Here is a 112,943-nt window from a genome sequence, read left to right on the forward strand (position 1 = left end):
TGGGAGACGGTGGCCACACAGGCGTCGTCCGTGGGTGCGATGCTGGGGCGCTGAGCGGCGTCCCCAGGCCCGGAAGAGCGGTCCGGGCGGGGAATCCATCCATGAAACCCCGTGGGGACGGGGGTACGGCGGACGGCACAAATGCCGGCGCAGCTGGGGAGCTGCGCCGGCATTGGCCGTTCCCCGGCGTCGCCGGCCTGCGGTGCGCACGGCCGTGCGGCACCCGGGGCGGTCTCACCCGGTTCGCCCGACCCCCGCCGCCCGCACCCCGGTACCCTCACCCGAGCACCCCGCCCCAGCCCGTCCCGAGGCCCTCCTTGACCGCAGACACCGACACCGGAGCCGCCGGGACCGACGACCCCGCCCTCGTCTCCGCGCTGGCCGACCGGGCCAAGGCCGCCGCTCACCCCCGTACCCCCGCTGCTCCCTGCTCCTGCCCCAGCACCCCCCTGGCCGACCGCCGGGACGCCACCGTCGTCCGCCACGACACCACCGTCGCCAAGGCCCACGCCCCGGACACCGACCCCGCCGCGCTCACCCTCCGCGTCGCCACGGCCGCCCGCCTCCCCGGCCTGCTCCTGCCCCCGCTCACCCCGGTCACGGCCACCCTGCGGGACCGTCTGGTCACCTTCTGGCCGTACGGCGTCCCCGTGGACCCGGACGACCCGGACGCCGCTCCCTGGGAGGCCGCCGCCACCCTCCTCGCCCCCCTGCACCGCACCCCCGTCCCCGCCGGCCTCCCCCCGATGCGCGGACCCGTCAAAGCCGCCCGCGCGCTCGACCGGCTCCGCGCGGCCCTGCGCACGACGCCCGGCCGGGCCGCGCACCCGGCCGCCCGGCCCGTCCTGGAGGCCTGGGCCGCCCTGCCCGCCTGGGCCCGCGCGCGGGCGCCGATGCCCGGCCCGCCGGCCCTCTGCCACGGCGACCTGCACCTCGGCCAGCTCGTCCGGCACCCCGCGCCGGACGGCCCGTGGCAGCTGATCGACGTGGACGACCTCGGTGCCGGCGTGCCGGCCTGGGACCTCGCCCGCCCCGCCGCCTGGTACGCCTGCGGACTCCTCCCGCCCGAGGAGTGGACCCGCTTCCTGACCGCCTACCGGCAGGCCGGCGGCCCGGCCGTGCCCGCGGACGGCGACCCCTGGACCGCCCTGGACGTCCCGGCCCGCGCGCTCACCGTGCAGACGGCGGCCCTCGCGGTCACGAAGGCGCTCGCCGCGGACCGCCCGCTGGACGAGGTGGAACAGGCCGTGGTGGACGCGTGCGCGCGCATGCCGTCCGTCCCCGCCGGCTTCCCGCGTCTCCCGCGTCCCGCGCCCTGATTCCCGGCCCAGGCTGCAACCGCCCGGGGCCCGGCGGAGTCTGTCCTGGGGAAACACGAAGCACGACCGACCGGCGAGGAGTTGAGCCGACCATGCAGTGTCCGAAGTGCCATGCGCCGATGCACACCTACAACCGCAACGGCGTCCAGATCGAGCAGTGCAGCGGCTGCCGCGGCATTTTCCTCGACTACGGCGAGCTGGAGGCGCTGACCCGCCTGGAGGCCCAGTGGTCGCAGCCGGCCCCGCCGCCCCCGCCCGCCGCACCGCAGGCCTACCCGGCGGCTCCGCCCGCACCCGCCTGGGGCGCCCCGCACGGCGGCCACGGCGGTCACGGTCACTACGGCCACCACCGCCACAAGAGCTTCGGGCACATGCTCTTCTCCAGCTGATCACCCGCTGGGCACGCGCAGGAGCCCCCGGCCGTCGAGACGGCCGGGGGCTCCTTGCTGCGTGGACGATACTGGGATTGAACCAGTGACCTCTTCCGTGTCAGGGAAGCGCTCTCCCGCTGAGCTAATCGTCCGCGGGCTGTGACCCGTGAGTCACAGGCAGTGCGCGATACTGGGATTGAACCAGTGACCTCTTCCGTGTCAGGGAAGCGCTCTCCCGCTGAGCTAATCGCGCGGGCGGGATCTCCGAGAAGACCCGGGATCCGAAGATCCAGTGGACGATACTGGGATTGAACCAGTGACCTCTTCCGTGTCAGGGAAGCGCTCTCCCGCTGAGCTAATCGTCCTTGGAGGTGGAGACGGGATTTGAACCCGTGTAGACGGCTTTGCAGGCCGTTGCCTCGCCTCTCGGCCACTCCACCAGGAGTGTAAGGGGATCGGGACGACCCCTTCTCCTTCGAGCGGACGACGAGGCTCGAACTCGCGACCTCAACCTTGGCAAGGTTGCGCTCTACCAACTGAGCTACGTCCGCCTGTCGTTTCGGTCCGCTTCCGCGTCCCGGCGACGTGTTGAACTCTAGCGGATTCCCGGGCCAGCACAAAAACGCGTTTGCGCAGCGTGCTGCGGTGCGTCCGGGGGACCCCGTGGTCAGGGCCCCCTCCGGGACATCCCGCGGCCGCCTCCCGGACACCCGCCCTAGACTCGACCACGTGCTCCACCACCCATCCGGCCTCCCCCCGCTGGCCCGTTTCGGCGACCGCGTCGCCACCGGCCTCCTCGACGTCACCAGCGATCCGGCCGCCCTGGACTCCACCGGCTTCTGGGCCGTCTGCGCGGACTTCGAGGGCCGCTTGACCTGCGCGCGCTTCGCGGACGTACGCGAGGAGCCGGTGCCCGCGCCGGTGCCCGGCGGATGGCGGGGACCGCGGCCGGGGGACTGGACCTCCTCCCTGGACCGCGCCGCGTACACGGCGGCCGTCCACCGCATCCGCGAGCACATCGCGGCCGGCGAGGTCTACCAGGCCAACCTCTGCCGCGTGCTCAGCGCGCCGGCCGGCCCCGGCGCCGACGTGGACGCCCTGACCGCGCTGCTGGCCCGCGGCAACCCGGCGCCGTACGCGGGAACGATCCGGCTGCCGGAACACGGCGTGGAGATCGCCACCGCCTCGCCCGAGCTGTTCCTGCGCCGCGCCGGCCGCACGGTCGAGTCGGGACCGATCAAGGGCACCGGACGCACCGAGGCGGACCTGCTGGAGAAGGACCACGCCGAGAACGTGATGATCGTGGACCTGGTCCGCAACGACATCGGCCGCGTCTGCGCGACCGGCAGCGTGACCGTCCCCGACCTGTGCGCCGTGGAGAAGCACCCGGGGCTCGTCCACCTCGTCTCGACCGTCCGCGGCGAGCTGCGGGCGGACGCCGGCTGGCCGGAGCTGCTGGCCGCGGCCTTCCCGCCCGGCTCGGTCACCGGCGCACCCAAACCGAGCGCCCTGACGATCATCGAGGCGCTGGAGACGGCGCCGCGCGGCCCGTACTGCGGCGGCATCGGCTGGGTGGACGCCGACCGGGGCACCGCCGAGCTGGCCGTGGGCATCCGCACCTTCTGGATCGACCGCGCCGCGGGCGCCCTGCGCTTCGGCACCGGTGCCGGCATCACCTGGGGGTCCGACCCGGAGGGGGAGTGGCGGGAGACCGAGCTGAAGGCGTCGCGGCTGCTCGCGGTAGCGTCGGGGGCGTACGACGAGACCGAGGGGGCGCTCCTATGAGGATCTGGCTGGACGGCGAGCTGCGGGACCTGGAATCCGCCAGGATCTCCGTCCTCGACCACGGACTGACCGTCGGCGACGGCGTCTTCGAGACCGTCAAGGCGGTCCAGGGCACGCCGTTCGCGCTCACCCGGCACCTGGACCGGCTGACCCGCTCGGCCCGCAGCCTCGGCCTGCCCGACCCCGACCACGACGAGGTGCGCCGCGCCTGTGCGGCCGTCCTGGAGGCGGACCCGTTGCCGCTGGGCCGGCTGCGGATCACCTACACCGGCGGCCACGGCCCGCTCGGCTCCGACCGCGGCGACGAGGGCCCGACCCTGGTGGTCGCCGTCGGCGAGACCAGCCGCCGCCCCGACTCCACGGCGGCGATCACCGTTCCGTGGACCCGCAACGAACGCGGCGCCCTCGCCGGCGTGAAGAGCACCTCGTACGCCGAGAACGTCGTCGCCCTGGCCCGCGCCCACCAACACGGCGCCTCCGAGGCGCTGTTCGGCAACACGGTCGGACAGCTCTGCGAGGGCACCGGCTCCAACGTCTTCGTCGTCCTGGACGGCGAGATCCACACCCCGCCCGTCACCTCCGGGTGTCTGGCCGGCATCACCCGGGCCCTGGTCGTCGAGTGGGTCGGCGCCAAGGAGACCGACCTGCCGCTGGACGTCCTCCAGCGCGCCGACGAGGTCTTCCTGACCTCCACCCTGCGGGACGTACAGGCCCTGCACCGGATCGACGACCGCGAACTGCCCGGCACCGGCGGCCCGGTGACCGCCGAGGCCATGCGGATCTTCGACGCGCAGGCCGGGCGGGACCTGGATCCCTGAGCCGGAAAACGGGCTGACGCGGGCGGTCGACCTGGGTAGAACACCTGTGATGACCACGACCCTGCGGCCGGCCGAGCCGCTCCAGCAGCATCCCGACGGATCCCGTTCCCGCCGTTACGCGGTGTGCGTGAACAGCCGTCCCGTCGGCGAGATCCACCTCGGCACCTCGCCGTCCCTCGGCGCCTCGGTGGCCCGCGTCGTCGACCTGCGGATCGCCGGTCCCGACCGGCGGCGCGGCCGGGGCACCGTGGCCGCGCTCGCCGCCGAGGAAGTGGCCCGGGGCTGGGGCTGCGCACAGATGGAGGCGGTGGTGCCCGCCACGGCGGACGCCGCGCTGCGCCTGTTCGGCGCCCTCGGCTACACGGTGCGCAACCGCGGCATGGAGAAACGCCTCGGCGCCACCCCGCCCGCGCTGCCGCCGGGCAGCCACGCCCGCCCCATGACCGAGGCCGAGTTCGCCGCCTGGCGGGAGGCGGAGGGCGAGCGGTACGCGCGCGGGTGGATCGGGCGGGGCGTCCCCGAGGCCGCGGCCCGGGCCAAGGCCCGCGACGACCACGCGCGGCTGCTGCCGCACGGGCTCGCGACCGAGGGCGTGCTCTTCAGCGTGCTGGAGCACGAGGGCGCCCGGGTGGGCACCCTCTGGCTGGCCCTGGAGGACGCCAAGGCGTTCGTGTTCGACGTGGAGACCTTCGCCGCCCACCGGGGGCGAGGACACGGCCGTACGCTCATGCTGCTGGCGGAACGCCAGGCGATCGAGGCCGGCCGGAGCATCCTCGGCCTGAACGTGTTCGCGGGCAACACCCCGGCCGAGCGGCTGTACGCGTCACTCGGCTACGAGACGGTGACCCGTTCCCTGAGCAAGCCCCTGCTGTAGGACCGAGCGGGCCCGTGCCGCGCGGCCCGGGGCGACGGCCCCCCCCGCCGCCGGGCCCCGCGCAGCCGTCCCGCGGCCTCGCCCGCGCCCGGTCAGACCTCCCGGCCGGCCAGCAGCCGGTCCGCGATCTCCTCGATGCGCTCGCGCAGGCCCTCCTGGCTCTTGCCGCCGTCGAGGCGCTCGCCGCCGATGACGTACGTGGGGGTGCCGGTCACGCCGATCGCCTTGCCCTCGGCCTGGTCGGCGTCGACGGCCAGGATGTGCCGCCCGTCGATCAACGCGGTGTCGAACTCCTCCGCGTCCAGACCGAGTTCCCGGGCCACCTCGACCAGGAGGGGTTCTCCCTCACGGTCCAGCTCCGCCACCCGCTCCAGCACGGCCTCCACGTACGCCCAGCCCTTGCCCTGCTCCAGCGCCTCCTCGGCGGCCTGGGCGGCGGCGAAGGCGTGCTTGTGCTTCTCCAGCGGGAAGTGCCGCAGCCGCAGCTCGAGCCGGTCGCCGTAGCGGGCGCGCAGGGCGCGGACGTCGTCCAGGGCGGTGCGGCAGTCGGGGCACTGCAGTTCGCACCAGACGTCGAGGACGAGGGCTTCGGTGCGTGCGGGGGAGGAGTCGCTCATGTCCCCAGTCTTCCAGGCCGGGACCGGGCGACCCAATCGGGACCTCGGCCGGTAGGGGGGCGGTGCCCGGCGCTCCGGGCATCGGGCCTGGACGGCACTCCAGGAGGAGGCGACCCGGAGATGTCCCTGATGTCTGGCCGGGGCATGGCATCGCGGGGACCGGGCGGTGCACGATGGAAGCGACGGACGAGCCCGCCGGGAGGACGGATGATTGCCGAGACAGTCTGCTCCGCCGTGTCGGCGGCGGGCCTGGGTATCGCGGTGGTCACGGCCTACCGCAAGCGCTTCCTGGCGGCGGCCCGCCTCGCGGCCTACTCGCTGGTGCCGGTCGGCCTGGTCATGACCGGGGTCGTCGGCTGGCTCGCCGACACCGCCCTGAGCCCCACCGCCTGGGCGGGCTTCGCAGTGCTGGGCGCGGCCTGGCTGCTGTTCGCCGGCACGCGTGCCGTGGAGCGGCGGCGCGGCGGCGCCGGACGCAAGGCTGCGGGGCGGGCCGGGCAGGACACGGTGGCGCCCGCGGCCTCGGCGCCGTCCCTCGGCGGGGCACCCCGGCCGGCGGCGCGCCCCACGGCCGGCCCCCGGGCCGGCGGCTCGGGCGAGGACTTCAGCGACATCGAGGCCATCCTGAAGAAGCACGGCATATGACAGTCACATGACTGGCTGAAACGACACAGTGGGTCCCCGGACGGCCGGAATCGTTCACGAGCCGGACGAGACCTCGTGGTATTCGGCGAAGTCCCGCAAGATCCGTGAGCGTTGATCGCATACGGCCCCTCGGGTGCGCCATCATCGGCCGCGAGATGCTGGACACGCAACAGAGCGAGGCCGCGCCGCAGAAGGACGAGCCGCGCGGATGCCTCTTCGCCCTTTCCCAGCCACCGCTGATGATCTTCCTAGCGGTGATCGGGTGTCTGCTGCTCATGGCTGCGCTGCACGACCTGCTGCTGCTGTGAGCCGTACACGTCCGTCCCGGCGCCACCCGCCGGGACCGACGTCGCACCGGGGCGGGCGGAGAACACCCCGGCCCGCCGCTCCCGGCCCGCGCCGCCTCCCCGGCCAGGCCGCCCCCTCAGCCCGCCGCCTCCTTGCGCCGGGCCCGGTAGGCGGCGACGTGCAGCCGGTTGCCGCAGGTGCGGCTGTCGCAGTAGCGGCGCGAGCGGTTGCGGGACAGATCCACGAAGGCGCGCCGGCAGTCCGGGGCCTCGCAGCGCCGCAGCCGTTCCTGCTCGCCCGCCACCACGAAGAAGGCGAGCGCCATCCCGCAGTCCGCGGCGAGATGGTCGGCCACGGAGGCGCCCGGTGCGAAGTAGTGCACATGCCAGTCGTAGCCGTCGTGGTCGGTCAGACGGGGTGTGGTGCCCGCGGCGGCGACCAGCTCGTTGATCATCATCGCGGCGGACCGGGCGTCCGGGGCCGCGAAGATCGCCGCGAACCGCGCCCGGACCCTGCGCACCGCGGAGAGGTCGAACTCCGAGAGCACGCCGACGTCGCTCATCTTGTGGCTCCGTACGAAATCCGCAAGAGCCGGGACACCGGGCAGTCCGTCCGCCGCCGCGTCGTCCTCCGGCGCGGTGTTCACCAGATCCACCACGGTGTCGAGGGCGCACCGGGTGTCGTGGGTGATCAGCACGTTTCGCTCCCTGGCCTGGGGGGTCGGGCGGACGCCCGCCGATGCTGGCCGATCGTAGCGACAACAGCGCCCACCGCACCCGTGTGTGCCGGACCTCTCGCCCGCGGGGAGGACGCCGCCGGCCGCCCGGGAGTTCCCGGGCCGGGCCGGGCGCACGCAGCGCGCCCGGACGGATACACAGGGCAGCCGGACGCGGACGGCCCGACGCCGCCTCCGTGACACTCACGGTGACGGCGACGGCCTGTGCCGTATGCGGTTGTCTTGGCCCGAGCCGTCTCCCCGAGTGGACGGCGCCGGGCTGCTCGGGAGGGCCGCGGCCTAGCTCTCCGCCAGGATGTGCGAAAGCTCCTGATCCAGGTCGAAGTGCCGGTGTTCCGTGCCGGGCGGCACGGCGGCGTCGGTTCGCTTCAGGAAGGACTCCAGGGCCCGCGCCGGGGCCTCGAGCAGCGCCTCCCCCTCCGGGGAGCTGAGGGCGATGCACACGACGCCCTGACCATGGCTGCGGGATGGCCAGACGCGGACGTCGCCGGTGCCGGTGGGCCGGTGAAGCCCCTCGGCGAGGAGGTCGCGGGCGAACACCCACTCGACGGTCTCCTCGGCTCCGGTGTGGAAGGTGGCGTGCACGGCGTAGGGGTCGGCCGTGTCGTACCGCAGGCCTGCGGGGACAGGCAGGGATGACTCGCTCGACACAACGAGGCGCAGGTGCAGCTCGCAGCTGACCGTGGTGTTCATAAGCGCCAGGGCCTTTCGCTCAGTGTGCGCTCGGGGATTCGCACGTCGGCGAAATCGACATGCCACCTACGGTGCCGTTGTAAACCCCTCTGAGGGTTTTGCGTGTGTTTACGTAACTCTTCCGGCCGAGAACTCGTGCCGGATCTACGGCCATTCCGGTGACTGGATTCACTCGGGTAGGGTTTGTCTGTATGAATACGGGGAGTGACGAGCCGGGCGAGGTCGCCGTGGCAGCGGACAAAGCGAGGGCGGACCGGAGCGACACCGGCCACGACACCGGCCACGAGGCTGGGCACGAGGCCGAGAGCGGGCTCGGCTCGCGGGCGCCGGAGTTCGTCAAGGCCCGCCGGGTCCTGCACCTGAGCTGGCAGGTCGGGGTCTTCGTGGTCGGCCTCGCGGTGGTCGGCGCGGGGATCGTCATGCTGCCGCTGCCCGGGCCCGGCTGGGTGGTGATCTTCGGGGGCATGGCGATCTGGGCGACCGAGTTCGTCTGGGCCCAGCTCGTGCTCCGCTGGACCAAGCGCAAGGTCACCGAGGCGGCCCACCGGGCCCTCGACCCCAGGGTGCGCCGCCGCAACATCGTCCTGACCGTGATCGGACTCGTGATCATCGGCGTGCTCGCCGGGATCTACCTGTGGAAGTTCGGCCTCGTCATGCCGTGGAAGATCAAGGACCAGTGACGCGGCCCGGGGGCCGGACCGCCTCCGCCGTCCAGCGCCGGTCGGAGGCACCCCCTGACATGGGGTAATCTTCTTCCTGTGCCCGGGCGATTAGCTCAGTGGGAGAGCGCTTCGTTCACACCGAAGAGGTCACTGGTTCGAACCCAGTATCGCCCACCCGGACCGACGGCCCACCTGCGACCAGCAGGTGGGCCGTCGGTGTATGCGCACCGCGCCCCGCCGGTCGGTGGCGGGTGCGAGGGGGTCGGGCCCCCGGCCTCCCGCACCGGCGCGTCGCGCGGAAACGGCGACGACGCTCGGGGCCGCGCACCCGATCACGGTGACGCGGGCCTCGGCCGGGCAGCCCGAGCGCCGGAGCCAGGCCCGCGCGCCGGTCGCCGCACGACGGGCGGCCCGCATCCTCGGCGACCGGGTCGGCCGGCGCCGACGGCCGGCCATCACGGCCGGCCGTCCTGCCCGGCGCCGCCGCCCCCACCCACCTCAAGACGGACTTCCCGACGTAGCACTCCTTCTGGAAGAAGCCCCAGACGCAGGCCGCCGGCGGGAAATCCCCGAGACGTTTTCCAAAACGCCGTCACATTCCTTGGCAAGTATGACAAGCGAGGAATTCGCCTTGATCTGACGTCACGGGTGCGGGCCGGAATCCGAGCCCGGACCACAACTTCCGGAAGGCGGGCGCCGAACCGCGGCCGGGCGGGACCTTGGAGGAGTACTCCAGGCCGATCTGACGGAGTGGTGGACCGGCGCCTGCGGCCGGCAGGCCCCGCACCACGGTCCCCGCACCACCTCGCGCACACTCGACCCATGGAATGGAACCACTACCGCTTCCTCAGCGTGTGGCCCCTGCCCGCCCCGCCGGCCGCCGTGTACGCGGCACTGGAGCGGGCCGAGGACTACCCCCGCTGGTGGCCGCAGGTGCGGGCGGTGACCCGGCTGGACGACGGCACCGGCGTGATCACCATCCGCTCCGCGCTGCCGTACGCCCTCACGTCCACCGTGCGGGAGACCCGGCGCGACCCCGCCGCCGGCGTCCTGGAGGTCACCCTGTCCGGCGACATCGACGGCTGGGCCCGCTGGACGGTCACCCCCGGCGGCCCCGGCACCCTTGCCCGGTACGACCAGGAGGTCCGCGTCCGCAAACCGCTGCTCAGACGGCTCGCCGTACCCGGACGGCCGCTCTTCCGCCTCAACCACCGGCTGATGATGCGGGCGGGACGGCGCGGACTGCTGCGTCACCTGGAAGCGGTTTGAAGGAACCCGGCCCGGGCCTGTATTGTTCAGTGCGTTCCCGGGCGATTAGCTCAGTGGGAGAGCGCTTCGTTCACACCGAAGAGGTCACTGGTTCGAACCCAGTATCGCCCACCGGGAGGAGGCCGGTCCGCCGACGCGGGCCGGCCTTCTGCATGCCGCCAGGCCCTCACGCGGCCGCCGGCAGCTCCGGCCGGAGCGGCCACTCCGTACTGACGACCTCCTCCGAACCGCTGCGCGCGAACCACGCCTGCAACCCCCGCGCCTGCGCCGCGTGCCAGTTCGCCTGCAAGGTGTGCAGGTCGGCGGGGGACAGGCGCTCCAGCCGGGCCGCGAACCGGCGGCCCAGCGCCCGGACGACCTCCAACGCGGCCAGCGCGTCCGCCGCCGCGTCGTGCGCGTCCTGCAGCGTCACCTCGTAGTGCGCGCACAGGTCCGTCAGCGTGCGCCGGCCCTTGCGGTACCGGTCCAGGTGCTTGTCCAGCACCCGCGGGTCCAGCACCCTGAGCGGCACCGACTGGAACCAGCGGTCCAGCGACGACGCCCGGTGCCGGCGCAACTCCCGGTCCAGCAACGTCAGATCGAACGGCGCGTTCATCACCACCAGCGGCCGGCCCAGCGCCGCGTGCTCGGCCAGCTGCTCGGCTATCTCGTACACCACCGGCGCCGGCCAGCGCCCGTTGTGCTGGAGGTGCTCCTCCGTCAGCCCGTGCACCGCCGTAGCCGCCTCCGGCACCGGCACACCCGGGTTCACCAGCCACCGGCTGATCCGGGGCCGGGTTCCCGGCGCGTCCTGGACGACGACGGCGGCCGACACGATCCGGTCGGTCTCGACGTCCACGCCCGTCGTCTCCGTGTCGAAGGCGGCCAGCGGCCCCTCGTACCAGGTCGTCATGCCAACCCAACTCCTCGCTCACCCATGGCAGATGGCGTTCCGTCTTCTGCCCGTTTGGTGATACCCGGGCCGTTTGCGCCGTACGCCGCGAGGAGACAACAGGAGTACGGGTCTTTGCAGTTCAACGGCCCGCAGCGGGGAAACCCTTGCCCTGGAAGGCTGTTGGTCATGGCCATAGCGCAGCCCGAGCGGGGCGGGCTGCTGCCCGAACGTCCGGGACACCTTCGCGGCTCGCTCGCCACCACCGCCTGCATGGAGACACTGCAGGTGGGCTATCTGCACGCGGTCGCCGCCGCGGCGGGCTGCTCGCTGTCCCAGCCGTTCCCGGACAACGGCATCGACTGGCACGTCAGCCACAGCGCGCCCGGGCACACCGTCGACGACGAGGTCACGATCAAGGTGCAGCTGAAGGCCACCTACCAGATCGCGCCGAACCCCCCGGGGCGCTCGTTCTCCTTCACCCTCGACAACGACCACCTGCGCAAGCTCGCCCGCACCCCCGTCTCGGTGCACAAGATCCTGGTCGTCATGCTCGTGCCGCGCTCCCAGGACGACTGGCTGCGCGCCGGCCACGACCGCCTCGACCTGCGGCACTGCTGCTACTGGAGCAACCTCGCCGGCCACCCCGTCACCGGCCGGAACCGGACCACCGTACGGATACCGACCTCGCGCATCTTCGACGACCGGGCGCTCTGCGAGATCATGACGCGGGTCGGGACGGGAGGCAGACCATGAGGAACCGTCCCTGCGACGAGCCGGTGCGGCAGGTCCGGCCGCACCCCGACGACCTCCCCTGGGACCGGCCGCCCGAGCCGGCCGACGTCGACCCCGCCGTGCTCGGCGCCCTGCTGCGCCGGCACGGCTGGCAGCGGCGCGGCGGAGCACCCGGCCGGTACGGCCGCTGGACCCCGCCCGGCCCGGCCGACGGCGCGACCAGCCTGCTCGTCCCCGAGAGCCGCGCCTTCCCCGACAGCGACGACCTGCTCGGCGAGGCCCTCGGCGCCCTCGCCCGCAGCCGCACCCCCTCCGCGCGCGAGGTCCTGATCTCCCTCGCCGTACCGAGCGACGAGGTCCGCTGGTGGCGCGACACCCCGTCCGGACCCGCCGGCGCCGCTCCCTGGACCGCCGACGACGACCTGCGCGGCGCCGCCCGGCGCACGCTGCTCGCCGCCGCGCTCGCCACACGCGCGCATGCCGGCTACTACGGCGCCCGCCACCGCCGCTCCGCCGCCGTCCTGCTGGACGACGTCCTCGTCGGCCCCGCCGGCGAGGGCCGCACCCTCACCGCCTTCGTCCCCGTGACCGCCGGCCGGCCCCTCGCCGTCCGCCTCCACCAGGCCCTCCACGCGGCGCGTGAGGCCATCGACTACCGCAGGGCCACCGGCGGCATGGACGCCTTCGACGGCGCCGTCGAGGCCGGCGTCAGCCGGGAACTCACCGAGGCGCTCGCCGCCCTCGTCCGCGGCACCGAGGGCGCCCGCGTCGCCGTCGCCTGGGCACCCGGCGCCGGCGTTCCCGAAGGCTGCGCCCCCTCCGCCGAACCCGTCGAGTTCTCACCCGGCGACCTGCCCGCGCTCCGCGAGGCCGCCGCCCGCTACCTGCGCGCCGAACCCTCCGTCCCGGTCACCGTCACCGGCGCCGTCGTCCGCATGCGCCGCTCCGGGCCGGGCGGCGAGGGCACCGTACGCCTGCGCGTCCTCGCCGGCGCCGACGTCCCGCACGTCCGCGTCACCCTGGGCGAGGAGGACTACCGCATCGCCGGCCACGCCCACCTCGTCGGCCTCCCCGTCCGCGTGCGCGGCCGGCTGGAGCGCCGGGGCGGCTTCCGCACGCTCACCGGCGCCTCGGGAGTGGTCCCCGTGCAGGTGGACGAGGCCGAGCGGGACCGGCTGCTGAAGTCCCTCCAGGAGAACCTCGACTTCTTCGAGGAGGCGTGCGGGGAGGCGTGACGGAAGGGGGGCGGACGGTAACCGTTTCGCGGTCGGTGCCGTCGGGTCGGTACGATCGCCTGTGCGCGCGCTCCTGGTATGGCGCCGCACCCCACCTTCAGTCAGGAGAGACCGGTGTCAGACGTCCGTGTGATCATCCAACGCGATTCCGAGCGGGAAGAACGCGTGGTGACGACGGGCACTACGGCCGCCGACCTCTTCGCGGGCGAGCGCTCGATCATCGCCGCGCGCGTGGGCGGCGAGCTGAAGGACCTCGCGTACGCACTGTCCGACGGCGACGAGGTCGAGGGCGTCGAGATCTCGTCCGAGGACGGCCTGAACATCCTGCGCCACTCCACCGCGCACGTCATGGCGCAGGCCGTGCAGGAACTGTTCCCCGAGGCCAAGCTGGGCATCGGCCCGCCCGTCAAGGACGGCTTCTACTACGACTTCGACGTCGAGAAGCCGTTCACGCCCGAGGATCTCAAGGCCATCGAGAAGAAGATGCAGGAGATCCAGAAGCGCGGGCAGCGCTTCGCCCGCCGTGTCGTCACCGACGACGCGGCCCGCGAGGAGCTCGCGGACGAGCCGTACAAGCTGGAGCTGATCGGCCTCAAGGGCTCGGCGTCGCACGACGACGGCGCGGACGTCGAGGTCGGCGCCGGCGAGCTGACGATCTACGACAACCTGGACGCCAAGACCGGCGAGCTGTGCTGGAAGGACCTGTGCCGCGGTCCGCACCTGCCCTCCACCCGCCTCATCCCGGCGTTCAAGCTGATGCGCAACGCGGCCGCCTACTGGCGCGGCAGCGAGAAGAACCCGATGCTCCAGCGCATCTACGGCACGGCCTGGCCCTCCAAGGACGAGCTGAAGGCGTACCTGGACTTCCTCGCCGAGGCCGAGAAGCGCGACCACCGCAAGCTCGGCAGCGAGCTGGACCTGTTCTCCATCCCCGAGCAGATCGGCTCCGGCCTCGCCGTCTTCCACCCCAAGGGCGGCATCGTCCGCCGGGTCATGGAGGACTACTCGCGCCGCCGCCACGAGGAAGAGGGCTACGAGTTCGTCTACACCCCGCACGCGACGAAGGGGAAGCTCTTCGAGACGTCCGGGCACCTGGACTGGTACGCCGACGGCATGTACCCGCCCATGCAGCTCGACGAGGGCGTGGACTACTACCTCAAGCCCATGAACTGCCCGATGCACAACCTGATCTTCGACGCGCGCGGCCGGTCGTACCGCGAACTGCCGCTGCGCCTCTTCGAGTTCGGGACCGTGTACCGGTACGAGAAGTCGGGCGTCGTGCACGGCCTGACCCGCGCGCGCGGCTTCACGCAGGACGACGCGCACATCTACTGCACCCGTGAGCAGATGTCCGACGAGCTGGACAAGACGCTCACCTTCGTCCTCGGCCTGCTGCGCGACTACGGCCTGACCGACTTCTACCTGGAGCTGTCCACCAAGGACCCGGAGAAGTTCGTCGGCTCCGACGAGGTCTGGGAGGAGGCGACCGAGACCCTGCGCGAGGTCGCCGAGAAGCAGGGCCTGCCCCTCGTCCCCGACCCGGGCGGTGCCGCCTTCTACGGCCCGAAGATCTCCGTCCAGGCCAAGGACGCCATCGGCCGGACCTGGCAGATGTCGACCATCCAGCTCGACTTCAACCTGCCCGAGCGGTTCAACCTGGAGTACACCGGCCCCGACGGCTCCAAGCAGCGCCCGGTCATGATCCACCGCGCGCTGTTCGGCTCCATCGAGCGCTTCTTCGCCGTCCTGCTGGAGCACTACGCGGGCGCCTTCCCGGCGTGGCTGGCGCCGGTCCAGGCGATCGGCATCCCGATCGGCGACGCGCACGTGGAGTACCTGCAGAAGTTCGCGGCCGCGGCCAGGAAGCAGGGGCTGCGCGTCGAGGTGGACTCCTCCTCGGACCGCATGCAGAAGAAGATCCGCAACGCCCAGAAGCAGAAGGTGCCCTTCATGGTCATCGCGGGCGACGAGGACATGTCGAACGGCTCGGTGTCCTTCCGCTACCGCGACGGCTCGCAGGAGAACGGCATCCCGTTCGACGAGGCCCTGGCGAAGATCGCCAAGGTGGTCGAGGAGCGGGCCCAGGTCTGAACCGCCCGAGCACCGAAGGCCCCCGGACCACGGTTCCGGGGGCCTTCCCCGTGCCCGCCCGCCGGCCGGCCCCGGTCACGGAGCGCCGGCCGGCCGCCCCGGCGACACGCCGGGAAGGACCGAAGCCATATGCTGCCTAGCATGACGAGTGAGCCGGAGCAGCAGATCGGAGTGGGGACGCAGGACGCGTTCCAGCGCCTGTGGACGCCCCACCGGATGGCCTACATCCAGGGTGAGAACAAGCCGACCGGCCCGGGGGCCGGCGACGGCTGCCCCTTCTGCTCGATTCCGGCCATGTCGGACGAGGACGGGCTGGTCGTCCGGCGCGGTGAGCATGTGTACGCCGTCCTCAACCTGTACCCGTACAACGGCGGCCACCTGATGACCGTGCCCTACCGCCACGTGGCCGACTACACGGATCTGACCGGGCCGGAGACCGCCGAGCTGGCGGAGCTGACCAAGCAGGCGATGACCGCCCTGCGGACCGCGTCCGGCGCGCAGGGTTTCAACATCGGCATGAACCAGGGCGGGGTGGCGGGGGCCGGTATCGCCGCGCACCTGCACCAGCACATCGTCCCGCGCTGGGGCGGTGACACGAACTTCATGCCGGTCGTGGGCCACACGCGGGTGCTGCCGCAGCTCCTGGCGGACACCCGGAAGATGCTGGCGGAGGCGTGGCCGGCGGGGGCGTGAGCCCGTCCGGCACGTGAGGACGTTGAGGACGAAGCCGTCCACGACCGGCGCGCGGGCCCAGGGGCCGGCCCCTCACCCGCGCACCGGCCGAACCGACGGGGGCCTACGCGTCGTAGACGTCGGCCTTCTTCGGCATCGGGTCCTGGACGTTGCCGCTGAGGAAGGCCGAGCGGGCGCCGAACTTCTCCGTGTTCACGCCGTTCTCCGCCAGGAGCTTGATCGCGGCGGAGTGGACCACGCGCAGCACCGGGGTCGCCGCGCGCAGCGCGTCGTCGGCCATGAAGCGGTGGCGCCACGGCTGGTCGGCCCAGGCGTGCCGCAGGCCGAACGGCTCGGGCAGGCCCAGTGAGCCGCCGAGCCAGTTCAGCAGCGGCGGGTACCAGGTCAGCGGGGCGCGCACGGCGAGCCGTACCACCTCGTCGGTGGTGACCAGCGGCAGCTTGATCGTGCGGTTCTCCCAGGGCTTGAAGGACTTGGCGACCTCCTTGGTCGGCGCCTCCGGCTTGCTGGTGAACAGCGAGTTCACCGGCCCCAGCGCGTGCCCGGTGACCTCGATGCGCAGCGTCTCGTGCAGCACGGTGACGGTGATCAGCATGGTGATGACCAGCTGCCCGTCCCACAGGGTCCACTGCACGCCCAGGTAGTGCCGGTCACCGCTGCCGAACTGCTGCTTGTTGCAGATGTCCTGTATGGCGTGCGGCTTGACCTGGAAGGCCTCGACGTCGGTGCCCTCGGGCCGGGACACCGCCGTCGCCTTCTCGCCGATGGGGGTGACGATCCAGTGCCGTATCGACGGCTTGGGGAAACCGCCGGTGTTCAGCGGGCCGCGTTCCAGGAGGGCCAGCTGGTCGTGGATCGCGCGCACGACGTCCCAGCTGCGGAAGGGGTGGATCTCCCGGCCGGGGTCGGCGGGCACGAGGTCCTCGGCGAGCTGCCAGGCGCCCCAGCGGGTGCCCATGCCGAGTATGCCCTTGGGGCCGGCGTAGAAGACCGAGTTCGACTGCTGCTCGGCGCTCAGCCGGGCCAGTGACTGGCGCAGCTCCTCCGCGGCGGTCTGGCCGGGGCCGCGCGGCACGGCCTCCGGGACCTTGGCGCCGACGCTGGTGCCCGACAGCAGGCCGTCCCAGCGGACGCGCAGGTCCTTGGCGGTGCGCTCGCAGATCTGCTTGGCCCAGAACCAGCCGAGCACGGGCACGACCACGCACGCGCGGGCGTACCAGGCCCAGAAGCCGGAGAACGGCATCTTGATCAGGAACAGCGCGGCGAGCACACCGACGCCCAGCAGGAGCGCGGTGGCCAGTGCCCCGGCCCGCTTGTCCTCGCGCCTGGCGACGAACGTGCGCAGTTGGAAGACCAGCAGCCAGCCGATCATCCCGGGCAGGAAGAGCAGGCCGCAGACGACGGTGATGACCGTCAGGCGGTTGTCGCGCTCCCGGCGGATGTTGTTGGCCGCCAGGGCGTGCTCCACGACGAACTTCGGTTCGGAGCCGAAGGACTGGATGAGCGGCTTGCGCCCGGGGGCGAGCATCCGGTCGACGAGGGCCCGGGAGAACGCCTCACCGAGATTGGGCCGGAACAGCTTGAGCCGGCCGGGCTTGACCGTCGACTGGTGCCACTCGTTGTCGGCCTTCTTGATCTCCTCGATCGGGCTGTCCCGGTACGCCGCCGAGGCCAGCGCGGAGGTCGCCGCCTGCCCCTCGTCGCCCGAGACGGGTACCTGGGGCCCGTCCCACTCCGTTCCAAACGACATTCCCGCCCCCATCACCGCCGGTGCCGTTCCTGCGGCCTTCCCGACTTCCCTGCCCCGCACACCTGTTGGACCGGCCGTCGTGCCGGCACCGGTCGGCTGCCGGTCGGTCGCGGCGCGACGACATCAGGTGATCAGCGTATCCGCCGGCACCGACAGCGTGTGGGCGGACGGCCGAAGCCGCCCGCCCGTGCGCCGGTCGTGCGCCGGTGTACTAGGCCTCGTCCCCGGCCTGTTCGCGGACGCGTTCGGCGATCTGCGGCGGCATCGGCTCGTGCCGGGCGTACCTGCGGTCGAAGCGGGCCGTGCCGTGCGACAGCGAACGCAGGTCGACGGCGTACCGCCCGATCTCGAACTCGGGCACCTCGGCGCGGATCAACGTCCGTCCCGTGCCCACCTGTTCGGTGCCGAGCAGCCGGCCGCGGCGGCTGGAGAGGTCGCTCATCACGGCCCCCACGTAGTCGTCGCCGACCAGGACGGTCACCTCGGCGACCGGCTCCAGCAGGTGGATCCTCGCGTCCGCCGCGGCCTCGCGCAGTGCGAGCGCGCCCGCCGTCTGGAAGGCGGCGTCGGAGGAGTCCACCGAGTGGGCCTTGCCGTCCACCAGCGTGACCCGCACGTCGACCAGGGGGTAGCCGGCGGCGACCCCCTTGGCGGCCTGCGCGCGGACGCCCTTCTCGACGGACGGGATGAACTGGCGGGGCACCGCGCCGCCGACCACCTTGTCCACGAACTCGATGCCCGAGCCGCCCGGCAGCGGTTCGATCTCGATCTCGCAGATGGCGTACTGGCCGTGGCCGCCGGACTGCTTGACGTGCCGGCCGCGCCCGGCGGCCCGGGTCGCGAACGTCTCCCGCAGGGAGACCCGGTGCGGGACGACGTCGACCTGGACGCCGTAACGGCTGCGCAGCCGTTCCAGGGCGACGTCGGCGTGCGCCTCGCCCAGGCACCACAGGACGACCTGGTGGGTGTCCTGGTTCTGCTCCAGGCGCATGGTCGGGTCCTCGGCGACCAGCCGGGACAGCCCCTGGGAGAGCTTGTCCTCGTCGGCCTTGCTGTGCGCGTGGATGGCGAGCGGCAGCAGCGGGTCGGGCATCTGCCAGGGCTCCATCAGGAGCGGGTCGTCCTTCGCGGAGAGGGTGTCGCCGGTCTCGGCGCGGCCGAGCTTGGCCACGCAGACCAGGTCGCCGGCGACGGCGTGGGTGACCGGGCGCTGCTGTTTGCCGAACGGCATGGACAGGGCGCCGACCTTCTCGTCCACGTCGTGGTCCTCGTGCCCGCGGTCGGCGAGGCCGTGCCCGGAGACGTGCACGGTCTGGTCCGGGCGCAGGGTGCCGGAGAAGACGCGGACCAGCGAGAGCCGGCCGACGTACGGGTCGGAGGAGGTCTTGACGACCTCGGCGACCAGCGGGCCGTCCGTGTCGCACGGCTTCAGCTCGCGCGGCTCGCCGTCGATGGTGGTCACCCCGGGCAGCGGGTGCTCGAACGGGGTCGGGAAGCCGCGCGTGACCAGCTCCAGCAGTTCCACCGTGCCGAGGCCCTGCCTGGCGCCCTCGGCGGCGGGGGCGGCGGCCAGCACGGGGAAGAACGAGCCGCGTGCCACGGCCCGCTCCAGGTCCTCGATCAGCGTCTTGACCTCGACCTGCTCGCCGCCAAGGTAGCGGTCCATGAGGGTCTCGTCCTCGCTCTCCGCGATGATCCCCTCGATGAGCCGGTTGCGGGCCTCCTCGATGTCCGGAAGCTGGTCCTCGCCCGGTTCGGACTCCTTGCGTTCCCCGGTCGAGTAGTCGAACAGCTTCCGCGACAGCAGTCCGACGAGCCCGGTCACGGGCGCGTGCCCGTCGGGGCCCTCGAGGCCGCGCAGCGGCAGGTACAGCGGCAGGACGGCGTCGGGGTCGTCGCCGCCGAAGGTCTCCGCGCAGATCCGGGTCATCTCCTCGAAGTCCGCGCGGGCGGCCTCCAGGTGCGTGATCACGATCGCGCGGGGCATGCCCACGGCCGCGCACTCCTCCCACACCATCCGGGTCGATCCGTCCACGCCGTCGGAGGCCGAGACGACGAAGAGGGCCGCGTCCGCCGCCCGCAGGCCGGCCCTCAGCTCACCGACGAAGTCGGCGTAGCCCGGGGTGTCCAGGAGGTTGACCTTGATGCCGTCCCATTCGACCGGCACGAGGGAGAGCTGTACCGATCGCTGCTGCCGGTGCTCGATGTCGTCGTGGTCGGAGACGGTGCCGCCGTCCTCGACGCGCCCCGCCCGGTTCACCGCTCCCGCGGTCAGCGCGAGCGCCTCCACGAGGGTCGTCTTTCCCGAGCCGGAGTGGCCGACCAGCACCACATTCCGTATGGACGCGGGTCGGTCGGCCGCCAGAGCCCTGCCGGCGGCCCCGGGGTGGTGTGTCTGTGCCTTGTCGCCCATGATCCTGCCTCCCGTACACGGTGAGGGTGGGCGCGGACACGCGGGATCCGCGTGTGCGGCGGCTCCGGCGACGCCCGCGGTTATTCGAGCTTTCCACTCCCGTCACGCCGCGTCCATACGAAGGACCGCGACGGGTGCGCAGCGTGCGTACGCGGCACCGGTCCCGTCACGCACGCCCCGCGCGCGACGGCACGCGCCGGTTCCCGGCGCGGCTGTGGGTGCCCGCCCGCCACGCACACGCGCGCGTGGCTACGATGGGCCAGCCGGCGGCCACCAGGGGCCGCGGCGACACCGACCGTCGGGAAGGCCATGCTGAACAAGTACGCGCGTGCATTCTTCACGCGTGTCCTCACACCGTTCGCCGCGTTTCTCATCCGCCGGGGCGTGAGCCCCGACACGGTCACGCTCATCGGCACGGCCGGGGTGATCGCGGGGGCGCTGGTCTTCTACCCCAGGGGCGAGTTCTTCTGGGGCACGGTCGTGATCACCCTGTTCGTCTTCTCCGACCTGGTCGACGGCAACATGGCCCGCCAGCTGGGCCGCTCCAGCCGCTGGGGCGCCTTCCTCGACTCCACCCTGGACCGGGTCGCCGACGGCGCGATCTTCGGCGGCTTCGCGCTCTGGTACGCGGGCAACGGGAACGACAACGTGCTGTGCGCGGTGTCGATCTTCTGCCTCGCGAGCGGCCAGGTGGTGTCGTACACCAAGGCGCGCGGCGAGTCGATCGGGCTGCCGGTCGCCGTCAACGGGCTCGTCGAGCGTGCCGAGCGGCTGGTGATCTCGCTGGTCGCGGCCGGCTTCGCGGGCCTGCACAAGTTCGGTGTGCCGGGCATCCAGTGGCTGCTGCCCATCGCCCTGTGGATCGTCGCCGTCGGCAGCCTGGTCACCCTGGTCCAGCGGGTCGTCACCGTCCGCCGCGAGTCCGCCGAGGCGGAGGCGGCGGCCCGGCAGAGCACGAGCGAGGCGACGCAGTGAGCGCCGCCGACCGGCTCACCGACGCGCTGTACGGGCTCGGCTGGAGCACCGTCAAGAAGCTCCCGGAGCCGGTCGCGGTGCGTCTCGGCCGGACCATCGCCGACCTCGCCTGGAAGCAGCGCGGCAAGGGCGTCCAGCGGCTGGAGGCCAACTACGCGCGCGTGGTGCCGGACGCCACCGCGGAGCGGCTCGCCGAGCTGTCCCGCGCGGGCATGCGCTCCTACCTGCGCTACTGGATGGAGTCCTTCCGGCTGCCGGCCTGGAGCGCCGAGCGCGTGCGGACGGGCTTCGACCCCAAGGACGTGCACCACCTGACCGACGGCCTCGCCTCCGGCCGGGGCGTGATACTCGCCCTGCCCCACCTGGCCAACTGGGACCTGGCCGGCGCTTGGGTCACCACGGAGCTGAGGACGCCGTTCACGACGGTCGCCGAGCGGCTGAAGCCCGAGACGCTCTACGACCGGTTCGTCGCCTACCGCGAGGGCCTCGGCATGGAGGTCCTGCCGCACAGCGGCGGCTCCGCGTTCGGCGCGCTGGCCCGCAGGCTGCGCGACGGCGGCCTGGTCTGCCTGGTCGCCGACCGCGACCTGTCCGCCTCCGGCGTCGAGGTCGACTTCTTCGGCGAGACGGCCCGGATGCCGGCCGGACCGGCCCTGCTGGCCCAGCAGACCGGCGCGCTGCTGCTGCCCGTCACCCTCTGGTACGACGAGACGCCCGTCATGAAGGGCCGGGTGCATCCGGCGATCGAGGTCCCCGGGTCAGGTGACCGGGCCGAGAGGACGTCTGTCATGACACAGGCGCTGGCCGACGCCTTCGCCACCGGGATCGCCGACCACCCGGAGGACTGGCACATGCTCCAGCGGCTGTGGATCGCCGACCTCGACCCCGCGAAGGGACCCGCGTGAGAATCGGGATCGTCTGCCCGTACTCCTGGGACGTGCCCGGTGGCGTCCAGTTCCACATCCGCGACCTCGCCGAGTACTTCCTGCGGCTCGGCCACGAGGTGTCCGTCCTCGCCCCGGCCGACGACGACACCCCGCTGCCGCCGTACGTGGTCTCCGCCGGCCGCGCGGTCCCGGTGCCGTACAACGGCTCGGTGGCCCGGCTGAACTTCGGCTTCCTGTCGGCCGCGCGGGTACGGCGCTGGCTGCACGAGGGCGCCTTCGACGTGGTGCACATCCACGAGCCGACCTCTCCCTCGCTGGGCCTGCTGACCTGCTGGGCGGCGTCCGGCCCGATCGTGGCCACCTTCCACACCTCCAACCCGCGCTCGCGCGCGATGATCGCCGCGTACGCGATCCTCCAGGCGGCGCTGGAGAAGATCAGCGCGCGGATCGCGGTCAGCGAGTACGCGCGCCGCACCCTGGTCGAGCACCTCGGCGGGGACGCGGTGGTCATCCCCAACGGCGTCGACGTGGGCTTCTTCGCCGGGGCCGAGCCCAAGCCGGAGTGGCAGGGCGGCACCATCGGCTTCATCGGCCGCATCGACGAGCCCCGCAAGGGCCTGCCGGTCCTGATGCGGGCCCTCCCGCGCATCCTCGCCGCCCGGCCCGGGACACGGCTGCTGGTCGCCGGCCGGGGCGACGAGGAAGCCGCCGTCGAGAACCTGCCGAAGGAGCTGCGCTCCCGCGTCGAGTTCCTCGGCATGATCAGCGACGAGGACAAGGCGCGGCTGCTGCGCAGCGTGGACCTGTACGTCGCCCCCAACACCGGTGGGGAGAGCTTCGGCATCATCCTGGTCGAGGCGATGTCCGCCGGCGCCCCCGTGCTCGCCTCCGACCTGGACGCGTTCGTGCAGGTCCTCGACCAGGGGCAGGCCGGCGAGGTCTTCACCAACGAGGACGCCGACGCGCTGGCCGAGGCGGCCGTACGGCTGCTGGAGGACCCCGCCCGCCGGACCGCACTGCGCGAGCGGGGCAGCGCCCACGTGCGGCGGTTCGACTGGTCCACGGTCGGCGCGGACATCCTGTCCGTCTACGAGACCGTGACGGCGGGCGCGGCGGCGGTGGCCGCGGACGAACGCACGACGGGGCTGAGGGCACGCTTCGGGCTGGCACGGGACTGAGGGCCGGGCCAGGCACGCGCGGGCCGTCCGAGCCGAGCCGCGGAGCCTGCCCGGAGGCGCTCCCGGGCCGTAGCGGGCGCGTGGTACCGGCTCGTGGCGGCGGTCCGCGCAGCCGATAGCCTTCCGGCGTGACCGCAACCCTCATCTGGATCCTCGTCGCGCTCCTCGCCGTCGGCGTGTACCTCAGCTGGACGGCCGGGCGGCTGGACCGGCTGCACGTGCGGATGGACGCCGCGCGGGCCGCGCTCGACGCCCAGTTGCTCCGACGGGCCTCGGTCGCGCAGGAGCTGGCGACCTCGGGCGTGCTGGACCCGGCCGCCTCGATCGTCCTGTACGAGGCCGCGCACGCGGCCCGGCAGGCGGAGGAGGAGCAGCGGGAGGTCGCCGAGAGCGAGCTGAGCCAGGCGCTGCGGGCGGTCTTCGAGGACCCGGCGCAGGTGGAGGCCGTACGGGAGGCCCCCGGCGGCGAGGAGGCCGCCCGCGAACTGGCCGAGGCCGTCCGCAGGGTGCCGATGGCCCGCCGCTTCCACAACGACGCCGTGGGGGCCGCCCGCCGGCTCCGCGAGCACCGCAAGGTCCGCTGGTTCCGGCTGGCCGGCCACGCCCCCTTCCCGCTGGCCTTCGAGATGGACGACGAGCCGCCCGCGGCCCTCGTCGAGCGGGTCGCCTGACCGGCGGGCGGAGCAAAAGGATCCACCGGCTTGTCATTGGCCCTTGCTGTGGCCTGGTCCACTCGCGTTTCCTCGTCGGTGCAGAAAACCCTCTTCCCTTTCAGTGAGGTCACCCGTGTCCACCATCGACAACCAGGCTCCCGAGACCGGCACCGCCCGCGTGAAGCGCGGCATGGCCGAGCAGCTCAAGGGCGGCGTGATCATGGACGTCGTCACGCCGGAGCAGGCGAAGATCGCCGAGGACGCGGGCGCCGTCGCCGTCATGGCCCTGGAGCGGGTCCCGGCCGACATCCGCAAGGACGGCGGCGTGGCCCGCATGTCCGACCCGGACATGATCGAGGGCATCATCGACGCCGTCTCGATCCCGGTCATGGCCAAGTCCCGCATCGGCCACTTCGTCGAGGCCCAGGTGCTCCAGTCCCTCGGCGTCGACTACATCGACGAGTCCGAGGTGCTCACCCCGGCCGACGAGGTCAACCACTCCGACAAGTGGGCCTTCACCACGCCCTTCGTCTGCGGCGCCACCAACCTGGGCGAGGCCCTGCGCCGCATCGCCGAGGGCGCCGCGATGATCCGCTCCAAGGGCGAGGCCGGCACCGGCAACGTCGTCGAGGCCGTCCGCCACCTGCGCCAGATCAAGAACGAGATCGCCCGCCTGCGCGGCTTCGACAACCACGAGCTGTACGCCGCCGCCAAGGAGCTGCGGGCCCCGTACGAGCTGGTCAAGGAGGTCGCCGAGCTGGGCAAGCTCCCGGTGGTGCTGTTCTCCGCCGGCGGCGTGGCCACCCCGGCCGACGCCGCCCTGATGCGCCAGCTCGGCGCCGAGGGCGTCTTCGTCGGCTCCGGCATCTTCAAGTCCGGCGACCCGGCCAAGCGCGCCGCCGCCATCGTCAAGGCCACCACCTTCTACGACGACCCGAAGATCATCGCGGACGCCTCCCGCAACCTCGGCGAGGCCATGGTCGGCATCAACTGCGACACCCTCCCCGAGACCGAGCGCTACGCGAACCGCGGCTGGTAAGGCACTGGAACCCATGAACACCCCCGTCATCGGCGTCCTGGCCCTCCAGGGCGACGTACGGGAGCACCTCATCGCCCTGGCCGCGGCCGACGCCGTGGCCAGGCCGGTGCGGCGCCCCGAGGAACTCGCCGAGGTCGACGCCCTCGTCCTGCCCGGCGGCGAGTCCACCACCATCTCCAAGCTGGCCGTCCTGTTCGGCGTGCTGGAGCCCCTGCGCGCGCGTGTGCACGCCGGCATGCCGGTCTACGGCACCTGCGCGGGCATGATCCTGCTCGCGGACAAGATCCTCGACCCCCGCTCGGGCCAGCAGACCATCGGCGGCATCGACATGATCGTGCGCCGCAACGCCTTCGGACGGCAGAACGAGTCGTTCGAGGCCGCGGTCGACGTCAAGGGCGTCCCGGGCGATCCTGTGGAGGGCGTCTTCATCCGCGCCCCGTGGGTGGAGTCCGTCGGCGCCGGGGCCGAGGTGCTCGCCGAGCACGACGGCCACATCGTCGCCGTACGCCAGGGCAACGCGCTCGCCACGTCGTTCCATCCGGAACTGACCGGCGACCACCGCGTGCACTCCCTGTTCGTCGACATGGTGCGCGCGCACCGGACACCGGAGTAGGACGGGAGTCCTTGTAGGATCTCTGGCGTTCGTATCTGGATGGGTTACGCGAAGGAGACAGGCAGATGTCCGGCCACTCTAAATGGGCCACGACGAAGCACAAGAAGGCCGTGATCGACGCCAAGCGCGGCAAGCTCTTCGCGAAGCTCATCAAGAACGTCGAGGTCGCGGCGCGGATGGGCGGCGCGGACCCCGAGGGCAACCCGACGCTGTACGACGCCATCCAGAAGGCGAAGAAGTCGTCGGTCCCCAACAAGAACATCGACTCCGCGGTCAAGCGCGGCGCGGGCCTGGAGGCCGGCGGCGCCGACTACGAGACGATCATGTACGAGGGCTACGGCCCGAACGGTGTCGCGGTGCTCATCGAGTGCCTCACCGACAACCGCAACCGCGCCGCCTCCGAGGTCCGCGTCGCCATGACCCGCAACGGCGGCTCCATGGCCGACCCGGGCTCGGTGTCGTACCTGTTCAACCGCAAGGGCGTCGTCATCGTCCCCAAGGGCGAGCTGAGCGAGGACGAGGTCCTCATGGCCGTCCTGGACGCGGGCGCCGAGGAGGTCAACGACCTCGGCGAGACCTTCGAGGTCATCAGCGAGGCCACCGACCTGGTCGCGGTCCGCACCGCCCTCCAGGAGGCCGGCATCGACTACGACTCCGCCGAGGCGAACTTCGTCCCCACCATGCAGGTCGAACTGGACGAGGAGGGCGCGAAGAAGATCTTCAAGCTGATCGACGCCCTGGAGGACAGCGACGACGTGCAGAACGTCTTCGCCAACTTCGACGTGAGCGACGAGATCATGGAGAAGGTCGACGCGTAACGCCCAGAGCTGGCTGACCGGGCCGACGGGACACCCCCGTCGGCCCGTCGCGTTGTCCGGCGTTGTCAGTGGCAGCCGATAGCCTGCACGGACAAGCGACGGGGTGACCGAAAGGGAGGGGCGCGCGTGCGCGTACTGGGGGTGGACCCCGGGTTGACCCGGTGCGGGGTCGGTGTCGTCGAAGGGGTCGCGGGCCGTCCGCTCACCATGCTCGGCGTCGGGGTCGTCCGCACCCCCGCGGACGCCGACCTCAGCCACCGGCTGCTCGCCGTGGAGCAGGGCATCGAGCAGTGGATGGACGAGCACCGCCCCGAGTTCGTCGCCGTCGAGCGCGTCTTCAGCCAGCACAACGTGCGCACGGTCATGGGCACCGCCCAGGCCAGCGCCGTCGCCATGCTGTGCGCCGCCCGGCGCGGCATCCCCGTCGCCCTGCACACCCCGAGCGAGGTCAAGGCCGCCGTCACCGGCACCGGGCGCGCCGACAAGGCACAGGTCGGAGCGATGGTGACCCGGCTGCTCCGGCTCGCCGCGCCGCCCAGGCCGGCCGACGCCGCCGACGCCCTCGCGCTCGCCATCTGCCACATCTGGCGGGCCCCCGCCCACAGCCGGCTCCAGCAGGCCGTCGCCCGGCAGGCAGTCCACGCAACGAAAGGCCGTACGGCATGATCGCCTTCGTCAGCGGCACGGTCGCCGCGCTCGCCCCCGACGCCGCGGTCGTCGAGGTCGGCGGCGTCGGCATGGCCGTCCAGTGCACCCCGAACACGCTGTCGACGCTCCGGATCGGTCAGCCGGCCAGGCTGCACACCTCCCTCGTCGTCCGCGAGGACTCGCTCACCCTGTACGGCTTCGCCGACGACGACGAGCGCCAGGTCTTCGAACTGCTCCAGACCGCGAGCGGCGTCGGCCCCCGCCTGGCCCAGGCGATGCTCGCCGTGCACGCCCCGGACGCGCTGCGCCGCGCGGTCGCCACCGGTGACGAGAAGGCCCTCACCGCCGTCCCCGGCATCGGCAAGAAGGGCGCCCAGAAACTGCTGCTGGAGCTGAAGGACCGGCTCGGCGCGCCCGTCGGCGCCCCCGCCGTCGGCGCACCCGTCAGCCAGGGCTGGCGCGACCAGCTGCACGCCGCCCTGATCGGCCTGGGCTACGCCACCCGCGAGGCCGACGAGGCGGTCGCCGCCGTCGCCCCGCAGGCCGAGGCCGCGGGCGGCACCCCCCAGGTCGGGCAGCTGCTCAAGGCCGCCCTGCAGACCCTGAACCGCGCCCGCTGACCTGCGCCACCGCTAGGAGAACTTCGTGAACTGGGACGACACGACCGGCGGCGCCGCCGAGGAGCGGCTCGTCGGGCCCGCCGAGGAGCGGCTGGTGGGCTCTGTCGCCGACCGGGAGGACCAGGCCGTCGAGGCCGCCCTGCGCCCCAAGGACCTCGGCGAGTTCATCGGGCAGGAAAAGGTCCGCGAACAGCTCGACCTCGTCCTGCGCGCCGCCCGCGCGCGCGGCGCCACCGCCGACCACGTGCTGCTCTCCGGAGCGCCGGGCCTCGGCAAGACCACCCTGTCCATGATCATCGCCGCGGAGATGGGCGCCCCGATCCGCATCACCTCCGGCCCCGCCATCCAGCACGCCGGCGACCTCGCCGCGATCCTCTCCTCCCTCCAGGAGGGCGAGGTCCTCTTCCTGGACGAGATCCACCGCATGTCCCGGCCCGCCGAGGAGATGCTGTACATGGCGATGGAGGACTTCCGCGTCGACGTCATCGTCGGCAAGGGCCCCGGCGCCACCGCGATCCCGCTGGAGCTGCCGCCGTTCACCCTCGTCGGCGCCACCACGCGCGCGGGCCTGCTGCCGCCGCCGCTGCGCGACCGCTTCGGCTTCACCGCGCACATGGAGTTCTACGAGCCGCACGAGCTGGAGCGCGTCGTGCACCGCTCGGCGCACCTGCTGGACGTCGAGATCGAGCCGGACGGCGCCGCCGAGATCGCCGGCCGCTCCCGGGGCACGCCCCGCATCGCCAACCGCCTGCTGCGCCGGGTCCGCGACTACGCCCAGGTCAAGGCCGACGGGGTGATCACCCGTGACATCGCGGCCGCCGCCCTCGCCGTGTACGAGGTCGACGCGCGCGGCCTCGACCGGCTGGACCGCGCGGTGCTGGAGGCCCTGCTGAAGCTGTTCGGCGGCGGGCCGGTCGGCCTGTCGACGCTCGCCGTCGCGGTGGGGGAGGAGCGGGAGACCGTCGAGGAGGTCGCCGAACCGTTCCTCGTCCGGGAGGGCCTGCTCGCCCGCACCCCGCGCGGCAGGGTCGCCACGCCGGCGGCATGGTCGCATCTCGGCCTCGCCCCACCGCGCTCGTCCGGCGCGGGAAACGGACAACAGGACCTGTTCGGGGCGTGATGGTCACCGTCCGGCGAGGGCAATGGTGCGGGCCGGAACCCAGGTGCCATGCTGGGCGTTGTTCCATGCGAGCGGACTCGCTTAGACTCCGCCGATGCCGCCCTCGCGGGCGGCGCCGACCACACCCCCATCCAACTGGCCGCTCACCCGCGCGGTCGCGCGAAGGAATTCCGTCCCGTGAATGCCTATACCCTTCTCCCGTTCATCGTGCTCATCGCGGCGATGTTCCTGATGACGCGTTCGGCCAAGAAGAAGCAGCACCAGGCCGCCCAGATGCGGAACGAGATGCAGCCCGGCTCCGGTGTCCGCACGATCGGGGGTATGTACGCGACGGTCAAGGAGGTCAACGAGGACACCGTCCTCCTCGACGCCGGACCGGGCGTCGAACTCCTCTTCGCCAAGAACGCCATCGGCAGCGTCCTCAGCGACGACGAGTACAACCGGATCGTCCATGGCATCGAGCACGACCTCAAGTCCGACGCCGGCCTCGTCCCGGACGACGCCTCCTCCCTCACCGAGACCGACGAGACCGACGGGCCTGCCGCCGCTGCCGCCGCCTCCGACGACAAGATCGACCTCGGTAAGAAGGACGCCGTCGAGGACGCCGACGCGGCCGGTGCCGCCGACGCCAAGGCGCAGGACGAGCCGAAGAAGACCGACGGCGACTCCGACGCGAAGTAGTCACGCCCCGGGAGGCGCGACGGCGGCATGACGGCGCCCCGCCCATCCCGGGCGCGTCTGTTTCCCGCACGGGAGCCCGACACCATGTCATGGCCGACCGCGCCGACGGGGCGCGGGGCGGCCCGAGAGGGAGTACGAGAAGGTGGCAGCACCTAAGAGGGGCCGAAGCGCGAGCGCCCAGAGCAAGCCAGGGCGCTCGCTGGCCCTCATCCTGATCGCCATCGTGGCGCTCACCGGGGGGATGTTCCTCTCCGGGCACACCACTCCGCGTCTCGGCATCGACCTCGCCGGTGGCACGAGCATCACGCTCAAGGCGAAGGCCGACCAGGGGTCCGCGATCAACAAGGCCAACATGGACACCGCGGTCGACATCATGAACCGCCGTGTCAACGGCCTCGGCGTCTCCGAGGCGGAGGTGCAGACCCAGGGGACCGACAACATCATCGTCAACATCCCCAAGGGCACCAACTCCAAGGAGGCCCAGGACCAGGTCGGCACCACCGCCAAGCTGTACTTCCGGCCGGTCCTGGCCAGCCAGCCCACCGGCGCCGCCGCGCAGAGCCCCTCGCCGAGCGCGTCCCCCAGCGGCGGCTCCTCGCCGAAGCCGAGCACGAGCCCGTCGTCCAGCGCCTCCTCGCAGCAGAAGGCCTCGTCCGGCTCGTCCGGCTCCGCGTCCCCCTCGGCCACGGCGACCTCCCAGGGCCGCGCCGTCAGCGACGCGCTGAAGGCCGACTCCACTCCCTCGCCGAGCGCTTCCGCCTCCGGCAGCGGCAAGCCGTCGGCCACCCCCTCGGCCAGCCCCAGCGGCGGCACGAACACGGACTCCAAGCTCCAGGCCCAGTACGCGGCCCTGGACTGCAGCAAGCCCACCGACCGCGCCAACGCCGGCAAGAACGCCAAGCCCGGCGAGTCCACCGTGGCCTGCGGCGAGATCGACAAGGCCTGGTACAAGTACCTGCTCGGCCCCGCCGCCGTGGACGGCACCGAGGTGAAGAAGGCCCAGGCGGTCTTCGACACCCAGGGCGCCGCCGGCTGGCAGGTCCAGATGACCTTCACGGGCAGCGGCGCCAAGAAGTTCTCCGACATCACCGGCGAGCTGGCCAAGAACCAGCCCCCGCAGAACGAGTTCGGCATCGTCCTCGACGGTCAGGTCGTCTCCAGCCCGTACGTCAGCTCGGCCATCACCGGCGGCCAGGCGGAGATCTCCGGCAGCTTCAAGCAGGAGGAGGCGCAGAGCCTCGCCAACATGCTGTCGTACGGCGCCCTGCCGCTGTCCTTCCAGGAGCAGTCCGTCACCACCGTCACCGCCGCGCTCGGCGGTGAGCAGCTGCACGCCGGTCTGCTCGCCGGCGCGATCGGTCTCGCGCTGGTCGTGATCTACCTGGTGGTCTACTACCGCGGCCTGTCCCTCGTGGCCATGGCCTCCCTGGTGGTCTCCGCGATCCTCACCTACGTGATCATGTCGCTGCTCGGCCCGGCCATCGGCTTCGCCCTGAACCTGCCCGCCGTCTGCGGCGCCATCGTCGCCATCGGCATCACCGCGGACTCGTTCATCGTGTACTTCGAACGCATCCGGGACGAGATCCGTGAGGGCCGCACGCTGCGTCCCGCCGTCGAGCGGGCCTGGCCGCGCGCCCGGCGCACCATCCTGGTCTCCGACTTCGTGTCGTTCCTCGCCGCCGCGGTGCTGTTCATCGTCACGGTCGGCAAGGTGCAGGGCTTCGCCTTCACCCTGGGCCTCACCACGCTCCTCGACGTGGTCGTCGTCTTCCTCTTCACCAAGCCGCTGATGACGCTGCTGGCCCGCCGCAGGTTCTTCGCGAGCGGCCACAAGTGGTCCGGACTCGACCCGAAGAGCCTGGGTGCCAAGCCGCCGCTGCGCCGCACCCGCCGTCCCGCCGGACCCGTCGCCGGCCCTGTCGACCCGAAGGAGGCGTGAGCGATGTCGAAACTCGGCAACCTCGGCGCTCGACTGCACCGCGGCGAGATCTCCTACGACTTCGTCGGCAAGCGCAAGATCTGGTACGGCGTCTCGATCCTGATCACCATCACGGCCATCCTCGGCCTGGCGGTGCGCGGCCTGAACATGGGCATCGAGTTCCAGGGCGGCGCGGTCTTCACGACGCCCACGAAGATGAGCACGTCGGTGGCCCAGGCGGAGGACTACGCCAACACGGCCTCCGGCCACCAGGCGGTCGTGCAGAAGCTCGGCAACGGCAGCCTGCGCATCCAGATCGCCGGCATCGACACCGGCCAGTCCGACAAGATCAAGCAGGAGCTGGCCAAGGACCTGAACCTCGACCCGGAGAAGCTCGCCGCCGACCTGGTCGGCCCGAGCTGGGGCGAGCAGATCGCCAACAAGGCATGGGAGGGCCTGGGGATCTTCATGGTCCTCGTGGTGATCTACCTGGCGATCGCCTTCGAGTGGCGGATGGCCATCGCGGCGCTGGTCGCGCTGATCCACGACATCACCATCACGACCGGTATCTACGCCCTGGTCGGCTTCGAGGTCACGCCCGGCACGGTCATCGGTCTGCTGACCATCCTCGGTTACTCGCTCTACGACACGGTCGTCGTCTTCGACAGCCTCAAGGAGCAGACGAAGGACATCACCAAGCAGACCCGGTTCACCTACGGCGAGATCGCGAACCGCTCGATCAACGGCACCCTGGTCCGCTCCATCAACACCACGGTCGTCGCCCTGCTGCCGGTCGCCGGTCTGCTCTTCATCGGCGGCGGCTTCCTCGGCGCGGGCACCCTCAACGACATCTCCCTGTCGCTGTTCGTCGGCCTCGCGGCCGGCGCCTACTCGTCGATCTTCATCGCCACGCCGCTCGTCGCCGACCTCAAGGAGCGCGAGCCCGCGATGAAGGCCCTCACCAAGCGGGTCCTGGCCAAGCGCGCCCAGGCCGGCACGGAGGGGGACCTCGCCGCGGAGACCCGGGGCGGCGCCGATGACGACGCCGACGACGCCGCTCCCGCCGTGGTGGGCCCGCGCAACCAGCCCGCCTCCCGTGGCCGGGGCCGCGGCCGCACCTCGGGGAAGCGCCGATGACCGACATCCAGGAGCTGCTGCTCAGCCGCATCCGTGACGTCGTCGACTACCCGGAGCCCGGGGTGACGTTCAAGGACATCACCCCGCTCCTGGCCGACCCGGCGGCCTTCACCGCGCTCACCGACGAGCTGGCCGGCATCGCCGCCGGCACCGGCGCGACCAAGGTCGTCGGCCTGGAGGCCCGGGGCTTCATCCTCGGCGCCCCGGTCGCCGTCCGCGCCGGCCTGGGCTTCATCCCCGTCCGCAAGGCGGGCAAGCTGCCCGGCGCCACCCTGCGCCAGGCGTACGACCTGGAGTACGGCTCGGCGGAGATCGAGGTGCACGCGGAGGACCTGGTCGCCGGCGACCGCGTCCTGATCGTGGACGACGTCCTCGCCACCGGCGGCACCGCCGAGGCCGCGATCCAGCTCATCCACCGCGCGGGCGCCGAGGTCGCCGGCCTCGCGGTCCTGATGGAGCTGGGTTTCCTGGACGGCCGCTCCCGGCTGGAGCCGGCCCTCGCCGGAGCCCCGCTCACGGCCCTGCTCCAGGTCTGACAGGTCTGACAGGTCTGACACACGCCGGTCAGGTCCGACCGGTCCGCACGGCACGACGGCCGCCCCGGGAACACCGGGGCGGCCGTCGTCGTAGCGCCACACCCCACCGCGGCCGCCGCGCCGTACGGACACGCGCCGCACACCCGGAGACCCTCCCGAGGACACCTCCCGGAATCCCCCGGTGGCCTCCCGCGTTGCAGGGGTACACGGTCCTCACACCCGCCTGCGGGGGATGACCGGGCGCCGGATCGCTACCATGGGGTTTCCGGAGCCTGACCGGGGACCCGGATCGCGCACGAGGAGCCCTCTTGCCAGACGAGGCCCAGCCACTGACCGCCGCCAAGCCCGAGTCCGCCTCGGCCGCCGCGGCGAAGCCCGCGCCGAACGCTTCCCACGTGAAGAACGACACCCGCGGGACGGTCCAGCGCGCCCAGTCCGCGCCCGTCGAGAAGAGCGGCGAGTCCGCGCGCCCCAAGCCGGCCCCTCCCGAGCGCCCGGCGCAGCCGCCCGTGGTCCGCCAGCCGGCCACGCCGCCCACCCGCACCGGCTCCTCCAACCGCGTCCGGGCCCGCCTCGCCCGCCTCGGCGTCCAGCGCGCGAACCCGTACAACCCGGTCCTGGAGCCGCTGCTGCGGATAGTGCGCAGCAACGACCCCAAGATCGAGAACTCCACGCTGCGCCAGATCGAACGCGCCTACCAGGTCGCCGAACGCTGGCACCGCGGCCAGAAGCGCAAGAGCGGCGACCCGTACATCACGCACCCGCTCGCCGTCACCACCATCCTCGCCGAGCTCGGCATGGACCCGGCCACGCTGATGGCCGGGCTGCTGCACGACACCGTCGAGGACACCGAGTACGGGCTGGAGGACCTGCGCCGCGACTTCGGCGACGTCGTGGCCCTGCTCGTCGACGGCGTCACCAAGCTGGACAAGGTCAAGTTCGGCGAGGCCGCGCAGGCCGAGACGGTGCGCAAGATGGTCGTCGCCATGGCCAAGGACCCCCGCGTCCTGGTCATCAAGCTCGCCGACCGCCTGCACAACATGCGCACCATGCGCTACCTCAAGCGCGAGAAGCAGGAGAAGAAGGCGCGCGAGACGCTGGAGATCTACGCGCCGCTCGCCCACCGCCTGGGCATGAACACCATCAAGTGGGAGCTGGAGGACCTCGCGTTCGCGATCCTCTACCCCAAGATGTACGACGAGATCGTACGGCTGGTGGCCGAGCGGGCGCCGAAGCGTGACGAGTACCTGGCCATAGTGACCGACGAGGTCCAGGCCGACCTGCGCGCCGCCCGCATCAAGGCGACCGTCACCGGCCGCCCGAAGCACTACTACAGCGTCTACCAGAAGATGATCGTGCGGGGCCGCGACTTCGCCGAGATCTACGACCTGGTGGGCATCCGCGTCCTCGTCGACACGGTCCGCGACTGCTACGCCGCCCTCGGCACGGTGCACGCGCGGTGGAACCCGGTCCCCGGCCGGTTCAAGGACTACATCGCGATGCCCAAGTTCAACATGTACCAGTCGCTGCACACGACGGTCATCGGACCCAACGGCAAGCCGGTCGAGCTGCAGATCCGCACCTTCGACATGCACCGCCGCGCCGAGTACGGCATCGCCGCGCACTGGAAGTACAAGCAGGAGGCCGTGGCCGGTGCCTCCAAGGTCCGCACCGACGTGCCGAAGTCGTCCGGCAAGGGCAAGGACGACCACCTCAACGACATGGCCTGGCTGCGGCAGTTGCTGGACTGGCAGAAGGAGACCGAGGACCCGAGCGAGTTCCTGGAGTCCCTGCGCTTCGACCTGTCCCGCAACGAGGTCTTCGTCTTCACCCCCAAGGGCGACGTCATCGCGCTGCCGGCGGGTGCCACCCCGGTGGACTTCGCGTACGCCGTCCACACCGAGGTCGGCCACCGCACCATAGGGGCGCGGGTCAACGGCCGTCTCGTACCGCTCGAATCCACCCTGGACAACGGCGACCTGGTGGAGGTCTTCACCTCCAAGGCGGCCGGCGCCGGCCCGTCCCGGGACTGGCTCGGCTTCGTCAAGTCACCGCGGGCGCGCAACAAGATCCGTGCCTGGTTCTCCAAGGAGCGCCGGGACGAGGCGATCGAGCAGGGCAAGGACGCCATCGTGCGGGCCATGCGCAAGCAGAACCTGCCGATCCAGCGGATCCTCACCGGCGACTCGCTCGTCACGCTCGCGCACGAGATGCGCTACTCGGACATCTCCGCCCTGTACGCGGCGATCGGCGAGGGCCACGTCTCCGCGCAGAACATCGTGCAGAAGCTCGTCCAGGCCCTCGGCGGCGAGGAGGCCGCCACCGAGGAGATCGACGAGACGGTCCCGCCGTCCCGCACCCGGGGCCGCAAGCGCCGCTCCAGCGCCGACCCGGGCGTCGTCGTCAAGGGCGTCGAGGACGTGTGGGTCAAGCTGGCCCGCTGCTGTACGCCCGTGCCCGGCGACCCGATCATCGGTTTCGTCACGCGCGGCAGCGGCGTATCGGTTCACCGCAGCGACTGCGTCAACGTGGACTCCCTGTCCCGTGAGCCCGAGCGCATCCTGGACGTCGAGTGGGCGCCCACCCAGTCCTCGGTCTTCCTGGTCGCCATCCAGGTCGAGGCGCTGGACCGCTCCCGGCTGCTCTCGGACGTCACCCGGGTCCTGTCCGACCAGCACGTCAACATCCTGTCGGCGGCAGTCCAGACGTCCCGCGACCGCGTGGCCACCTCCCGCTTCACCTTCGAGATGGGCGACCCGAAGCACCTCGGCCACGTCCTGAAGGCGGTCCGGGGCGTGGAGGGCGTGTACGACGTCTACCGCGTGACCTCCGGCCGCACCCGCTCGTAGGACGGCTCCGGCCCCGCGCCGGGCCCCCGCGCAGGGGAAGGGCCCCGTACGCCTCGTACGGGGCCCTTCGCCATGCGACGGGGATGGGTTTCAGCCGCCGAACTCCTGAAGGCCCTTCAGCGCCTGGTCCAGCAGCGCCTGACGGCCCTCCAGCTCCTTCTCCAACTTGTCGGCCCTGGCGTTGTTGCCCTGGGCGCGCGCCTGCTCGATCTGCGCCCTCAGCTTGTCCACGGCGGCCTGGAGCTGACCGGTCAGACCCTCCGCACGCGCGCGTGCCTCCGGGTTCGTCCGGCGCCACTCGGCCTCCTCGGCCTCCTGGATAGCCCGCTCGACGGCGTGCATCCGGCCCTCGACCTTCGGCCGCGCGTCCCGCGGCACGTGACCGATGGCCTCCCAGCGTTCGTTGATCGAGCGGAAGGCGGCCCGCGAGGCCTTCAGGTCGGTGACCGGCAGGAGCTTCTCGGCCTCCTCGGCCAGCTCCTCCTTCAGCTTCAGGTTCTCCGACTGCTCCGCGTCCCGCTCGGCGAAGACCGAGCTGCGGGCGGCGAAGAACACGTCCTGGGCGCCGCGGAAGCGGTTCCACAGGTCGTCCTCGTGCTCGCGCTGGGCGCGGCCCGCGGCCTTCCACTCCGCCATCAGCTCGCGGTACCGGGCGGCCGTGGGACCCCAGTCCGTCGAGTCCGACAGCGCCTCGGCCTCCGTGACCAGCCGCTCCTTGGTCCGGCGGGCCTCCTCGCGCTGCGCGTCCAGCTGCGCGAAGTGCGCCTTGCGGCGCTTGGAGAACGCCGACCGGGCGTGCGAGAAGCGGTGCCACAGCTCGTCGTCGGACTTGCGGTCCAGGCGCGGCAGCCCCTTCCACGTGTCCACCAGCGCCCGCAGCCGCTCTCCGGCGGCCCGCCACTGGTCGGACTGCGCCAGCTGCTCTGCCTCGACGACCAGGTCCTCCTTGGCCTTGCGGGCCTCGTCGGACTGCCGGGCCCGCTGCTGCTTGCGCTCCTCGCGGCGCGCCTCGACGGTCGCGACCAGCTTGTCCAGCCGCCCCCGCAGCGCCTCCAGGTCGCCGACCGCGTGGTGCGCGTCCACCTGCTCGCGCAGGTGGTCGATCGCGGCCTGCGCGTCCTTCGCCGACAGGTCGGTGGTCCGCACTCGCTTCTCGAGGAGGCCGATCTCGACAACCAGGCCCTCGTACTTGCGCTCGAAGTAGGCAAGCGCCTCCTCGGGGGAGCCGGCCTGCCAGGAACCGACGACCTTCTCGCCGTCGGCCGTACGCACGTACACGGTCCCCGTCTCGTCGACGCGGCCCCACGGGTCGCTGCTCACAGCGCCTCCTCCACATGATGCCCGCGGGGGCCTCAGCGCCCCCGGGCATCGTCCACAGTTTCGTCACGGCCAACATAGGCGACCAGCGGGTTGCCTGTCCGCATCCAGCGCGACCGAAATTCGGCAGTCGGCCGTTCCCGGCCCCCGTTGACCTCAGGACTTGGTGCCGGGCGGCCTCAGGACTTGCTGACGGTCGCCTTGTTGATCACGACCGTCGCGTTCGGCGCACCGTCACCGGCGCCCGTGCTCTCGCCGGCCGCGGCGATCTTGTTCAGCACCTTCATGCCCGCCGCGTCGATCGTGCCGAACGGGGTGTAGCTCGGCGGCAGCTGGCTGTCCTTGTAGACGAGGAAGAACTGGCTGCCGCCGGTGTGCTTCTGGCCGGTGTTGGCCATCGCCACCGTGCCCGCCGGGTAGATGTTGTTCTTCAGGCTCTTGTCCTTGAGGTTCTCGTCCGGGAGCGTGTAGCCGGGACCGCCCATGCCGGTGCCCTGCGGGTCGCCGCACTGCAGGACGTAGATGCCCTGGGTGGTCAGGCGGTGGCACTTGGTGTGGTCGAAGTAGCCCTTGCCCGCGAGGAAGTCGAACGAGTTCACCGTGTGCGGGGCCGCCGCCGTCTTCAGCGCGACGCCGATGTCACCGCACGTCGTCGCGAGCTTCAGCGTGTACGCCGCCGACGTGTCGATCGTCATCGCCGGCTCCTTCTTCCAGCTCAGCTTCTCCACCGAGCCCGCCGCCGGCTTAGCGCACGGGTCCGGGGCCTTGCTGGTCGGCGCCGCGCTCGGGCTGGCGCCCGGGGTGACCTCGGCGCTCGCGTTCTCCTTCTTGCCGCCGTCGTCCTTCAGCGCCCCGGTCGTGTACAGGGCGACACCGCCGATCACGACCACGCCCAGTACCGACGCGATCACGGAGTTGCGCAGGCGGGCCTTGCGCCGCGCCTCGGTGCGCCGCTGCTGCTGCCGCAAGAACTTCTCCCGGGCGAGCTGACGCCGCCGCTGCTCCTGGCTGACCACCGGGTTGTCTCCTCATGCGTGTCGTGTGTCGGGGTACGCGTGCGTGCTGGTGCTCCGACCGCTGCGTGTAGCCCCGTACCGTATATGGGTTCGCTGAGGAAACGGCAGCGCCGGTAGGCTCTGACTCCGACGGAAGCCGCCTGTAATCGACACAACGAAGGACGATCGTGCTCATTGCCGGGTTCCCCGCCGGGGCCTGGGGGACGAACTGTTATCTCGTCGCCCCCGCCGCCGGTGAGGAGTGCGTGATCATCGACCCCGGCCACCAGGCCGCCGACGGCGTCGAGGAAGCACTGCGCAAGCATCGGCTCAAGCCCGTCGCCGTCGTCCTCACCCACGGCCACATCGACCATGTCGCCTCGGTCGTCCCCGTCTGCGGGGCGCACGACGTCCCGGCCTGGATCCACCCCGAGGACCGGTACATGCTGAGCGACCCCGAGAAGGCGCTCGGCCGTTCCATCGGCATGCCGCTGATGGGCGAGCTGACCGTGGGGGAGCCGGACGACGTCAAGGAGCTGACGGACGGCGCCACCCTCGGCCTGGCGGGCCTGGAGTTCTCCGTCGCGCACGCGCCGGGCCATACCAAGGGGTCGGTGACCTTCCGGATGCCCGAGACCGCCGACGTCCCGTCGGTGTTCTTCTCCGGGGACCTGCTGTTCGCCGGCTCCATCGGACGCACCGACCTGCCGGGCGGATCCATGGAGGACATGTTGCGGTCGCTGGCCAGTGTGTGCCTGCCCCTCGACGACTCCACCGTGGTGCTGTCCGGCCACGGTCCCCAGACGACCATCGGCCAGGAGCGCGCCACCAACCCCTATCTGCGGGAAGTGGCCGCGGGCCGCCAAGATCGCGGCGCCGCCGAGGCTCCCCGACGAGGAATGTGACGAGAGACCTTCCGTGAGCACCTTCCAGGCCCCCAAGGGCACCTACGACCTGATCCCGCCGGACTCGGCGAAGTACCTGGCGGTCCGTGAGGCGATCGCCGCCCCGCTGCGCGACTCCGGCTACGGCTACATCGAGACCCCCGGCTTCGAGAACGTCGAACTCTTCGCCCGCGGCGTCGGCGAGTCCACCGACATCGTGACCAAGGAGATGTACGCCTTCGAGACCAAGGGCGGCGACAGGCTCGCCCTGCGTCCCGAGGGCACGGCGTCCGTGCTGCGCGCGGCCCTGGAGGCCAACCTGCACAAGTCGGGCAACCTCCCGGTCAAGCTCTGGTACTCCGGCTCCTACTACCGCTACGAGCGTCCCCAGAAGGGCCGTTACCGGCACTTCTCCCAGGTCGGCGCGGAGGCGATCGGCGCCGAGGACCCGGCACTCGACGCCGAGCTGATCATCCTGGCCGACCAGGCGTACCGCTCGCTGGGCCTGCGCGACTTCCGCATCCTGCTGAACAGCCTCGGCGACAAGGAGTGCCGCCCGGTCTACCGGACGGCGCTCCAGGAGTTCCTGCGCGGCCTGGACCTGGACGAGGACACGCGCCGCCGCATCGACATCAACCCGCTCCGGGTCCTCGACGACAAGCGCGAGTCGGTCCAGAAGCAGCTCACCGGCGCCCCGCTGCTGCGCGACTACCTGTGCGACGCGTGCAAGGCGTACCACGAGGAGGTCCGCGAACTGATCACCGCCGCGGGCGTCTCCTTCGAGGACGACCCGAAGCTGGTACGCGGCCTGGACTACTACACCCGCACCACCTTCGAGTTCGTGCACGACGGCCTCGGCTCGCAGTCCGCGGTGGGCGGCGGCGGGCGGTACGACGGCCTGTCCGAGATGATCGGCGGTCCCGCGCTGCCGTCCGTCGGCTGGGCCCTGGGCGTCGACCGCACGGTCCTCGCGCTGGAGGCCGAGGGCGTGGAACTCGACATCCCGGCGCCGACCAGCGTCTACGCCGTCCCGCTCGGCGAGGAGGCCCGCCGGGTGCTGTTCGCCAAGGTCACCGAGTTGCGCAAGGTCGGCATCGCGGCGGACTTCGCGTACGGCGGCAAGGGCCTGAAGGGCGCCATGAAGAACGCCAACCGGTCGGGCGCCCGCTACGCGGTCGTCGCCGGTGAGCGCGACCTCGCCGAGGGCGTCGTCCAGCTCAAGGACATGGAGTCCGGCGAACAGGCGGCGATCGGCGTGAACGAGATCGTGGCCGAGCTGGAAGCGCGGCTCGGCTGACGGCGCACGCGCGCGTGGGCGCCGGACGTCCTCCCCGCGGGGGTGTCCGGCGCCTTCGCCGTACCAGGGCGCGAGGCGGCCGGCGCTGTCCGGAACCGAGCGGGCGGTACCCGTCGTACGCACATCCTTATGCGGAGCGAACGGTGCGCACACACGCGTGTGCGGCACAATGACCCGTGCCCGAAGATGGTCCGAGTCTCGAGTGACGGAATCGGCGTGATGAGCAAGACGACAGTCAAAGACGTCTCCACGGAGCCCGGCCCGGAGCGCGCCGCCGACGCCCCGCGCGCGGTGGGCGGCAGCCGCGCCTTCGCCATCCTGCTGGTGATCACCGGCGCGGCCGGACTGCTGGCCGCCTGGGTCATCACGATCGACAAGTTCAAGCTCCTCGAAGCCAAGGTCGCCGGCAAGACGTTCACCCCCGGGTGCAGCCTCAACCCGGTCGTCTCCTGCGGCAGCGTCATGGAGAGCAAGCAGGCCGCCGCCTTCGGCTTCCCCAACCCGATGCTCGGCCTCGTCGCCTACGGCATCGTCGTCTGCGTCGGCATGAGCCTGCTGGCCCGCGCCCGGTTCCCGCGCTGGTACTGGCTGACCTTCAACTTCGGCACGCTCTTCGGCGTGGCCTTCTGCACCTGGCTGCAGTTCCAGTCCCTGTACCGGATCAACGCGCTGTGCCTGTGGTGCTCGCTGGCCTGGGTCGCCACGATCACCATGTTCTGGTACGTCACCTCCTTCAACGTCCGCAACGGCCTCCTGCCGTCCCCGCGCTGGCTGAGGTCCTTCTTCGGCGAGTTCACCTGGGTGCTGCCGGTCGTGCACGTCGGCGTCATCGGCATGCTCGTCCTCACCCGCTGGTGGGACTTCTGGACCAGCTGACGGTCCCGGCCGGATTGTCAGTGCGGTGTTCTAGGGTTTCAGCGTGGAACCCGACCTCTTCACCGCAGCAGCAGAAGACCGCCAGGAGAAGGATCCGGCGGCCAGCCCCCTGGCCGTACGCATGCGCCCGCGCACCCTCGACGAGGTCGTCGGCCAGCAGCACCTGCTCGGGCCCGGCTCCCCGCTGCGCCGGCTGGTCGGCGAGGGCAACGGCGGCCCGGCCGGCCCGTCCTCGGTGATCCTGTGGGGCCCGCCCGGCACCGGCAAGACCACCCTGGCCTACGTCGTCTCCAAGGCGACGAACAAGCGGTTCGTGGAGCTGTCCGCGATCACCGCGGGCGTCAAGGAGGTCCGCGCGGTCATCGACGGCGCCCGCCGCGCCACCGGCGCCTTCGGCAAGGAGACCGTCCTCTTCCTGGACGAGATCCACCGCTTCAGCAAGGCCCAGCAGGACTCCCTGCTGCCGGCCGTGGAGAACCGCTGGGTGACCCTGATCGCGGCCACCACGGAGAACCCGTACTTCTCGGTGATCTCCCCGCTGCTCTCCCGCTCCCTCCTGCTCACCCTCGAACCGCTCACCGACGACGACATCCGCTCGCTGCTCCGCCGCGCGCTGAGCGACGAACGCGGCCTCAAGGAGGCCGTCGCCCTCCCAGAGGACACCGAGGAGCACCTGCTCCGCATCGCCGGCGGCGACGCCCGCCGCGCCCTGACCGCCCTGGAGGCCGCCGCCGGGTCCGCGCTGGACCAGGGCGAGGACGCGATCAGCCTGCGGACGCTGGAGCAGACGGTCGACCGGGCCGCCGTGACGTACGACCGCGACGGCGACCAGCACTACGACGTCGCCAGCGCCCTCATCAAGTCCATCCGCGGCTCCGACGTCGACGCGGCCCTGCACTACCTGGCCCGCATGATCGAGGCCGGCGAGGACCCCCGGTTCATCGCCCGCCGCCTGATGATCTCCGCCAGCGAGGACATCGGCCTGGCCGACCCGAACGCGCTGCCCATCGCCGTGGCCGCCGCCCAGGCCGTCGCCATGATCGGCTTCCCGGAGGCCGCGCTCACCCTCAGCCACGCCACGATCGCCCTGGCCCTCGCCCCCAAGTCCAACGCCGCGACCACCGCGATCGGCGCCGCCCTGGAGGACGTGCGCAAGGGCCTGGCGGGACCGGTGCCGCCGCACCTGCGCGACGGGCACTACAAGGGCGCGGCCAAGCTCGGTCACGCCCAGGGGTACGTGTACCCGCACGACCTGCCGGAGGGCATCGCCGAGCAGCAGTACGCCCCGGACGCCCTGAAGGACCGCGCGTACTACACGCCGAGCCGGCACGGCGCCGAGGCCAGGTACGCGGACGCCGTGGAGTGGACCCGCAAGCGCCTCGGTCGCAAGCGGTCCTGAGCACCCTGTAGACTGCCCCGAAGTGCTGAGTCCCGTGCTGTCAGAGCGGGACAGCCGGCCGGAGACCCGGTCCCTCGCGGACCGGCTCCAGGAGCGTCGCGCACCGTCGAACGGTGTCGCGGGCAGCCCACCACCACCCCGGAGCCCCGGGAGCGGTCGGTGGGCCACTCGCGTGCTGCACGTATGTGCCCAGACCAGGGAAGCGGCTGCCCGTCAGGTCCCCTGCGGACCCGGTGGGTTTTCCCGGCTGCGGATGCGACCTCCCTGAACACTGACGAGCCGAACACTACGAAAGAGACGAAAGACAGTGGCGAACCAGTCCCGCCCCAAGGTCAAGAAGTCGCGTGCCCTCGGCATCGCGCTGACCCCGAAGGCCGTCAAGTACTTCGAGGCCCGCCCCTACCCGCCGGGTGAGCACGGCCGCGGCCGCAAGCAGAACTCGGACTACAAGGTCCGTCTGCTGGAGAAGCAGCGCCTGCGCGCTCAGTACGACATCTCCGAGCGCCAGCTGGTCCGCGCCTACGAGCGTGCGTCCAAGGTCCAGGGCAAGACCGGCGAGGCCCTGATCGTGGAGCTGGAGCGCCGCCTCGACGCGCTGGTCCTGCGTTCGGGCATCGCCCGCACGATCTACCAGGCCCGCCAGATGGTCGTGCACGGCCACATCCAGGTCAACGGCCAGAAGGTCGACAAGCCGTCCTTCCGTGTCCGTCCGGACGACGTCGTGCAGGTCCGCGACCGCTCCAAGGACAAGACGCTGTTCCAGATCGCCCGTGAGGGTGGCTTCGCCCCCGACGGCGAGATCCCGCGCTACCTGCAGGTGAACCTCAAGGCCCTGGCGTTCCGCCTGGACCGCGAGCCGAACCGCAAGGAAGTTCCGGTCATCTGCGACGAGCAGCTCGTCGTCGAGTACTACGCCCGCTGACCCTCGTCACGGCGTACGTCCTCAGCCCGCCGTCTCCCCGCCCTTCCGGGTGGGCGAGGCGGCGGGTTCGCGCTGTCCGGGGCGGGTGCGCGGGACCGGGCCCCGGGGCGCGGGCAGCGCCGGCAGCGGCCGTCCGTCCTTCCGCAGCGCCCGGGCGACCGCGCTCTCCCGGTCCAGCCGCGCCCCCCGGCGCACCCACTCCTCGTACCGCTCGTCGCCCAGCGCCTCCCGGGCCGCCGTCTCGCACTGCTCGTGCGGCGCGTTGTAGTAGGCCGAGCCGAACAGCGGCAGTCCGACCGACGGCCACATCCGTCCGGCGGCGCCCTGGAGCACCGCCGCTTCCACCGGATCGCCCTGCGTCACCGTCACCAGGGCCAGCAGCTCGACCGACAGCACCGTGCCCAGCAGGTCGTGGAAGCCGTGGGCGTTGTCCAGGCAGTCCGTCAGCAGCTCCCGCGCGCGGGCCGCGTCACCGCCCTGCCAGGCCGCGTACGCCAGCACGAACAGGGCGTACGACCGCGCCCACCGCTCCCCGTGGTCCTCGCACACCCGGCGCACGTCCTCGCACAGCCGCACCGCGTCCGGCAGGTCCCCCTGGAACGCCCGCGCCATCGCCAGTTCCACCTGGCCCATCAGGACGTTGCTGTTCAGCTCGCCGATCTCCCCGTAGCGGTCCAGCGCCGACCGCAGCAGCGTCTCCGCGCGGGCCATGTCGTCCGTGACCAGGGCCAGGCAGCCGGTGCGGTGCTCGGCGTACGCCACCGCCGCCGGATCGGCGGACCGTTCCGCCTGCTCGCGGCACATCCGCAGGGCCCGCAGCGCCGGTACGGCGTCGCCCTGGAGAACCGCCACGTAGCCGAGCACCCACAGCGCCTTCAGCCGGGACCGCTCGTACCCCGAGTCCAGCTCCAGGCCGCGCTCCAGCCACCGCCGCCCCTCCGCGAGCCGGCCGCACCCCACCCAGCAGAACCACAGCGACCCCGCCAGGTGCTGGCCGAGGTGCGCCTCCTCCGGCTCGGTCAGGCAGAACTCCAGCGCGGTCCGCAGGTTCGGCAGCTCCGCCTCGACCCGCGCGGCCACCTCACGCTGCCGGGGCGAGAACCACTCCAGCTCGCACATGGTGGCGAGGCCCAGGTACCAGTCGCGGTGCCGTCTGCGCAGCCGGCCCGCGTCCCCGGTCGCCTCCAGCCACTCGGCGCCGTAGGCCCGGACGGTGTCGAGCATCCGGTAGCGCGGGCCCGCCGGGGTCTCCTCACGGCAGACCACCGACTGGACCAGCAGCTCCGACAGCACGTCCAGCACGTCGTCGGCGGCCAGCCCGTTCCCGCTGCACACGTACTCGGCCGCCTCCAGGTCGAAGGAGCGCGCGAACACCGACAGCCGTGCCCACAGCAGCCGTTCGGCCGGCGAGCACAGCTCGTGGCTCCAGCCGATCGCCGTGCGCAGCGTCTGGTGGCGGGGGAGCACGTCCCGGCCCCCACCGGTCAGCAGCCGGAACCGGTCGTCCAGGCGCCGCAGCAACTGCGCCGGGGACAGCGCCCGCAGCCGCCCGGCCGCCAGCTCCAGCGCCAGCGGGATGCCCTCCAGCCGCCGGCACAGCTCCCGCACCTCGGTGCCGTCGGCCACCGGCACGCCCTGCGCCCGCGCCCGGTCCGTGAACAGCTCCACCGCCTCGTCCTCGCCGAGCGGCGCCAGCGGGAACAGCCGCTCGCCCGCGAGACCGAGCGGACGCCGGCCGACGGCCAGCACCCGCAGCTCCGGGAGCCTGCGCAGCAGCTCCGCCGTCAGCTCGGCACAGGCGGCCACCAGGTGCTCGAAGCCGTCCAGCACCAACAGGACCCGCCGCCCGGCCAGATGCTCCAGCAGCGTCTGACGGGGCAGGCGCGTCGTGTGGTCGGTCAGCCCCAGCGCCTCCACGGCCGCGTACTCCACGAACTGCGGGTCCCGCACCGCCGCCAGCTCCACCCGCCCCACGACCGGGGCGCCCGCCCGGCCGGTGGACGCCCAGCGCGCCGCCACCCGTGCGGCCAGCCGGGACTTGCCGACCCCGCCCACCCCGGTCACGGTCACCAGCCGTGCCTCGCCGAGCGCCGCCGTCAGCCCGGCCGCCTCGGCCGAGCGCCCGACGAAAGCGGTGAGTTCGAGGGGCGGATCGCCGTCCGCCCGGGAGCCGGGGCTGTGAGGACCTCGCATGGGACACGGAGCGTACTGAACCGTGTTCACCGCGTACAATCGATTCCCGCAACCCCGCCCGCTGCACCCGGTAATCCGGTACGGAGCCTCCGCCCCGGCGCGATAGGCTCGGGACACTGCTTTTGCATGGTTCAGATGTTCAGAGCACGTTTCAGGGAGCGGGTGCGCACAGTGTCCGGTGGTGAGGTGGCCGGGATCCTGGTGGCCGTCTTCTGGGCGATCCTGGTCTCCTTCCTCGCCGTCGCACTGGCGAGGCTGGCCCAGACGCTGAAGGCGACCACCAAGCTCGTGGCGGACGTGACCGATCAGGCGGTCCCGCTGCTCGCCGACGCCTCCCAGGCGGTGCGCTCCGCGCAGACGCAGATCGACCGGGTCGACGCGATCGCCTCCGACGTGCAGGAGGTGACGTCGAACGCCTCCGCGCTGTCCACCACCGTCGCCTCCACCTTCGGCGGTCCGCTGGTGAAGGTCGCGGCCTTCGGCTACGGCGTCCGCCGGGCGCTCGGCGGCCGCAAGGAGGAGGACGTGCCGGGGAAGTCGCCCCGGCGTACCGTGATCGTGGGCCGGACGGTCCCTGCCGCACGGCGCAAGCGGAAGTAAGGACTGAGACCGAGCGATGTTCCGCCGTACGTTCTGGTTCACCACGGGTGTCGCCGCCGGTGTGTGGGCCACCACCAAGGTCAACCGCAAGCTGAAGCAACTGACCCCGGAGAGCCTGGCCGCCACCGCGGCGAACAAGGCCCTGGAGACCGGTCAGCGGCTGAAGGACCGCGCGGTCGGCTTCGCGCTCGACGTCCGCGACAACATGGCCCAGCGGGAGGCCGAGCTGGAGGAGGCGCTCGGCATCCAGGAGAGCCCCGGACTCACGGCGCCCCGGCGGTATGCCGCCATCGAGAACAACCGCAGCAACCCGCAGTACATCGAGAACACGACGTACTCGTACAACCGGAATGAGGACCACTGATGGAGTCGGCCGAGATTCGCCGCCGCTGGCTGAGCTTCTTCGAGGAGCGCGGGCACACCGTCGTCCCTTCGGCGTCGCTCATCGCGGACGACCCGACTCTGCTCCTCGTCCCCGCCGGCATGGTGCCCTTCAAGCCCTACTTCCTGGGTGAGGTCAAGCCGCCGTTCCCGCGCGCCACCAGCGTGCAGAAGTGCGTGCGCACGCCCGACATCGAAGAGGTCGGCAAGACCACGCGCCACGGCACGTTCTTCCAGATGTGCGGCAACTTCTCCTTCGGCGACTACTTCAAGGAAGGCGCCATCAAGCTCGCCTGGGAGCTGCTCACGAGCCCCCAGGACAAGGGCGGTTACGGCCTCGACCCCGAGCGTCTGTGGATCACCGTCTACCAGGACGACGACGAGGCCGAGCAGATCTGGCACGAGGTCGTCGGCGTGCCCAAGGAGCGCATCCAGCGCCTGGGCATGAAGGACAACTTCTGGTCCATGGGCGTCCCCGGCCCCTGCGGCCCCTGCTCCGAGATCAACTACGACCGCGGCCCCGAGTTCGGCGTCGAGGGCGGCCCCGCCGTCAACGACGAGCGGTACGTGGAGATCTGGAACCTCGTCTTCATGCAGTACGAGCGCGGCGAGGGAACCGGCAAGGACAACTTCGAGATCCTCGGGGACCTGCCGAGCAAGAACATCGACACCGGCCTCGGCCTGGAGCGGCTCGCCATGATTCTGCAGGGCGTGCAGAACATGTACGAGATCGACACCTCCATGGCGGTCATCAAGCGCGCCACCGAGCTGACCGGTGTCCACTACGGCGACTCGCACACCTCGGACGTCTCCCTGCGCGTGGTCACCGACCACATGCGCACCGCCACCATGCTCATCGGTGACGGCGTCACGCCCGGCAACGAGGGCCGTGGCTACGTGCTGCGCCGCATCATGCGCCGCGCCATCCGCAACATGCGCCTGCTCGGCGCCACCGGACCGGTCGTCAAGGACCTCATCGACATCGTGATCCGGATGATGGGCCAGCAGTACCCCGAGCTGGTCACCGACCGCGAGCGCATCGAGAAGGTCGCCGTCGCCGAGGAGAACGCCTTCCTCAAGACGCTGAAGGCCGGCACCAACATCCTCGACACCGCCGTCACCGAGACCAAGGCCGCCGGCTCCGCCGTGCTGCCCGGCGACAAGGCCTTCCTGCTCCACGACACCTGGGGCTTCCCGATCGACCTCACCCTGGAGATGGCCGCCGAACAGGGCCTCTCCGTGGACGAGGAGGGCTTCCGCCGCCTGATGAAGGAGCAGCGGGAGCGCGCCAAGGCCGACGCCCAGGCCAAGAAGACCGGCCACGCCGACCTCGGTGCCTACCGCGAGATCGCCGACGCCGCCGGCGAGACCGACTTCATCGGCTACACCGACACCGAGGGCGAGTCCACGATCGTCGGCATCCTCGTCAACGGCGTCTCCTCGCCGGCCGCCACCGAGGGCGACGAGGTCGAGGTCGTCCTGGACCGCACCCCGTTCTACGCCGAGGGCGGCGGCCAGATCGGCGACACCGGCCGGATCAGGGTCGACTCCGGTGCCGTCATCGAGGTCCGCGACTGCCAGAAGCCGGTCCCGGGCGTGTACGTCCACAAGGGCGTCGTCCAGGTCGGCGAGGTGACCGTCGGCGCCAAGGCCCACGCCGCCATCGACGCCCGCCGCCGTACGGCCATCGCCCGCGCCCACTCGGCCACCCACCTCACCCACCAGGCGCTGCGCGACGCCCTCGGCCCGACGGCCGCCCAGGCCGGTTCCGAGAACCAGCCCGGCCGCTTCCGCTTCGACTTCGGCTCCCCGTCCGCCGTGCCGACGGCCGTGATGACCGACGTCGAACAGAAGATCAACGAGGTGCTCGCCCGCGACCTGGACGTGCGCGCCGACATCATGGGCATCGACGAGGCCAAGAAGCAGGGCGCCATCGCCGAGTTCGGCGAGAAGTACGGCGAGCGGGTCCGGGTCGTGACCATCGGCGACTTCTCCAAGGAGCTGTGCGGCGGCACGCACGTGCACAACACCGCCCAGCTGGGTCTGGTCAAGCTGCTCGGCGAGTCCTCCATCGGCTCGGGTGTGCGCCGTATCGAGGCCCTGGTCGGTGTCGACGCCTACAACTTCCTCGCCCGCGAGCACACGGTCGTCCACCAGCTGACCGAACTGCTCAAGGGCCGCCCGGAAGAGCTGCCGGAGAAGGTCTCCGCCATGCTCGGCAAGCTGAAGGACGCCGAGAAGGAGATCGAGAAGTTCCGCGCCGAGAAGGTGCTCCAGGCCGCCGCCGGCCTCGCCGAGTCCGCCAAGGACGTGCGGGGCGTGGCCCTGGTCACCGGCCGGGTCCCGGACGGCACCACCCCGGACGACCTGCGCAAGCTGGTCCTGGACGTGCGCGGCCGCATCCAGGGCGGCCGGGCCGCCGTCGTGGCCCTGTTCACGGTCAACAACGGCAAGCCGCTCACGGTCATCGCCACCAACGAGGCCGCCCGCGAGCGCGGTCTCAAGGCCGGTGACCTGGTCCGTACGGCCGCCAAGACGCTCGGCGGCGGCGGTGGCGGCAAGCCGGACGTCGCCCAGGGCGGCGGCCAGAACCCGGCGGCCGTCGGCGAGGCCGTCGACGCCGTCGAGCGCCTGGTCGCCGAGACCGCCAAGTAGGAAGCGGCCGGAACATGCGCAGAGGACGTCGGCTCGCGATCGACGTCGGGGACGCCCGGATCGGGGTCGCCTCGTGTGACCCCGACGGGATCCTCGCCACCCCGGTGGAGACCGTCCCGGGCCGGGACGTCCCCGCCGCCCACCGCCGGCTGCGTCAGCTGGTGGAGGAGTACGAACCGGTCGAGGTCGTCGTCGGCCTGCCTCGCTCCCTCAAGGGGGGCGAGGGCCCGGCCGCGGTCAAGGTCCGCGCCTTCGCCCAGGAGCTGGCGAGGGGCGTCAAGCCGGTGCCGGTGCGGCTGGTGGACGAGCGGATGACGACGGTGACGGCCAGTCAGGGGCTGCGCGCCTCGGGCGTGAGGTCGAAGAAGGGCCGCGCGGTCATCGACCAGGCCGCCGCCGTCATCATTTTGCAGCAGGCCCTGGAATCCGAACGGGTGTCAGGTGAACCACCCGGCGAAGGCGTCGAAGTGGTCATCTGATCGCGATACGGTAACGTTCCGCGCGATGCGCCGGTGTTCGAACAGCCGGGGCACAGAAAGAGGCGGAGCGGAAGCCGGCCCCCGGCCGCGTGACCGTCGGCCTCGCGGCTCTAGGGGATCGATGACTGAGTATGGCCGGGGCCAAGGCTCCGAACCGTGGCATCCGGAGGACCCGTTGTACGGGGACGGCGGATGGGGACGGCAGGCCCAGGCGGGCCCGCGGTCTCCCTACGGCGGCCAGCCGCAGCACCATCCGCAGGCGCCGCAGCACGGCGACTGGAGCCAGGAACAGCAGCAGCACGGCGACTGGAGTCAGGAGCACCAGCCCGGGTACGGCGACCGGCAGCACCAGTACCACGACGGAACGGGCGCCGAGTACGACCAGCGCTTCGCCCACCAGACCCAGCAGCAGTTCCACCAGGGCGGCTGGGACGCGACCGGCACCCACGGCCAGGTGCCCTACGCCGCCGACCCCGGCGACCCGTACGGCCAGCAGCCCGTGGCCTACGGCGCGGAGCAGCCCGACTTCTACCCGACCGAGGACGCCTACCCGCCGCCGGAGCCGCCCGGCCGCCGGCAGCCCGGGCCGGAGTCCGAGCCGGAGGCGGCCGGCGAGGAGGAGCACGCCTTCTTCGCGGCAGACGGCGACGAGGACGGCGAGGAGGAGCACGAGCTCCAGAGCCGGCGTGAGCGGCGCGGCAAGAAGCCCGTCAAGAGCAGGAAGCGGCGCACCGGCTGTGCCTGCATGGTGGTCGTCCTGGTGTTCGGCGGCGGCCTCGGCGGCGTCGGGTACTTCGGCTACAAGTTCTACCAAAATCGTTTCGGCACGGCTCCGGACTACGCGGGTAACGGCAACGGCGAACAGGTCACGGTCGAGATCCCCAAGGGCGCGGGCGGCTGGGAGATCGGCCAGAAGCTGAAGGACGCGGGCGTCGTCGAGAGCGCGGCCGCGTTCGTCTCCGCACTCCAGGCCAACCCTGACGGCAAGTCCCTCCAGGACGGTGTCTACACCCTCCAGAAGGAGATGTCCGCCGCCAGTGCGGTGGAACTGATGCTGAGTCCGAAGAGCCGCAGCAACCTGATCATCGCCGAGGGTCTTCGCAACACGGCGGTGTACGCCCTGATCGACAAGCGCCTCGGCGTGTCGGCGGGCACCACGGCGCGCGTCGCGAAGAAGGAGTACAAGCACCTCGGGCTGCCTGCCTGGGCGACGGACCACCCGAATCTCAAGGACCCGCTGGAAGGGTTCCTGTACCCGTCCAGCTACGCCGTCGCCAAGGGGCAGAAGCCCGAAGCCGTCCTGAGGAAGATGGTCGCCCAGGCGTCCGCCGAGTACCGGAGACTGGGCCTGGAGAAGAAGGCCCAGGTGCTCGGCCTGGACAGCCCCTGGCAGGTGCTCACCGTCGCGAGCCTGGTGCAGGCCGAGGGCACCAGCCACGACGACTTCCGCAAGATGGCGGAGGTCGTCTACAACCGCCTCAAGCTGGACAACCCGCAGACGTACGGGCGGCTGGAGTTCGACTCCACGTACAACTACGTGAAGAACCAGAGCAAGATCGACCTGAGCGTCGCCGAGCTGCGCCGGTACAACAGCCCCTACAACACCTACTTCACCAAGGGACTGCCGCCGGGCCCCATCGACAACCCCGGCGAGGAAGCGCTCAAGGGCTCGCTCAACCCGACCCACGACGGCTGGTACTACTTCATCTCCATGGACGGCAAGACCAGCAAGTTCACGAAGACGCTCGCGGAGCACGAGGAGCTGGTCAACCAGTGGAACGAGGCGAGGAAGAAGAACTGACGGCGGGCGCGAGGGGCACCGGCGGACCGTCGCCCGGCCCCGGGACGCGAGGGCGGTAGGATCGGCCCAGGGGTTCGGCGGACGGTCGGCAGGCGACGGGGACCGAACGCCCGGAGCGTCCACCGGATCGAAGCTCAAGGACAGGTGCCCATGGCGTCAGGGGTAGTCGGTGGCCGCCGTGCCGCCGTGCTCGGTTCGCCGATCGCCCATTCCCTCTCCCCGGTGCTGCACCGGGCCGCGTACGAGGCGGCCGGCCTCACCGGCTGGTCGTACGAGCGCTTCGACGTCGACGAGGCCGCCCTGCCCGGCTTCCTGGACCGGCTCGGTCCGGAGTGGGCGGGGCTGTCGCTGACGATGCCGCTGAAACGGGCGGTCATCCCGCTGGTGGACGAGATCAGCGACACGGCCGCCTCGGTCGACGCGGTCAACACGCTCGTCCTCACCGAGGACGGCCGCCGGCTCGGCGACAACACCGACATCCCGGGCATGGTGGCCGCCCTGCGCGAGCACGGCATCGAACAGGTCGACTCCGCCGCCGTCCTCGGCGCCGGCGCCACCGCCTCCTCCGCGCTCGCCGCGCTCGCCCGGATCTGCACCGGCGAGGTCGTCGCCTACGTCCGCAGCGAGGCCCGCGCCGCCGAGATGCGGCAGTGGGGCGAACGGCTCGACGTGGACGTCCGCACGGCGGACTGGGCCGACGCGGCCGAGGCCCTACGCGCCCCGCTGGTCATCGCCACCACGCCCGCCGGCACGACCGACGCCCTCGCCGCCGCCGTACCCGAACGCCCCGCCACCCTCTTCGACGTGCTCTACGACCCCTGGCCCACCGAGCTCGCGGCCCGCTGGTCCATGTTCGGCGGTGCCGTGGTCGGCGGCCTCGACCTGCTGGTCCACCAGGCCGTGCTCCAGTTCGAGCAGATGACCGGGCACACGCCGGGCCCGCTGGCGGCCATGCGGCACGCCGGCGAGCAGGCGCTCGCGGCCCGCTGACAACCGCACCCGTCCGCCTGCTGGACCGGCGGCCGGTCCGCGCCCCGGGACGTGGGAGGATCGGAGGTGGCGTACCGGGGTCGCGCACCCGGCGGCGCCGTCGCCGTGCACGAGGACGCGTGTACGGCGGGCAGTACCGGGCGCGAGCACTGAGGAGCACCGTTGAGCAGGCTGCGTTGGCTGACCGCGGGGGAGTCCCACGGTCCCGCACTTGTCGCGACGCTGGAGGGTCTTCCCGCCGGCGTGCCGATCACCACGGAGATGGTGGCGGACCACCTGGCGCGGCGGCGGCTCGGCTATGGCCGCGGTGCGCGGATGAAGTTCGAGCGCGACGAGGTCACGTTCCTCGGCGGGGTCCGGCACGGGCTGACCCTGGGCTCCCCCGTGGCGATCATGGTGGGCAACACCGAGTGGCCGAAGTGGGAGCAGGTCATGGCGGCCGACCCGGTCGACCCCGAGGTGCTGGCGGGCCTGGCCCGCAACGCGCCGCTGACCCGCCCCCGCCCCGGCCACGCCGACCTGGCGGGCATGCAGAAGTACGGCTTCGACGAGGCCCGCCCGATCCTGGAGCGCGCCTCGGCCCGCGAGACGGCGGCCCGGGTGGCGCTGGGCGCGGTCGCCCGGTCGTACCTGAAGGAGACGGCCGGCGTCGAGATCGTCTCCCACGTCGTCGAGCTGTGCTCCGTCAAGGCCCCGCGGGGCGTCTACCCCACCCCGGCCGACGTCGGCAAGCTCGACGCCGACCCGGTGCGCTGCCTCGACGCGGACGCCTCCAAGGCGATGGTCGCGGAGATCGACCAGGCTCACAAGGACGGCGACACCCTGGGCGGCGTGGTCGAGGTGCTGGCCTACGGCGTCCCGGTCGGCCTCGGCTCGCACGTGCACTGGGACCGCAAGCTGGACGCCCGCCTCGCCGGCGCGCTCATGGGCATCCAGGCGATCAAGGGCGTCGAGATCGGCGACGGCTTCGAACTGGCCCGCGTGCCCGGCTCCCAGGCCCACGACGAGATCGTGGGCACGCCGGAGGGCATCCGGCGCGTCTCCGGCCGGTCGGGCGGCACCGAGGGCGGCCTCAGCACCGGTGAGCTGCTGCGGGTGCGCGCGGCGATGAAGCCGATCGCCACCGTGCCGCGCGCCCTCAGGACGGTGGACGTCACCACCGGCGAGCCCGCCCAGGCCCACCACCAGCGCTCCGACGTCTCCGCCGTCCCGGCGGCCGGCATCGTCGCCGAGGCCATGGTGGCGCTCGTCCTCGCGGACGCGGTCGCCGAGAAGTTCGGCGGTGACTCCGTCCCGGAGACGCGCCGCAACGTCCGGTCGTACCTCGACAACCTGGTGATCCGGTGAGCGGCATGCCGCGGGTCGTCCTGGTCGGGCCGATGGGCGTGGGCAAGTCCACCGTCGGCCGGCTGCTCGCCGAGCGCCTCGGCGTCGGCTACCGGGACACCGACGAGGACATCGTGGCGGCCGGGGGCCGCACCATCGCCGAGATCTTCGTGGACGAGGGCGAGGCCGCCTTCCGCGCCCTGGAGAAGGCCGCCGTGCGGGCCGCGCTCGCCGAGCACCGGGGCGTCGTCGCGCTGGGCGGCGGGGCGGTCCTGGACGCGGACACGCGCGCGCTGCTGGCCGGACAGCGGGTGCTGTACCTCTCGATGGAGGTCGACGAGGCCGTCAAGCGCACCGGTCTGAACGTGGCCCGCCCGCTGCTCGCGGTCAACCCGCGCAAGCAGTGGCGGGAGCTGATGGAGGCGCGCCGGCACCTGTACGAGGAGGTCGCCACCGCCGTCGTCGCGACGGACGGCCGCACTCCGGAAGAGGTCGCGCAGGCGGCGCTGGACGCACTGGAGTTGAAGCAGGTATGAGCGAGGCAGTCACCCGGATCCAGATCGCCGGCACCGCGGGCACCGACCCCTACGAGGTGCTGGTGGGCCGACAGCTCCTGGGCGAGCTGCCCGGGCTGATCGGGGCACGGGCCAAGCGGGTCGCCGTGATCCACCCGGAGGCGCTGGCGGAGACCGGGGAGGCGCTGCGCGCCGACCTGGCCGACCAGGGCTACGAGGCCGTGGCGATCCAGGTGCCCAACGCGGAGGAGGCCAAGACCGCCGAGGTCGCCGCCTACTGCTGGAAGGCGCTGGGCCAGAGCGGCTTCACCCGCACCGACGTCGTCGTCGGTGTCGGCGGCGGCGCCACCACCGACCTGGCCGGGTTCGTCGCCGCGACCTGGCTGCGCGGGGTGCGCTGGATCGCCGTTCCCACGACCGTGCTGGCCATGGTCGACGCGGCGGTCGGCGGCAAGACCGGCATCAACACCGCCGAGGGCAAGAACCTGGTCGGCGCCTTCCACCCGCCGGCCGGTGTGCTGTGTGACCTGGCCGCGCTGGACTCCCTGCCGGTGCACGACTACGTCTCCGGCCTCGCCGAGATCATCAAGGCGGGGTTCATCGCCGACCCGGTGATCCTGGACCTGATCGAGGCCGACCCGCAGGCCGCCCGCACCCCGGCGGGCCCGCACACGTCCGAGCTGATCGAGCGGTCGATCCGGGTGAAGGCCGACGTCGTCTCCTCGGACCTGAAGGAATCGGGCCGGCGGGAGATCCTGAACTACGGTCACACGCTCGGCCACGCGATCGAGAAGAACGAGCGGTACAAGTGGCGGCACGGGGCCGCGGTCGCGGTCGGCATGCACTTCGCCGCCGAACTGGGCCGCCTCGCGGGCCGCTTGGACGACGCGACGGCCGACCGCCACCGCAGCGTCCTCGAATCGGTCGGCCTGCCGCTGCACTACCGCTACGACCAGTGGCCCAAGCTGCTGGAGGCGATGAAGGTCGACAAGAAGTCCCGTGGCGACCTGCTGCGCTTCATCGTCCTGGACGGCCTGGCCAGGCCGACCGTCCTGGAGGGCCCGGACCCGGCCGTCCTCCTCGCCGCCTACGGCGAAGTCGGCCAGTAGGCCCCCGGACCGCCCGCCGCGTCCGACTTCCTTCGCCCGCGGGGCACTTCTGACCGTCCCCGGCCGTTTCACCAAACGACGGCCGGGGACGGTACCGTTCGGTAGCGAGCGGGGCCACGCCCCTGCTGCCAGCGCCAGTTGTGTGTACGAGACGGAGTGGCAACGGATGCAGCACGCAGTGGGGTCTCCGCTGCCGCCGCCCCACCAGCCGGGGCAGGGCCCGCACGCCGGCTGGGCGCCGGCGGCGCACCACCCGGGTCCGCCCCCGGGGGCCTCGGGGCCCGCCCCCGTTCCCCCTCCGCCGGGCTTTCCGGCTCCGCCCGGACCGGTCCCGCCGGCCCCGCCGCAGCCCCCGGCCCCCTCCGGCCAGGTGCCGCCGCCCCCGCCCCCGCAGCACACCGCCGGCCCGCAGACCCCCGACAGCACGGGACACGTCCCGCTGCCACCCGGCGGTCCCGTCGGCGCCCCCGCGGCCCCGCCCGCCGCGGCCATGGCACCGGACCCGACGGCGACCACCCTCGCCGTCCTCCTCATCGGCCCGGCCGGCGCGGGCAAGACCAGCGTCGCCAAGTACTGGGCGGACCACCGCCGGGTCCCCACGGCCCACATCAGCCTGGACGACGTCCGCGAATGGGTGCGCTCCGGCTTCGCCGACCCGCAGTCCGGCTGGAACGACAACTCGGAGGCCCAGTACCGGCTGGCCCGTCGCACCTGCGGGTTCGCCGCGCGCAACTTCCTGGCCAACGGCATCTCCTGCATCCTGGACGACGCCGTCTTCCCGGACCGCCCGGTCGTCGGCCTCGGCGGGTGGAAGCGGCACGTGGGTCCCGGCCTGCTCCCGGTGGTCCTGCTCCCGGGGCTCGACGTCGTTCTGGAGCGCAACGCCGAGCGCACCGGCAATCGCCGCCTGACGGACGAGGAGGTGGCCCGTATCCACGGGCGCATGGCGGGCTGGTACGGCTCGGGTCTGCCGATCATCGACAATTCCCAGCTGGACGTTCCGGGCACGGCCCGCGTGCTGGACGAGGTGCTGGCGAGGGCGATGGCGAGCCCGCCGAACTGGTGAGCGGGCGCCTCCGGCCAGGCCGGTGACTTCCTGGCCGACGGAGTCTCCTGCGTCCGCTTCCGGATCTCGACGTCGTTATGGGCGCGACGCCGACCGCACCGGCAACCGCCGCCTGACGGGCGCATGGCGGGCCGGTACGGCTCGGGTCCGCCGATCGCCGATCCTTGCGCGCGGGCGCCCCGGCGCTCCACCGCACCCCGCCCCACCTGCCCCGCGACCCCACTCGGCCCTCGCCGATCGGCACAATCCGGACAAACCTCCTACGCTCATCTCATGTCAGAGGTGTACGCGAACCGCCGATCCCGGCTGAGGGACCACTTCAACGCGGCCGGCACCGCGGCAGCGCTCGTCACCCGCCCGGCCAATGTCCGCTACCTCGCCGCCGCGGCCCCGCGGGGCGCCGTGCTGCTGATCGGCAGGGGCGAGGACGTCCTGGTGTGCGCCGGTCCGCCCGGCGACCGCCCCCACGAAGGCCAGCCGGACGAGAACCTGCGCCTGCACGTCCTCCCGGCGCCCGACGGCGACGCCGCCGTCACCGCGGCCGGCTTCGCCGCCGAGCAGGGCGCCGACTCCCTGGCGGTCGAGGAACACCACCTCACCGTCACCCGGCACCGGGCCATCGCCTCCGTCGCCCCGGGGCTGCGCCTCATCGACCTCGGCGGGGCCGTGGAGCAGCTCAGGGTCGTCAAGGACGAGGAGGAGATCTCGTGCCTGCGCATCGGCGCCGAGATCGCCGACCAGGCCCTCGGCGAGCTGCTGGAGTCCATCCTGGTCGGCCGCACCGAACGGCACCTCGCGCTGGAGCTGGAGCGGCGCCTGGTCGACCACGGCGCCGACGGCCCGGCCTTCCCCACGTCCGTGGCGACCGGACCGCACGCCGGGCGCCGCGGCCACCGCCCCACCGACCGGCGGGTGGAGGAGGGCGACTTCCTCTCCGTCTGCCTCGGCGCCACCTACCGCGGCTACCGCTGCGAGATCGGCCGCACCTTCGTCATCGGCACCTCACCCGCCGACTGGCAGATCGAGCTGTACGACCTGGTCTTCGCCGCCCAGCGGGCCGGACGCGAGTTCCTGGCACCCGGCGCCGCCTACCGTGACGTGGACCGCGCCGCACGCCAGGTACTGGACTCCGCGGGCTATGCGGAGGCCCTCCCACCGCTGACCGGACACGGTGTCGGACTCGAAATCGACGAGGACCCGCAGTTGGCCCCCGCGGCCATGGGTAAACTGGACGCTTGCGTGCCGGTCACCGTCGAACCGGGGGTCCACCTCCCGGGCCGGGGCGGCGTCCGGATCGATGACACGCTCGTCGTGCGCCCCGAGGCGGACGGCGGACCCGAGCTACTCACCATCACGACCAAGGAGCTGCTCGCGCTGTAGGAGTGCGTGCCCCGGGGTCGTCCACGTCAGTCCAGGAGATTCCGCAACCGTGGCTTCCACGAACGACCTCAAGAACGGCCTGGTGCTCAAGCTCGAAGGCGGCCAGCTCTGGTCCGTCGTCGAGTTCCAGCACGTCAAGCCCGGCAAGGGCCCCGCCTTCGTGCGCACCAAGCTCAAGAACGTGCTCTCCGGCAAGGTCGTCGACAAGACCTTCAACGCCGGTGTCAAGGTCGAGACGGCCACTGTCGACAAGCGCGACATGCAGTTCTCGTACATGGACGGCGAGTACTTCGTCTTCATGGACATGGAGACCTACGACCAGCTGATGGTCGACCGCAAGGCCGTCGGCGACGCCGCCAACTTCCTCATCGAGGGCTTCACGGCCACCGTCGCGCAGCACGAGGGCGAGGTGCTCTTCGTCGAGCTGCCGGCCGCCGTCGAGCTGACCGTCCAGGAGACCGAGCCGGGCGTCCAGGGCGACCGCTCCACCGGTGGCACCAAGCCCGCCACCCTGGAGACCGGCCACCAGATCCAGGTCCCGCTCTTCATCACCACCGGTGAGAAGATCAAGGTCGACACCCGCACCAGCGACTACCTCGGCCGGGTGAACAGCTAACCGTGGCTGCCCGCAATACGGCCCGCAAGCGTGCCTTCCAGATCCTCTTCGAGGGCGACCAGCGCGGCGCCGACGTCCTGACCGTCCTCGCGGACTGGATCCGGCTCTCCCGGTCCGACACCCGGCAGCCGCCGGTCAGCGAGTACACGATGCAGCTGGTCGAGGGCTACGCGGAGCACGCGAAGCGGATCGACGAGCTGATCGCCCAGTACGCGGTGGGCTGGACGCTCGACCGGATGCCGGTCGTGGACCGCAACATCCTGCGGCTGGGCGCGTACGAGCTGATCTGGGTCGACGAGACCCCGGACGCCGTCGTCCTGGACGAGATGGTGCAGCTGGCGAAGGAGTTCTCGACCGACGAGTCGCCGTCGTTCGTCAACGGCCTGCTGGGCCGCCTGAAGGAACTCAAGCCGTCCCTGCGCCGGGACGAGGCGTAACCGCCCGACAGCCCATGCCGGAGGGCCCGCGGCACACCAGTGCCGCGGGCCCTCCGGCGTTCGCCGTACCGACGCCGAAAAGCCGCCGGGGTGGCCGGAACCGTAGCGTTCCGGCCACCCCGGCGGCACGTTTCTGCTGAGGCGGGTGAGGGCGGTTACGCGTCTTCGTGCGTCGCCACCGCGCGGCGCGCGTCCGCGTCCAGGACGCCCCAGCTGATCAGCTGCTCGGTCAGGACCGAGGGGGACTGGTCGTAGATGACGGCGAGTGTGCGCAGGTCGTCCTGGCGGATGGAGAGCACCTTGCCGTTGTAGTCACCGCGCTGGGACTGGATCGTCGCCGCGTAGCGCTGCAGGGGGCCCGCCTTCTCGGCCGGCACGGTGGCCAGCCGCTCCAGGTCCAGGACCAGCTTCGGCGGCGGCTCGGCGGCGCCGCCCGGCGTGGTGCCCGGCAGAAGCTCCTGGACCGGGACGCCATAGAAATCGGCCAGCTCGGCCAGGCGCTGCACGGTCACGGCACGGTCGCCGCGCTCGTAGGAACCGACCACCACGGCCTTCCAGCGCCCCTGGGACTTCTCCTCGACACCGTGGAGGGAAAGGCCCTGCTGGGTGCGGATGGCCCGGAGCTTGGCCCCGAGCTGTTTGGCGTATTCGCTGGACATATAGCTCCCCGGACACTGTGTCGACGCGGCCGGCTGCTTTCCCGCCGCGCGGCTGGTAACTCACTGTGAGGTTACGCAGCGTGACTCTGATGCGTCAAGCCGAATGGTCCACACCGACTCTTCCGTGGTAGTGACGACCGATTAGGCCAAGCGGGTGACAGGGGGCGGTCGGGGCCGCCCAGGTGACCTGCTACGGTGGATGGCGCAATTCCGACGTCCTTTAAGGTCCGTCCCGTGAGGCGGAGAAGGAGGTCCGTTTCGTATGGACAAGCACGCCACGCCCGCGTCCGATGCACGGCCCGTTCTCGAGGGCCCCGACATCGCACGGGTGCTCACCCGTATCGCCCACGAGATCGTCGAGCGCGCCAAGGGCGCCGACGACGTGGTGCTCCTCGGCATTCCGACCCGGGGCGTCTTCCTCGCCCAGCGGCTCGCCGCCAAGCTGGAGCAGATCACCGACCGCGCGGTCCCGGTCGGCTCGCTCGACATCACCATGTACCGCGACGACCTGCGCATGCACCCGCCGCGCGCGCTGGCCCGCACCGAGATCCCGGGCGACGGCATCGACGGCCGACTCGTCGTCCTCGTCGACGACGTGCTCTTCTCCGGGCGCACCATCCGCGCCGCCCTCGACGCCCTGAACGACATCGGGCGCCCGCGCGCGGTGCAGCTCGCGGTCCTGGTCGACCGCGGCCACCGCGAACTGCCCATCCGCGCCGACTACGTCGGCAAGAACCTCCCCACGTCGCTGCGGGAGACGGTCAAGGTCCAGCTCGCCGAGGAGGACGGTCGCGACACCGTGCTGCTCGGTGCGAAGCCGGCCGCTCAGTAGCACGTCAGGCGCACGGCCGCCGCGGCGTGCCGCGAACACGCGCCCGCCTGCCCGAAATCTCCCGAATGAACTGCCTTACGGAGCCTGACAGATGCAGCGTCATCTCATCTCGGCCGCCGACCTCACCCGCGACGACGCCGTCCTGATCCTCGACACCGCCGAGGAGATGGCCCGGGTGGCGGATCGGCCGATCAAGAAGCTGCCGACCCTGCGCGGCCGGACGATCGTCAACCTCTTCTTCGAGGACTCCACGCGCACGCGCATCTCCTTCGAGGCCGCCGAGAAGCGCCTGTCCGCGGACGTCATCAACTTCTCCGCCAAGGGGTCCTCGGTGTCCAAGGGCGAGTCCCTGAAGGACACCGCGCAGACCCTGGAGGCCATGGGCGTCGACGCCGTGGTCATCCGGCACGGCGCCTCCGGCGCCCCGTACCGCCTGGCCAATTCCGGCTGGATCGACGCGGCCGTCATCAACGCCGGCGACGGCACCCACCAGCACCCCACCCAGGCCCTGCTGGACGCCTTCACCATGCGCCGCCGGCTCATCGGCCGCGACGCCGGGCTCGGCCAGGACCTGTCCGGCAAGCGGATCACCGTCGTCGGCGACGTCCTGCACAGCCGGGTCGCCCGCTCCAACGTCGACCTGCTGCACACGCTCGGCGCCGAGGTGACGCTGGTCGCCCCGCCCACCCTCGTGCCGGTCGGCGTCGACTCCTGGCCGTGCGCGGTCTCCTACGACCTCGACAGCACGCTGCCCAAGTCCGACGCCGTGATGATGCTCCGCGTCCAGCGCGAGCGGATGAACGCCGCTTTCTTCCCGACCGAGCGCGAGTACTCGCGGCGCTACGGCCTCGACGGCGACCGCATGGCCCGGCTGCCGGAGCACGCCATCGTCATGCACCCCGGCCCGATGGTGCGCGGCATGGAGATCACCGCCGAGGTCGCCGACTCCGGCCGCTGCACCGCCGTCGAGCAGGTCGCCAACGGCGTGTCCATCCGGATGGCCGTCCTGTATCTGCTGCTCGGCGGGAACGAGCCTGCCGTCACCCACTCCCGTACCGAGGAGAAGTAAGACACATGAGCAAGATCCTGATCCGTGGTGCGAAGGTGCTCGGCGGCGCTCCGCAGGACGTGCTGATCGACGGCGAGACCGTCGCCGAGGTCGGTACGGGGCTGTCCGCCGACGGCGCCGAAGTCGTCGAGGCCGGCGGCAAGGTGCTGCTGCCGGGCCTGGTCGACCTGCACACCCACCTGCGCGAGCCGGGCCGCGAGGACTCCGAGACCGTCCTCACCGGCACCCGCGCGGCGGCCAGCGGCGGCTACACGGCCGTCTTCGCCATGGCCAACACCTTCCCGGTGGCCGACACCGCCGGTGTGGTCGAGCAGGTCTGGCGGCTCGGCCAGGAGCACGGCTACTGCGACGTCCAGCCCATCGGCGCCGTCACCGTCGGCCTGGAGGGCAGGAAGCTCGCCGAGCTGGGCGCCATGCACGAGTCCGCCGCCGGCGTCACCGTCTTCTCCGACGACGGCAAGTGCGTGGACGACGCCGTGATCATGCGCCGCGCGCTGGAGTACGTGAAGGCCTTCGGTGGTGTCGTCGCCCAGCACGCGCAGGAGCCGCGGCTCACCGAGGGCGCCCAGATGAACGAGGGCGTGGTCTCCGCCGAGCTGGGCCTGGGCGGCTGGCCTGCCGTCGCCGAGGAGTCGGTCATCGCCCGCGACGTCCTCCTCGCCGACCACGTCGGCTCCCGCGTCCACATCTGCCACCTGTCGACCGCCGGCTCCGTGGAGATCGTCCGCTGGGCCAAGTCCCGGGGCATCCAGGTCACCGCCGAGGTCACCCCGCACCACCTGCTGCTCACCGACGAGCTGGTGCGCACCTACGACCCGGTCTACAAGGTCAACCCGCCGCTGCGCACCGAGCGCGACGTGCTGGCCCTGCGCGAGGCGCTCGCCGACGGCACGATCGACATCGTCGCCACCGACCACGCCCCGCACCCGCACGAGGACAAGGACTGCGAGTGGGCCGCTGCCGCCATGGGCATGGTCGGCCTGGAGACCGCCTTGTCAGTGGTCCAGGAGACGATGGTGGACACGGGCCTGCTGGACTGGGCCGGCGTCGCCGACCGCATGGCCTTCAAGCCCGCGCGCATCGGACAGGCCACCGGCCACGGCCGTCCCGTCTCGGCTGGTGAGCCCGCCAACCTCACCCTGGTCGACACGGAATACCGTGGCCGGGTGGACCCCGCGGGCTTCGCCTCGCGCAGCCGCAACACGCCCTACGAGGGGCGTGAGCTGCCGGGCCGTGTGACGCACACGTGGCTGCGGGGCAAGGCCACGCTCGTCGACGGGAAGCTCACGTGACACCTGTAATCCTGCTGGCCGAGGCCAAGCGGTCGGCCGACGTCACCGACTGGCCGGCCCGTATCGGCTGGCTCGTCGGACTGGTCCTCTTCATCGCGCTCGTCTACTGGCTGATGCGCGAGGGCTGGAAGTGGCGCGGCACCCTCCAGAGCGACCTGCCGGAGCTGCCGGCCGCGCCGGAGGAGACCGGCCCGGCCAGACTGAGCATGAGCGGCCGCTACCACGGTTCCACCACCGCCGGACAGTGGCTGGACCGCATCGTGGCCCACGGCCTGGGCACCCGCAGCCGGGCCGAGCTCACCCTGACCGACGCGGGCCTCGAGGTCGAGCGCCCCGGCGCGACCGACTTCTTCGTCCCCACGGCGGCGCTGCGCGGGGCCCGGCTGGACAAGGGCATCGCCGGCAAGGTCCTCACCGAGGGCGGACTGCTGGTGGTGACCTGGGCGCTCGGCGACAAGCTGATCGACTCGGGCTTCCGCTCCGACCACGCGGCCGAGCACGCCGAGTGGGTCGACACCCTGAACCAGATGACCAACGACACGGAAGGCGCACGATGACGACCTCCACCAGGGGAGCCGCGAAGGTTCCCGCCGTACTCGTCCTGGAGGACGGCCGCACCTTCCGCGGCCGCGCCTACGGGGCCGTGGGGGAGACCTTCGGCGAGGCCGTGTTCTCCACCGGCATGACCGGCTACCAGGAGACCCTCACCGACCCGTCCTACGACCGCCAGATCGTCGTCGCGACCGCCCCCCAGATCGGCAACACCGGCTGGAACGACGAGGACGACGAGTCCGGCCGCATCTGGGTCTCCGGCTACGTCGTGCGCGACCCCGCGCGCGTGCCGTCCAACTGGCGGGCCAAGCGCTCCCTGGACGACGAGCTGGAGCGGCAGGGCGTGGTCGGCATCTCCGGCATCGACACCCGGGCCCTCACCCGCCACCTGCGCGAGCGCGGCTCCATGCGGGCCGGCATCTTCTCCGGCGAGGCCATCGCCCCGGAGGCCGAGCTGCTCCAGCGCGTCCAGGCCCAGCCGCACATGAAGGGCGCGAGCCTCTACGAGGAGGTCGCCACCCAGGAGGCGTACGTCGTCCCGGCGGTCGGCGAGAAGCGGTTCACGGTCGCCGCCATCGACCTCGGCATCAAGGGCATGACCCCGCACCGCATGGCCGAGCGCGGCATCGAGGTGCACGTCCTGCCCGCCACCGCCACGGCCGACGACGTCTACGCCGTCGACCCGGACGGGGTGTTCTTCTCCAACGGTCCCGGCGACCCGGCGACCGCCGACGGCCCGGTCGCGCTGATGACCGCCGTGCTGGAGCGCAGGACCCCGCTGTTCGGCATCTGCTTCGGCAACCAGATCCTCGGCCGGGCCCTCGGCTTCGGCACCTACAAGCTGAAGTACGGCCACCGGGGCATCAACCAGCCGGTCCAGGACCGTACGACCGGCAAGGTCGAGGTCACCGCGCACAACCACGGCTTCGCCGTGGACGCGCCGCTCGACAAGGTCAGCGAGACGAAGTTCGGCCGTGCCGAGGTCTCGCACGTCTGCCTGAACGACGACGTCGTGGAGGGGCTGCAGCTGCTCGACCAGCCGGCCTTCTCCGTCCAGTACCACCCCGAAGCGGCAGCCGGCCCGCACGACGCCGCCTACCTCTTCGACCGCTTCGTTTCCCTGATGGAGGGCCAGCGTGCCTAAGCGCACCGATATCCAGTCCGTCCTGGTCATCGGCTCCGGCCCGATCGTCATCGGCCAGGCCGCCGAGTTCGACTACTCCGGCACCCAGGCCTGCCGTGTGCTCAAGGCCGAGGGGCTGCGCGTCGTCCTCGTCAACTCCAACCCGGCGACGATCATGACCGACCCGGAGATCGCCGACGCCACCTACGTCGAGCCGATCACCCCCGAGTTCGTCGAGAAGATCATCGCCAAGGAGCGCCCCGACGCCCTGCTGCCCACCCTGGGCGGCCAGACGGCCCTGAACACCGCCATCTCCCTGCACGAGAACGGCGTCCTCGCCAAGTACGGCGTGGAGCTGATCGGCGCCAAGCCCGAGGCGATCCACAAGGGCGAGGACCGCGACCTGTTCAAGGACGTCGTGGAGGAGGTCCGCAAGAAGATCGGGCACGGCGAGTCCGCCCGCTCGGTCATCTGCCACTCCATGGACGACGTCCTCAAGGGCGTCGAGACCCTCGGCGGCTACCCGGTCGTCGTCCGCCCGTCCTTCACCATGGGCGGCGCCGGCTCCGGCTTCGCGCACGACGAGGAGGAGCTGCGCCGGATCGCCGGCCAGGGCCTCACGCTCTCCCCGACCACCGAGGTCCTCCTGGAGGAGTCCATCCTCGGCTGGAAGGAGTACGAGCTGGAGCTGATGCGCGACAAGAACGACAACGTCGTGGTCGTCTGCTCCATCGAGAACTTCGACCCCATGGGCGTGCACACCGGCGACTCGATCACCGTCGCCCCGGCGATGACGCTGACCGACCGCGAGTACCAGGTGCTGCGCGACGTCGGCATCGCGATCATCCGCGAGGTGGGGGTCGACACCGGCGGCTGCAACATCCAGTTCGCGGTGAACCCCGAGGACGGCCGGGTCATCGTCATCGAGATGAACCCGCGCGTGTCGCGGTCCTCCGCGCTCGCCTCCAAGGCGACCGGCTTCCCGATCGCGAAGATCGCCGCCAAGCTGGCCGTCGGCTACACCCTGGACGAGATCCCCAACGACATCACGCAGGAGACCCCCGCCTCCTTCGAGCCCACGCTCGACTACGTGGTCGTCAAGGCCCCGCGGTTCGCCTTCGAGAAGTTCCCGCAGGCCGACTCCACGCTGACCACCACCATGAAGTCGGTCGGCGAGGCCATGGCCATCGGCCGCAACTTCCCGGAGGCCTTCCAGAAGGCGCTGCGCTCCCTGGAGAAGAAGGGCAGCCAGTTCGCCTTCACGGGCGAGCCCGGCGACAAGGAGACCCTGCTGCGCGAGGCCGTACGGCCCACCGACGGCCGGATCAACACGGTCATGCAGGCCATCCGCGCGGGCGCCACCCCCCAGGAGGTCTTCGAGTACACGAAGATCGACCCCTGGTTCGTCGACCAGCTCTTCCTGATCAAGGAGATCGCCGACGAGCTGGCCGAGGCGCCCGAGCTGACCCGCGAACTGCTCGCCGAGGCCAAGCGGCACGGCTTCTCCGACCAGCAGGTCGCCGAGATCCGCGGGCTGCGCGAGGACGTCGTCCGCGAGGTCCGGCACGCCCTCGGCGTCCGCCCGGTCTACAAGACGGTCGACACCTGCGCCGCCGAGTTCGCCGCGAAGACGCCGTACTTCTACTCCTCCTACGACGAGGAGACCGAGGTCGCGCCCCGCGAGAAGCCCGCCGTGATCATCCTGGGCTCGGGCCCGAACCGCATCGGCCAGGGCATCGAGTTCGACTACTCCTGCGTACACGCCTCCTTCGCGCTGTCCGCCGCCGGGTACGAGACCGTCATGGTCAACTGCAACCCGGAGACCGTCTCCACGGACTACGACACCTCCGACCGCCTGTACTTCGAGCCGCTGACGCTGGAGGACGTGCTGGAGATCGTCCACGCGGAGCAGCAGGCCGGCCCGATCGCGGGCGTCGTCGTCCAGCTCGGCGGCCAGACCCCGCTCGGCCTGTCGCAGGCCCTGAAGGACAACGGCGTGCCGATCGTCGGCACGTCCCCCGAGGCCATCCACGCGGCCGAGGACCGCGGCGCCTTCGGCCGCGTCCTCGCCGAGGCGGGCCTGCCGGCGCCCAAGCACGGCACGGCCACCACCTTCGCGGAGGCCAAGGCCATCGCCGACGAGATCGGCTACCCGGTCCTGGTCCGGCCGTCGTACGTCCTCGGCGGACGCGGCATGGAGATCGTCTACGACGAGACCCGCCTGGCCTCCTACATCGCCGAGTCGACCGAGATCAGCCCCTCCCGGCCGGTCCTCGTCGACCGCTTCCTGGACGACGCCATCGAGATCGACGTCGACGCCCTCTACGACGGCGAGGAGCTGTACCTCGGCGGCGTCATGGAGCACATCGAGGAGGCCGGCATCCACTCCGGCGACTCGGCGTGCGCCCTGCCCCCGATCACCCTCGGCGGCTTCGATATCAAGCGCCTGCGCGCCTCCACCGAGGCCATCGCCAAGGGCGTCGGCGTGCGCGGCCTGATCAACATCCAGTTCGCGATGGCCGGTGACATCCTCTACGTCCTGGAGGCCAACCCGCGCGCCTCGCGCACGGTGCCCTTCACCTCCAAGGCGACCGCCGTGCCGCTCGCGAAGGCCGCCGCCCGCATCTCGCTGGGCGCGACCATCGCCGAGCTGCGCGCCGAGGGCCTGCTGCCGAAGGACGGCGACGGCGGCGAGCTGCCGCTGGACGCGCCGATCTCCGTCAAGGAGGCCGTCATGCCGTGGTCGCGGTTCCGCGACATCCAGGGCCGCGGCGTCGACACCGTCCTCGGCCCGGAGATGCGCTCCACCGGTGAGGTCATGGGCATCGACTCCGTCTTCGGCACGGCGTACGCCAAGTCGCAGGCGGGTGCCTACGGCCCGCTGCCCACCAAGGGCCGCGCGTTCATCTCGGTCGCCAACCGCGACAAGCGCTCGATGATCTTCCCGGCGCGCGAACTGGTCGCCCACGGCTTCGAGCTGCTCGCCACCTCCGGCACCGCCGAGGTCCTCAAGCGCAACGGCATCAACGCCACGGTCGTGCGCAAGCAGTCCGAGGGCACCGGCCCCAACGGCGAGCGGACCATCGTCCAGCTCATCCACGACGGCGAGGTCGACCTCATCGTCAACACCCCGTACGGCACCGGCGGCCGCCTCGACGGCTACGACATCCGTACGGCGGCCGTGGCGCGGTCCGTGCCGTGCCTGACGACCGTCCAGGCGCTCGCCGCGGCCGTCCAGGGCATCGACGCCCTCAACCACGGTGACGTGGGCGTCCGCTCGCTCCAGGAACACGCGGAACACCTGACCGCGGCCCGCGACTAGCAGCCCCGAGGGGGACACCGGAAACGGTGTCCCCCTCTTCGTGAGGACACCATGTACAAGATCTTCTTCAAGCTGGTCTTCCAGCGCATGGATCCCGAGAAGGCCCATCACCTGGCCTTCCGCTGGATCCGCCTCGCCGCCCGCGTCCCGGTGCTGCGCACCTTCCTCGCCGCCGCCCTCGCGCCCCGCCACGAGGAGCTGCGCACGGAGGCGTTCGGACTGCGCATGCACGGCCCGTTCGGGCTCGCGGCCGGGTTCGACAAGAACGCGGTGGCCATCGACGGGATGTCGATGCTCGGCTTCGACCACGTCGAGATCGGCACGGTCACGGGGGGGCCGCAGCCCGGCAACCCCAGGAAGCGGCTGTTCCGCCTCGTCGCGGACCGTGCGCTGATCAACCGCATGGGCTTCAACAACGACGGCTCCCTGACCGTGGCGGCCCGCCTGGCCACCCGTGAGCCGGTCTTCAGGACGGTGGTCGGCGTCAACATCGGCAAGACCAAGGCCGTCCCGGAGGCGGAGGCCGTCGCCGACTACGTGAAGTCCGCCGAGCGCCTCGCGCCGTACGCGGACTACCTGGTCGTCAACGTCTCCTCGCCGAACACGCCCGGTCTGCGCGACCTCCAGGCCGTGGACCACCTGCGTCCGCTGCTCACCGCCGTGCGCGCGGCCGCCGACCGCACGGTGGCGAACCGGCGCGTCCCGCTGCTGGTGAAGATCGCCCCCGACCTCGCCGACGAGGACGTCGACGCGGTCGCCGACCTCGCCGTGGAGCTGGGCCTGGACGGCATCATCGCCACCAACACCACCATCGCGCGCGAGGGCCTCGGACTGCGGTCCTCCGCCGCGCTGGTCAAGGAGACCGGCGGCCTGTCCGGCGCCCCGCTCAAGGAGCGCTCCCTGGAGGTCCTGCGGCGCCTGTACGCGCGCGTGGGCGACCGGATCACCCTGGTGGGCGTCGGCGGCATCGAGACCGCCGAGGACGCCTGGCAGCGCATCCTGGCCGGTGCCACGCTGATCCAGGGCTACAGCGCCTTCGTCTACGAGGGCCCCTTCTGGTGCCGCGCCCTGCACAAGGGACTCGCCGCCCGCCTGCGCACCAGCCCGTACGCCACCCTCGCCGACGCGGTCGGCGCCGACGTGAGGAAGCCCGCATGAGCCCGTTGGAGCCCTTCGGCGCCCGGCTGCGCCGCGCCATGGACGAGCGCGGACCGCTGTGCGTCGGCATCGACCCGCACGCCTCGCTGCTCGCCGAGTGGGGCCTGGACGACGACGTCGCCGGCCTGGAACGGTTCAGCCGCACGGTCGTCGAGGCCCTGGCCGACCGGGTGGCGGTCCTGAAGCCGCAGAGCGCCTTCTTCGAGCGGTTCGGCTCGCGCGGTCTCGCCGTCCTGGAGAAGTCGGTCCAGGAGGCGCGCGCGGCCGGCGCCCTGGTCGTGATGGACGCCAAGCGCGGCGACATCGGCTCGACCATGGCCGCCTACGCCGAGGCGTTCCTCCGCCCCGGCGCCCCGCTGTTCTCCGACGCCCTGACGGTCTCGCCCTACCTCGGCTACGGCTCGCTGAGCCCGGCCGTCGCGCTCGCCCGCCGGAGCGGGGCCGGCCTGTTCGTGCTGGCGCTGACCTCGAACCCGGAGGGCGGCGAGGTGCAGCACGCCGTCCGCGCCGACGGGCGGAGCGTCGGGGCGACCGTGCTGGCCCACCTGGCGGCCGAGAACGCGGGGGAGGAGCCGCTGGGCTCCTTCGGCGCGGTCGTCGGCGCCACGCTCGGCGACCTGTCCTCGTACGACCTCGCCGTGGGCGGCCCGCTCCTCGCGCCCGGCATCGGCGCCCAGGGCGCGACCCCGGCCGATCTGCCCCGGGTCTTCGGGGCGGCCGTCCGCAACGTGGTGCCCAACGTCAGCCGGGGTGTCCTGCGTCACGGTCCCGACGTCAGCGCGCTGCGCGGGTCGGCGGAGCGGTTCGCGGCGGAGATCCAGGCCGCCGTGACCGGCGTCTGACCCGTGGCCGCGCGCTCGGCTGAGCGGTCTCGCGCCGACTTGAGCTTGAATACATGCTCAAATCGAGGGCAATATGTCTGCAATGTCTGGCCTCACGGAGGCTGACCAGGACTTTTCCGCTGTTCTCGCTGACTCTGGCGGACTTGCCCGCTAGTCTCCGAGCAGTGGGGGCACCTCCCTCGCCCCTCAGGCAGTGGGGGAGAACGGGCAGCGTGTTGCTCGTGGCTCCCCAGGTGTGGGGCGACTAGGTTCCTCACCGGTCCGTATCCGACAGTTCGACATCCGAGGTGACGTAGGCGTGGCTCTTCCGCCCCTTACCCCTGAACAGCGCGCAGCCGCGCTCGAAAAGGCCGCCGCGGCTCGCCGGGAGCGGGCCGAGGTCAAGAATCGACTCAAGCACTCCGGCGCCTCCCTGCACGAGGTCATCAAGCAGGGCCAGGAGAACGACGTCATCGGCAAGATGAAGGTCTCCGCCCTGCTCGAGTCCCTGCCGGGCGTGGGCAAGGTCCGCGCCAAGCAGATCATGGAGCGTCTGGGGATCTCCGAGAGCCGCCGCGTGCGCGGTCTCGGTTCCAACCAGATCGCCTCCCTGGAGCGTGAGTTCGGCAGCACCGGCTCCTGAGTCCGCCTCCCGGCGGACCGGGAGTCCCGGGCACTCCGGGATTGCTGGAATAATCGCTGCATGAGTGAACGTCCGCGGCTGACCGTGCTCTCCGGCCCCTCGGGGGTCGGCAAGAGCACGGTCGTCGCCCATATGCGCAAGGAACACCCCGAGGTCTGGCTCTCGGTGTCGGCGACGACCCGCAAGCCGCGCCCCGGTGAGCAGCACGGAGTCCACTACTTCTTCGTGACCGACGAGGAGATGGACAAGCTGATCGCCAACGGCGAGCTGCTGGAATGGGCCGAGTTCGCCGGCAACCGCTACGGCACCCCCCGCGCGGCGGTGCTGGAGCGGCTGGAGAACGGCGAGCCCGTCCTGCTGGAGATCGACCTCCAGGGCGCCCGGCAGGTCCGCGAGTCCATGACCGACGCCCAGCTGGTGTTCCTCGCTCCGCCCTCCTGGGAGGAGCTGGTGCGCAGGCTGACCGGCCGGGGGACCGAGCCGCCCGAGGTCATCGAGCGCCGCCTGACGGCGGCCAGGACCGAGCTGGCGGCCGAGCCGGAGTTCGATACGACCTTGGTCAACACCTCCGTCGAGGACGTGGCCCGTGAGCTGCTAGCCTTGATGGACGTTGTGTGATCGTGACTGTGATCACGATGTCTGATTCTTTCCCATCCATCGGAAGGTAGAGCGTGTCCTCTTCCATCACCGCGCCCGAGGGCATCATCAACCCGCCGATCGACGAGCTTCTCGAGGCGACCGACTCGAAGTACAGCCTCGTGATCTACGCGGCCAAGCGTGCCCGCCAGATCAACGCGTACTACTCCCAGCTCGGTGAGGGCCTCCTCGAGTACGTCGGTCCGCTCGTCGACACCCACGTCCACGAGAAGCCGCTGTCGATCGCCCTGCGCGAGATCAACGCCGGTCTGCTGACGTCCGAGGCCGTCGAGGGCCCCGCGCAGTAGTACTTTCAGATTGAGCCTGACTTATCCACAGGCCCGGCAGTCATGCTGCCGGGCCTGTGGTGTGTCATGGGTGGTGCAGATTCTCGAACGCGAGGAGCCATGGTGGACAAGCCGAAGGTCGTGCTGGGGGTCAGCGGTGGCATCGCCGCCTACAAGGCCTGTGAGCTGCTGAGGAGGTTCACGGAGTCGGGCCATGACGTCCGCGTCGTGCCGACCGCCTCCGCGCTGCACTTCGTCGGCGCCGCCACCTGGTCCGCGCTGTCCGGGAACCCGGTCGCCACCGAGGTCTGGGACGACGTCCACCAGGTGCCGCACGTCCGCATCGGCCAGCACGCCGACCTGGTCGTCGTGGCCCCGGCCACCGCCGACATGCTCGCCAAGGCCGCCCACGGCCTCGCCGACGACCTGCTGACCAACACCCTCCTCACCGCCCGCTGCCCGGTCGTCTTCGCCCCGGCCATGCACACCGAGATGTGGGAACACCCGGCCACCCAGGAGAACGTGGCCACGCTGCGCCGCCGCGGCGCCGTCGTCGTGGAACCCGCCGTGGGCCGCCTCACCGGCGTCGACACCGGCAAGGGCCGGCTGCCCGACCCGGCGGAGATCTTCGAGGTGTGCCGCCGGGTGCTGGCCCGCGGTGTCACCGAGCCCGACCTCAGGGGGCGGCACGTCGTCGTCTCCGCCGGCGGCACCCGCGAGCCCCTGGACCCGGTCCGCTTCCTCGGCAACCGCTCCTCCGGCAAGCAGGGCTACGCCCTCGCCCGCACCGCCGCGGCCCGTGGCGCCCGGGTGACCCTGGTCTCCGCCAACGCCGGCCTGCCCGACCCGGCGGGCGTGGACGTCGTCCGCGTCGGCACCGCCGTCCAGCTGCGCGAGGCCGTCCTCAAGGCCGCCGCGGACGCCGACGCCGTGGTGATGGCCGCCGCCGTCGCCGACTTCCGCCCGGCCGCCTACGCCACCGGGAAGATCAAGAAGAAGGACGGCCAGGACCCGGACCCGGTCGTCCTGGTGCGGAATCCGGACATTCTCGCGGAGATCTCCGCCGACCGGGCCCGGCCGGGACAGGTCGTCGTCGGCTTCGCCGCCGAGACCGACGACGTCCTCGCCAACGGCCGCGCCAAGCTCGCCCGCAAGGGCTGCGACCTGCTCGTGGTCAACGAGGTGGGGGAGCGCAAGACCTTCGGTTCCGAGGAGAACGAGGCGGTCGTGCTCGGTGCCGACGGCAGCGAGACCCCGGTGCCGCACGGCCCCAAGGAAGCCCTGGCCGACACCGTCTGGGACTTGGTCGTACGGCGTCTGGACTAACCCCCGGCAGGCGATCGGGCGAACTCGGCGTCACGTTCACGCCATGCCGAAATCCGGTGTGGCGGCCCTGGCCAAGGCCGCTCGCCATTGTGCAGAATGCCCGTGCCGCAGGTCACAGCGCTCCCGAGAGGCGAGACGGTGGCCCGCCGGTCGAGTGCGACCGATAAACTGTTCACGGTCGGCGCCAGGCGCAGCCCCGCGTCGACCGTAAATGATCAGCCAGCAGCCGCTGCAACCACAGGGAGCGTTGTGTCCCGTCGCCTGTTCACCTCGGAGTCCGTGACCGAGGGTCACCCCGACAAGATCGCTGACCAGATCAGCGACACCATTCTCGACGCGCTCCTGCGCGAGGACCCGTCTTCCCGGGTCGCCGTGGAGACGCTCATCACCACCGGCCTGGTGCACGTGGCCGGCGAGGTGACGACGAAGGCGTACGCGGACATCGCGACCCTCGTCCGCAGCACCATCCTGGAGATCGGCTACGACTCCTCCAAGAAGGGCTTCGACGGCGCCTCCTGCGGTGTGTCGGTGTCCATCGGAGCGCAGTCCCCGGACATCGCACAGGGTGTCGACGCGGCGTACGAGGCCCGGGTCGAGGGCGACGAGGACGAGCTCGACCGGCAGGGCGCGGGCGACCAGGGCCTGATGTTCGGCTACGCCTCCGACGAGACGCCGACCCTGATGCCGCTGCCGATCTTCCTGGCGCACCGGCTGTCCAAGCGCCTGTCCGAGGTCCGCAAGAACGGCACCATCCCCTACCTGCGCCCCGACGGCAAGACGCAGGTCACCATCGAGTACGACGGTGACAAGGCCGTCCGCCTGGACACGGTGGTGGTCTCCTCCCAGCACGCCTCCGACATCGACCTGGAGTCGCTGCTCGCCCCGGACATCCGCGAGTTCGTGGTGGAGCCGGAGCTGAAGGCGCTGCTGGAGGAAGGCATCAAGCTGGACACCGAGGGCTACCGGCTGCTGGTCAACCCGACCGGCCGCTTCGAGATCGGCGGGCCGATGGGCGACGCCGGCCTGACCGGCCGGAAGATCATCATCGACACCTACGGCGGCATGGCCCGGCACGGCGGTGGCGCCTTCTCCGGCAAGGACCCGTCCAAGGTGGACCGCTCGGCGGCGTACGCGATGCGCTGGGTGGCGAAGAACGTGGTCGCGGCGGGCCTGGCCTCCCGCTGCGAGGTCCAGGTCGCCTACGCCATCGGCAAGGCCGAGCCGGTGGGCCTGTTCGTGGAGACCTTCGGCACCCACAAGATCGAGCCGGAGAAGATCGAGAAGGCGATCGACGAGGTCTTCGACCTGCGCCCGGCCGCGATCATCCGCGACCTCGACCTGCTCCGCCCGATCTACGCCCAGACGGCGGCCTACGGCCACTTCGGCCGCGAGCTGCCCGACTTCACCTGGGAGCGCACCGACCGCGTGGACGCACTGCGCAAGGCCGCCGGCCTGTAACCCGGCCCGCCGCTGCCGCCGAGGCCCGGTTCCCTTCGGGGGGCCGGGCCTCGGCGTCGCCGCCGGCCGGCGGACCGGCCGCGTTGTCAGTGGGGTTTGCAAGAATGCAAGCGTGAGCAGCGAGAACGGGTCGGGGGGTGGCGGGGCCGAGGGGGCGCCGCCGGAGCAGCTCGCGCTCATCCGGGAGAGCGTGCGTAAGGCGAAGGTGCCACGGGCCAAGCCCCGGACCTGGCGGGGCGCCGCGCTCGCCGAGAACCTGCCCGTCGCACGCGTGCTGGTCGACAAGGGCGTGCTGCACCTCGACCGGTACTTCGACTACGCCGTGCCCGCGGAGCTGGACGCGGACGCCCGGCCGGGGGTGCGGGTGCGGGTGCGGTTCGGGGCCGGCCGGCACCGGGTCCGCGACGGACGCCGGGAGGGCGGCGGGCTCATCGACGGCTTCCTCGTCGAGCGGCGCGCCGAGTCCGACTACTCCGGACCGCTGGCCGCGCTCGCCCAGGTGGTGTCGCCCGAGCCGGTGCTGAGCGAGGAACTGCTCGGCCTCGCCCGCGCCGTCGCCGACCGGTACGCGGGCAGCCTCGCCGATGTCCTCCAGCTGGCCGTGCCCCCGCGCAGCGCCCGCGCCGAGCAGCGCCCGTCCCCCGAGCCGCTGCCACCGCCCCCGGCGCCGGAGCACGGCTCCTGGACCCGCTACGAGCACGGGGGCGCCTTCCTGGACGCCCTGTCGTCCGCGGGGGCGCCCAGGGCCGTCTGGAACGCGCTGCCGGGGCCGCTGTGGAGCGAGGAGCTGGCCCGGGCCGTCGCCGCCACCCTCGCCTCCGGGCGCGGCGCCCTGGTCGTCGTACCGGACGGGCGCTCGGCCGCGCGCGTGGACGCCGCGCTCACCGCGCTGCTCGGCACCGGCCGGCACGCGCTGCTCACCGCCGACGCCGGGCCCGAGAAGCGGTACGCGCAGTGGCTGGCGGTGCGGCGCGGATCCGTGCGCGCCGTCGTCGGCACCCGGGCGGCGATGTTCGCGCCCGTCCAGGATCTGGGGCTCGTCGCGATCTGGGACGACGGGGACGACAGCCACAGCGAGCCGCACGCCCCGCAGCCGCACGCCCGCGATGTCCTGCTGCTGCGCGCCGCCCTGGACAAATGCGCCTTCCTGCTGGGGAGTTGGGGCTGCACCGTGGAGGCCGCCCAGCTCGTCGAGAGCGGCTGGGCCCGGCCGCTGGTCGCCGGGCGGGAGCAGGTGCGCCGGGCCGCGCCCCTGGTCCGGACGGTCGGGGACGACGACCTCGCCCGCGACGAGGCCGCCCGCGCCGCCCGGCTGCCCACGCTCGCCTGGCAGGCGGCCCGTGAGGGGCTGCGGCACGGGCCGGTGCTGGTGCAGGTGCCCCGGCGCGGCTACGCGCCCCGCATGGCCTGCGCCCGGTGCCGGGCGCCCGCCCGGTGCCGGCACTGTTCCGGCCCGCTCCAGGGGCAGGACGCGGGCGTCCTGCGCTGCGGGTGGTGCGGGCGTGAGGAGGGCGCCTGGCACTGCCCGGAGTGCGGCGGCTTCCGGCTCCGGGCCCAGGTCGTGGGCGCGCGCCGGACCGCCGAGGAGCTGGGGCGCGCCTTCCCCGCCGTACCGGTGCGCACCTCGGGGCGCGAGCATGTGCTGGACACCGTCCCGGCCGCCCCCGCGCTGGTCGTCAGCACCCCGGGCGCCGAACCGGTCGCCGAGGGCGGCTACGCGGCGGCCCTGCTGCTGGACGGCTGGGCCATGCTCGTACGCCCCGACCTGCGGGCCGGCGAGGACGCGTTGCGCCGGTGGATCGCGGCCGGGGCGCTGGTGCGGCCGCAGAGCGAGGGCGGCACGGTGGTCGTGGTGGCCGAGCCGACCCTGCGGCCCGTCCAGGCGCTGGTGCGCTGGGACCCGGTCGGGCATGCCGTGCGGGAGCTGGCAGAGCGGGCCGAGCTGGGCTTTCCGCCGGTGTCCCGGATGGCGGCCGTGTCCGGGCCGGCCGCGGCCGTCGCCGAGTTCCTGGCGGCGGTCGACCTGCCGCCGGACGCCGAGGTGCTGGGACCGGTGCCGCTGCCCCCGCCCCCGCCCGGCGGAGCACGCAGGCCCGGCGCCGCGCCGCCCGGCGAACACTGGGACCGGGCGCTGGTCCGCGTACCACCGGGCAGCGGCTCCGCCCTGGCCACGGCGCTGAAGACCGCGCAGGCCGCGCGGATGGCACGGGGCAGCGGGGAGGCGGTCCGGGTACGGATCGATCCGCCGGACATCGGGTGACGGGGGGACACCGGCCGGCCGGTGTCCCCCCCCGCACGCGCGACTGCCCCGACCGGGTGGGAGGACACGCCCGCCCCTCCCGGACGTGGCCCGGGAGGGGCGGCGGTGGGGGTGTCAGCCGTTGCGGGGGCCCGGAAAGGCCGTCGGGCGGGCGTCGTCGCGCAGTGTCGGGCTGCCCGCCGTCGGCTGCGTGGGCATGGAGCGGGCCGCGGGGACCGTGGGCAGCCCGGTGTTCACGTTGATCGTGCGGGTGCCGGACGGCTCCGGCGTCCGCTCCGCCTCCGCCGCCGCCTGGGCCGCGGCGCGGCGGGCGCCGTACCGGCGGTGCACGGCCTGCTTGGTGACCCCGAGCGCGGAGCCCACCGCGTCCCACGAGAAGCCGAGCGAGCGGTCGAAGTCCACGGCGGACGTGACCAGGGTTTCGACACTGTCCCGGAGTTCCTGGGCGAGCCGGACCGTCGGGGCGGGGGCGCGCCCGTAGACGACGAAGCCCGTGGACGGGCCGGAGCGGCGCGGGCGGTAGACGTTGCCCAACTGGGCGGTGAGCGTGCGCAGCGCGTCCACCTGCCGGCGGACCCTCTCGATGTCCCGCACCAGCAAGTGCAGGCTGGCCCGGGCCTGGGCGTCGTGGGTTGCGTGGTCGGCCATGAACAAGCCTCTCGAACCGGCGTTGAAAGGAATTGGGCCGCGACAGCGGCCCGATGTGGTCAACTCTTTCTTGACCAACGCGCCTACGCTCCGCTGGTCACGGGCTGGGGGCGTACGGGCATATGCGTACGCCGCCCACCCGCTCGTGCGCCGTCCAAGGTCATAGACTGGTGCGCTGCCCGCGCATCCCCGCCCGAGAGGCCCGATCCCGCCCATGAAGCTCGTCTTCGCCGGTACCCCCGAGGTCGCCGTTCCCGCTCTGGACGCTCTGCTCGCCTCCGGGCGGCACGAGGTGGCCGCCGTCGTCACGCGGCCCGACGCGCCGGCCGGGCGCGGACGCAGGCTGGTCGCGTCGCCCGTGGCCGAGCGGGCGGAGGAGGCCGGGATCGAAGTGCTCAAGCCGCTGAAGCCCCGGGACCCGGAGTTCCTGGAGCGGCTGCGCGAGATCGCCCCGGACTGCTGCCCGGTCGTCGCCTACGGCGCCCTGCTGCCGAAGGCCGCCCTGGACATCCCCGCCCACGGCTGGGTCAACCTGCACTTCTCGCTGCTGCCCGCGTGGCGCGGCGCCGCGCCGGTCCAGCACGCCATCATGGCGGGCGACGAGATCACCGGGGCGTCCACCTTCCTCATCGAGGAGGGGCTGGACTCCGGGCCCGTCTACGGCACCGTGACCGAGGAGATCCGCCCCACCGACACCAGCGGCGACCTGCTCACCCGGCTCGCCTTCGCGGGCTCCGGGCTGCTCGCGGCCACCATGGACGGCATCGAGGACGGCACGCTGAAGGCCGTACCGCAGCCCGCCGAGGGCATCACCGTGGCGCCGAAGATCACCGTCGAGGACGCGCAGGTGGACTGGGCGGCGCCCGCGCTGCGCGTCGACCGGGTCGTGCGCGGCTGCACGCCCGCGCCCGGAGCCTGGACCACTTTCCGCGGCGAGCGGCTCAAGCTCGTCCAGGTCACGCCCGTGCCCGAGCGCACGGACCTCGCGCCGGGCCGCCTGGCCGTGGGCAAGAACAGCGTCCACGCGGGCACCGGGTCGTACGCCGTCGAGCTGCTGTGGGTCCAGGCCCAGGGCAAGAAGCCGATGCGCGCGGCCGACTGGGCCCGCGGGGTGCGCATCGCGGACGGCGAGACGCTGGGCGGCTGACGCCCGGAGCGAGGACGGGAGCGGGGGAGCGGAGGCCGGCGCTCCCCAGCGGCGCGGAGCGCGCCTGGACGGCGGCGCCGGTCGAGGCCGGGCGGCGGCAGGGGCGAGCCCGGGCGGCGGGCCCCTGCGTCCGGCGACGTACGCTGGAGGCGCATCCCCTCTTCACACCCGGAGCACCTTTTTCGTGAGCGAGCAGTCCCGGCGGCCCCGCAAGCCCGCCAAGCCCTACCGCCGTCCCCAGAAGGACCCCGTCCGCTTCCTGGCCTTCGAGGCGCTGCGCGCGGTGGACGAGCGGGACGCGTACGCCAACCTCGTGCTGCCCCCGCTGCTGCGCAAGGCCCGGGAGCAGGGCGACTTCGACGCCCGGGACGCCGCCCTCGCCACCGAGCTGGTGTACGGCACGCTGCGCCGCCAGGGCACGTACGACGCCGTCATCGCCGCGTGCGTCGACCGGCCGCTGCGCGAGGTGGACCCGCCGGTGCTCGACGTACTGAGCCTGGGCGCGCACCAGTTGCTCGGCACGCGCATCCCCACCCACGCGGCCGTGTCCGCCTCGGTCGAGCTGGCCCGGGTCGTACTCGGGGACGGACGGGCCAAGTTCGTCAACGCCGTGCTGCGGAAGGTGGCCCAGGACGACCTCGACGGCTGGATCGAGAAGGTCGCGCCGCCCTACGACGAGGATCCCGAGGACCACCTCGCCGTCGTGCACTCGCACCCCCGCTGGGTCGTCTCCGCGCTGTGGGACTCCCTCGGCGGCGGCCGGTCCGGCATCGAGCGGCTGCTGGCGGCGGACAACGAGCGGCCCGAGGTGACGCTCGTCGCCCGGCCGGGCCGCGCCACCACCGGGGAACTGCTCCGCGAGGACGCCGCCGTACCCGGACGCTGGTCGCCGTACGCCGTGCGGCTCGCCGAGGGCGGCGAGCCCGGCGCGGTCGAGGCCGTGCGCGAGGGACGCGCCGGCGTCCAGGACGAGGGCAGCCAGCTGGTCGCCCTCGCGCTGGCGAACGCCCCGCTCGACGGTCCCGACGAGAGGTGGCTCGACGGCTGCGCCGGACCGGGCGGCAAGGCCGCGCTGCTGGCCGCGCTCGCCGCCGAGCGCGGGGCCGCGCTGCTCGCCTCGGAGAAGCAGCCGCACCGGGCCGGGCTGGTGGCCCGGGCCCTGCACGGCAACCCGGGGCCGTACCAGGTCATCGCCGCCGACGGCACCCGCCCGCCGTGGCGGCCCGGCAGTTTCGACCGGGTGCTGGTCGACGTTCCGTGCACCGGCCTCGGCGCCCTGCGCCGCCGCCCCGAGGCCCGCTGGCGCCGCCGTCCCGAGGACCTGGACACCTTCGCCCCGCTCCAGCGCGCTCTGCTGCGCACGGCCCTCGACTCCGTCCGCGTCGGCGGCGTCGTCGGCTACGCCACCTGCTCGCCGCACCTGGCGGAGACCCGCGCGGTCGTCTCCGACGTGCTCAAGCAGCGCACGGACACGGAACTGATCGACGCCCGCCCCCTCCTGCCCGGCCTCCCCGACCTCGGCGAGGGCCCGGACATCCAGCTCTGGCCGCACGTACACGGCACGGACGCGATGTACCTGGCCCTGATCCGCAGGACTGGATGACGCGGGGTCCCGAAAGGGGCGCGGGGAACCGCGCGGCCACCCTCCCCCGGCCCGCACACGAGCCCCCGCCCCAAGGGACCGCCGCTACAGCCCGGCGCGGCGACATGGCAGGCTTGGGTCATGGCCGTGCAGATCAACCCCAGCATCCTGTCCGCCGACTTCGCCCGCCTCGCGGAGGAGGCCGAGGCGGTCCGAGGCGCCGATTTCCTCCATGTCGACGTCATGGACAACCACTTCGTCCCGAACCTCACGCTCGGCGTGCCGGTGGTGGAGTCCCTGGCCCGTGCGACGGACACCCCGCTGGACTGCCACCTCATGATCGAGGACCCCGACCGGTGGGCGCCCCAGTACGTCGAGGCGGGGGCGTCGTCGGTCACCTTCCACGTGGAGGCCGCCGCCGCTCCGGTGCGGCTCGCCCGGGAGATCCGCGCCAAGGGGGCCCGCGCCTCCATGGCGCTCAAGCCGGCGACGCCGATCGAGCCGTTCGAGGACCTGCTGCCGGAACTCGACATGCTGCTCGTCATGACGGTGGAGCCCGGCTTCGGCGGCCAGGCGTTCCTCGACATCATGCTGCCGAAGATCCGCCGCACCCGTGAGCTGATCAAGAAGCACGGTCTTCAGCTGTGGTTGCAGGTCGACGGCGGGGTCTCGGCCTCGACGATCGAGCGGTGCGCGGACGCGGGAGCGGACGTGTTCGTCGCCGGCTCGGCCGTCTACGGTGCCAAGGACCCGGCGGAAGCCGTACGCGCCCTGCGCGCCCAGGCGGAGGCGGCCACCGGCAAGGCGTCCTGGGCATGCGACCACTGAGCCACGGCCAAGTGAACGGTTAAGTGAACGGCGCCCATCAGGGCAGATCAGTCGCCCCGAATCTGCAAGGATGAACGGCGAATCCAGAGTGTGAACAGCAGTGAGGAGATCGCCGTGTCGGGTATGTCGGCGGGCCGGTCAGCCATGCGGATGGGACCCGCTGAGCTGGTGCAGGCGGCGGCCATGGCCCGCCGCTTCTACCTCGAGGGCAAATCCAAGATCCAGATCGCGGAGGAGTTCGGCGTCAGCCGCTTCAAAGTGGCCCGGGTACTGGAGACTGCCCTCGAAAGGGACCTCGTACGCATCGAGATCCGCGTGCCGGCCGAACTGGACGCCGAGCGCTCCGACGCGCTCCGCGCCCGCTACGGCCTGAGGCACGCCGTCGTGGTCGAGTCCCCGGCCGATGCCGAGGAGACTCCCGACCCCGAGAACCTGGGCGAGGTCGCCGCCGACCTGCTCGGCGAACTCGTCAACGAGGGGGACGTGCTCGGGCTGGCCTGGGGCCGGTCCACCATCCACATGGCGGCGGCGCTCGACCGGCTGCCGCCGTGCACGGTGGTGCAGTTGACGGGCGTGTACGACGCCGGGACCGCCGAGCGCGGCTCGGTGGAGGCCGTCCGCCGGGCCGCCCAGGTGTCCGGCGGCGACGCGCACCCCATCTACGCGCCGATGCTGCTGCCGGACGAGGCCACCGCGGCGGCGCTGCGGCACCAGACCGGGATCGCCCGGGCCTTCGAGTACTTCGACAAGGTCACGGTCGCCTGCGTCTCCATCGGCTCGTGGGAGCCGGGCATCTCGACCGTGCACGACATGCTCAGCGACGAGGAGCGCGCGCACTACGCCTCGCTCGGGGTCGCCGCCGAGATGTCGGCACACCTCTTCGACACCGAGGGGCGCCGGGTCGGACGGGACCTGGGGGAGCGGTGCATCACGGTCAAGGCCGACCAGCTGCGCCGTATCCCGGAGGTCGTGGCCATCGCGGGCGGGCAGCGCAAGGCCGCCGCGATCGACGCGGTGCTGCGCTCCGGGCTGGTCACCAGCCTGGTGACGGACACCTCGGCCGCCGACTACCTGATGACGGCGGGACCGACCCCGAAGCCGGCGCTCAGCCGTCAGGACCCCGACGGCGTCTGACCGAGTCCGGCCGGACCCGGTGGCGGGTCGTGGCGGGACGGCCGTGGCAGCATCGTCCGCATGCTGTCACGGTTCGTCCCCCGTGCCCTCGCCGGGCTGCTGGTCTGTCTCGCCGTTCTGCTCACGGGGTGCTCCGGCGCCCCCGGCCACGCCTCCCCCGCCACCCAGGCGTCCCCGGCGTGGACGCGGGGCATGGCGACCGTCGAGGAGTCCCGGCTGCCGGCCGAGGCCCGCAGGACACTCGCCCTCATCGACCAGGGCGGCCCCTTCCCCTACGCCAAGGACGGGACCGTCTTCGGGAACTTCGAAGGACGCCTGCCGCGGCACCGGCGCGGTTACTACCACGAGTACACCGTGCCGACCCCCGGCTCGTCCGACCGCGGGGCCCGGCGCATCGTCACCGGGCAGGGCGGGGAGTACTACTACAGCGGTGATCACTACGAGTCGTTCCGGGCGGTACTGAGATGAGCGAAGACCTGACCGGTCGCCTCGTGGTCGCGCTCGACCTCGCGGGCGTCACGGACAAGGCCGGCCTGATGGACCGCGCCGCGCGGGCCCTGTCGCTGCCCGACTGGTTCGGCCGGAACTGGGACGCGCTGGCCGACTCGCTGTCCGACCCGTCCGTGTGGCCGGCGGAGGCGGGGGACAGGGGCCTCCTGGTCGTCGTCCGGGACTGGGAGGGTTACGCGAGGGAGCGGCCCCAGGAGTGGGAGACCGCCCAGGAGGTGTTCACGCAGGCCACGCGCGTGCTGCCGGCGCTCACCGTCGCCCTCGCGCTTGGAGGAACCTCCTAGCCGATCGGCGCCGGCCCTGGATGATCCGTCGGGGCATGTCTCCGACCCCGGCATGCGAGAATGAAGTACGTGCTCTTTCCCCCTGGCACACCTGTCAGGGGGTCGCCTCTGATCGACTGGGATGTGCAGCACGTGCGTTTCCTCAATGACATCCAGCCCGCGTACGACCTGACGTACGACGACGTGTTCATGGTGCCGAGCCGTTCCGCGGTCGGCTCGCGTCAGGGCGTGGACCTCGCCTCCCCGGACGGCACGGGCACCACCATCCCGCTGGTCGTCGCCAACATGACCGCCATCGCCGGCCGCCGCATGGCCGAGACGGTGGCCCGCCGGGGCGGCCTGGTGGTCATCCCGCAGGACATCCCGATCGACGTCGTCACCGACGTCGTCTCCTGGGTGAAGAGCCGCCACCTGGTGCTCGACACCCCGATCGTGCTGGCCCCGCACCAGACCGTCGCCGACGCCCTGGCGCTGCTGCCCAAGCGGGCGCACAACGCCGGTGTCGTCGTGGACGAGAACCAGCGGCCCGTCGGCGTCGTCACCGACGCCGACCTGTCCGGCGTCGACCGCTTCACCCAGCTCGAAGTGGTCATGTCCAAGGACTTGCTCCTGCTGGACGCCGGCATCGACCCGCGCGAGGCCTTCAACACCCTCGACCAGCACAACCGCCGCTACGCCCCGGCCGTCGACGAGGACGGCAGGCTCGCCGGCATCCTCACCCGCAAGGGCGCGCTGCGCGCCACGCTGTACACGCCGGCCGTCGACGCGAACGGCAGGCTGCGCATCGCCGCCGCCGTCGGCATCAACGGCGATGTCGCGGGCAAGGCCAAGCAGCTGCTCGACGCGGGCGTGGACACGCTCGTCATCGACACCGCGCACGGCCACCAGGAGTCGATGATCAACGCCATCAGGGTGGTGCGCGCGCTGGACCCGCGGGTGCCGATCGCCGCGGGCAACATCGTCTCCGCGGAGGGCGTCAAGGACCTGATCGACGCCGGCGCGGACATCGTCAAGGTCGGTGTCGGGCCGGGCGCCATGTGCACCACCCGCATGATGACCGGCGTGGGCCGGCCGCAGTTCTCCGCCGTCCTGGAGTGCGCCGCCGAGGCGAGGAAGTACGGCAAGCACGTCTGGGCCGACGGCGGTGTCCGCCACCCGCGCGACGTGGCCATGGCGCTCGCCGCGGGCGCGTCCAACGTGATGGTCGGTTCCTGGTTCGCGGGCACCTACGAGTCGCCCGGTGACCTCCAGCACGACGCGGGCGGCCGCGCCTACAAGGAGTCGTTCGGCATGGCCTCGGCGCGTGCGGTGGCCAACCGCACGTCGGAGGAGTCGGCGTACGACCGCGCCCGCAAGGCGCTGTTCGAGGAGGGCATCTCCACCTCCCGCATGTTCCTCGATCCGGCCCGCCCGGGCGTCGAGGACCTGATCGACTCGATCATCGCGGGCGTCCGCTCCTCCTGCACCTACGCCGGCGCCGCCAGCCTGGAGGAGTTCGCCGACAAGGCCATCGTCGGCATCCAGAGCGCGGCGGGCTACGCCGAGGGCAAGCCGCTGCACGCCAGCTGGAGCTGATCGCCGCTCCGCACCGCCGACGGCCCCCGTCGGTCCCGGGCCCGGGACCGACGGGGGCCGTCGGCGTGTCCGTGCCGCCGGGCGAGCCGGCCGTCGGACGGCTCCCCCGGGAAGCGTGGCAACGGTCGGCGGGTGGCGCGCAACGATGTGCCGTTCCTCCCCGATGAACGCAATGATCATGCGGGACTACGCAAGGTTGCTGCATTACGCCCGTGAAGGCCCGCCTCATAGGGTGCTGCGCTAGTACGTGGCGTGGCGGGGACCCCGCTCGGTGGGTCCCTGCCCTCGCAGGCTCCGCCGGTTCCCGCCCACGAGGGCCGGCGCTCATGCCGGTCCGCCCGACCCCGGCAGCGATAAGGAGCCAGCGCGTGCTCGATCAAGGCGCACCCCCGCACAACCAGATACCGGGAGCCCCCGCGTCCCCGGGCGTCGCCGCGCGCCTCATGCGTCGCAAGCCCGTGGAACGCCTGGTCGCGGAGGGCGGCCACGGTGAGGGAGGGCAGCTTCGGCGCTCCCTCGGGCTGTGGCAGCTGACCATGATCAGCATCGGGGCCACCCTCGGCACCGGCATCTTCGTCGTCCTGGGCGATGCCGTGCCCAAGGCCGGTCCGGCGGTCACCCTCGCCTTCGTCATCGCCGGTCTCACGGCGCTGTTCTCAGCCCTGTCGTACGCCGAACTGGCCGGCAGCATCCCGGTCGCGGGCTCCTCCTACTCGTATGCGTACGCAACGCTGGGCGAACTGGTCGCCTGGGTCTGCGGCTGGTGTCTCGTGCTGGAGTACGGCGTCTCGGTGGCCGCGGTCGCCGTCGGCTGGGGCGAGTACCTGAACGAGCTGCTGGACGGCACCATCGGCGTCACCATCCCGGCCGCCCTGTCCTCCGCGCCGGGCGAGGGCGGCATCATCAACCTGCCGGCCCTGATCGTCGTGCTGCTGGCGATGGTGCTCCTGCTCGGTGGCGCGCGGGAGTCCGCCCGCGCCAACACGATCATGGTCTGTGTGAAGATCGCCGCGCTGGTGCTGTTCTGCGTGATCGGCGTCATGGGCTTCAAGTCCGGCAACTACGCCGACTTCATGCCGCTCGGCATGAGCGGGGTCAGCGCCGCCGGTGCCACGCTGTTCTTCTCCTACATCGGCTTCGACGCCGCCTCCACCGCCGGTGAGGAGGCGAAGGACCCCAAGCGGGACCTGCCGCGGGCGATCATGCTGTCGCTGATCATCGTGACCGCGCTGTACGTGCTCGTCGCGGCCGTCGCCGTGGGCGCCTGGAACTGGAAGAAGTTCGACGGTTCCGAGGCGTCCCTCGCCGGCATCATGAACGACGTCAGCGGCCAGACCTTCTGGGGCACGCTGCTCGCGCTCGGCGCCGTCATCTCCATCGCCAGCGTGGTGCTCACCGTGCTCTACGGCCAGACCCGCATCCTCTTCGCGATGGCCCGCGACGGCCTGGTGCCGAGGGCGCTCGGCAAGATCCACCCGAAGACCGGCGCGCCCCGCCTCAACACGGTGATCGTGTGCCTCTTCTGCGGAGCCCTCGCCGCCCTCATCCCGCTGGGCAAGCTTGTCGACGCCACCAGCATCGGCACGCTGTTCGCCTTCGGCCTGGTCAACATCGCGGTGATCGTGCTGCGGGTCAGGCGCCCGGAGCTGGAGCGCACGTTCAAGGTGCCGTTCGGCCCGGTCCTGCCGGTGCTGGGCTTCCTGTTCTGCGCGTACAACATGTCCAGCCTCGACACCGTCACCTGGGTGGTCTTCGGATGCTGGATGGCCGCCGGGCTCGTGTTCTACTTCCTCTACGGCTACCGCCGTTCCCGTCTCGCGACCGACGACGCCCTCGCGGTGACGGCAGAGAAGTGACCGGACCGAAGAAGTGAACGACCCCCTGTGCTGAACGATCTCGACGAACGCATCGTGCACGCCCTCGCCGAGGACGCCCGCCGCTCCTATGCGGACATCGGGCAGATGATCGGCCTGTCCGCGCCCGCGGTGAAGCGGCGCGTGGACCGGCTGCGGGCCACCGGAGCGATCACCGGATTCACCGTGCGGGTGGATCCGGCGGCGCTCGGCTGGGAGACCGAGGGCTTCATCGAGATCTACTGCCGGCGCAACACCTCGCCGGAGACGATCCAGCGGGGCCTGGAGCGGTACCAGGAGGTCGTGGCCGCGTCCACCGTCACCGGGGACGCGGACGCCGTCGCGCAGGTCTTCGCCTCCGACATGCGGCACTTCGAGCGGGTCCTGGAGCGGATCGCCGGGGAGCCGTTCGTGGAGCGGACCAAGTCGGTGCTGGTGCTGTCGCCGCTGCTCAGGAGGTTCTCCTCCGGGGCGCCGGGATAGCAGCGAAACCACGGCTCGGGGCGCCTTGTCGTCACCGGGTGCGGATCAGCCCCCTGAGGGGGCGCGGGGAACCGCGCGAGCACCCCGGACCACCCGCACCCGGCCGACGACGAGGCGCCCCGAGCCCTTTTCCGTGCTCCTCCCGTCACGCTCACCGGCGCCCACGCAACGAATCGCCGTTCAGACGCCGCTCGGCGCAACGAATGCCGCACCGGCGCGCAACGGCTCCTTCTTGTCCGGCCGAGCGCGCCGAACGTACCTTCTTTCTGGCCCCCCAAACCCCCCGTTCCGGTGAGGATCACGCATGCGCACCGCCCTGCTCCAGAGCTCCGGCCGTCCCGGCTCGGTCACCGAGAACCTCAAGGTCCTCGACGAGGCCGCGGGCCGGGCCGCCGCGGCGGGCGCCGGGCTGCTGGCCGCCCCGGAGATGTTCCTCACCGGCTACGCGATCGGCGACGACATCGCCCGCCTCGCCGAGCCCGCCGACGGTGACTCCGCCGACGCGATCGCCGAGATCGCCACCCGGCACGGCCTCGCCCTCGCCTACGGCTACCCCGAGCGCGACGGCGACGCGGTCTTCAACTCCGCCCAGCTGATCTCCGCCGACGGCACCCGGCTCGCGAACTACCGGAAGACCCACCTCTTCGGCTGCTTCGAGCGCGACCACTTCACGCCGGGCGGGCAGCAGGTCGTCCAGGCCGAGCTGAACGGCCTCACCGTGGGCCTGCTGATCTGCTACGACGTCGAGTTCCCGGAGAACGTCCGGGCCCACGCCCTGGCCGGCACCGACCTCCTGGTGGTGCCGACCGCGCAGATGCACCCCTTCCAGTTCGTCGCCGAGTCGATGATCCCGGTGCGCGCCTTCGAGAACCAGATGTACGTCGCCTACGTCAACCGGGTCGGCCGGGAAGGCGAGTTCGAGTTCGTCGGCCTCTCCGTCCTCGCCGGTCCCGACGGTGTCGCCCGCGCCCGCGCCGGCCGTGCCGAGCAGCTGGTGCTCGCCGACGCCGACCCCGCCTTCCTGGCCGCCTCCCGCGAGCACAACCCGTACCTGAAGGACCGCCGCCCCGGTCTGTACGGGTCCCTCGTCTGACACCCGAGCCTTTCCCCGAACCACCCCGTGCAAGGAGTCCGTACCCCATGACGTCCACGGTGCCCAACGCCGTCGAGCACACCGACGAGCAGCAGCCGCCGATCACCATGTTCGGCCCGGACTTCCCTTACGCCTACGACGACTTCCTCGCCCACCCGGCGGGCCTCGGCCAGGTCCCGGCGACCGAGCACGGCACCGAGGTCGCGGTCATCGGCGGCGGCCTGTCCGGCATCGTGGCCGCGTACGAGCTGATGAAGATGGGCCTGAGGCCCGTCGTCTACGAGGCCGACCAGATCGGCGGCCGGCTCCGCACGGTCGGCTTCGAGGGCTGCGACGACTCGCTGACCGCCGAGATGGGCGCGATGCGCTTCCCGCCGTCCTCCACCGCGCTCCAGCACTACATCGACCTGGTCGGCCTGGAGACCAGGCCGTTCCCGAACCCCCTGGCCGAGGCGACCCCGTCCACCGTGGTCGACCTCAAGGGCGAGTCGCACTACGCCGAGACGATCGACGACCTGCCCCAGGTGTACCGGGACGTCGCCGACGCCTGGAACAGGTGCCTGGAGGAGGGCGCCGACTTCTCCGACATGAACCGCGCGATGCGCGAGCGGGACGTCCCGCGCATCCGCGAGATCTGGGCCAAGCTCGTCGAGAAGCTGGACAACCAGACCTTCTACGGGTTCCTCTGCGACTCCGACGCCTTCAAGTCCTTCCGGCACCGCGAGATCTTCGGGCAGGTCGGCTTCGGCACCGGCGGCTGGGACACCGACTTCCCGAACTCCATCCTGGAGATCCTCCGCGTCGTCTACACCGAGGCCGACGACCACCACCGCGGCATCGTCGGCGGCTCCCAGCAACTCCCGCTGCGCCTGTGGGAGCGCCGGCCGGAGAAGATCGTCCACTGGCCGTACGGGACGTCCCTGAAGTCGCTGCACGTGGACGGCGAGCCGAAGCCCGCCGTGACCCGGCTGCACCGCACGGCCGGCAACCAGATCACCGTCACCGACGCGAACGGCGACATCCGCACCTACAAGGCGGCGATCTTCACCGCCCAGTCCTGGATGCTGCTGTCCAAGATCGCCTGCGACGACTCGCTCTTCCCGATCGACCACTGGACCGCGATCGAGCGCACCCACTACATGGAGTCCAGCAAGCTGTTCGTGCCCGTGGACCGGCCCTTCTGGCTGGACAAGGCCGTCGACGACAACGGGCATCCGACCGGCCGGGACGTCATGTCGATGACGCTCACCGACCGCATGACCCGCGGCACCTACCTGCTGGACGACGGCCCGGACAAGCCCGCCGTGATCTGCCTGTCCTACACCTGGTGCGACGACAGCCTGAAGTGGCTGCCGCTGTCCGCGAACGAGCGGATGGAGGTCATGCTGAAGTCGCTGGGCGAGATCTACCCGAAGGTCGACATCAGGAAGCACATCATCGGCAACCCGGTGACGGTCTCCTGGGAGAACGAGCCCTACTTCATGGGCGCGTTCAAGGCCAACCTGCCCGGTCACTACCGCTACCAGCGGCGCCTGTTCACGCACTTCATGCAGGACCGGCTGCCCGCGGACAAGCGGGGCATCTTCCTCGCCGGCGACGACATCTCCTGGACGGCCGGCTGGGCCGAGGGCGCCGTGCAGACGGCGCTGAACGCGGTCTGGGGCGTCATGCACCACTTCGGCGGCGAGACCGACGCGACGAACCCGGGCCCGGGTGACGTCTACGACGAGATCGCGCCGGTGGAGCTTCCCGAGGACTGACCCGGGGGACCGACCAGGGCGCGGGCGGCCGGCCACGGACTCCGGCCGCCCGCGCCTTCTCCACGCGCCGGAAGCTCAGCCGGCCAGTGGTGTCAGCAGCATCCGGCCCGCGAACCCCACCGCCGCGTCCAGCCGCTCGGTGAACTCCCCGGCCACGTCGCCGCAGTGCCGCAGCGCCCACAGGGCCCGGGCCGCCGCCCAGGTCGCGTCCCGCGCCCGCTCCAGGCTCCAGGAGCCCAGCAGATGGGTGAGCGGGTCCGCGATCTGGAACAGGTCGGGGCCCGGCATCAGATCCTCGCGGATGCGCTCCTCCAGCGACACCAGCAGATCGCCCACGCGGTCGAACTCGTCCTCCAGGTCCGCCGGTTCACAGCCGAGCGTGCGGCAGGCGTCGACCACGGCCAGGGCGAGGTCGTGCCCGATGTGCGCGTTGATGCCCGCCAGCGCGAACTGCAGCGGCCGTACGCCGGGGTGGCGGCGGAACTGGAACAGGGGCCGCCAGCAGGCGGGCGGGCGGCGGTCCGCGGCGGCCGCGTCCACCGCCGCCAGATAGCGCTCGGCGAACCGCACGTCCAGGGCGGTCGCCGCGCGCGGATCCGGGAACTCCCCGGCGTCCAGGCGCCGGTCGACCTCCTCGGTGACGGCGAGGTAGACCCGGTTGAACACGGCGACGCCGTCCCGTGGGGGCAGCGCCGCGTCCAGCGCGCGCATCCGGGCGACCACGGCGTCGACGGGGGCGGTGAGGTGTTCCAGCTGCACCATGGGGGAAGGGTCCCAGCCCGGGGCCGGCCGGCGTGCCGACCGGCCCGGTGCTTCGCCGGAACGGGGGAACGCCGGGCTACGGCTCGGCGCGCGTGCCGGCGTCCGTCCCGGTGTCGTAGGAGGACGTGCCCTCGTCCAGCAGCGGCCCCTGCTTCTTCAGGTGGGCCGGGGCGAAGGCGCGCAGCGCGTGGTAGCCGGTGATGACGACCAGCGTGCCGAGGGCGATGCCGCTGAGCGAGAAGGTGTCGGTGAACTTCATGGTGACGTTGCCGACGCCGATGATGATGCCCGCGGCGGCCGGGACCAGGTTCAGCGGGTTGCGCAGGTCCACCTTGGCGTTGAGCCAGATCTGGGCGCCGAGCAGGCCGATCATGCCGTAGAGGATGACGGTGATGCCGCCGAGCACCCCGCCCGGGATCGCGGCCACGACCGCGCCGAACTTGGGGCAGACGCCGAAGAGCAGCGCGAAGCCGGCGGCGGCCCAGTAGGCGGCGGTGGAGTACACGCGGGTCGCGGCCATCACACCGATGTTCTCGGAGTAGGTGGTGTTGGGCGGGCCGCCGACGGCCGTCGACAGCATGGAGGCGACGCCGTCCGCCGAGATCGCCGTACCGAGCTTGTCGTCCAGCGGGTCGCCGGTCATCTCGCCGACCGCCTTGACGTGGCCCGCGTTCTCGGCGACCAGCGCGATGACGACCGGCAGCGCGACCAGGATCGCCGACCACTGGAAGGACGGGCCGTGGAAGGACGGCAGGCCGATCCAGTCGGCCTTGGAGACGCCGGAGAGGTCCAGGCGCCAGTGGTCGGTGACCTTGCCGCTCGCGTCCACCGAGTGGATCTTGCCGAAGACCCGGTCGGACGCCCAGGACAGGCCGTACCCGAACACGAGACCCAGGAAGATCGCGACGCGGGACCAGAAACCGCGCAGACAGACCACCGCCAGTCCGGTGAAGAGCATCACCAGCAGGGCCGTCCACTGGTCCTGCGGCCAGTAGGTGGACGCGGTCACCGGGGCCAGGTTGAAGCCGATCAGCATGACGACGGCGCCGGTCACGATCGGCGGCATGGCCGCGTGGATGATCCGCGCGCCGAAGCGCTGCACGGCGAGGCCGACCAGGAAGAGCACGGCGCCGACGACGAGGATCGCGCCGGTCACGGTCGCGCTCGTACCGCCCTGGGCGCGGATGACGGCGGCCACGCCCACGAAGGACAGGGAGCAGCCGAGGTAGCTCGGCACCCGGCCCCGGGTGGCGAGCAGGAAGATCACGGTCGCCACGCCCGACATCATGATCGCCAGGTTGGGGTCGAGGCCCATGAGCACGGGGGCCACGAACGAGGCGCCGAACATCGCGACCACGTGCTGGGCGCCGAGGCCCACGGTGCGGGGCCAGGACAGCCGTTCGTCGGGGCGTACCACCGCTCCGGGCGCGGGCGTGCGCCCGTCACCGTGCAGCTTCCAGCGCACGCCGAGATCCATGAGGGGTTTCGCTTTCTCTGTACGTGAAGAGGTTCCGCACCATTGTCAGGGGTAGCCGGCGGCTCTACGCTCGCACGGTCCTCCTCATGAACTGCGTTCACGTACCTGATTGCTGATCGGGTCGAGCGAAGATCGGAGTGCCTGAATGAGTGGAAGACCCCGTGCGGCCGCGCTCCTCACCGCGGTGGTGGCCCTCGGAGCCCTGCTCGTCCCCTCCGCCCACGCCGCGCCGGCCCCGTCCGCGGCGGCTCCGCGGACCGCCGTCCTCGACGGCGTCCGCCTCCAGCGGACCCGGGCCCGTCTGCCCCACGACCCCCGGCTCCGGCACGCCCTCGCGGACCTGACCGCCCGCGCCGACGCCTGGCTGGACCAGGGCCCCTGGACGGTCGTCGACAAGCCGAAGCCCGCCCCCGGCGGCGACGTCCACGACTACCTGAGCCAGGCCCCCTACTGGTGGCCCACGACCGCGCCCACCGCCGACAACCCCTGGGGCTGCCCGTACGTCCAGCGCGACGGCCGGCGCAATCCGGAGGTCGACAGCGGGACCGACCGGCAGGACGCGGAGAAGGTCTTCGACGCGTCGTACGACCTCTCGCTCGCCTGGTACTACACCGGCAGGCGCGGCTACGCCGAGAAGGCCGGGCAGATCCTGCGCACCTGGTTCCTCGACCCGGCCACCCGGATGAACCCCGACCTGGACCACGCCCAGTTCATCCCGTGCAGGTACGACGGCCGGGCCATCGGCATCATCGACTTCTCGCAGTCCTACACCAGCGTCCTGGACGCACAGGCGATCCTCGCCACCGGCGCACCCGGCTGGACGGCCGCCGACCGCACCGCGACGACCCGGTGGAACAAGGACTTCCGCGACTGGCTGACGGACAGCGACTTCGGCCGGCAGGAGGGCGCGGCCGCCAACAACCACGGCACCTTCTACGACATGCAGCTCGCCGCCCTCGCCTACGCCACCGGCGACACCGCGCTCGCCCGGCGGACCGTGCTGGACGCGCGCGCCAGGCGGATCGACCCGCAGATCGCGGCCGACGGCAGCCAGCCCCAGGAGCTGACCCGCACCCGCAGCTGGCACTACTCGACCTTCGACCTGGTCGCCTACACCCGGCTCGCGGCCATCGGCCGGCACGTGGGAGTGGACCTGTGGGACTACGCGGGACCGGACGGGCAGAGCCTGTCCAAGGCGGTCGGCTACCTGCTGCCCGCCGCGACCGGCGCCGCCGCCTGGCCGCACCCCGAGCTGGAGTTCCACCGCTACGCGGCGGCCGACGTGGTGCACGCGGCGGCCGACGCCGGTGACCCGTCGGCCAGGGCGGCTGTGCCGGAGCTGGAGGCGCCGCCCGGGGGAGACCTCTGGGCGCTGCGGCCCGCCGCCGAGCAGCTGGACTCGATAGCGGGCTGAACCCCCGCCGCCCCGCTGCCCCCGGGGGCTTCCCGGCCGGGCTCCTGAGCGGTCGCTTAGTATGGTGGCGTACGGGGGTGTCGCCACCCCGACAGCGCTGCCCAGGAGCCCTTCCCGTGACCGCCGAAGCCCCGACCGCCCCCGCCGTCTCCTACGGCCGGCTGATCCCCGTCACCGTCCACTTCGACGACCTCGACGCGCTCGGGCTGCTGCACAACGCCCGCTACCCGCTGATGGTCGAGCGCGCCTGGACCGAGCTGTGGAACGCGCACGGCATCCGCTTCGACGGCGACTGGGCGGCGGCCGGCGACGCCTGCAACGCGGTCCGCGAACTGCGCATCGGCTACGAGGCGCCGGTCACCCGCCCCGGCACCTACGCCGTCCACCTCTGGCTGGAAAGACTCGGCACCACCGGGCTCACCTACGGCTTCCGGTTCTGCTCGGCCGACGGGACCGAGACCTACGCCCGGGGCACCCGGGTGCTGGTCCGGCTGGACGCGGCGACCCTGCGCCCCGCGCCCTGGAGCGAGACCTTCAGGGCCGTGGGTCGGGAACTGCTGCGGCCCGCCGGCTGATCTCGCCGCCGCCGCGCTCGGCGGTGCGCAGCACCCCCGCGCACACCGCGAGCCCGCACGCCAGCGCCGTCACCACCACGAAGGACACCATCAGGCTGGTCGCCTGGGCCACCCCGCCGATCAGGCTCGGCGCGATCAGCCCCGAGGTGTAGGTGATGGTCGCCACGCCCGCGATGGCCTGGCTGGGGTTGGGGCCCGCGTGCCCGGCCGCCGCGAAGCACAGCGGTACGACCACCGCGATGCCGAGCCCCATCAGCGCGAACCCGGCCATCGCCACCAGCGGGTGCCCGGCGAGCACGACCAGCAGCCCGCCCAGCCCGGCCAGGACACCGCCGGCGCGCACCGTGCGGACCGCGCCGAACCGGTTCACCACCGCGTCCCCGGCGATCCGGGCCACCGCCATGGTCAGCATGAACCCGGTCGTGGAGGCCGCCGCCAGCCCGGCCGAACTGTCCAGCCGGTCCCGCAGGAACACCGCCGACCAGTCCAGGCTCGCGCCCTCCGCGAACACCGCGCAGAAACCGACCGCGCCGATCAGCAGGGCGGAGCGCGGCGGCAGCGCGAACCGCGGGGGCGGCTCCTCGTCCTCGGCGGGCTGGAGGTCCAGTACCCAGGTGCAGAACACCAGGCCGAGCAGGGTGAGGACGGCCGACGCGAGGGCGAAGTGCACGCGCGCGTCCGCGCCGAGATGCGCGGCGAGGGTGCCGGCCGCCGAGCCGATCAGGGCGCCCGCGCTCCACATGCCGTGCAGGCCCGACATGATCGACTTGCCGAGCCGCCGCTCGACCTCCACGCCGAGCGCGTTCATCGCGACATCGGCCATGCCCGCGCTCGCGCCGTAGACGAACATCGCCAGGCACAAGGTGACCAGGTTGGGCGCGACCGACGGCAGGATCAGGGACAGCGTCCACAGCGCGAGCAGCCCGCGCAGGGCCGCCCGGCTGCCGAAACGGTGGGTGATCCCGCCCGCCAGCGGCATCGCGCACGAGGCGCCGAGCGCCGTGAAGGCCAGGGCGAACCCCAACTGGCCCGCACCGAGCGAGGTGTGGTCCTGGACCCAAGGCACACGCGTCGCGAACGAGCCGGTCACGGCGCCGTGCACGGCAAAGACGGCCGCCACGGCGTACCGGGCGCGCCTGACCTCGTCGTTCGTACGCGTCACGTCACTCATGATCCTGTTCCCCTCCCCGGGAGTGCCCGGCCCCGTGGGCGCCGCCCCAGTGCGACGCGCCGTAAACTATCAGGAACCCTGCCTGATAGATAGCGGACATCAAGCCCGGCCACGCCACGCGATCTGGGAGGATTCCCGTCATGCCTGCCTCACCCAGTACCGCCCGGGCCCTCAACGACCGGCTGGCCCTGCGGCTGTTGCAGCGGGAAGGCCCGCTCACGGCGGGGCAGTTGAAGCAGCTGACCGGTCTGTCCCGGCCCACGGTCGCCGACCTGGTCGACCGGCTGACGGCCTCCGGGCTGATCACGGTGGTCGGCGAGACCGGCGAGCAGCGACGGGGCCCCAACGCCCGGCTCTACGGCATCGTCGCCGACCGCGCCCACCTCGCCGCGCTCGACGTCCGCACCGAGGGCGTCTTCGTCCTCGTCTCCGACCTGGTCGGACGGGTGCTCGCCGACGCGTCCGTGCCGATTGGCCCCGACGCCGGGACCGGGCCCGCCGTGGAGCAGGCGGTCGCGGCGGTGGAGAGCGCGGCGAAGGAGGCCGGCGCCGACCGGCTGCACACCGTCGGCATCGGCGCGCCGGGCCTGATCGACCCGGCCACCGGGGACCTCCGCGACTCGGCCGGGCTGCCCGCCTGGCACCGCAGCCTGGCCGCCACCCTCCACGACCGGCTGCCCGGCGCGCGGGTGACCGTCGAGAACGAGACCAACCTGGCCGCCCTGGCCGAGCAGCGCGAGGGCGCCGCGCGCGACCGGGACACCTTCGTCCTGCTCTGGCTCGGCCACGGTGTCGGCGCCGCGGTCGTCCTGGACGGCAGCCTGCGCCGCGGGGCCTCCGGCGGCACCGGCGAGATCGGCTTCCTGCCGGTCCCGGGAACCGCCGCCCTGCCCTCGGGGACCGACTGCGCCGGCGGCTTCCACTCCCTCACCGGCGCGGCGGCGGTCGCGTCCCTGGCCACCGAGTGCGGCCTGCCGGCCCCTGCCGCACCGGACGGCCCCGGGGCGGCGGAGGCGGTGCGGGCCGCGGTGGCGCAGGTCGAGAAGGCGGGGGAGGCGGTGCCGGGCGGGGTGATGCCTGTGGCGGGGCGGAGTGGGGCAGTGCTCGTGGCGCGGCCGGGGGACGTGGATGTGCAGCGGCCGGACGCCTCGGGGGAGGGGCCTCGAACGGGGTGTGCGGACGCCGAGCCGGACCCGGCCGCCCGTTTCCTCCGCGTCCTCGCGGACCGGATCGCCGTCGGCGCCGCATCCGTGGTGGCCGTTTTGGACCCCGGCTGCGTGGTGCTCGGCGGGGAGGTCGGCCAGGCCGGGGGCGCGATGCTGGCCGGTCTGGTGGAGGAGCGGCTGCGCCGGATGTCGCCGCTGGTCACCGAGGTGCGGGCGAGCAGCCTCGGCGGGACGGCCGTACTCCGCGGCGCGCTCCTCACCGCCCGGGAACGGGCCCAGGACGAACTGTTCGCGCCCCCCGGGCGCCCGGGGGGCTGACACTCCGGCGGGCTCCCGGCCGAGCCGCTCGGCGGTGACGAAGCGCCAGGCCGGGCTCATGTCCGTCAGCAGGTCGTGGAGTTGGCCTCAGGGGGCTCGTGCGGTGCCCGTACCCGGCGCGGTGGCGGCCCGGCGGCGGGCAAGGGCCGTCGTCACCGCCGCCGGGCCCGACCGCACCCTAAAAGGACTAGACCAGTGTGGTCAATGGTCCGTACCTGGTCAACGCTCCTCGCTCACCCGCCCGTTGACGAGGGTGGCCGCGCCGCGCAAGGGCGGCGGCACACAGTGTGAGCGACCCCACATCCGTCACTCACATGGACGCGTGCCGGCCGTGGCACACTGGCCCTGTACCAGAAGCAGCGCACTCCGGGGTCGGTGAAAGTCCGAACCGGCGGTTACAGTCCGCGACCCGGTCGCTTCCAGCGGCCGGTTGACCAGGTGAAATTCCTGGACCGACGGTTAAAGTCCGGATGGGAGGCAGTGCGCGGCGGGCGGGCATGCGTCTTCCGTGTGCGCGCCGCCGTACCTGGACGCGTCCGTGCGTGGACGCGTTCCTGTCGGCGACGCCCCCGGTGTGTGCTCATCCGTCCCTTTCTGTCGTCATCGACAGGCCCCGGAGTCCGTGCCCGAAGAGGCAGGAGGACCCGGGAAGTGTTCACCGGAATCGTCGAAGAACTGGGTGAAGTCACCGCCGTCGAGAATCTCGGCGACTCCTCCCGCTTCCGGCTCCGCGGCCCCGTCGTGACGGAGGGCGCACGCCATGGCGACTCCATCGCCGTGAACGGGGTCTGTCTCACCGTCGTCGAGCACGAGGGCGACGAATTCACCGCCGACGTCATGGCCGAGACGCTCAAGCGCTCCAGCCTGGGCGCGCTCACCCTCGGCTCCCGCGTCAACCTGGAGCGCCCCACCGCCGTCGGCGCCCGCCTCGGCGGACACATCGTGCAGGGACACGTGGACGGCACCGGCGAGATCCTGGCCCGCACGCCCTCCGAGAACTGGGAGATCGTGAAGGTCTCCCTCCCCGCGGACCTCTCCCGCTACGTCGTGGAGAAGGGCTCCATCACCGTCGACGGCATCAGCCTCACCGTCGTGGAGGCCGGTCCCGACTACTTCACCGTCAGCCTCATCCCGACCACCCTGGCGCTGACCACGCTCGGCGTGAAGCAGCCCGGCGACCCGGTCAACCTCGAAGTCGACGTCATCGCCAAGTACGTGGAGCGGCTGCTCGCGGCCGGACAGGGGGCCGGCAGGTGAACTGGTTGAACTCCGAGGCGTTCACCCTCTTCGGCCAGCACATCATCTGGTCCGACATGACCGGCAACATCCTGGGCCTGATCACCCTCGCCCTCGGCTGGCGCCGCTCCCTGTGGACCTGGCCTGTGCAGTTCCTCTCCGGCCTGGTCCTGTTCGGCGCCTTCTACGGCCACCTGACCGGCAGCGCCGGCAAGCAGGTCGTCGTCATGGCCGTGGCGCTGTACGGCTGGTGGCAGTGGCAGCGGACCAAGGACCGTGCGGGCGACGGCCACATCGCCCCCCGCTTCGCCACCTGGCGGGAGCGCGCCGCCATGCTCGCCGCGGCCGCCGCCGGCACGGTCGCCGTCGCCCTGCTCTTCACGGCCTACCCGAAGCTCTCCTGGGACCCCTGGCCCGACGCCTACATCTTCGTCGGCACCGTCGTCGCGATGTACGCGCAGGCCAAGGGCATGGTCGAGTTCTGGATCGCCTGGCTGCTCGTCGACGCCGTGGGCGTCCCCCTCAACTTCGCCAACGGCTACGCCTTCTCCGGCTTCGTCTACGTCATCTACGGCGCACTCGTCCTGTGGGGCATGCGCGACTGGTGGCTGCGCTCCCGCCGGGGCCCGCAGCCCGCACTGGAAGGAGCCCCGGCATGACCTCGGCACCGCCGCTGTACCACACCGACGACACCGACGACATCGAGAACTTCGCCCTCGACCCGGTCGAACGGGCCATCGCCGACATCGCGGCGGGCCGCCCGGTGGTCGTCGTGGACGACGAGGACCGCGAGAACGAGGGCGACCTCGTCATCGCCGCCGAGAAGGCGACCCCCGAGATCGTCGCCTTCATGATGAGCGAATGCCGGGGCCTGATCTGCGCGCCCATGGAGGGCGAGGAGCTGGACCGGCTGCGGCTGCCGCAGATGGTCCAGGACAACACCGAGTCGATGAAGACCGCGTTCACCATCTCGGTGGACGCCTCCGCCGCCCACGGCGTGACCACCGGCATCTCGGCCGCCGACCGCGCGACGACGCTCCAGCTGCTGGCGAGCGGCACGGCGGAACCCACCGACCTCGTCCGCCCCGGCCACGTGTTCCCGCTGCGCGCCCGACCCGGCGGCGTCCTCGTGCGCGACGGCCACACCGAGGCCGCCGTCGACCTCGCACGGCTCGCGGGGCTCCGCCCGGCCGGCGCCATCGTGGAGATCGCCGGCGAGGACGGCCGGATGCTCCGGCTGCCCGAACTGATCCCGTTCGCCCGCAAGCACGGCCTGACGATCATCTCCATCGCGGACCTGATCGCCTACCGCCGGGGCAGCGAGCCCACCGTCCGCCGCGAGGCCGAGACCCGTCTGCCCACCCGGCACGGCACCTTCACCGCCTACGGCTACCGGTCCACCGCCGACGGCGTCGAGCACGTCGCCCTCGTCCACGGCGAGATCGGCGACGGCGAGGATGTCCTGGTCCGCGTCCACTCCGAATGCCTCACCGGCGACGTCTTCGGCTCGCTGCGCTGCGACTGCGGCCCCCAGCTGGACGCCGCCCTGGAACGCATCCAGGCCGAGGGCCGGGGCGTCGTCGTCTACCTGCGCGGACACGAGGGACGCGGCATCGGCCTGCTGTCCAAGCTGCGCGCCTACGCGCTCCAGGAACAGGGCCACGACACCCTGGACGCCAACCTGGAACTCGGCCTGCCCGCCGACGCCCGCGACTACGGCGCCGGCGCGCGGATCCTCGCCGACCTCGGCGTCCGGGGCGTCCGGCTGATGACCAACAACCCCGAGAAGACCGAGGCGCTGCTGCGCCACGGCCTGAAGGTCACCGGCCGCGAGCCGATGCCCGTCCAGGCCGGCGAGCACAACCTCCGGTACCTGCGCACCAAGCGGGACCGGATGGGGCACGACCTGCCCTGGCTCGACACGCCCGCCGTGTCGGCTCCGGTGGCCGCGTCCGCGACCACCTGCGGCAACCAGTAAGCACGAAAGAACTGAGGAGAGACGTGAGCGGCAAGGGTGCACCGGAACTGTCCGTACGCGATGTGAGCGACCTCCGGGTCGCCGTCATCGCGGCGCAGTGGCACGAGCAGGTGATGGACGGTCTGGTGAACGGCGCCCTGCGCGCCCTGAGCGACCTGGGCATCGACGAGCCGACCCTGATCAGGGTCCCCGGCAGCTTCGAGCTGCCGGTCGCCGCCAAGGTCCTCGCGGGCCGCGGCTACGACGCCGTGGTCGCCCTCGGCGTCGTCATCCGGGGCGGCACCCCGCACTTCGACTACGTGTGCCAGGGCGTCACCCAGGGCCTCACCCAGGTGTCCGTCGAGACCGGCGTGCCCGTCGGCTTCGGCGTGCTCACCTGCGACACCGAGGAACAGGCCCTGGACCGGGCCGGCCTGGAGGGCTCGAACGAGGACAAGGGCCACGAGGCGGTGACCGCCGCCGTCGCGACCGCGGCCACGCTCCGCTCGGTATCCGAACCCTGGCACTGAGGAGCGCGCCCGACCGCGTAGGGTGGGCAGCACCATGTCCAAGAAGACGTTCGAGGAGCTCTTCACCGAGCTCCAGCACAAGGCCGCCCACGGCGATCCCGCCACCTCCCGCACCGCTGAGCTGGTCGGCAAGGGCGTTCATGCCATCGGCAAGAAGGTCGTCGAGGAGGCCGCCGAGGTCTGGATGGCCGCCGAGTACGAGGGCAAGGAGGCGGCGGCCGAGGAGATCTCGCAGCTGCTGTACCACGTCCAGGTGATGATGGTCGCCCGCGGGATCTCCCTGGACGACGTCTACGCCCACCTCTGAGCCGCCCGCCGCACACAGCCGTAAAAAACCCCTTCACACAAAGGAAGCCGACCTCATGCTGCGCATCGCCGTCCCCAACAAGGGTTCACTGTCCGGCCCTGCGGCGGAGATGCTGCATGAGGCCGGCTACCAGCAGCGCCGTGAGTCCAAGGAGCTGCGCATCGTCGACCCGGAGAACGAGGTCGAGTTCTTCTACCTCCGCCCCCGGGACATCGCGATCTACGTCTCCTCCGGCCGCCTCGACATCGGCATCACCGGCCGTGACCTGCTGATCGACTCCGGCGCCGACGCCGAGGAGATCCTGCCGCTCGGCTTCGCCCGCTCCACCTTCCGCTTCGCCGCCAAGCCCGGCACGGCCGACGGCATCGAGGACCTCAAGGGCAAGACGGTCGCCACCTCCTACGAGGGCATCGTCGACAGGCACCTGGCGGACCGCGGGGTCGACGCCTCCGTCGTCCACCTGGACGGCGCCGTGGAGACCGCGATCGAACTGGGTGTCGCCGAGGTCATCGCCGACGTCGTCGAGACCGGCACCAGCCTGCGCAACGCGGGCCTGGAGGTCTTCGGCGAGCCCATCATGAAGTCCGAGGCGATCGTCATCCGCCGCACCGGCGCCGACGCCGACGAACCGAAGGTCCAGCAGTTCCTGCGCCGCCTCCAGGGCGTCCTGGTGGCCCGCACCTACGTGATGATGGACTACGACTGCCGGGTCGAACAGCTGGAGAAGGCCGTCGCGCTCACCCCCGGCCTGGAGTCCCCGACCGTCTCCCCGCTGCACAACGAGGGCTGGGTCGCGGTCCGCGCCATGGTCCCCGCCAAGGAGGCCCAGCGGATCATGGACGACCTCTACGCCATCGGCGCCCGCGCCATCCTGACCACGGCCATCCACGCCTGCCGCCTGTAAGAGGTACGCCCGAGATGTCCGACCTGACCCCTCCGCCCCGCCTCCCCGTCACCTTCCGGCCGGGACACACCCGGGCGATCCTGCTCACCGCCGGGGTCGTGATCTTCCTGGTGATATCCGGCATCGGGATGCTGCTGGAGCATCTCGGCCCGGGCTCGCGGCTCAGCTTCGTCGTCACCGGGGCGCTGATCTTCTGGGCCCTGGCCCAGCTCGCCCGGGTGAAGGTGGTCGCCGACGAGTCCGGCGTCACCGTCGTCAACATCGCCGGCAAGCGCCGCCTGGCCTGGGCGGAGATCCTCCGGGTGAACCTCCGGCCGGGTGACCCGTGGGTGTTCCTCGACCTCAGCGACGGCACCAGCCTGCCCGCGCTCGGCATCCAGCCGGGCATCGCCAAGCAGCGTGCGATCGCCGACGCCAAGGCCCTGCGCGCGCTCGCCGAGGCCCACTCGGCGCCCTCCGCCCTGCCGCATGAGCCCAGATCTTGATTAATCTGGTAGACGGAGGGCGTTTCGCTGCGCCTCCGCCCCTGCGTGCCGCCCGGCGCACAGGGGTTCCTGCTACCCGAGGAGTGACTCCCTCCGGCGATGGACGGATCGTCCTGTAGTACCTGCGCCACCCCTGCCCGACGGAACGGGAAGGCGGTGGCAGCGTGACCATCCCCCTGCTGCTCCTCGGAGCGGCGTTCCTGCTGATTCTCGCCAACGGTTTCTTCGTGGCCGCCGAGTTCGGCCTGGTGACCGTCGAGCGTCCCGAGGCCGAGAAGGCCGCCGCCGACGGCGACACCCGCGCCCGTACGGTCGTGGAGTCGCTGAAGGAGCTGTCCTTCCAGCTCTCCGGCACCCAGCTCGGCATCACCATCACCTCGCTGGTCGTCGGCATGCTCGCCGAACCGGCCCTGGCCGAGCTGCTGCGCGGCCCGTTCGCCGCGCTCGGCATCCCCGAGGGCGCCGCCTCCGGCGTCGCCGTGGTCGTCGGCATGCTGCTGGCCTCCGCGATCCAGATGGTGATCGGCGAACTCGTGCCCAAGAACTGGGCGGTGTCCCGGCCGCTTCAGGTCGCGCGCTTCGTCGCCGGCCCGCAGCACCGCTTCGCCCGTCTGTTCCGCCCGGTGATCTCGGCGCTGAACACGGTCGCCAACCGACTGGTCCGCGCCCTCGGCGTGGAACCCGCCGACGAGCTGGCCTCCGCCCGCACCCCCGGCGAACTCGTCTCCCTGGCCCGGCACTCCGCCCAGGCCGGGGCCCTGGAGCAGGACACGGCCGACCTGTTCGTGCGCACCCTGTCCCTGGGCGAGCTGACCGCGCAGCACGTCATGACCCCGCGCGTGAAGGTGAGCGCGCTGCAGGACTCGGCCACCGCCGAGGACGTCGTCAACCTCACCCGGGCCACCGGCCTGTCCCGCTTCCCCGTCTACCGGGAGAAGATCGACGAGATCGTCGGCATGGCCCACCTCAAGGACGCGCTGGCGGTCCCCGTGCACGACCGGCTGCGTACGCCGGTCAGCCGGATCGCCCGCAAGGCGCTCCTGGTCCCCGAGACCCTGCCGGTCCAGCCCCTGCTCGCCCGCCTGCGCAGCGAGCAGCCCATCGCGGTCGTCGTCGACGAGTACGGCGGCACGGCCGGTGTGGTCACCCTGGAGGACATCGTCGAGGAACTCGTCGGCGAGGTCCGCGACGAGCACGACGCCAAGGACGTGCCCGAGCTGGCCCCCGCCCCGCCCGAGGACGGCAGGCCCGCCTGGGACGTGGACGGCAGCTGCCGCGTCGACATCCTCCAGCGCATAGGCCTCGACGTGCCCGAGGGGCCGTACGAGACCGTCGCCGGCCTGGTCGCCGACCTGCTCGGCCGGATCCCGGCCCCCGGCGACCGGGCCGAGCTGCCCGGCTGGCGGCTCTCGGTCCGCCAGGTCGGCCATTACCGCGCCGAACGGGTCCGCCTGGTCAGGACGGCCCCGGCGGCGAACGTGATGGAGGCCGCCCGATGAGCGTCCTCCAACTGGTCTTCGCGGCGCTGCTCGTGCTCGCCAACGGTTTCTTCGTCGGCGCCGAGTTCGCGCTCGTCTCCGTCCGCCGCAGCCAGATCGAACCGCTCGGCACCGCCCGGGCCCGGCAGGTGCTGTACGGCCTCGAACACCTGCCGCAGATGATGGCCGCCGCGCAGTTCGGCATCACCGTCTGCTCGCTGACGCTCGGCGCGGTCGCCGAGCCGACGGTGGCGCACCTGCTGGAGCCGGTGTTCGCGTGGGTCCACCTCCCGGAGGGCGTGATCCACCCGCTGGGCTACGTGATCGCGCTGGCCGCGGTCGTCTTCTTCCACCTCGTCATCGGCGAGATGGTCCCGAAGAACCTCGCGATGGCCGCCCCGGAGAAGGCCGCGCTGTGGCTCAGCCCGGGCCTGGTCTGGTTCGCCCGCCTGTGCAGGCCGATCACGGTGGCCCTCGGCGCCTGCGCCCAGGGCATCCTGCGGCTGTTCCGGGTCGAGCCGAAGGACGAGGTGGAGGCGGTCGTCACCACCGAGCAGCTCAACCGGCTCCTGGAGGACTCCGGCCAGGCCGGCCTGCTCGACCCGGAGGAGCAGGAGCGCCTTGAGGACGCCCTGGAGCTGGGCTCGCGCCCGGTGACGGACGTCCTGCTGCGCCGGGAGACCCTGGTCACGGTGACCCCGGCGGTCACCCCGGGCGAGATCGTGGAGCTGACCGCCCGCACGGGATACTCCCGCTTCCCGGTCGCGGCCGGCGAGAAGGGCCCGTTCATGGGGTACGTGCACGTGAAGGACGTCCTCGACCTGGAGGACTCCGACCGGGCCGTCCCGCAGCACATGTGGCGCCCGATGGCCACGCTCCGCGCCGAGCTGCCGCTGGACGACGCGCTGACGGTGATGCGCCGGGCGGCCACGCACCTGGCCCAGGTGGCGGACGCGACCGGCAGGGTGCTCGGCCTGGTGGCCCTGGAGGACGTGCTGGAGATGCTGGTGGGCGAGGTCCGGGACCCGGCGCACCGGGAGATGCCGGAGCCCCGGGTGAGCGGGGAGCCGGAGGAAGCGCTCGCCGGCTAGCTCGGGTGGTGTCGGGGAACTGTGTGGCCGCCGGCCGGTCACGCGGCTCCCCGCGCCCCCTCGGGCGCTTCACATACCCGACGGATCGTGGGGCCCCCGCCCCGACAGCACCTCGCCGTAGGCCTGCATCAGGTCCGGCAGCCGGAGCGTCGCCAGGTCGTTCCGGGTGAGCGGACCGGCGTACACCGACAACCGCAGGTCCCGGTACGCGCAGCTCTTCTCGTACAGCGTCCGCAGGAACCGCCCGTTGCCCAGCTCGTCGATCCACCCCTGGTCGACCACGTGCCCGGCGATGGACCGCAGCTCGTCCAGCGCCTCCTCGTCCCACAGGTCCCCGTTCTCCGCAGCGAGCACCTTGCCGATCTCGGTCAGCTCCAGCGGCCGGTAGGAGGGGAAGTCCACCCGGGTGGTGAAACGGGAGGACAGCCCGGGGTTGGCGGCGAGCAGGCGGTCCATGCCCTCCGGGTAGCCGGCCAGGATCACCACCAGGTGGTCCCGGTTGTCCTCGGCCCGCTTCAGCAGCACCTGAAGGGCCTCGTCGCCGTACGCGTCCCCCTTGCCGTACCCGGAGTTGGACAGCGAGTAGGCCTCGTCCACGAACAGCACCCCGCCGATCGCGGAGTCGATCAGCTCGTTGGCCTTCACGGCGGTCTGCCCCAGGTACTCGCCGACCAGGTCGGCGCGCTGGGCCTCCACGAGGTGGTCCCCGCCCAGCAGCCCCAGCGCGTAGAACACCCGGCCGAGGATCCGCGCGACCGTGGTCTTGCCCGTGCCGGACGGCCCGGAGAAGACGAAGTGCCGCTTGGGCGGCTGGACCGGCAGCCCCTGCCCGGCCCGCAGCCGCGCCATGTTCAACTGCGCCGACAGCGCCTTGACCTGGCGCTTGACCGGTTCGAGCCCCACCATGCGCTCCAGTTCGGCGAGCGCCTCCTCCAGTAACGCGGGGTCGGTGGGCCCGGCCGGGATCGGCGCGGCCGACACCCCGGGCATCCCCGTCTTGGTCCGCACCGAGGGGCCGGCCACCGACGGCAGCGGCCCGGTCGGCAGATCGGGCTCCGGCAGCCGCAGATCGCGGCCCTCCGTGCCGAACAGCGGATCGAACGCGTCCGGTCCGTCGACCACGTCCTGCCCCGCGCCGGTCAGCGTGATCGCGGCGTAGTCGGCCGTCTCGTCGTACCCGTCGCCCTCGGAGATCGCGGCGAGCCGGGCGGAGGTGTCCATGAAGGCCGGGTCGACCCGGTGCACCGCCCGGTACAGGGGGAGCGCGGCGGCCGAGCGCCCCGTTCCCTCGTGCGCCCTCGCCAGCCAGTAGCGCAGCTCCTTGCGCTGCGGCTGCTCGCTGCGGCACCGCATCAGCGCCGTCGACAGCAGCGGCTCGGCCTGGCCGTACATCTCCAGCCGGATGCGGGCCATGCCGCCGAACAGGCCGGCCTCGATGCCGAGCAGGGGGTCGTCCAGCAGGGGATCGGTGTGCCGGACGAGCTGTTCCCAGTCCTTGACCAGATAGGCGCGGCAGGCGTGCAGGAAGCGGACCTGCGGGTCGGCGTCGACCGGGGGCAGGCCGGCGAGGGCGCGGTCCAGCTCGGGCACATGGCGGCCGTCCAGCCAGTGGGAGGCGTGCGCCAGCAGCAGATCGCGCGGGCTCTCCAGCACCGGCTGCACCCACCAGCCCAGCCAGTACCAGGAGTTGAGGCTGCGACGGTGCCGGGCGCGCTGTTCGCCGAAGCGGTCGCGGTGCCGGAACATCCGCAGCAGCGCGGTGGTCGTGTCGACCCGGAGCGCGTGCAGCCCGAGCCAGGCGTCCGCCATGCCCGGGTCCATCCGCACCGCGGTGCGGAACTCCTCCTCCGCCTGCGGGTAGGCGCCCATCGTGTAGGCGTCCACACCCCGCAGCCAGGCGAGGTCGGCCGGGGCCTCGGGGCCCTGCGTGCCGAAGTCCATCACGTCCCCCCACAGACCGTGTCCCCGTGGTTCACCACCGGGCGGTCGCCCGACGGCCGCCGCGGTCGAACCGCTGTGCCGCGGACCGGAGTTGCAGGTGCGCGAGGCAGCCGCTCGAAGGTCGCACCGAGGGCATCGTACCCGCGGTACCCGTGCGTGCCGAAGGGTGCCGCACAGGGCGTTCGACGAGGTGGGAGCAGACGGGGCGCACGGCGTTTCGTGACCGAGGGTGAGACCGCGGGCGCGCCCGGCGCCGGGATACGCGCCCGTGCGGGCAGAACGAAGCCCCCGGTCACGGGGGAACAACCGGGGGCTTCGCGTCGGCGGGCGGCTCCGAAAGCCGCACATTGAGAACGTAAGACCTGTACGGCCCCCCGGTCAAGCGGAGTTGGGACACTGCGAGAAGTTGTCCCGCAAGGCCCTTCACGGGTTCACCACATCCGGGAGGGCCCGTCACTCAGCGTCATGCCAGGCCCGGCTTCGGGAGCCGTCGCGGGTCCCGGCAGCACCTCGTACCCCTCCGGTCGCTGGAGCACCAGCAGGTCGGCATGGGGGCGCGAGGGGTCCTCGGCGAAGTGCGCGCGCTCCGCCGCCACCCAGCCGTCCCAGAAGTCGTGTTGCTCCGCGCCGTCCCGTCGTCTGCCGCGCGACCAGGACTCCTGTGGGGGCAGTTCCATCCACAGCAGCCGGGCCAGGTGCGGCCGGAGGGCACGGCGGCCGGCGCCGACGCCCTCGACCAGCACGACGGGTGCGGCCGGCAGCGGGCGCGGGGCGCCGAAGGCGCGGGACCGCCAGTCGTAAGGGGTGTAATGGGCGCTCCCGCCCCGTGCCAGCGGCTCGATCACCTGGGTCATGAGCCGGTCGGTCCACGAGAAGAGCCGCTCATGGCTGGCGATGTCGTCGAGGTGGAGCACCGGAGCCCCGCCCAGCGCCTGCGCCAGTCGTCCGGCGAAGGTGGACTTGCCCGAGCCGGCGTGCCCGTCGACAGCGACGAGCCGGACCGGGCCCAGGGAGGGCGGGAGCCTGTGCAGCCGGGCGGCGAGGTCGTGAATGGTGATTCCCGGGGTCGTGCCGTGTGGGGTGAGATCCGGTGTTGTGGGTTTTCCGTGAAACAGTCTAGTGGTGGTTGTCGCGTCTTGAACCATCGGCTGGCGGCCAGTCAATGGCCGTCGATAATCAGGCCGAATCCGCTGACCGATATGTCGAATTCGGCGTTCCGGGTGTGCCCCACGCTGAGTAAGGTGCCTTCTGCGCAACGTGATGCGTCGAACGGGGACCGGCAGGGGGACCATGGCCGCGGAATTATTCGAAGGGCACTATGTATGGCACCCGGCGGCCGACGACCGGGTCCTGGCGAGCGTATGCGTGGACGTGCGCGCGGGACGGCACCGATACGCCCACGAGGCGCTCGTCGAGACGCGTGCGGACTTCGCCCTGCGGGCCCACCGCTCGCTCGTCCTCGCCTCCGAGGCGGCCGGCACCGACCTCGTGGAACGCTGGCTCGCCGAGGAGCCGACGCCCGAGGCCGCGCTCATGTGGGCGCGGGTCGCGGTGCAGCGCGCCCTGCGGGCCGCCGACGCCCGTGACGAGCGCGCCGAGGCGCTGGAGCGGATCGCGCTGACCGCCTGCGACCGGGCCGCCGAGGCGGCCCCCGCCGACCCCACCCCCTGGGTCGCCCGGCTCTCCATGGCCCGGCTGCACCGGCTCGGCGACCCGGCCCCGCGCGGCCTGCTCACCGCACCGCCCGGCCCCTGGCGGCTGTTCGCGCACATCCTGTCCCTGGACCCCTGGCACCGCGAGGCCCACCACCGCTTCCTGTCCTGCTTCTTCACGCGCCACGGCGGCTCGGTCACCGCCGCCTGGGACGTGGCCGCCTTCCTCAGCCAGCGGGCGCCCGCCGACTCCGCCCTCCGGCTGCTGCCCCTGGTGGCCCTGGTGGAGAGCTACAACCCCACCCAGCTCCTCGCCGACCGCGTCTGGGAGCAGCCCCAGTGGCGCTCCACCGCGCTGGCGATCTACCAGAACTGGCTGCCCACCGTGGCCGGTTACCGCTTCACTCCGGTGCTCGACCTGGCCTACCTCGCGCACGCGCTGACCATGGCCCAGCGCGCGTTCGAGGCCCGGGCGGTCTTCACGGCGATGGGCCCGTACGCCTCGCGCATGCCCTGGAGCGCCTTCGGCGACCCCGCCGAGCAGCTGTCCCGGGCCCGGCGCGCCTGCGGCCTGCCCGTCCCGGGACCCGCCTGACCCGCTCGCCCCGCCTCCACCCCCCACCCAGAGAAAGGCCGATCTGTGTCGGAACGGATGTCGACCCCCCGGGCCCGCGCCCGCGCGGCGGACCCCGTCGTGCTCGACGACGACGCCACCCTGCACGCGATGGGTTATCCGCGGAAACTCACCCGGCGCTTCCGGGCGTTCGACAATTTCGCGATCTCGTTCACCATCATCAATATCCTCTCGGGTATTTTCTCGTCCTTCGGATTCGGTATGAACGCGGGCGGCCCCCGCATTCTCGTGTTCGGCTGGATCGGCGTCTCGCTCATGGTGCTGCTCATCGGCGCGGCCATGGCGGAAGTCGCCTCCGCCTATCCGACGAGCGGCGCCCTTTATTTTTCCGCCGGTAAACTCGCCAAGCGGCACAAAGGCGCCTGGTCGTGGTTCACCGGCTGGCTGAACTTCGTCGGACAGATCGGCGGCACCGCCGCCACCGGCTATGCCGCCGCCACCTTCATCCAAGTGTTCGTGCAGTTGCAGTGGCCCTCCTACCGGCCGACGGCCCACCAGACGGTCCTCGTCACCGCCCTGATCATCGTGCTCCAGGGGCTCGCCAACACCTACACCGTCCAGCTCGTCGCCCTGCTGAACCGCATTTCCGTGTGGTGGCTGCTGATCGGACTCGTCGTGATCGTGGGTGCACTCATCGTGATGCCGGATCACCATCAGTCCGCGTCCTTCGTCACCCATTTCGAGAACAACACCGGCTTCACGAGCGGGCTTTACGGCGGCATGCTCGGCCTGCTGGTCACCAGCTGGACCTTCACCGGGTTCGACGGCAGCTTCCACATGTCCGAGGAAACGGTCCACGCGACGGTCAGCGCACCGAAGGGCATCACCCGTGCCATCGGGTGTTCGGCGATCACCGGTCTCGTGCTGATGCTGGCACTGGTCTACAGCATCGGTGACTACGCCGAGGTGGCCGGCGCCGCGGCGCCGCCCGTCCAGATCCTCATCGACGGCCTCGGCCTGCCCACCGCCAAGCTGATGCTCCTCATCGTCATCGGCGCGATGCTCTTCTGCGGTCTGGCCAACCTCACCAGCAACACCCGGCAGATCTTCGCCTTCTCCCGCGACGGCGCCATGCCCGGCTCCCGCTGGTGGCACTCGGTCTCGCTGCGCACTCGTACGCCGGTGAAGGCGGTCTGGCTCGCGGTCGCCTGCTCGCTGGCCCTGGTGGTGCCGGGCTGGTGGTCGCACACGGCCTTCACCGCCATCGTCAGCGTCAACGTGGTCGGGCTCTTCCTGGCCTACGCCGTGCCGATCTTCCTGCGGCTGCGGCTCGGCGACGCCTTCCAGCCCGGCCCCTGGCACCTGGGCCGCTGGGGCAGGCCGATCGGCTGGCTCGCGGTGACCTGGATCCTGCTCAGCAGCGTCCTGTTCATGCTGCCGCAGGCCTCCCCGATCACCGTCGACTCCTTCAACTACGCGCCGATCGCGCTCGCCGTCGTCCTGCTGGTGGCGACGGTGTGGTGGTTCGCCACGGCCCGCCGCCGCTTCCAGGGGCCGGTCAGCTACGGACGCCCGGACGAGGTCGCCGCGATGGACCTCGTCTGAGCGTGCCGGGTGCGGGTGCGCGGGGCCGGCCGGGCCCGGCCGGCGGCCCCGGCCCGCACCCCTCCGGGTGGCCTCCACCAGTGGTTCAGACCAATATTCGTACGGCGGCATGCGCCGAAGTGCTGGCAGCGAGATCCGGCCTGCTTCATAGTTACCGCACCGGATCAGCCCGTCTCGGACACCCTGGGGGTCACCGCGCCCATGAGCAGAGCCCAACAGCCGTCCCGCAGAACCGTTCTGGCCGTGGCCGTCGCCGCGGCGGTGACCGGCACGGCGGTTCCCGCCGCCGTCGCGGCACCGCGGCCCGCCGACACCGACGACCCCGGCCAGGCGCAGGCCCGCCCGATCGACTACCACTGCTGGACCACGTTCCGCGACTGGCGCTGCGGCACCCCCGAGGGCGCCCGGCCCGTCTCCGGCAGCCGCCCCGGCGTCGTGATCGGTGCCGCCGCGGGCCGTACCGACTACACCGACCCGCACACCGGGACCACCGCCACCTGGGAGTACGCCACCTGGACCTCCCCGGTGCACCGGCTCACCGTGCCCGCGACCGAGGTCATCGCCTCCTGGAACGCGCACACCCCCGCCGGCACCTGGCTCCAGGTCGAACTGCACGGCACGTACTCCGACGGCACCGAGACACCCTGGTACGTGATGGGCCGCTGGGCCGCGGGCGACCAGGACATCAAGCGGACCTCGGTGGACGACCAGACCGACGGCAAGAGCACGATCTGGACGGACACCTTCGCCATCGACGACGCGAGCACCGGTCTGCGCCTGGCGTCGTACCGGCTCCGCCTCACCCTCTACCGCAGGCCCGGCACGTCCCTGACACCGACGGTCTGGCGGCTCGGCGCGATGGGCTCCGACATCCCCGACCGCTTCACCGTGCCGGCCTCCACCCCCGGCCTCGCCCAGGAACTCGCCGTCCCGCGCTACTCGCAGGAGATCCACAAGGGCCAGTACCCCGAGTACGACAACGGCGGCGAGGCCTGGTGCAGCCCCACCTCCTCGCAGATGATCATCGAGTACTGGGGCGGCCGGCTCACGCCCGAGCAGCTGTCCTGGGTCGACCCGTCCTACGCGGACCCGCAGGTCTGCCACGCGGCCCGGTCCACCTACGACCACCAGTACCAGGGCTGCGGCAACTGGCCGTTCAACGCCGCCTACGCGGCCACCTTCGACGATCTGCAGGGCGTGGTCACGCGGCTCGCCTCCCTCACCGACCTGGAGACGCTGATCGCGGCCGGCATCCCGGCCATAACGTCCCAGTCGTTCCTGAAGGAAGAGCTGACGGGGGCGGGTTACGGCACCTCCGGCCATCTGATGACCGTCATCGGCTTCACCGCGGACGGCGACGTGATCGCCAACGACCCCGCCTCGCCGAGCGACGAGGCGGTGCGGCGCGTCTACAAGCGGCGCGAGTGGGAGAACATCTGGCTGAGGACCAAGCGGTACAACGCCTCCGGCAAGGTGGCCTCCGGCACCGGAGGGGTCTGCTACCTCTACTTCCCGGCCCACCCGACCCCGCGCCAGCGCAAGGCGCTCGCCGCGGTGGGCGTGTACTGAGCCCCGGCGTGCGCGGCGTGTGACCAAGCTCATCGCCGCGCACGCCGTCGCGGGTGGCATGGTGGACGGATGGGTGGGGGATGTCCGCCGTGTACGTTTCGACCTCTGCGAGTAACACCATGACCGCACACCCGGCCACCGCCACCCGCGCCGTCACCGGCGGTCCGCGGGAAGACGGCCCGAAGATCGTCGAGCACGTCCTGGGCTGGGTCCTCGTCGCGGTGTTCGCGATGCTCGTGACCCAGCTCGGCCTGCTCTGAACGGCTGCGCACCCGCCTTCGGACGGACCGCTCACGCGAGCGGCTTGTTCTGACATACTGCGGCTGTCCCGTCCTCCCCACATCAGGGCCGGTCTTGAACATGCCGCAGCAGCGTGCCGTCGTCCAGCCGCGCGGCACCGAGCGCTCCGTGGCGCGCCGCGCCGAACTCATCGCCATCGGGCGGAAGTTGTTCGCCGACACGTCCTACGACGCGCTGTCCATGGATGACATCGCCCGCCAGGCGCAGGTGGCCAAGGGCCTCATCTACTACTACTTCCGGTCCAAGCGCGGCTACTACCTGGCGATCATCCAGGACTCCGTCGCCGACCTGGTGACCTCCGCCGCCGGCGGGCTCCAGCTCCCCGCCGTGGACCGCGTGCACCGCACGATCGACGGCTACCTGCGCTACGCCGAGCACCACCAGGCCGCCTACCGCACCATCGTCAGCGGCGGCGTCGGCTTCGACACCGAGGTGCACGCGATCCGGGACGGCGTGCGCGAGGCGATCGTCGGCACGATCGCCGAGGGGGCCTACGGCCGCGCCGACATCTCCCCGGTGGCCCGGATGGGCCTGCTCTCCTGGGTGTGCGGCGTGGAGGGCGCCACCCTGGACTGGATCGGCCGCCCCCGGCTGTCCCGCGAGACCATGTGCGCGCTGCTGGTGAAGACGCTGGGCGGGGCCCTGCGCGCCATCGAGGAGCTGGACCCCGCCCACCCGGCCCCGCCGCCCGCCCGCCGGGACGGCTGACCCGGGACGAACCGTCAGTTGATGGCCTTGATCAGCTCACCGTTCGCGGTGTCGCCGCTCAGCTCCCAGAAGAAGGTGCCGCCGAGGCCCTGCTGGTTCTTGTACGTCATCTTCGTGGCGATGGTGGCCGGGGTGTCGTAACTCCACCAGTCGCTGCCGCACTTGGCGTAGGCGGTGCCGCCCACGGTGCCGGTCGCCGGGCACTTGGCCTTGAGCACCTTGTAGTCGTCGATGCCCTGCTCGTACGTGCCGGCCGCCGGGCCCGTGGCGGTACCGCCGGGCGCCGCCTGGGTGACGCCGGTCCAGCCGCGGCCGTAGAAGCCGATGCCGAGGAGCAGCTTCGAGGCCGGGACGCCGAGACCCCTGAGCTTGGCGATCGTCGCCGACGTGTTGTAGTCCGCCTTGGGGATGCCCGAGTAGGAGGTCAGCGGCGAGTGCGGGGCGGTGGGTCCGGTCGCGTCCCAGGCACCGAAGTAGTCGTACGTCATCGGGTTGTACCAGTCGACGTACTGGGCGGCGCCGGCGTAGTTCGCCGCGTCGATCTTCCCGCCGCTGGTGGCGTCCGCGGTGATCGCCGCCGTCACGAGGCTGCCCGAGCCGAACTTCGAGCGCA

105 protein-coding genes, 7 tRNA genes, 1 pseudogene and 1 riboswitch (2 of these 114 cut by a window edge) are annotated in these 112,943 nt (G+C 72.1%); of the genes and pseudogenes, 91 read left to right on the forward strand and 22 right to left on the reverse strand.

Annotated elements, in window-relative coordinates; translation table 11 throughout:
• The 3 genes from ACZ5DC_RS18605 to ACZ5DC_RS18615 form a co-directional block, all read left to right on the forward strand.
• Nucleotides 1–54: the end of a hypothetical protein gene (locus tag ACZ5DC_RS18605; protein WP_171158080.1), read on the forward strand. The gene continues 123 nt to the left of window position 1, outside the view; the window shows 54 of its 177 coding nt (coding positions 124–177); the start codon falls outside the window, past its left edge; the stop codon is at nt 52–54.
• A gap of 263 nt (nt 55–317) precedes the next feature.
• Nucleotides 318–1,319 carry a phosphotransferase family protein gene (locus ACZ5DC_RS18610; RefSeq protein WP_468653963.1) on the forward strand — a complete coding sequence of 334 codons (1,002 nt, stop codon included), beginning with the start codon at nt 318–320 and terminating at the stop codon, nt 1,317–1,319.
• Between the two features lie 92 nt (nt 1,320–1,411).
• The gene (locus ACZ5DC_RS18615) at nt 1,412–1,708 is read left to right on the forward strand and encodes a TFIIB-type zinc ribbon-containing protein (RefSeq protein WP_225811140.1); all 297 of its coding nucleotides are present in this window, start codon (nt 1,412–1,414) and stop codon (nt 1,706–1,708) included.
• A 62-nt stretch (nt 1,709–1,770) separates the two neighbouring features.
• Here ACZ5DC_RS18615 and ACZ5DC_RS18620 read toward each other — a convergent pair.
• The 5 genes from ACZ5DC_RS18620 to ACZ5DC_RS18640 all read right to left on the reverse strand — a co-directional run bounded on the left by ACZ5DC_RS18620 (nt 1,771) and on the right by ACZ5DC_RS18640 (nt 2,241).
• Nucleotides 1,771–1,842 (reverse strand) — tRNA-Val (locus ACZ5DC_RS18620).
• A 29-nt stretch (nt 1,843–1,871) separates the two neighbouring features.
• A tRNA-Val gene (locus ACZ5DC_RS18625) sits at nt 1,872–1,943 on the reverse strand.
• A gap of 40 nt (nt 1,944–1,983) precedes the next feature.
• Nucleotides 1,984–2,055, reverse strand: a tRNA-Val gene (locus ACZ5DC_RS18630).
• Between the two features lies 1 nt (nt 2,056).
• Nucleotides 2,057–2,130 (reverse strand) — tRNA-Cys (locus tag ACZ5DC_RS18635).
• A gap of 38 nt (nt 2,131–2,168) precedes the next feature.
• A tRNA-Gly gene (locus ACZ5DC_RS18640) sits at nt 2,169–2,241 on the reverse strand.
• A gap of 178 nt (nt 2,242–2,419) precedes the next feature.
• Between ACZ5DC_RS18640 and ACZ5DC_RS18645 the strand changes: the two genes are divergently transcribed.
• The 3 genes from ACZ5DC_RS18645 to ACZ5DC_RS18655 are packed head-to-tail and all read left to right on the forward strand — an operon-like array spanning nt 2,420 to nt 5,167.
• The gene (locus ACZ5DC_RS18645) at nt 2,420–3,475 is read left to right on the forward strand and encodes a chorismate-binding protein (protein ID WP_468653965.1); all 1,056 of its coding nucleotides are present in this window, start codon (nt 2,420–2,422) and stop codon (nt 3,473–3,475) included.
• Nucleotides 3,472–4,293, forward strand: coding sequence for an aminotransferase class IV (locus ACZ5DC_RS18650; protein WP_468653967.1), 822 nt, complete (start codon nt 3,472–3,474; stop codon nt 4,291–4,293). The genes ACZ5DC_RS18645 and ACZ5DC_RS18650 overlap by 4 nt, the downstream gene beginning before the upstream one ends.
• 49 nt (nt 4,294–4,342) lie before the next feature.
• Nucleotides 4,343–5,167: a GNAT family N-acetyltransferase gene (locus tag ACZ5DC_RS18655; protein ID WP_468653969.1), complete on the forward strand. Its 825-nt coding sequence runs from the start codon at nt 4,343–4,345 to the stop codon at nt 5,165–5,167.
• Between the two features lie 92 nt (nt 5,168–5,259).
• Here the strand turns inward: ACZ5DC_RS18655 and ACZ5DC_RS18660 are convergent, their stop codons facing one another.
• Nucleotides 5,260–5,784 carry a DsbA family protein gene (locus ACZ5DC_RS18660; protein ID WP_468653971.1) on the reverse strand — a complete coding sequence of 175 codons (525 nt, stop codon included), beginning with the start codon at nt 5,782–5,784 and terminating at the stop codon, nt 5,260–5,262.
• 207 nt (nt 5,785–5,991) lie between these two features.
• Between ACZ5DC_RS18660 and ACZ5DC_RS18665 the strand changes: the two genes are divergently transcribed.
• Complete coding sequence (locus ACZ5DC_RS18665) at nt 5,992–6,429, forward strand: hypothetical protein (RefSeq protein ID WP_468653973.1); 438 nt, start codon at nt 5,992–5,994, stop codon at nt 6,427–6,429.
• 155 nt (nt 6,430–6,584) lie between these two features.
• Complete coding sequence (locus ACZ5DC_RS18670; RefSeq protein ID WP_366750859.1) at nt 6,585–6,737, forward strand: hypothetical protein; 153 nt, start codon at nt 6,585–6,587, stop codon at nt 6,735–6,737.
• Between the two features lie 116 nt (nt 6,738–6,853).
• Here the strand turns inward: ACZ5DC_RS18670 and ACZ5DC_RS18675 are convergent, their stop codons facing one another.
• Nucleotides 6,854–7,414 carry a CGNR zinc finger domain-containing protein gene (locus tag ACZ5DC_RS18675; RefSeq protein WP_468653975.1) on the reverse strand — a complete coding sequence of 187 codons (561 nt, stop codon included), beginning with the start codon at nt 7,412–7,414 and terminating at the stop codon, nt 6,854–6,856.
• A 318-nt stretch (nt 7,415–7,732) separates the two neighbouring features.
• Nucleotides 7,733–8,146, reverse strand: coding sequence for an SsgA family sporulation/cell division regulator (locus tag ACZ5DC_RS18680; protein WP_004002642.1), 414 nt, complete (start codon nt 8,144–8,146; stop codon nt 7,733–7,735).
• A gap of 191 nt (nt 8,147–8,337) precedes the next feature.
• Here ACZ5DC_RS18680 and ACZ5DC_RS18685 point away from each other — a divergent pair, with 191 nt between their 5' ends.
• From ACZ5DC_RS18685 to ACZ5DC_RS18700, 4 genes are all read left to right on the forward strand, one after another.
• Nucleotides 8,338–8,826 (forward strand): TIGR02611 family protein, encoded by a 489-nt coding sequence (locus ACZ5DC_RS18685; RefSeq protein ID WP_468653977.1) that lies wholly within the window; start codon nt 8,338–8,340, stop codon nt 8,824–8,826.
• 84 nt (nt 8,827–8,910) lie between these two features.
• Nucleotides 8,911–8,982 (forward strand) — tRNA-Val (locus ACZ5DC_RS18690).
• Between the two features lie 648 nt (nt 8,983–9,630).
• Complete coding sequence (locus ACZ5DC_RS18695; protein WP_468653979.1) at nt 9,631–10,077, forward strand: SRPBCC family protein; 447 nt, start codon at nt 9,631–9,633, stop codon at nt 10,075–10,077.
• Between the two features lie 39 nt (nt 10,078–10,116).
• Nucleotides 10,117–10,188 (forward strand) — tRNA-Val (locus tag ACZ5DC_RS18700).
• 55 nt (nt 10,189–10,243) lie between these two features.
• Here the strand turns inward: ACZ5DC_RS18700 and ACZ5DC_RS18705 are convergent.
• Nucleotides 10,244–10,969, reverse strand: coding sequence for an exonuclease domain-containing protein (locus ACZ5DC_RS18705; RefSeq protein WP_468653981.1), 726 nt, complete (start codon nt 10,967–10,969; stop codon nt 10,244–10,246).
• A gap of 168 nt (nt 10,970–11,137) precedes the next feature.
• Between ACZ5DC_RS18705 and ACZ5DC_RS18710 the strand changes: the two genes are divergently transcribed.
• From ACZ5DC_RS18710 to ACZ5DC_RS18725, 4 genes are all read left to right on the forward strand, one after another.
• The gene (locus ACZ5DC_RS18710; RefSeq protein ID WP_366761344.1) at nt 11,138–11,704 is read left to right on the forward strand and encodes a DUF4365 domain-containing protein; all 567 of its coding nucleotides are present in this window, start codon (nt 11,138–11,140) and stop codon (nt 11,702–11,704) included.
• The gene (locus tag ACZ5DC_RS18715) at nt 11,701–12,918 is read left to right on the forward strand and encodes a hypothetical protein (RefSeq protein WP_468653983.1); all 1,218 of its coding nucleotides are present in this window, start codon (nt 11,701–11,703) and stop codon (nt 12,916–12,918) included. The genes ACZ5DC_RS18710 and ACZ5DC_RS18715 overlap by 4 nt, the downstream gene beginning before the upstream one ends.
• 114 nt (nt 12,919–13,032) lie before the next feature.
• Nucleotides 13,033–15,009: a threonine--tRNA ligase gene (gene thrS, locus ACZ5DC_RS18720; protein ID WP_366750866.1), complete on the forward strand. Its 1,977-nt coding sequence runs from the start codon at nt 13,033–13,035 to the stop codon at nt 15,007–15,009.
• Nucleotides 15,010–15,138: 129 nt separating this feature from the next.
• Nucleotides 15,139–15,702 (forward strand): HIT family protein, encoded by a 564-nt coding sequence (locus tag ACZ5DC_RS18725; RefSeq protein WP_468653985.1) that lies wholly within the window; start codon nt 15,139–15,141, stop codon nt 15,700–15,702.
• A 103-nt stretch (nt 15,703–15,805) separates the two neighbouring features.
• On the opposite strand, the gene ACZ5DC_RS18730 is transcribed toward ACZ5DC_RS18725, so the two are convergent.
• Entirely contained in the window at nt 15,806–17,452 is a 1,647-nt protein-coding gene (locus ACZ5DC_RS18730; RefSeq protein ID WP_366750868.1) for a hypothetical protein, read from the reverse strand.
• A gap of 211 nt (nt 17,453–17,663) precedes the next feature.
• Nucleotides 17,664–19,865: an elongation factor G-like protein EF-G2 gene (locus tag ACZ5DC_RS18735; protein ID WP_366750869.1), complete on the reverse strand. Its 2,202-nt coding sequence runs from the start codon at nt 19,863–19,865 to the stop codon at nt 17,664–17,666.
• Nucleotides 19,866–20,174: 309 nt separating this feature from the next.
• On the opposite strand from ACZ5DC_RS18735, the gene pgsA reads away from it, so the two are divergent.
• The 15 genes from pgsA (at nt 20,175) to relA (ending at nt 35,537) form a co-directional block, all read left to right on the forward strand.
• Entirely contained in the window at nt 20,175–20,840 is a 666-nt protein-coding gene (pgsA, locus tag ACZ5DC_RS18740; protein WP_103816377.1) for a phosphatidylinositol phosphate synthase, read from the forward strand.
• Entirely contained in the window at nt 20,837–21,745 is a 909-nt protein-coding gene (locus ACZ5DC_RS18745; RefSeq protein WP_468653988.1) for a phosphatidylinositol mannoside acyltransferase, read from the forward strand. The genes pgsA and ACZ5DC_RS18745 overlap by 4 nt, the downstream gene beginning before the upstream one ends.
• Nucleotides 21,742–22,905 carry a glycosyltransferase family 4 protein gene (locus ACZ5DC_RS18750; protein ID WP_468653990.1) on the forward strand — a complete coding sequence of 388 codons (1,164 nt, stop codon included), beginning with the start codon at nt 21,742–21,744 and terminating at the stop codon, nt 22,903–22,905. The genes ACZ5DC_RS18745 and ACZ5DC_RS18750 overlap by 4 nt, the downstream gene beginning before the upstream one ends.
• 128 nt (nt 22,906–23,033) lie before the next feature.
• The gene (locus ACZ5DC_RS18755; RefSeq protein ID WP_132786555.1) at nt 23,034–23,576 is read left to right on the forward strand and encodes a LemA family protein; all 543 of its coding nucleotides are present in this window, start codon (nt 23,034–23,036) and stop codon (nt 23,574–23,576) included.
• Between the two features lie 115 nt (nt 23,577–23,691).
• Complete coding sequence (pdxS, locus tag ACZ5DC_RS18760) at nt 23,692–24,597, forward strand: pyridoxal 5'-phosphate synthase lyase subunit PdxS (protein ID WP_208885584.1); 906 nt, start codon at nt 23,692–23,694, stop codon at nt 24,595–24,597.
• A 13-nt stretch (nt 24,598–24,610) separates the two neighbouring features.
• A complete protein-coding gene (gene pdxT / locus ACZ5DC_RS18765) occupies nt 24,611–25,210 on the forward strand; it encodes a pyridoxal 5'-phosphate synthase glutaminase subunit PdxT (protein ID WP_366750873.1) in 600 nt (199 codons plus the stop codon).
• 65 nt (nt 25,211–25,275) lie between these two features.
• Entirely contained in the window at nt 25,276–26,028 is a 753-nt protein-coding gene (locus ACZ5DC_RS18770; protein ID WP_468653993.1) for a YebC/PmpR family DNA-binding transcriptional regulator, read from the forward strand.
• Nucleotides 26,029–26,154: 126 nt separating this feature from the next.
• The gene (gene ruvC, locus ACZ5DC_RS18775; RefSeq protein WP_468653995.1) at nt 26,155–26,694 is read left to right on the forward strand and encodes a crossover junction endodeoxyribonuclease RuvC; all 540 of its coding nucleotides are present in this window, start codon (nt 26,155–26,157) and stop codon (nt 26,692–26,694) included.
• On the forward strand, nt 26,691–27,296 hold the full coding sequence (ruvA, locus tag ACZ5DC_RS18780; protein ID WP_468653997.1) for a Holliday junction branch migration protein RuvA: 606 nt from the start codon (nt 26,691–26,693) through the stop codon (nt 27,294–27,296). The genes ruvC and ruvA overlap by 4 nt, the downstream gene beginning before the upstream one ends.
• Nucleotides 27,297–27,321: 25 nt before the next feature.
• Nucleotides 27,322–28,416 (forward strand): Holliday junction branch migration DNA helicase RuvB, encoded by a 1,095-nt coding sequence (ruvB, locus tag ACZ5DC_RS18785; protein ID WP_468653999.1) that lies wholly within the window; start codon nt 27,322–27,324, stop codon nt 28,414–28,416.
• Nucleotides 28,417–28,593: 177 nt separating this feature from the next.
• Entirely contained in the window at nt 28,594–29,097 is a 504-nt protein-coding gene (gene yajC, locus ACZ5DC_RS18790) for a preprotein translocase subunit YajC (RefSeq protein ID WP_468654001.1), read from the forward strand.
• Nucleotides 29,098–29,239: 142 nt separating this feature from the next.
• Nucleotides 29,240–31,036 carry a protein translocase subunit SecD gene (gene secD, locus ACZ5DC_RS18795; RefSeq protein WP_468654003.1) on the forward strand — a complete coding sequence of 599 codons (1,797 nt, stop codon included), beginning with the start codon at nt 29,240–29,242 and terminating at the stop codon, nt 31,034–31,036.
• Nucleotides 31,037–31,039: 3 nt separating this feature from the next.
• A complete protein-coding gene (gene secF / locus ACZ5DC_RS18800) occupies nt 31,040–32,152 on the forward strand; it encodes a protein translocase subunit SecF (protein WP_366750879.1) in 1,113 nt (370 codons plus the stop codon).
• The gene (locus ACZ5DC_RS18805) at nt 32,149–32,688 is read left to right on the forward strand and encodes an adenine phosphoribosyltransferase (RefSeq protein ID WP_468654005.1); all 540 of its coding nucleotides are present in this window, start codon (nt 32,149–32,151) and stop codon (nt 32,686–32,688) included. Before secF ends, ACZ5DC_RS18805 begins: the two co-directional genes overlap by 4 nt.
• Nucleotides 32,689–32,996: 308 nt before the next feature.
• Nucleotides 32,997–35,537 carry a GTP pyrophosphokinase gene (relA, locus tag ACZ5DC_RS18810; protein WP_468654007.1) on the forward strand — a complete coding sequence of 847 codons (2,541 nt, stop codon included), beginning with the start codon at nt 32,997–32,999 and terminating at the stop codon, nt 35,535–35,537.
• Nucleotides 35,538–35,627: 90 nt separating this feature from the next.
• On the opposite strand, the gene ACZ5DC_RS18815 is transcribed toward relA, so the two are convergent.
• Both ACZ5DC_RS18815 and ACZ5DC_RS18820 read right to left on the reverse strand, forming a co-directional pair.
• Nucleotides 35,628–36,857, reverse strand: coding sequence for a DUF349 domain-containing protein (locus ACZ5DC_RS18815; protein WP_468654009.1), 1,230 nt, complete (start codon nt 36,855–36,857; stop codon nt 35,628–35,630).
• A gap of 176 nt (nt 36,858–37,033) precedes the next feature.
• On the reverse strand, nt 37,034–37,870 hold the full coding sequence (locus ACZ5DC_RS18820) for a peptidylprolyl isomerase (protein WP_468654011.1): 837 nt from the start codon (nt 37,868–37,870) through the stop codon (nt 37,034–37,036).
• 167 nt (nt 37,871–38,037) lie between these two features.
• Between ACZ5DC_RS18820 and ACZ5DC_RS18825 the strand changes: the two genes are divergently transcribed.
• The 5 genes from ACZ5DC_RS18825 to rpsD all read left to right on the forward strand — a co-directional run bounded on the left by ACZ5DC_RS18825 (nt 38,038) and on the right by rpsD (nt 43,227).
• Complete coding sequence (locus ACZ5DC_RS18825; protein ID WP_366750884.1) at nt 38,038–38,754, forward strand: MBL fold metallo-hydrolase; 717 nt, start codon at nt 38,038–38,040, stop codon at nt 38,752–38,754.
• A gap of 13 nt (nt 38,755–38,767) precedes the next feature.
• A complete protein-coding gene (gene hisS / locus ACZ5DC_RS18830) occupies nt 38,768–40,030 on the forward strand; it encodes a histidine--tRNA ligase (protein ID WP_468654013.1) in 1,263 nt (420 codons plus the stop codon).
• A 219-nt stretch (nt 40,031–40,249) separates the two neighbouring features.
• Nucleotides 40,250–40,906: a vitamin K epoxide reductase family protein gene (locus ACZ5DC_RS18835; protein ID WP_366750886.1), complete on the forward strand. Its 657-nt coding sequence runs from the start codon at nt 40,250–40,252 to the stop codon at nt 40,904–40,906.
• Nucleotides 40,907–40,949: 43 nt separating this feature from the next.
• Nucleotides 40,950–42,305, forward strand: a complete 1,356-nt coding sequence (locus tag ACZ5DC_RS18840; RefSeq protein ID WP_468654015.1) for a replication-associated recombination protein A — start codon at nt 40,950–40,952, stop codon at nt 42,303–42,305.
• Between the two features lie 307 nt (nt 42,306–42,612).
• A complete protein-coding gene (gene rpsD / locus ACZ5DC_RS18845) occupies nt 42,613–43,227 on the forward strand; it encodes a 30S ribosomal protein S4 (RefSeq protein ID WP_366750888.1) in 615 nt (204 codons plus the stop codon).
• Nucleotides 43,228–43,248: 21 nt separating this feature from the next.
• On the opposite strand, the gene ACZ5DC_RS18850 is transcribed toward rpsD, so the two are convergent.
• Entirely contained in the window at nt 43,249–45,420 is a 2,172-nt protein-coding gene (locus tag ACZ5DC_RS18850; protein WP_468654018.1) for an ATP-binding protein, read from the reverse strand.
• Between the two features lie 162 nt (nt 45,421–45,582).
• Between ACZ5DC_RS18850 and ACZ5DC_RS18855 the strand changes: the two genes are divergently transcribed.
• From ACZ5DC_RS18855 to nusB, 13 genes are all read left to right on the forward strand, one after another.
• Nucleotides 45,583–46,020, forward strand: a complete 438-nt coding sequence (locus tag ACZ5DC_RS18855; protein WP_086011507.1) for a DUF948 domain-containing protein — start codon at nt 45,583–45,585, stop codon at nt 46,018–46,020.
• A 16-nt stretch (nt 46,021–46,036) separates the two neighbouring features.
• Nucleotides 46,037–46,384: a hypothetical protein gene (locus tag ACZ5DC_RS18860; protein WP_171158147.1), complete on the forward strand. Its 348-nt coding sequence runs from the start codon at nt 46,037–46,039 to the stop codon at nt 46,382–46,384.
• Nucleotides 46,384–49,056, forward strand: coding sequence for an alanine--tRNA ligase (gene alaS, locus ACZ5DC_RS18865; protein ID WP_468654020.1), 2,673 nt, complete (start codon nt 46,384–46,386; stop codon nt 49,054–49,056). Before ACZ5DC_RS18860 ends, alaS begins: the two co-directional genes overlap by 1 nt.
• Before the next feature lie 14 nt (nt 49,057–49,070).
• Entirely contained in the window at nt 49,071–49,535 is a 465-nt protein-coding gene (ruvX, locus tag ACZ5DC_RS18870) for a Holliday junction resolvase RuvX (RefSeq protein ID WP_468654022.1), read from the forward strand.
• A gap of 121 nt (nt 49,536–49,656) precedes the next feature.
• The gene (gene mltG, locus ACZ5DC_RS18875) at nt 49,657–51,336 is read left to right on the forward strand and encodes an endolytic transglycosylase MltG (protein WP_468654024.1); all 1,680 of its coding nucleotides are present in this window, start codon (nt 49,657–49,659) and stop codon (nt 51,334–51,336) included.
• A 150-nt stretch (nt 51,337–51,486) separates the two neighbouring features.
• Complete coding sequence (locus ACZ5DC_RS18880; protein ID WP_468654026.1) at nt 51,487–52,326, forward strand: shikimate dehydrogenase; 840 nt, start codon at nt 51,487–51,489, stop codon at nt 52,324–52,326.
• A 162-nt stretch (nt 52,327–52,488) separates the two neighbouring features.
• Nucleotides 52,489–53,673, forward strand: a complete 1,185-nt coding sequence (aroC, locus tag ACZ5DC_RS18885) for a chorismate synthase (RefSeq protein ID WP_468654028.1) — start codon at nt 52,489–52,491, stop codon at nt 53,671–53,673.
• A 5-nt stretch (nt 53,674–53,678) separates the two neighbouring features.
• A complete protein-coding gene (locus tag ACZ5DC_RS18890; protein ID WP_468654190.1) occupies nt 53,679–54,188 on the forward strand; it encodes a shikimate kinase in 510 nt (169 codons plus the stop codon).
• Nucleotides 54,185–55,276, forward strand: coding sequence for a 3-dehydroquinate synthase (aroB, locus tag ACZ5DC_RS18895; protein ID WP_468654030.1), 1,092 nt, complete (start codon nt 54,185–54,187; stop codon nt 55,274–55,276). The genes ACZ5DC_RS18890 and aroB overlap by 4 nt, the downstream gene beginning before the upstream one ends.
• A gap of 166 nt (nt 55,277–55,442) precedes the next feature.
• Nucleotides 55,443–56,342, forward strand: a complete 900-nt coding sequence (locus tag ACZ5DC_RS18900; protein ID WP_468654032.1) for a Pro-rich N-terminal domain-containing protein — start codon at nt 55,443–55,445, stop codon at nt 56,340–56,342.
• Between the two features lie 273 nt (nt 56,343–56,615).
• Nucleotides 56,616–57,722, forward strand: a complete 1,107-nt coding sequence (locus ACZ5DC_RS18905) for an aminopeptidase P family protein (protein ID WP_468654034.1) — start codon at nt 56,616–56,618, stop codon at nt 57,720–57,722.
• Between the two features lie 49 nt (nt 57,723–57,771).
• Nucleotides 57,772–58,338: an elongation factor P gene (gene efp, locus ACZ5DC_RS18910; protein WP_009187601.1), complete on the forward strand. Its 567-nt coding sequence runs from the start codon at nt 57,772–57,774 to the stop codon at nt 58,336–58,338.
• A gap of 2 nt (nt 58,339–58,340) precedes the next feature.
• Entirely contained in the window at nt 58,341–58,775 is a 435-nt protein-coding gene (nusB, locus tag ACZ5DC_RS18915) for a transcription antitermination factor NusB (RefSeq protein WP_014671525.1), read from the forward strand.
• A 155-nt stretch (nt 58,776–58,930) separates the two neighbouring features.
• On the opposite strand, the gene bldD is transcribed toward nusB, so the two are convergent.
• Nucleotides 58,931–59,434, reverse strand: a complete 504-nt coding sequence (bldD, locus tag ACZ5DC_RS18920; RefSeq protein WP_020938842.1) for a transcriptional regulator BldD — start codon at nt 59,432–59,434, stop codon at nt 58,931–58,933.
• Nucleotides 59,435–59,696: 262 nt separating this feature from the next.
• On the opposite strand from bldD, the gene pyrR reads away from it, so the two are divergent.
• The 14 genes and pseudogenes from pyrR to ACZ5DC_RS18990 all read left to right on the forward strand — a co-directional run bounded on the left by pyrR (nt 59,697) and on the right by ACZ5DC_RS18990 (nt 76,213).
• Entirely contained in the window at nt 59,697–60,266 is a 570-nt protein-coding gene (gene pyrR / locus ACZ5DC_RS18925; protein WP_468654037.1) for a bifunctional pyr operon transcriptional regulator/uracil phosphoribosyltransferase PyrR, read from the forward strand.
• Nucleotides 60,267–60,357: 91 nt separating this feature from the next.
• The gene (locus ACZ5DC_RS18930) at nt 60,358–61,335 is read left to right on the forward strand and encodes an aspartate carbamoyltransferase catalytic subunit (RefSeq protein ID WP_171158167.1); all 978 of its coding nucleotides are present in this window, start codon (nt 60,358–60,360) and stop codon (nt 61,333–61,335) included.
• A gap of 5 nt (nt 61,336–61,340) precedes the next feature.
• A complete protein-coding gene (locus ACZ5DC_RS18935) occupies nt 61,341–62,627 on the forward strand; it encodes a dihydroorotase (protein WP_468654039.1) in 1,287 nt (428 codons plus the stop codon).
• Nucleotides 62,624–63,184, forward strand: coding sequence for a PH-like domain-containing protein (locus ACZ5DC_RS18940; protein WP_468654041.1), 561 nt, complete (start codon nt 62,624–62,626; stop codon nt 63,182–63,184). Before ACZ5DC_RS18935 ends, ACZ5DC_RS18940 begins: the two co-directional genes overlap by 4 nt.
• Nucleotides 63,181–64,323: a glutamine-hydrolyzing carbamoyl-phosphate synthase small subunit gene (gene carA, locus ACZ5DC_RS18945; protein ID WP_468654043.1), complete on the forward strand. Its 1,143-nt coding sequence runs from the start codon at nt 63,181–63,183 to the stop codon at nt 64,321–64,323. The genes ACZ5DC_RS18940 and carA overlap by 4 nt, the downstream gene beginning before the upstream one ends.
• On the forward strand, nt 64,316–67,624 hold the full coding sequence (carB, locus tag ACZ5DC_RS18950; RefSeq protein ID WP_468654045.1) for a carbamoyl-phosphate synthase large subunit: 3,309 nt from the start codon (nt 64,316–64,318) through the stop codon (nt 67,622–67,624). Before carA ends, carB begins: the two co-directional genes overlap by 8 nt.
• A gap of 51 nt (nt 67,625–67,675) precedes the next feature.
• Entirely contained in the window at nt 67,676–68,782 is a 1,107-nt protein-coding gene (locus ACZ5DC_RS18955) for a quinone-dependent dihydroorotate dehydrogenase (RefSeq protein ID WP_468654047.1), read from the forward strand.
• The gene (gene pyrF / locus ACZ5DC_RS18960) at nt 68,779–69,624 is read left to right on the forward strand and encodes an orotidine-5'-phosphate decarboxylase (protein ID WP_366750905.1); all 846 of its coding nucleotides are present in this window, start codon (nt 68,779–68,781) and stop codon (nt 69,622–69,624) included. Before ACZ5DC_RS18955 ends, pyrF begins: the two co-directional genes overlap by 4 nt.
• A gap of 298 nt (nt 69,625–69,922) precedes the next feature.
• Complete coding sequence (locus tag ACZ5DC_RS18965; RefSeq protein ID WP_003977346.1) at nt 69,923–70,246, forward strand: integration host factor; 324 nt, start codon at nt 69,923–69,925, stop codon at nt 70,244–70,246.
• 27 nt (nt 70,247–70,273) lie between these two features.
• Nucleotides 70,274–70,864: pseudogene (gene gmk, locus ACZ5DC_RS18970) on the forward strand (guanylate kinase); the annotation flags it as partial.
• Nucleotides 70,865–70,917: 53 nt separating this feature from the next.
• Complete coding sequence (rpoZ, locus tag ACZ5DC_RS18975) at nt 70,918–71,190, forward strand: DNA-directed RNA polymerase subunit omega (RefSeq protein ID WP_003982715.1); 273 nt, start codon at nt 70,918–70,920, stop codon at nt 71,188–71,190.
• A 102-nt stretch (nt 71,191–71,292) separates the two neighbouring features.
• Nucleotides 71,293–72,495: a bifunctional phosphopantothenoylcysteine decarboxylase/phosphopantothenate--cysteine ligase CoaBC gene (coaBC, locus tag ACZ5DC_RS18980; RefSeq protein ID WP_468654192.1), complete on the forward strand. Its 1,203-nt coding sequence runs from the start codon at nt 71,293–71,295 to the stop codon at nt 72,493–72,495.
• A gap of 249 nt (nt 72,496–72,744) precedes the next feature.
• Entirely contained in the window at nt 72,745–73,953 is a 1,209-nt protein-coding gene (gene metK, locus ACZ5DC_RS18985) for a methionine adenosyltransferase (protein WP_366750907.1), read from the forward strand.
• A 112-nt stretch (nt 73,954–74,065) separates the two neighbouring features.
• Nucleotides 74,066–76,213, forward strand: coding sequence for a primosomal protein N' (locus ACZ5DC_RS18990; RefSeq protein ID WP_468654050.1), 2,148 nt, complete (start codon nt 74,066–74,068; stop codon nt 76,211–76,213).
• Between the two features lie 114 nt (nt 76,214–76,327).
• Here ACZ5DC_RS18990 and ACZ5DC_RS18995 read toward each other — a convergent pair whose 3' ends face one another.
• Complete coding sequence (locus ACZ5DC_RS18995; protein ID WP_468654051.1) at nt 76,328–76,861, reverse strand: hypothetical protein; 534 nt, start codon at nt 76,859–76,861, stop codon at nt 76,328–76,330.
• Nucleotides 76,862–77,075: 214 nt separating this feature from the next.
• Here ACZ5DC_RS18995 and fmt point away from each other — a divergent pair, with 214 nt between their 5' ends.
• From fmt to ACZ5DC_RS19050, 11 genes are all read left to right on the forward strand, one after another.
• Nucleotides 77,076–78,008: a methionyl-tRNA formyltransferase gene (fmt, locus tag ACZ5DC_RS19000; protein WP_468654053.1), complete on the forward strand. Its 933-nt coding sequence runs from the start codon at nt 77,076–77,078 to the stop codon at nt 78,006–78,008.
• Nucleotides 78,009–78,192: 184 nt separating this feature from the next.
• Nucleotides 78,193–79,611 (forward strand): RsmB/NOP family class I SAM-dependent RNA methyltransferase, encoded by a 1,419-nt coding sequence (locus tag ACZ5DC_RS19005; RefSeq protein WP_468654055.1) that lies wholly within the window; start codon nt 78,193–78,195, stop codon nt 79,609–79,611.
• A 120-nt stretch (nt 79,612–79,731) separates the two neighbouring features.
• Nucleotides 79,732–80,418, forward strand: coding sequence for a ribulose-phosphate 3-epimerase (rpe, locus tag ACZ5DC_RS19010; RefSeq protein WP_468654057.1), 687 nt, complete (start codon nt 79,732–79,734; stop codon nt 80,416–80,418).
• 90 nt (nt 80,419–80,508) lie between these two features.
• A complete protein-coding gene (locus ACZ5DC_RS19015) occupies nt 80,509–81,552 on the forward strand; it encodes a sugar-binding transcriptional regulator (protein ID WP_366750912.1) in 1,044 nt (347 codons plus the stop codon).
• 60 nt (nt 81,553–81,612) lie between these two features.
• Entirely contained in the window at nt 81,613–82,020 is a 408-nt protein-coding gene (locus ACZ5DC_RS19020; protein WP_468654059.1) for a guanyl-specific ribonuclease, read from the forward strand.
• The gene (locus tag ACZ5DC_RS19025) at nt 82,017–82,346 is read left to right on the forward strand and encodes a barstar family protein (RefSeq protein ID WP_468654061.1); all 330 of its coding nucleotides are present in this window, start codon (nt 82,017–82,019) and stop codon (nt 82,344–82,346) included. The genes ACZ5DC_RS19020 and ACZ5DC_RS19025 overlap by 4 nt, the downstream gene beginning before the upstream one ends.
• 132 nt (nt 82,347–82,478) lie before the next feature.
• Nucleotides 82,479–83,921 (forward strand): GuaB1 family IMP dehydrogenase-related protein, encoded by a 1,443-nt coding sequence (locus ACZ5DC_RS19030; RefSeq protein WP_468654063.1) that lies wholly within the window; start codon nt 82,479–82,481, stop codon nt 83,919–83,921.
• A 368-nt stretch (nt 83,922–84,289) separates the two neighbouring features.
• The gene (locus ACZ5DC_RS19035; protein WP_468654065.1) at nt 84,290–85,777 is read left to right on the forward strand and encodes an amino acid permease; all 1,488 of its coding nucleotides are present in this window, start codon (nt 84,290–84,292) and stop codon (nt 85,775–85,777) included.
• Nucleotides 85,778–85,804: 27 nt separating this feature from the next.
• Nucleotides 85,805–86,257, forward strand: coding sequence for an Lrp/AsnC family transcriptional regulator (locus ACZ5DC_RS19040; RefSeq protein ID WP_366754526.1), 453 nt, complete (start codon nt 85,805–85,807; stop codon nt 86,255–86,257).
• A 304-nt stretch (nt 86,258–86,561) separates the two neighbouring features.
• Complete coding sequence (locus ACZ5DC_RS19045; RefSeq protein ID WP_468654068.1) at nt 86,562–87,350, forward strand: carbon-nitrogen hydrolase family protein; 789 nt, start codon at nt 86,562–86,564, stop codon at nt 87,348–87,350.
• 47 nt (nt 87,351–87,397) lie between these two features.
• Complete coding sequence (locus tag ACZ5DC_RS19050; RefSeq protein WP_468654070.1) at nt 87,398–89,110, forward strand: flavin monoamine oxidase family protein; 1,713 nt, start codon at nt 87,398–87,400, stop codon at nt 89,108–89,110.
• Nucleotides 89,111–89,185: 75 nt separating this feature from the next.
• Here the strand turns inward: ACZ5DC_RS19050 and ACZ5DC_RS19055 are convergent, their stop codons facing one another.
• The gene (locus ACZ5DC_RS19055; RefSeq protein WP_468654071.1) at nt 89,186–89,872 is read right to left on the reverse strand and encodes a DUF5995 family protein; all 687 of its coding nucleotides are present in this window, start codon (nt 89,870–89,872) and stop codon (nt 89,186–89,188) included.
• Between the two features lie 76 nt (nt 89,873–89,948).
• Nucleotides 89,949–91,349: a uracil-xanthine permease family protein gene (locus ACZ5DC_RS19060; protein WP_366754530.1), complete on the reverse strand. Its 1,401-nt coding sequence runs from the start codon at nt 91,347–91,349 to the stop codon at nt 89,949–89,951.
• A 145-nt stretch (nt 91,350–91,494) separates the two neighbouring features.
• Between ACZ5DC_RS19060 and ACZ5DC_RS19065 the strand changes: the two genes are divergently transcribed.
• A complete protein-coding gene (locus tag ACZ5DC_RS19065; RefSeq protein WP_468654074.1) occupies nt 91,495–92,763 on the forward strand; it encodes an alginate lyase family protein in 1,269 nt (422 codons plus the stop codon).
• A gap of 116 nt (nt 92,764–92,879) precedes the next feature.
• Nucleotides 92,880–93,338: an acyl-CoA thioesterase gene (locus ACZ5DC_RS19070; RefSeq protein ID WP_468654076.1), complete on the forward strand. Its 459-nt coding sequence runs from the start codon at nt 92,880–92,882 to the stop codon at nt 93,336–93,338.
• Here ACZ5DC_RS19070 and ACZ5DC_RS19075 read toward each other — a convergent pair.
• A complete protein-coding gene (locus ACZ5DC_RS19075; protein WP_468654078.1) occupies nt 93,298–94,509 on the reverse strand; it encodes an MFS transporter in 1,212 nt (403 codons plus the stop codon). The two genes, ACZ5DC_RS19070 and ACZ5DC_RS19075, sit on opposite strands and share 41 nt — an antisense overlap.
• A gap of 140 nt (nt 94,510–94,649) precedes the next feature.
• Here ACZ5DC_RS19075 and ACZ5DC_RS19080 point away from each other — a divergent pair, with 140 nt between their 5' ends.
• From ACZ5DC_RS19080 to ACZ5DC_RS19125, 10 genes are all read left to right on the forward strand, one after another.
• Complete coding sequence (locus tag ACZ5DC_RS19080; RefSeq protein WP_468654080.1) at nt 94,650–95,993, forward strand: ROK family transcriptional regulator; 1,344 nt, start codon at nt 94,650–94,652, stop codon at nt 95,991–95,993.
• 357 nt (nt 95,994–96,350) lie between these two features.
• Nucleotides 96,351–96,481: riboswitch (FMN riboswitch) on the forward strand.
• A 163-nt stretch (nt 96,482–96,644) separates the two neighbouring features.
• Nucleotides 96,645–97,250 (forward strand): riboflavin synthase, encoded by a 606-nt coding sequence (locus tag ACZ5DC_RS19085; protein WP_468654082.1) that lies wholly within the window; start codon nt 96,645–96,647, stop codon nt 97,248–97,250.
• Nucleotides 97,247–97,888, forward strand: a complete 642-nt coding sequence (locus tag ACZ5DC_RS19090; RefSeq protein WP_366754536.1) for a nicotinamide mononucleotide transporter family protein — start codon at nt 97,247–97,249, stop codon at nt 97,886–97,888. The genes ACZ5DC_RS19085 and ACZ5DC_RS19090 overlap by 4 nt, the downstream gene beginning before the upstream one ends.
• Nucleotides 97,885–99,207 (forward strand): bifunctional 3,4-dihydroxy-2-butanone-4-phosphate synthase/GTP cyclohydrolase II, encoded by a 1,323-nt coding sequence (locus tag ACZ5DC_RS19095; RefSeq protein ID WP_468654083.1) that lies wholly within the window; start codon nt 97,885–97,887, stop codon nt 99,205–99,207. Before ACZ5DC_RS19090 ends, ACZ5DC_RS19095 begins: the two co-directional genes overlap by 4 nt.
• Nucleotides 99,208–99,230: 23 nt before the next feature.
• Entirely contained in the window at nt 99,231–99,716 is a 486-nt protein-coding gene (gene ribH, locus ACZ5DC_RS19100; RefSeq protein ID WP_468654085.1) for a 6,7-dimethyl-8-ribityllumazine synthase, read from the forward strand.
• A gap of 34 nt (nt 99,717–99,750) precedes the next feature.
• Nucleotides 99,751–100,023 carry a phosphoribosyl-ATP diphosphatase gene (locus tag ACZ5DC_RS19105; protein ID WP_007491392.1) on the forward strand — a complete coding sequence of 91 codons (273 nt, stop codon included), beginning with the start codon at nt 99,751–99,753 and terminating at the stop codon, nt 100,021–100,023.
• Nucleotides 100,024–100,078: 55 nt separating this feature from the next.
• Nucleotides 100,079–100,927 (forward strand): ATP phosphoribosyltransferase, encoded by an 849-nt coding sequence (hisG, locus tag ACZ5DC_RS19110; RefSeq protein ID WP_366754538.1) that lies wholly within the window; start codon nt 100,079–100,081, stop codon nt 100,925–100,927.
• A 14-nt stretch (nt 100,928–100,941) separates the two neighbouring features.
• A complete protein-coding gene (locus ACZ5DC_RS19115; RefSeq protein WP_468654088.1) occupies nt 100,942–101,412 on the forward strand; it encodes a PH domain-containing protein in 471 nt (156 codons plus the stop codon).
• 164 nt (nt 101,413–101,576) lie between these two features.
• Nucleotides 101,577–102,911, forward strand: coding sequence for a hemolysin family protein (locus tag ACZ5DC_RS19120; protein ID WP_468654090.1), 1,335 nt, complete (start codon nt 101,577–101,579; stop codon nt 102,909–102,911).
• Nucleotides 102,908–103,981, forward strand: a complete 1,074-nt coding sequence (locus tag ACZ5DC_RS19125) for a hemolysin family protein (protein ID WP_468654092.1) — start codon at nt 102,908–102,910, stop codon at nt 103,979–103,981. The genes ACZ5DC_RS19120 and ACZ5DC_RS19125 overlap by 4 nt, the downstream gene beginning before the upstream one ends.
• A 69-nt stretch (nt 103,982–104,050) precedes the next feature.
• On the opposite strand, the gene ACZ5DC_RS19130 is transcribed toward ACZ5DC_RS19125, so the two are convergent.
• Nucleotides 104,051–105,922 (reverse strand): AAA family ATPase, encoded by a 1,872-nt coding sequence (locus ACZ5DC_RS19130; RefSeq protein ID WP_468654094.1) that lies wholly within the window; start codon nt 105,920–105,922, stop codon nt 104,051–104,053.
• Between the two features lie 431 nt (nt 105,923–106,353).
• Nucleotides 106,354–107,067 (reverse strand): uridine kinase family protein, encoded by a 714-nt coding sequence (locus ACZ5DC_RS19135; RefSeq protein ID WP_468654096.1) that lies wholly within the window; start codon nt 107,065–107,067, stop codon nt 106,354–106,356.
• Between the two features lie 145 nt (nt 107,068–107,212).
• On the opposite strand from ACZ5DC_RS19135, the gene ACZ5DC_RS19140 reads away from it, so the two are divergent.
• The 5 genes from ACZ5DC_RS19140 to ACZ5DC_RS19160 all read left to right on the forward strand — a co-directional run bounded on the left by ACZ5DC_RS19140 (nt 107,213) and on the right by ACZ5DC_RS19160 (nt 112,330).
• Nucleotides 107,213–108,169, forward strand: a complete 957-nt coding sequence (locus ACZ5DC_RS19140) for a hypothetical protein (protein WP_366754543.1) — start codon at nt 107,213–107,215, stop codon at nt 108,167–108,169.
• 57 nt (nt 108,170–108,226) lie between these two features.
• Entirely contained in the window at nt 108,227–109,753 is a 1,527-nt protein-coding gene (locus tag ACZ5DC_RS19145; RefSeq protein WP_468654098.1) for an amino acid permease, read from the forward strand.
• Between the two features lie 201 nt (nt 109,754–109,954).
• Nucleotides 109,955–111,322, forward strand: coding sequence for a peptidase C39 family protein (locus ACZ5DC_RS19150; protein ID WP_468654100.1), 1,368 nt, complete (start codon nt 109,955–109,957; stop codon nt 111,320–111,322).
• Nucleotides 111,323–111,441: 119 nt separating this feature from the next.
• The gene (locus ACZ5DC_RS19155; RefSeq protein WP_366754546.1) at nt 111,442–111,582 is read left to right on the forward strand and encodes an SCO1431 family membrane protein; all 141 of its coding nucleotides are present in this window, start codon (nt 111,442–111,444) and stop codon (nt 111,580–111,582) included.
• A gap of 100 nt (nt 111,583–111,682) precedes the next feature.
• Nucleotides 111,683–112,330, forward strand: a complete 648-nt coding sequence (locus ACZ5DC_RS19160) for a TetR/AcrR family transcriptional regulator (protein ID WP_468654103.1) — start codon at nt 111,683–111,685, stop codon at nt 112,328–112,330.
• Between the two features lie 14 nt (nt 112,331–112,344).
• Here the strand turns inward: ACZ5DC_RS19160 and ACZ5DC_RS19165 are convergent, their stop codons facing one another.
• Nucleotides 112,345–112,943 carry the 3' portion of a glycoside hydrolase family 18 protein gene (locus ACZ5DC_RS19165; protein WP_468654105.1) on the reverse strand. Its footprint extends 634 nt past the window's final position, so the window shows 599 of its 1,233 coding nt (coding positions 635–1,233); its start codon lies beyond the right edge, outside the window — the gene reads right to left on this strand; the stop codon is at nt 112,345–112,347.

Source organism: Streptomyces sp. NPDC031445 (assembly GCF_055581365.1).

What these genes read in the sequence shown, in the direction of transcription:
- ACZ5DC_RS18615 (WP_225811140.1), top strand. Translation starts at nt 1,412, where the DNA reads ATGCAGTGTCCGAAGTGCCATGCGCCGATGCACACCTACAACCGCAAC.
- ACZ5DC_RS18650 (WP_468653967.1), top strand. Translation starts at nt 3,472, where the DNA reads ATGAGGATCTGGCTGGACGGCGAGCTGCGGGACCTGGAATCCGCCAGG.
- ACZ5DC_RS18655 (WP_468653969.1), top strand. Translation starts at nt 4,343, where the DNA reads ATGACCACGACCCTGCGGCCGGCCGAGCCGCTCCAGCAGCATCCCGAC.
- ACZ5DC_RS18660 (WP_468653971.1), bottom strand. Translation starts at nt 5,784, where the DNA reads ATGAGCGACTCCTCCCCCGCACGCACCGAAGCCCTCGTCCTCGACGTC.
- ACZ5DC_RS18665 (WP_468653973.1), top strand. Translation starts at nt 5,992, where the DNA reads ATGATTGCCGAGACAGTCTGCTCCGCCGTGTCGGCGGCGGGCCTGGGT.
- ACZ5DC_RS18670 (WP_366750859.1), top strand. Translation starts at nt 6,585, where the DNA reads ATGCTGGACACGCAACAGAGCGAGGCCGCGCCGCAGAAGGACGAGCCG.
- ACZ5DC_RS18680 (WP_004002642.1), bottom strand. Translation starts at nt 8,146, where the DNA reads ATGAACACCACGGTCAGCTGCGAGCTGCACCTGCGCCTCGTTGTGTCG.
- ACZ5DC_RS18685 (WP_468653977.1), top strand. Translation starts at nt 8,338, where the DNA reads ATGAATACGGGGAGTGACGAGCCGGGCGAGGTCGCCGTGGCAGCGGAC.
- ACZ5DC_RS18695 (WP_468653979.1), top strand. Translation starts at nt 9,631, where the DNA reads ATGGAATGGAACCACTACCGCTTCCTCAGCGTGTGGCCCCTGCCCGCC.
- ACZ5DC_RS18705 (WP_468653981.1), bottom strand. Translation starts at nt 10,969, where the DNA reads ATGACGACCTGGTACGAGGGGCCGCTGGCCGCCTTCGACACGGAGACG.
- ACZ5DC_RS18710 (WP_366761344.1), top strand. Translation starts at nt 11,138, where the DNA reads ATGGCCATAGCGCAGCCCGAGCGGGGCGGGCTGCTGCCCGAACGTCCG.
- ACZ5DC_RS18715 (WP_468653983.1), top strand. Translation starts at nt 11,701, where the DNA reads ATGAGGAACCGTCCCTGCGACGAGCCGGTGCGGCAGGTCCGGCCGCAC.
- ACZ5DC_RS18725 (WP_468653985.1), top strand. Translation starts at nt 15,139, where the DNA reads ATGCTGCCTAGCATGACGAGTGAGCCGGAGCAGCAGATCGGAGTGGGG.
- ACZ5DC_RS18730 (WP_366750868.1), bottom strand. Translation starts at nt 17,452, where the DNA reads ATGTCGTTTGGAACGGAGTGGGACGGGCCCCAGGTACCCGTCTCGGGC.
- ACZ5DC_RS18735 (WP_366750869.1), bottom strand. Translation starts at nt 19,865, where the DNA reads ATGGGCGACAAGGCACAGACACACCACCCCGGGGCCGCCGGCAGGGCT.
- pgsA (WP_103816377.1), top strand. Translation starts at nt 20,175, where the DNA reads ATGCTGAACAAGTACGCGCGTGCATTCTTCACGCGTGTCCTCACACCG.
- pdxT (WP_366750873.1), top strand. Translation starts at nt 24,611, where the DNA reads ATGAACACCCCCGTCATCGGCGTCCTGGCCCTCCAGGGCGACGTACGG.
- ACZ5DC_RS18770 (WP_468653993.1), top strand. Translation starts at nt 25,276, where the DNA reads ATGTCCGGCCACTCTAAATGGGCCACGACGAAGCACAAGAAGGCCGTG.
- ruvA (WP_468653997.1), top strand. Translation starts at nt 26,691, where the DNA reads ATGATCGCCTTCGTCAGCGGCACGGTCGCCGCGCTCGCCCCCGACGCC.
- secF (WP_366750879.1), top strand. Translation starts at nt 31,040, where the DNA reads ATGTCGAAACTCGGCAACCTCGGCGCTCGACTGCACCGCGGCGAGATC.
- ACZ5DC_RS18805 (WP_468654005.1), top strand. Translation starts at nt 32,149, where the DNA reads ATGACCGACATCCAGGAGCTGCTGCTCAGCCGCATCCGTGACGTCGTC.
- ACZ5DC_RS18835 (WP_366750886.1), top strand. Translation starts at nt 40,250, where the DNA reads ATGAGCAAGACGACAGTCAAAGACGTCTCCACGGAGCCCGGCCCGGAG.
- ACZ5DC_RS18850 (WP_468654018.1), bottom strand. Translation starts at nt 45,420, where the DNA reads ATGCGAGGTCCTCACAGCCCCGGCTCCCGGGCGGACGGCGATCCGCCC.
- ACZ5DC_RS18860 (WP_171158147.1), top strand. Translation starts at nt 46,037, where the DNA reads ATGTTCCGCCGTACGTTCTGGTTCACCACGGGTGTCGCCGCCGGTGTG.
- alaS (WP_468654020.1), top strand. Translation starts at nt 46,384, where the DNA reads ATGGAGTCGGCCGAGATTCGCCGCCGCTGGCTGAGCTTCTTCGAGGAG.
- ruvX (WP_468654022.1), top strand. Translation starts at nt 49,071, where the DNA reads ATGCGCAGAGGACGTCGGCTCGCGATCGACGTCGGGGACGCCCGGATC.
- mltG (WP_468654024.1), top strand. Translation starts at nt 49,657, where the DNA reads ATGACTGAGTATGGCCGGGGCCAAGGCTCCGAACCGTGGCATCCGGAG.
- ACZ5DC_RS18880 (WP_468654026.1), top strand. Translation starts at nt 51,487, where the DNA reads ATGGCGTCAGGGGTAGTCGGTGGCCGCCGTGCCGCCGTGCTCGGTTCG.
- ACZ5DC_RS18890 (WP_468654190.1), top strand. Translation starts at nt 53,679, where the DNA reads ATGCCGCGGGTCGTCCTGGTCGGGCCGATGGGCGTGGGCAAGTCCACC.
- aroB (WP_468654030.1), top strand. Translation starts at nt 54,185, where the DNA reads ATGAGCGAGGCAGTCACCCGGATCCAGATCGCCGGCACCGCGGGCACC.
- ACZ5DC_RS18900 (WP_468654032.1), top strand. Translation starts at nt 55,443, where the DNA reads ATGCAGCACGCAGTGGGGTCTCCGCTGCCGCCGCCCCACCAGCCGGGG.
- ACZ5DC_RS18905 (WP_468654034.1), top strand. Translation starts at nt 56,616, where the DNA reads ATGTCAGAGGTGTACGCGAACCGCCGATCCCGGCTGAGGGACCACTTC.
- bldD (WP_020938842.1), bottom strand. Translation starts at nt 59,434, where the DNA reads ATGTCCAGCGAATACGCCAAACAGCTCGGGGCCAAGCTCCGGGCCATC.
- pyrR (WP_468654037.1), top strand. Translation starts at nt 59,697, where the DNA reads ATGGACAAGCACGCCACGCCCGCGTCCGATGCACGGCCCGTTCTCGAG.
- ACZ5DC_RS18930 (WP_171158167.1), top strand. Translation starts at nt 60,358, where the DNA reads ATGCAGCGTCATCTCATCTCGGCCGCCGACCTCACCCGCGACGACGCC.
- ACZ5DC_RS18935 (WP_468654039.1), top strand. Translation starts at nt 61,341, where the DNA reads ATGAGCAAGATCCTGATCCGTGGTGCGAAGGTGCTCGGCGGCGCTCCG.
- carA (WP_468654043.1), top strand. Translation starts at nt 63,181, where the DNA reads ATGACGACCTCCACCAGGGGAGCCGCGAAGGTTCCCGCCGTACTCGTC.
- ACZ5DC_RS18955 (WP_468654047.1), top strand. Translation starts at nt 67,676, where the DNA reads ATGTACAAGATCTTCTTCAAGCTGGTCTTCCAGCGCATGGATCCCGAG.
- pyrF (WP_366750905.1), top strand. Translation starts at nt 68,779, where the DNA reads ATGAGCCCGTTGGAGCCCTTCGGCGCCCGGCTGCGCCGCGCCATGGAC.
- ACZ5DC_RS18995 (WP_468654051.1), bottom strand. Translation starts at nt 76,861, where the DNA reads ATGGCCGACCACGCAACCCACGACGCCCAGGCCCGGGCCAGCCTGCAC.
- fmt (WP_468654053.1), top strand. Translation starts at nt 77,076, where the DNA reads ATGAAGCTCGTCTTCGCCGGTACCCCCGAGGTCGCCGTTCCCGCTCTG.
- rpe (WP_468654057.1), top strand. Translation starts at nt 79,732, where the DNA reads ATGGCCGTGCAGATCAACCCCAGCATCCTGTCCGCCGACTTCGCCCGC.
- ACZ5DC_RS19020 (WP_468654059.1), top strand. Translation starts at nt 81,613, where the DNA reads ATGCTGTCACGGTTCGTCCCCCGTGCCCTCGCCGGGCTGCTGGTCTGT.
- ACZ5DC_RS19025 (WP_468654061.1), top strand. Translation starts at nt 82,017, where the DNA reads ATGAGCGAAGACCTGACCGGTCGCCTCGTGGTCGCGCTCGACCTCGCG.
- ACZ5DC_RS19045 (WP_468654068.1), top strand. Translation starts at nt 86,562, where the DNA reads ATGCGCACCGCCCTGCTCCAGAGCTCCGGCCGTCCCGGCTCGGTCACC.
- ACZ5DC_RS19050 (WP_468654070.1), top strand. Translation starts at nt 87,398, where the DNA reads ATGACGTCCACGGTGCCCAACGCCGTCGAGCACACCGACGAGCAGCAG.
- ACZ5DC_RS19055 (WP_468654071.1), bottom strand. Translation starts at nt 89,872, where the DNA reads ATGGTGCAGCTGGAACACCTCACCGCCCCCGTCGACGCCGTGGTCGCC.
- ACZ5DC_RS19060 (WP_366754530.1), bottom strand. Translation starts at nt 91,349, where the DNA reads ATGGATCTCGGCGTGCGCTGGAAGCTGCACGGTGACGGGCGCACGCCC.
- ACZ5DC_RS19065 (WP_468654074.1), top strand. Translation starts at nt 91,495, where the DNA reads ATGAGTGGAAGACCCCGTGCGGCCGCGCTCCTCACCGCGGTGGTGGCC.
- ACZ5DC_RS19075 (WP_468654078.1), bottom strand. Translation starts at nt 94,509, where the DNA reads ATGAGTGACGTGACGCGTACGAACGACGAGGTCAGGCGCGCCCGGTAC.
- ACZ5DC_RS19080 (WP_468654080.1), top strand. Translation starts at nt 94,650, where the DNA reads ATGCCTGCCTCACCCAGTACCGCCCGGGCCCTCAACGACCGGCTGGCC.
- ACZ5DC_RS19095 (WP_468654083.1), top strand. Translation starts at nt 97,885, where the DNA reads ATGACCTCGGCACCGCCGCTGTACCACACCGACGACACCGACGACATC.
- ACZ5DC_RS19105 (WP_007491392.1), top strand. Translation starts at nt 99,751, where the DNA reads ATGTCCAAGAAGACGTTCGAGGAGCTCTTCACCGAGCTCCAGCACAAG.
- hisG (WP_366754538.1), top strand. Translation starts at nt 100,079, where the DNA reads ATGCTGCGCATCGCCGTCCCCAACAAGGGTTCACTGTCCGGCCCTGCG.
- ACZ5DC_RS19115 (WP_468654088.1), top strand. Translation starts at nt 100,942, where the DNA reads ATGTCCGACCTGACCCCTCCGCCCCGCCTCCCCGTCACCTTCCGGCCG.
- ACZ5DC_RS19125 (WP_468654092.1), top strand. Translation starts at nt 102,908, where the DNA reads ATGAGCGTCCTCCAACTGGTCTTCGCGGCGCTGCTCGTGCTCGCCAAC.
- ACZ5DC_RS19130 (WP_468654094.1), bottom strand. Translation starts at nt 105,922, where the DNA reads ATGGACTTCGGCACGCAGGGCCCCGAGGCCCCGGCCGACCTCGCCTGG.
- ACZ5DC_RS19135 (WP_468654096.1), bottom strand. Translation starts at nt 107,067, where the DNA reads ATGGTTCAAGACGCGACAACCACCACTAGACTGTTTCACGGAAAACCC.
- ACZ5DC_RS19140 (WP_366754543.1), top strand. Translation starts at nt 107,213, where the DNA reads ATGGCCGCGGAATTATTCGAAGGGCACTATGTATGGCACCCGGCGGCC.
- ACZ5DC_RS19145 (WP_468654098.1), top strand. Translation starts at nt 108,227, where the DNA reads ATGTCGACCCCCCGGGCCCGCGCCCGCGCGGCGGACCCCGTCGTGCTC.
- ACZ5DC_RS19150 (WP_468654100.1), top strand. Translation starts at nt 109,955, where the DNA reads ATGAGCAGAGCCCAACAGCCGTCCCGCAGAACCGTTCTGGCCGTGGCC.
- ACZ5DC_RS19155 (WP_366754546.1), top strand. Translation starts at nt 111,442, where the DNA reads ATGACCGCACACCCGGCCACCGCCACCCGCGCCGTCACCGGCGGTCCG.
- ACZ5DC_RS19160 (WP_468654103.1), top strand. Translation starts at nt 111,683, where the DNA reads ATGCCGCAGCAGCGTGCCGTCGTCCAGCCGCGCGGCACCGAGCGCTCC.